We start from the raw sequence: 114472 nt of genomic DNA, 5'->3' as shown, positions 1-114472 counted from the left end.
CGTGCATGCGGTCACGACGCCGGACAAGCTCGAAGCGCTGGTGGCAGCGACAGGCGGCCTGCTGCGCGCCCAGGCGGCCGGCATCGACCCCGTGCATCTGGAACGGGCCAAGAACCAGCTGGCGGTCTCGCGGGTGCGTGCGGGCGAGCGGACCTACGCCACCATGGAGCGGGCTGTCGAGGACCTCTTTGCCCATGGCAGCGTGACGTCCGTGGCCGAAACGCTGGCGATGATCGATGGCATAGGTGCCGAGGAGGTGCGCAAGGTCTTCGAGCGCATGCTGGCCCACCCTCCGGCGGTGGCCATCACCGGCAAGGGCGCCAGTGCCCGGACCGTGCGGCAGCTGGCCGCAGGCCTGGCGGCCTGAGCCGGCAGCGCGCGGTCAGCGGCCAGCCGCCAGTCGCCAGTCGCCAGTCGCAACACATGGCGCTTTTCCCGTTGTCATGGAATTGGGGGAGCGGGCGGCGGCGCGTTCCATTGCCGCTTGAGGTAGTGCGACTTCGGGTGCTCCTGCAGGAACACGCAGCACTGCACCCACGCCGCTGACTCCGGGTGCGCACCGATCGCGCGCGAGAGATGCCCGAGCACGACCTCGGCCATGGCCGAGCACATCTGCGGGGGGCGCGGGTTGGTCAGCGTCAGGGTGGCGATGAGTTGCTGCGCGTGGGGGTCGTCGCCGCACAGTCCGACGGCGATGGGTGCCACGCGCGACTTCAGGTCCGCGAGCAGTGCCCATCCGCGCTCGGCCAGCGCAAGGTGCATGGCGTGCAGGACTGGCTCCCACTGGATCGACGGGAGCAAGGATGGCGATACCTCGATGGCGATGTGCGGCATGGGGCGGCGCCTTCAGTCGAGCTTGATGCCGACTTCGCGGATCAGCGTCTGCCAGCGTGCCCGCTCGCTGTCCAGCAGGCGTGCGAATGCCTGGGGCGAGGTGTCGACGGGCACCGAGCCGAGCTCGGCCAGCCTGTCCTGCGTGGCCTTGGCCGCCAGCGCCGCGCCCATGTGCTTGACCAGCCAGGCCTTGCGGTCGGCCGCAATTGCAGCGGGCGCGAGGAAGCCGTACCAGCCGCTGATCTCGGCGTCCACGCCCGATTCCTTGAGCGTGGGCACGCCGGGCAGCGCAGGAATGCGACTGGCGGACGTCACCGCCAGCGCCTTGAGGCGCCCGCTTTGCACATGCTGCAGGATGGCCGGTGTGGCTTCGAACACCATCTGCACCGTGCCGCCCAGCACGTCGTTGAGTGCGGGCGCGGAGCCCCGATAGGGAATGTGCAGGATCGAGGTGCCGGTCTGGCGCTTGACGAGTTCTCCCGCCAGGTGCTGCGGCGTGCCGTTGCCGGCGGATGCGTAGGAGAACTTGCCCGGGTTCTTGCGCAGCCATTCGAGCGCCTCCTTGGCCGTGGCCGCCGAGAAGGAGGGATGCACGGCCCAGATCAAGGGCACCGAGGCGGCCCATGCCAGCGGTGTGAAGTCCTTGGCCGGATCGAAGTTGAGCCTGGAGTACAGCGCCGGGTTCGCGGCCATGGGGCCGAGTGCGCCCAGCAGCAGCGTGTAGCCGTCGGCCTCTGCGCGTGCTGCCGCCTCCGTGCCGATGTTGCCGCCCGCACCGCTGCGGTTGTCGACGATCACCGTGCTGCCGCTGTCCGACTGCAAGGCATTCGCCATCAGGCGGGAGACGGCATCGGTGGTCGCACCTGCCGGATAGGGGCAGATGATGCGGATGGGCTTGGAAGGGAATGCCTGCGCGCGCGCCGAGGGGCTTGCGCCCAAGGCTGAAATGGCCGTCGCCGTGCTGGCGTACTGAAGGAAGTTGCGTCGTTTCATCGGTGCTCTCGTGACCAGAGTTGTCTCGTGGCCGTAGTGTCGGCAGGCCCTTGTTTCTTCGCAATTCGCATTTTCTGGCCGCGCCTATCGGATAATCCGATGGCCATGTCCGCACGCAGCCGCGACCCCCTCGATCTCGTCTCATTGCGCCAGTTGCGCTACTTCGTGTCGGCGATGCGGGCGCACAGCTTCAGTGCGGCATCGCGCGATGCCTCGATCTCGCAGGCGGCGCTGTCGGAGCAGATCGCCTTGCTGGAATCGACCCTGGACGTGCATCTGTTCGACCGTGCGAGCGGGCGCGCCGTTGCCACGGCCTCCGGACATGAGCTCGACCGCCGGGTCTCGGCCTGCCTCAGTGAGCTGCAGGCGGCGCTGCGCGACGTGCAGGCGCGTGCGAGCACCGTGGCGGGCCTGGTGCGCATCGGCCTGGTGCAGTCCTACGCGGGATGCTGGGTACTGCCCGTCGTGCGCAGGGCCCAGGCGCAGTGGCCGCAGCTGGCGATCGCACTGCGCAGGCGCACCGCACAGGCCTTGGTGGAGGGCGTGTTGCGCGGCGATTTCGATCTTGCCGTCAGCTTCGACCCGGAGCCGCATGCCGATCTGGAGATCCTGGCCTGTTTCGACGAGCCGGTGGTGGCCGTCGGATTGAAGCCCCGCCGGCGGCGACGCCTGCTGGAGCTCAGCGAGGTCGCGAACCACCCCCTGGCCTTGCTGCCAAGCGAATACGCAATGCGGCGCCAGCTCGACAACGCCTTTGCGGCGCAGGGGCTGAAGCCGGGCGTGCATCTGGAGTCCGATACGCTGGAGGACCTGGTGCATGCCGCCCGTGAAAACGGCATGGTCGCGCTGCTCAACGGTGCCGCGGCAATGAGCCTGGACGTGCAGGACGCAGTCCCGTTGGCCGAAAGAAATCTGGGCCGGCAAGCCTGCCTGGTGCGCTCACGCAGCCGTCACCACGGCTTTGCCGCCCAGTACGTATGGGACGAGCTGTCGGCGGCAACCCCCACGCTGCCGCCAGCGTGGGGGCGGCGCGTTGCAGCCGCGCGCTAGTCGTCGGCCGGGTCCGTACCGCCCGGATGTGTACCGCCCGGACCCGTACCGCGCGTCAGTGCACTTTCTTCAGGCCCACCAGTTGCAGTGGGCGTGCCAGCAGTTCGTCGAAGCGTTTCTCGAACGCCTTGAAGTACGGCATGCTGAAGTGCGCATCCAGCGCTGCCTGGTCCCTGAATGACTCCCGCATGTAGAAGGTGCCGGGTTTGTCCGCCAGCTCGAACAGCGTGTAGTCCAGGCATCCGGCCTCTTGCCGGGTGAATGGCACCAGCGCGCGCAGGGCGTCGCGCAGCTGGTCTTGCTGGCCGGCCTTCGCTTCAAGGATGGCCAGGTTGAAAATGGTCTCTGTCTTCATGGCTCAGCCCCAGTTCTCCAGCACCACCTTGCCGCGCGCCTTGCCCGACTCGATCAGGGCATGGGCGCGCTTGAGGTTGTCGGCATTGATGCTGCCGAAGCGCTCGGCCAGCGTGGTGCGGATCAGGCCGGCATCGACCAGTGCGGCAACCTCGTTGAGCAGGCGGTGCTGGCCGATCATGTCGTCGGTGCCGAACAGGGCGCGGGTGAACATCAATTCCCAGTGCACCGACACCGACTTGCGCTTGAGCTTGGTGATGTCCAGCGACGCGGGATCGTCGATCAGGCCGAATTTTCCCTGGGGCGCGATCGCCTCGACGATCTGTGCGAAGTGCAGGTCGGTCTGCGTGAGACTCACGATGAGGTCCACCGTGGGAAAGCCGATGCGCTTGAGTTCGTCGGCAATCGGCTGGCTGTGATCGATCACGTGGTGGGCGCCGAGCTCCTTGACCCAGGCCTGCGTCTCGGGCCGCGATGCGGTGCCGATGACGGTAAGGCTGGTCAGCCGCGTGGCCAGCTGCGTGAGGATGGAGCCCACGCCGCCGGAGGCGCCGATGATGAGCAGCGTCTTGTGGCTGGGGTGCTTGCCCGGTGCGATGCCCAGGCGGTCGAACAGCATCTCCCACGCGGTGATGGCGGTCAGGGGCAGGGCCGCCGCCTGTGCGAAGTCCAGCGACCTGGGCGCGTGGCCCACGATGCGCTCGTCCACCAGGTGCAGTTCGCTGTTCGTGCCAGGGCGCGCAATGGAGCCGGCGTACCAGACGCGGTCGCCCGGCTTGAACAGCGTGACTTCGGGGCCCACGGCCTTGACGATGCCGCTGGCATCCCAGCCCAGCACCTTGTGCGTTTGCCCCTCGGCGGGCGCGCCGCTGGCGCGCACCTTGGTGTCCACCGGATTGACAGACACGGCCCTGACTTCGACCAGCAGGTCGCGGCCGGTGGCCACGGGATCGGGCAGGGTGATGTCGATCAGCGATTCGGGTTGGCTGATGGCCTGGGGTTTCTGGTATCCAACGGCTTTCATGGTCGTGCTTTCAAAGGTTGAGGAAGAGGGGAGAGCAAGGAGGGAGAGCAGGGAGGGCGAGCAAGGAGGGTTTTAGGCAGTGGCGAGGGCTGCGTAGTCCGAGTAGCCGCGCGCGTCGCCGCCAAACAGGGCCTTCGGATCGAATGCGGCCAGCGGCGCCTGGGCGGCGTAGCGCGCCGGCAGGTCCGGGTTGGCAATGAAGGGGCGGCCGAAGGCGACGAGGTCTGCCAGGCCCTCGTGCAGGACGGCTTGGGCGCGCTCCGCGTCGTACTTGCCCGCAACGATCACCTTGCCCTGGTAGGCGCGGCGCAGCGCGTGGCGGAAGTCCTGCGGAATCTCGGGCGCATCGTCCCAATCGGCTTCGGACAGGTGGATGTAGGCCAGGCCGATCTCGTCGAGCTTGCTGGCCAGATGCAGGATGGTCTCGATGATCTGCGGGCAGTTCATGTTGCGCTGCGTGATGAAGGGCGCCAGGCGGATGCCGGTGCGCTCGGCCCCGACCTCGCCCGCCACGGCGGCCGCGACCTCTTCGGCGAAGCGCGTGCGCTGGGCGATGCCGCCGCCGTAGGCGTCAGTGCGGTGGTTGGAGGTGGTGCGCAGGAACTGATCGATCAGGTAGCCGTTGCCGCCGTGGATTTCCACGCCATCGAAACCGGCACGCATCGCATTGGCCGCGCCCCTGCGGAAGTCACCGATCACGTCCTGGATGTCCTGTGCGCTCAGCGCGCGCGGTACGGGGCAGTCGACCATGCGGCCGACACCGTCGTCGCCGACCACCCAGACCTGGGCTTGGGGCGACAGCGCCGAAGGCGCGACCGGCAGGCCATCGGCGTGAAAGCTGGCATGCGACATGCGCCCAACGTGCCACAGCTGCAGCACCATGCGCCCGCCGGCGGCGTGCACCGCGTCCGTGACGCGGCGCCAACCGTCCACCTGCGCCTCTGAATAGATGCCGGGGGTGAAGCTGTAGCCTTGGCCCTGGCGGGAGATCTGGGTGGCTTCCGAGACGATCAGGCCGGCGCTGGCGCGTTGTGCGTAGTAGGTGGCCATCAATGCATTGGGCACGTCGCCTGGCTGGCTGGTGCGGCTGCGCGTCATGGGGGCCATCACCATGCGGTTGGGCAGGCTGAGCGGGCCGAGCTGCAGGGAGCTAAACAGGGGCGTGGAGGCGGTGGTCATTCGGTTTCTTGGCGGAGCTGTAGAGGTGTTGGGGCGTTGGCGGAAATCCGGTTCGCAAGTCGTCTGGGCATGGAGCGATGTTGACCTGGGTGTTTCAATTGAAAAAGACCCGCAAGACTGAAGGCGGTTTCAAAAGAAATTTGACGATGACGTCCAGGCGCGGCCCGCACAACCCCCGGGCGGATGGCCGTGTCGCGCCTGCCTGGCTACCATCTCCCCCATGAAGACCCAATACTTCGCCGCCACCTCACTCGACGGATTCCTGGCCACCGAGGACGACTCCTTGGACTGGCTGTTCCCGCTGGGCGACATGCAGGCCACGGGCTACCCGGAGTTCATTGCCGGCGTGGACGCGCTGGCCATGGGGTCGGCCACCTACGAATGGATGCTGCGCCACGCGGAGACGGTGGCGCAGGAGACCGGGGCTGCGTGGCCCTATACGCAGCCAGCCTGGGTGTTTTCCAGCCGCACGCTGCCTGGTATCCCGGGTGCCGATATCCGGTTTGTCAGCGGTGATGTGCGTGCCGTGCATGCGCAGATGCAGGCGGCGGCCGACGGGCGCAATCTCTGGATCATGGGGGGCGGGGACTTGGCAGGCCAGTTTTATGACGCGGGCCTGCTGGACGAGATGATCCTGAGCGTGGGCTCGGCCACGCTGGGCCGGGGCAAGCCGCTATTCCCGCGCCGGGTGCTGCATCCGGTGTTGCGTTTGTTGTCCGTGCGGCAGATCGGCGAGGGCATGGCGGTGCTGCATTACGAGGTGCGCAAGAGCACGGCCTGACGGGCTCCCTGATTCGGTCTGCGCGCCGCTCAGTTCGCCTCCCCGCGCCCAGGCGCCGTCATCCCCGGAATGTATTCATTGGAGATGAAGCTGCGGCAGCGGTGCATGAAGGCTTCCACCACATGGCGGGGCTTTTGTTCGCGGGCCCAGGCCAGGCCCAGTTTCATGGGGCGGTGGTTGCCGTTCAGGTGCAGGTTGACGATCTTCTTGCCGTCCAGCGCGTGGGAGTTGCGCGGGCGCACGTTGACCAGGGAGTAGCCCACGTCGTTGGCGACCAGGGAGCGCACCACGTCGGGGCTGGCGCTGCGGGCCGCGATCAGGGGCGAGACGCCAGCTTCGCGGAACAGCGACATGAAGTATTCACGGCTCAGGGGCAGGTCCAGCAGGACCATGGGCAGCTGGGCCAGCGCCTCCAGCGTGGTGGAGCGGTGGTTGGCCAGAGGATTGAGTTCGCTGACGATGACCATGGGCGGCAGCTGGGCCAGCGGCTCGAAGCAGATGTCCGATTCGGCCACCAGCAGGTCGTAGGTGATGGCGACATCGATCTGCGCGGTGCGCAGCTTGTGGATCAGGCCTTCCTGGTGGTCCTCGATCTGGGTGACCGTGGCCTTGGGGTGGGCGCGCGCGAATCCCTGGCACAGCTCGGGGGCGACCATGGCCGCCAGCGTGGTGAAGCAGCCCACGCGCACGGGGCCGCGCACCTGGCTTTGCGCGCTGCTGGCCACGTCGTACAAGGCCATGGCCTGGTCGAGCAGGCCGCGGATTTCCCGCAGGACCTCGGCGCCTGCGGGCGTGACGGACAGGCCTTGCGCATGGTGGCGCACGAACAGCGGCACCTGCAGCTCGGCCTCCACCTGGGTGATGGCCGATGAGATGGACGAGGGTGAGACGTGGATGCGGTTGGCGGCCTCGGCAATGCTGCCGAACTCGCCCGCTGCCACGCAGTATTCCAATTGTCTGAAGGTCAGTCGTGTCAGCACGGTGTGCAAGAGGTGGAGAGAGGAGGGCGGCCAGGGTGACCTGCCGCGTAGTTGACCAAGCGGCGGACCGCGCTGCAAGAGGCCCTTCCCGCAAGGCGCCTGCATTGTGCGGCGGTCGGGCCCCGGCAGCCTTCAGTCGCTGGCGTTGTGATTGCGAAACCATTGCGCCACCGCACCGTCGCCCTGGGCCGGCGCCTGCGTGGCCTTCACGCGGTCCGTCAGGCCGGCGGACTTGCCCACGAAGTCCAGCGGCGCATCCCAGTTGAAGTGCCGGTACACGGCCGCCGTCTGGGCGTAGGGCGGGCATTGCGCAAACAGCTGGAAGCTGAGCCGGTGGCCGGCGTGGTCCGAGTCGAGCAGGTCGCGCGCATAGGCCAGCAGCCTGCGGCGGTCGTCGGCCTGCCATTGCGGGCCGAGGGTGTAGAACTTGCGCAGCCAGGGGCCGGTGTCCTCGTTCTCGAAGCTGGCGTGGTCCGGCGTCAGGCAGACCTGGCCGCCGCACAGTTCGCGCACGGTGTTCATCATGTGGTGCAACTGGCCGGTGGCCAGCGACCGTCCTGTGAACAGCAGGGACTGGTTGGGCATCATCAGCCCGGCCGGGCTGCGCTCGGCCAGCGCGATGGCGGCCGTGAGGTGGGCGTTGATGCCTTCGCGGTAGCAGGCCAGGCCGGCCAGCCTGTCCTGCACGGCCTGCAGCTTCTCCACGCCGGTCTGGCGCGCGTTGTGCAGGGCCGTGCCTATCAGCATGTCGGCCAGCTTGAGGCTGCGCTGCAGGAAGGTGAAGGCCGAGTAGCGGTGCAGCGTCTCGCGCAGGAAATGGGCGGCCCGGGTGTGACGGTAGAACAGCACGTTCTCCCAGGGAACCAGCACGTCGTCGAAGACCACGATGGCATCCACTTCGTCGAAGCGATGGCTCAACGGATGGTCCTGGGCCGATGCGCGGGCGGCCAGGCCCGGGCGGCATATGAAGCGCAGGCCGGGCGCGCCCAGGTCGCAGATGAAGCCTATGGCGTATTCGGACTGCGCCGCGTCGCCCCAGTGCGCCAGCCCCGGCTTGGTGAAGGCCTGGTTGGCATAGGCGGCAGCGGTCTCGTACTTGGCGCCGCGCACGATGACGCCTGCATCGGTCTCTTTCACCACATGCAGCAGCACGTCGGGGTCCTGGTCCTGCGGCAGGCGCGAGCGGTCGCCCTTGGGGTCGGTGTTGGCCGATACGTGGAACAGGTCGCCACGCACCACGCGGCGGATGTGGGTGCGGATGTTGGCGGAAAAGCGCGGGTCCAGCTCGTTGAGCACGTCCTGGCCATCGAACAGCGACCACATCTCGCCCACGCTCTCGTCGCCCACGCGCATGACCACGCCGCCCATGTCCTCCAGCAGCAGGTCGGTGGCGCGGCGCTTGTCCCACCAGTCCTGGCGCGTCAGCGGCAGCTTGTGGGCGATGGGGTGGCGCTCGCCGTCGCCTTCGTCGTAGGTGAGCGCGTCGCGCAGCGCGGCCTCGTGCTGCAGGTCGTACATGCGCGCGCGGATGTCCACCAGCGGCTTGAACATGGGGTGGGTGGTCACGTCCTTGACGCGCTCGCCGTTCATCCAGACCCGCCGGTCATCGCGGATGGAGTCGCGGTACTGGCTGCCTGTCCTGATCATCAGCGGCTGGCCCACTTGCCGTCTTTGACCTCGTGCAGCTGCAGCTCCACGGGCACCTGCGTCTGGCCGTTGGCGTCGAAGGTCACGGTACCGGTCACGCCGTCGTAGCGTATGGCGCGGATGGCCTTGGCCACGGCCTGCCGGTCCTTGGTGCCGGCCGTCTTGAGCGATTGCAAAAGGATGCCGGTGGCGTCGTAGGCGTACTTGGTGTACGGGCTCTCGGAGTCGGCATAGCCCTTGGCGGCATAGGCGCGGCTCATGGCGTCCAGCCGGGGGTTGGTCTGCGATTTGGGCGTGCCGACGATGGTGCCGTCCGCAGCCGGGCCGGCGATCTGGATGAGCTGCGGATCGAAGATGCCGCTGATGCCCAGCATGGGCTGCTTCATGCCCAGCTCGGCCATCTGCTTGCGCACGATGCCGGCCTCGGTGATCACGCCGCCGAAGTAGACCGCGTCGGGGTTCAGGCTCTTGATCTTGGTGAGGATGGAGCGGAAATCCGTGGTGCCCACGGGGTAGCTTTCCTCGGCCACCACGCTGCCTTTTTCTGCCTTGTAGAAGCTGCCGAACGAGGCCAGGTTGGCGCGGCCGTAGTCGCTGGTGTCGGCAATGATGGCGATCTTTCTTGCGCCCAGGCCCGTGGCGGCCCAGGTGGCCAGGGGCTTGTTCTCGTTGACCAGGGTGGGCGTCACGCGCGTGGTGTTGGCGAAGTTCTGGTCGGTGATCTTGGGGCCGATGGCGCCCCAGACGATGAAGGGCATCTGCACGCGGTTGAACACCGGCAGCGTGGCCAGGGCCACGGGGCTGTTCCAGTGGCCGATGGCGCCCACCACGTCGCGGTCGTTGACCAGCTTGAGCGCGGCGGACACGCCGGTCTGCGGGTCGGAGGCATCGTCCAGCACCACGCCCTCCACCTTGAACGGCACGCCGGCCGTGGCATTCCACTGGTCTATGGCCAGCAGGAAGCCGTTCTTCGCGCCCAGGCCCTGCTGTGCGTTGCCGCCGCTGACGGGGCCGATGAAGCCCAGCTTCACGGTGGACTGGGACCAGGCCGCGCCGCAGGCCAGCGTGGCGGCGGCCAGCGCCAGGGCGGATGCGGCAAGGCGCCGGCGCGATGGCAGGAGGGCGGTGGTTGTCGTGAAGGCTTGCATGGTCGGTCGGTCCTGTTCAGGTGAAGACGAAGGGCAGCCATGGCGGCCCGGGCCGGGGCGGCGGGGCGCCACGGTGCATGGCGGGCTGGCCGGCGCTGTCTGGCAACGCCGCCGGATCAATGTATCGCCGCACCTGCCCGGGACTGGATCGCGTTTTCCGAAGCAGCGCCTCGGCAAAAGCGACGCAGGTTTTGCGCGGTTTCTTGCTTCAATGGTTACGTGACATGGAGACAAGCGAAGCCCCGCCAACCCGGCCGAACCCGACACAAGAGGAACCCTATCGATGCATGACGCGCTGTTCCAGCAACTCATCAACTGGCTGACCCTGGGCTGCATCTACAGCCTGCTTGCCCTGGGTTTCAGCCTGTTGTTTGGCGTACTGCAGGTGATTCACTTTTCCCATGGCGACGTGGCCATGGTCGCCCCCTTCATCGCCCTGGCGGCCGTGCAGGCCCTGGCCGCCGCGCTGGGCGGCTCGGCCCCCTGGCTGGTGCTGGGCCTGGCCTGCCTGGTGGCCATTGCGGCGGTGGGAGGGCTGGGCGTCGCCCTGGACCGGCTGGTGATCAGCCGCTTTCGCAATGCGCCGGCCATGATGCCGCTGGTGGCCACGGTGGCTCTGGGCATCGTGATCCGCGAGCTGATCCGCCACCTGTACCCGCAGGGCAGCAATCCGCACGCGTTCCCGGCGATTGCGCAGGGGGCCGTTCCCACCCCGTTCGGGCCGCTGCCCCTGATCAGCGTGGTCTCGGTGCTGGTGGCCATGGCGCTGGTGGGCGTGCTGCTCTATGTGCTGCACCACACGCCCATGGGCATGCGCATACGCGCCGTGTCGCAGGACCGCGAAACCGCGCGGCTGTTCTCCATTGCGCCGGGGCCGGTGTTTCGCAACACCTTCTTCATTGCCTCGGCTACCGGCGCGGTGGGCGGCATCTTCCTGGCCAGCTATGCGGGCGTGGTGCGCTTTGACTTCGGCGTGCAGGCGGGGCTGATCGGCTTTTCCGCCGCGGTGGTCGGCGGCCTGGGGCGGCTGGGGGGCGCCATTGTCGGCAGCCTGCTGATTGCGGCCATCGAGACCATCGTGCAGGGCTATGTGCCCAATGGCACCTCGTACCGCCTGGTGTTCGTGTTCGCCCTGGTGATCCTGGTGCTGATCTTTCGCCCCGCCGGCCTGTTCGGCGTTCAGAAAATGGAGAAGGTGTGATGCAGACAACGACGATACAGGCGCCGCCGCAGGCGGCTCCACGGAGTGCGGGCTCGGCCGCCATCGTGCTGGGCGTGGCCCTGGCGGGCGCCGTGCTGCTGCGCCAGTTCCTGCTGGCCGAAAGCTGGATCACGGTGCTGGCGCTGCTGGCCTGCTTTGCCGTGGCCCTGGTCGCGGTGCAGAAACGCCCGCTGGTGGAGGACCGCATCGTGGCCGCCTTCGGCCAGTGCAGGCCGCTGGCCGTGGGCACGGGCGTGGTGCTGGCGCTGGTGTTTCCGTGGGTGCTGGGCGGTGACAGCTACGCCATGCACCTGATGATCATCGCCTGCCTGTACGCGGTGCTGGCGCTGGCGCTGAACTTCCAGCTGGGCAGCGCCAACATACCGAACTTCGCCACCGGCGCGTCCTACGGCATCGGCGCCTATGTGTCGGCCCTGCTGGCCATCCACTTCGGCGTGAGCTTCTGGATCTGCCTGCTGGTGGCCGCCGCCGTGGCCACGGTCTTCGGCTTTTTGCTGGGCCTGCCGTCCATGCGCACCCGCGACAGCTACCAGGCGCTGGTGACGATTGCCTTCGGCATCGTCGTGCACCAGCTGCTGATGAACCTGGAGTGGACGGGCGGCGCCAACGGCCTGGTGGGCATTCCTTCGCCGACATTGTTCGGCCATTCGTTCAACGACCCCATCACGCTGTGGGGCCACAGCCTGCCGGGCCAGGCCAACTTCTACTACGTGGCTGTCGCCCTGCTGGGGCTGGCCATCGTCTCGGCGCAGCGCCTGCACAGCTCTCGCGTGGGACTGGCCTGGAATGCCCTGCGCGACGACGAGATCGCCGCGCGCGCCTGCGGCATCAACGTCACCTGGTTCAAGGTCAAGGCCTTTGCGGTGGACGCCTTCCTGGCGGGCTTCGCGGGCACGGTGTATGCGTTCTATGTGAGCTTCATCTCGCCGGACAACTTCACCTTCCTGGTGTCCGTGACCATCATGACGCTGGTGATCGCAGGCGGCATGGACAACACGCTGGGCGTGATCGTCGGCGCCTTCCTGCTGACCATGCTGCCGGAGAAGCTGCGGGCGTTTTCCGACTACCGCATCCTGTTCTACGGCCTGGTGGTGATCGCCTTCCTCATCATCCGCCCGCGCGGCATCTTCCCCCAACGGGTGCGCAACCATGAGCATTGATTCCCATCCCACCCACCATGCCGCGCCCGCAGGCCCGCGGGTTTTGGAGGGGCGTGGCCTGACCATGCGCTTCGGCGGCCTGACGGCGGTGCAGGGCGTGGACATCCACCTGGCGGCGGGCGAGGTGCTGGGCATCATCGGGCCCAACGGCGCGGGCAAGTCCACCTTGCTGAACCTGCTGACCGGCATCTACCAGCCCACCGAGGGCGAGGTGCTGCTGCAAGGCCGCTCGCTCAAGGGCATGGCCGCGCACGACATCGCGGGCGCCGGCATTGCGCGCACCTTCCAGACCAGCCGGCTGTTCGGCTCGCTGAGCGTGCTGGACAACGTGATCATCGGCATGCACGCGCGCACCCGCTGCGGAGTGCTCACCGCGCTGCTGCGCCCGGCTGTCTCGCGCGCCGAGATGAAGCGCTGCGCCGAGCGCGCCTGCGCGCTGCTGCAAAGCGTGTCCAGCGACCTGCACCAGCGCCGCAACGTGCTGGCCAGCAGCCTGCCGCAGGCCGACCGCCGCCGCCTGGAGATTGCGCGCGCCCTGGCCGCCGAGCCCCGCATCGTGCTGCTGGACGAGCCCTCCAGCGGCATGGACGACCGCGACACCGATGCGCTGATCGCCGACATCCAGCGCCTGCGCGAAGGCAATCCGGCGCTGGGCTTCATCATCATCGAGCACGACATGCGGCTCATCGCCACCTTGCCGCACCGCGTGATGGTGCTGGACTACGGACGCAAGATCGGCGACGACAGCTTCGAGGCGGTGCGCCGGCTGCCGCGCGTGCAGGAAGCCTATCTGGGCAGAAAGGCCAGCCATGCTTGAACTGGACTCCATCAGCACACGCTATGGCGTGGTGAACATGCTCAACCAGGTCTCGCTGCAGGTGCCCGAGCACAGCATCGTCTGCCTGCTGGGCCCCAACGGCGCGGGCAAGACCACCACCTTCAAGGCGATTGCGGGCCTGCTGCCCGTGCACCACGGCGCCATCCGCGTCATGGGCCAGCCGCTGGCGCGCATGCGCACCGAGGACCTGGCCGGCCTGGGCGTGGGCTTCGTGCCCGAAGGCCGGCGCCTGTTTGCCGAGCTGACCGTGCAGGAGAACCTGAAGATCGGCCACGACGCGCTGCGCCCGCAGCAGGGCTTTGCCCAGGCGCTGGAGCGCGTGGTGGCCCTGTTCCCCCGGGTGGGCGAGCGCTTGACGCAGGCGGCCGGAACCCTGTCCGGCGGCGAGCAGGCCATGGTGGCGCTGGGCCGCGTGCTCATGGGCGAGCCGCGCCTGGTGGTGATGGACGAGCCCACGCTGGGGCTGTCGCCCAAGCTCATCGAGGAGTACTTCGAGACGGTGCAGCGCATCCACAGCCAAGGCATCACCGTGCTGCTCATCGAGCAGAACGCCGAGGCGGCGCTGTCCATCGCCCACACGGGCTATCTGCTGCTCAAGGGCCAGCTGGTGGCCTCGGGCACGGCCAGCGAGCTGCTGGCCAACGACGTGGTGAAGCACCTGTACCTGTAGCGCCGCACGGGCGGCCTTCACCTCCTTCCCTTTTTTGTTGCGGACCACACCGAGGCAGTCGGCACCGCGCCGATGCGGGACGGCCTGCGCCTTTTTTTCCTGAGAGACCCACACCATGACAGCTGAAATCCAAACCATCAACACGCTCGTGGTCGGCGCGGGGCAGGCCGGCATTGCGGCCAGCGAACACCTGAGCCAGCTTGGCGTAGAGCACCTGGTGCTGGAGCGCCAGCGCATCGCCCAGGCCTGGCGCACGGGGCGCTGGGACTCGCTGGTGGCCAACGGGCCGGCCTGGCATGACCGCTTTCCGGGCCTGGAGTTCAAGGGCGACCGCGACGGCTTTCCCGGCAAGGACGAGGTGGCCGACTACTTCGAGGACTATGTCCGCCAGATCAAGGCGCCCGTGCGCACCGGCGTGGAGGTCAGGCGGGTCACGCGCAACCAGGGCCGGCCGGGCTTCACGGTGGAAACGTCCGAGGGCGTGATCGAGGCCCGCAACGTGATCGCGGCCACGGGGCCGTTCCAGGTGCCGGTGATCCCGCCGATAGCGCCGGCTGCGCCCGCGACACCCGCCGATGGCAGCCTGCTGCAGATCCATTCCGCGCACTACCACCGCCCCGCGCAGCTGCCCGAAGGCGCCGTGCTGGTGGTGGGCGCAGGCTCCTCGGGCGTGCAGATCGCCGATGAACTGCAGCGCGCGGGCCGCAAGGTGTTCCTGTCGGTAGGCGCCCATGACCGGCCGCCGCGCGCCTATCGCGGCCGTGATTTCTGCTGGTGGCTGGGCGTGCTGGGCGAATGGGATGCGGCCATTGCCAAGCCCGGCCGCGAGCATGTGACCATTGCCGTCAGCGGCGCGCGCGGGGGCCACACCGTGGACTTTCGCGCGCTGGGACACCAGGGCATCACCCTGGTGGGGCTGACCGAGTCCTTCGCCGATGGCCGGGTGCGCTTCCGGGACGACCTGGCCGAGAACATCGCCAACGGCGACGCCAACTACCTGGCCATGCTGGATGCGGCCGACGACTACATCCGCCGCAACGGCCTGGACCTGCCCGAGGAGCCCGAGGCGCGCAGGCGCCTGCCCGATCCGGAGTGCATGACCCATCCGCTGCGCGAACTCGACCTGGCCGCCGCAGGCATCACCTCCATCATCTGGGCCACGGGCTACAGGGTGGACTTCAGCTGGCTGCAGGTGGACAGCTTCGAGCCCGGCGGCAAGCCGCGCCACCACCGCGGCGTGGGCCACGAGCCGGGCATCTACTTCCTGGGCCTGCCCTGGCTGTCGCGCCGTGGCTCGTCCTTCATCTGGGGCGTGTGGCATGACGCCAAGTTCGTGGCCGACCACATCGCCAAGCAGCGCCGCTACAGCGACTACGACGCCGCTGCCCGCTGCCCGCAGCCCGCAGCAGGTAGCAGGTAGCGCGCTCTGAGACACCTTCCCATCCACCCCCTGCAGGAGCCAGACCATGCCCACCCATACCCGCATCCGCATGTTCAACACCAAGGACACCTATCCCAACCAGTCGCTGGACAACGACCTGTGCCAGGCCGTGCGCGCCGGCAACACCGTCTATGTGCGCGGCCAGATCGGCACCGACTTCGAGGGCAATCTGGTCGGCCTGGGCGATCCGCAAAAGCAGGCCGAGCAGGCGATGAAGAACGTCAAGCAGCTGCTGGAGGAAGCGGGCAGCGACCTGTCGCACATCGTCAAGACCACCACCTACATCATCGACCCGCGCTACCGCGAGCCTGTCTACCGGGAAGTGGGCAAGTGGCTCAAGGGCGTGTTTCCCATCTCCACGGGGCTGTGCATCTCGGCCCTGGGGCAGCCGCAGTGGCTGATGGAGATCGACGTGATCGCGGTCATCCCCGATGACTGGCAGCCGCCGGCCAGCGCCTGAACGTCGACCACAGCAAGCACCTGGCACAGCCGAATAGGCAGGAGGCAGAAACCATGACTTTTTCGATTGTGGGGCGCTGCGAGCGCACCGGGCAGCTGGGCGTGGCCATCAGCTCGTCCAGCATTGCGGTGGGCGCGCGCTGCCCCTGGGTGCGCGCGGGCGTGGGCGTGGTGTCCACGCAGAACATCACGCTGCCCGCCCTGGGCCCGCGCGTGCTGGACCTGCTGGAGCAGGGCGCCGACCCCCAGGCCGCGCTGCGCCAGGCGCTGGACGACGGCAGCTGGCCCCAGTACCGCCAGGTCACCGTGGTGGACGCGCAGGGCCGCACCGGCGTCTTCAGCGGCAGCCAGGCCCTGGGCATCTTCACCAGCGCCGTGGGGCGGCAGTGCGTGGCGGCCGGCAACCTGCTGGCCAGCGAACGCACCATCGAGGCCATGGTGCCGGCCTTCGAGCGCAGCGCCGACCTGCCGCTGGCCGAGCGCCTGCTGGCCGCCATGCGGGCCGCCATGGACGCGGGCGGCGAGGCCGGGCCCGTGCATTCGGCCGCGCTCAAGGTGGCGGGCGAGCACAGCTGGCCCATGGCGGACCTGCGCGTGGACTGGTCCGAGCACGATCCCATCGGCGCGCTGCAAGGCCTCTGGGCCGCCTACGCGCCGCAGATGCAGGACTACCAGACGCGCGCCATCGATCCCACGGCCGCGCCCAGCTACGGAGTGCCGGGCGACGAGTGAGGCGGCCCGCCCATTCGGACGCCGCCGGGCACCTCATGCCTGCTGCGGAAACACCCGCGCGCACAGGAAGTCCACCAGCGCCCGCAGCTTGGGCGAAGGGTGCTTGCTGGCGGGCCACAGCACGTGGAAGACATTGGTGTGCTCCATGCAGTCCGCCAGCACGGGCTGCAGCCGGCCGTCGGCCAGCGGCTCGCGGATGGAGAACTCCGGCAGGTAGGCGATGCCCAGGCCCTGCAGCGCAAAGCACAGCCGGGTTTCGATGTTGTTGCAGATCATGGAGGTGGGCAGCTGCAGCTCGGGCGCGCCCGCTGCGCGCCGCAGCACCCAGGGCTCCAGCTTGCCGCTGTGGGGATAGCGGTAGTGCAGGCAGCTGTGCTGCAGCAGATCTTCGGGCACCCGGGGCGTGCCGCGCTGCGCCAGGTAGCCGGGCGAGGCCACCAGCAGGTAGCGGAAGTCGCCCAGCCGGCGAGCGGACAGGCGTGAGTCGGCGGGCGCGCCCGTGCGCACCACGGCATCGAAGCCTTCCTCGATCACATCGACCAGCTGGTCGGTGAAGTCCAGGTCCAGCTCGATCTCGGGATATGCCCGCATGAACTCGCCCAGCACCGGCAGCACCAGCGAACTGACCAGGGGCAGGCTGACCCGCAGCCGGCCGCGCGGCGCGGTGCTGGCCTGCGACAGTTCCAGCTGCGCGGCCTCGATCTCAGCCAGGATGCGGCGGCTGCGCTCCAGGAACAGCGCGCCCTCGGCCGTCAGCGTGATGCTGCGCGTGCTGCGGTGGAACAGGCGCACGCCCAGCCGGTCCTCCAGCCTTGCCACGCTCTTGCCTATGGCCGATGCCGAGACTCCCAGCAGCCGGCCGGCCGCCACGAAACTGCGGGTCTCGGCGACCTGCACGAACACCAGGAAACCGTTTAGGCTGTCCAAGGCCACTCCTTCATTGCGGACAGAAAGCTCCGCATAGCCCGGAAATCTACCCCACTTTTTCTTTAATCGCGGGCTTTCTATCGTCGGAACCCTGTTCATTTGATCCCGGGAATTCCCATGACGATTGCCCTTTCTGCAGCGCCTTCAGCACCTGCGGCGCCCACTGCGCTGCCTGCAGCCCCGTTGAACTCGCCCCTGTCCGACCGCGTCCAGGCCGTGGTCCGGCAGGCGCTTGAGGCGCAGCGCCTGGTCGGCGCCGTGGTGCTGGTGGCGCGTGGCGGCGCGCTGGTCCACCGCCAGGCCGCGGGCTGGGCCGACCGCGAGCGCGGGCTGCCCATGGCCGTGGATGCGGTGTTTCGCCTGGCCTCGGCCAGCAAGCCCATCGTCTCGGCTGCCGCGCTGGTGCTGGTGGCGCGGGGACTGCTGGCGCTGGACGAGGGGGTGGAGCGCTGGCTGCCCCGGTTCCGCCCCCGGCTGGCCGATGGCGGGCCCGCCCGCATCACCGTGCGGCAGCTTCTCAGCCACACGGCGGGGCTGGGCTACCGCTTCTTCGAGGCCGATGCACAGGGCCCTTATACGCTGGCCGGTGTATCGGACGGCATGGATGGCTCGGGCATCAGCCTGGCGGAGAACCTGCGCCGCATCGCCAGCGTGCCGCTGCTGTACGCGCCGGGCACGGCGTGGGGCTACTCGCTGGCCACCGATGTGCTGGGCGCCCTCATTGAACAGGTGCACGGCAGGCCGCTGGACCAGGCCGTGCGCGAGCTGGTGACCGGGCCGCTGGGCATGACCGATACCGGCTTTGCCGTCACCGATGCGCTGGCCGCACAGCGCGTGGCCACGGCCTATGTCAGCGATGTGCCGCAGCCCCATCCGCTGGCCGAGGGCGAGACCGTGTCGCCCTTCGAGGGGAGCATCGGCATTGCCTTCAGCCCTTCGCGCATCTTTGACGCCCAGGCCTTTGCCTCCGGGGGCGCCGGCATGGCCGGGACGGCAGGCGATTTCCTGCGGCTGCTGGAAGCCCTGCGCCAGGGCGGCAACACCCTGCTGCCCGACGCCCTGGTCGCCGAGATGGCGCGGGACCAGACCGGCGGGCTGGCCCTGCCCAATGCGCCGGGCTTCGGCTTTGGCCTGGGCTTTTCCGTGCTGCGCGATGCGGCGCAGGCGGCATCGCCGGAGTCGGTGGGCACCTGGCGCTGGGGCGGGGCCTACGGGCATTCCTGGTTCGTGGACCGGGCGCAGGAGCTCAGCGTCGTGGCCTTCACCAACACCTTGTACGAGGGCATGTCGGGGCGCTTCGTCAACGATTTGCGCGACGCGGTCTACGGGGTTTGTGAGGTCCACGGGGCTTCGGGAGAGCCGCAATGACCGGAACAAGCCAGGACCGCCTGCCCGTTGCCTCCCTGCTGGCACTGGCCATGGCGGCCTTCATCACCATATTGACCGAGGCGCTGCCGGCGGGCCTGCTGCCGCAGATGGCCCAGGGCCTGGCCGTGACCGAGGCCTGGGTGGGCCAGACCGTCACCCTCTACGCCATAGGCTCCCTGGTGGCCGCCATACCGCTGACGGCCGCCACGCAGGGCATGCGCCGCCGCCCCCTGCTGCTGGCGGCGATCGCGGGCTTTGTCGTCGCCAACACGGTCACGGCCTTGTCCACGCACTTTGCGCTGACCCTGGTGGCGCGCTTTCTGGCGGGGGTCTCGGCCGGGCTGCTTTGGGCGCTGCTGGCCGGCTACGCGGCACGCATGGTGCCCGGCCATCTCAAGGGCCGCGCCATCGCCATTGCCATGGTGGGCACGCCGCTGGCGCTGTCGCTGGGCGTGCCGGCCGGCACCGTGCTGGGCCAGTGGGTGGGCTGGCGGCTGTGCTTCGGCCTCATGAGCGTGCTGGCGCTGGCGCTCATGGTCTGGGTGCGCGCCCGCCTGCCCGACTTTGCGGGGCAAGCGGCAGGCAGCCACCTGCCGCTGCGGCGCGTGTTCACCCTGGCGGGCGTGCGCCCCGTGCTGTTCGTGGTGCTGGCCTTCGTGCTGGCGCACAACATTCTCTACACCTACATCGCGCCCTTCCTGGCGGTGGCGGGCATGGCCGCGCGCACGGACCTGGTGCTGCTGGTGTTCGGCGCCACCTCCGTGCTGGGCATCTGGATCACCGGCGTGCTGATCGACCGCCACCTGCGCGCGCTCACGCTGGCCAGCATTGCGCTGTTCGCTTTGTCCACGCTGATGCTGGGCGTGGCCGCAGATGCGCCGGCCCTGGTGTATGCGGCGGTGGCCGTCTGGGGCCTGGCCTTTGGCGGTGCCGCCACGCTGCTGCAGACCGCCATTGCCCACACGGCGGGCGAGGCCGCCGACGTGGCGCAGTCCATGCTGGTCACGGCCTGGAACATGGCGATTGCCGGCGGCGGCATCGTGGGCGGCCTGCTGCTGGCGCGCATGGGCGTGGGCGCCTTCACGCCCGTGCTGCTGGCGCTGCTGGGCGCATCGCTGGCCGTGGTGTGGGCGGCCAGGCGGCACGGGTTTCCTGCGGTGTGCAGGTAGGGCAGGGGCAGGGCGCGGCCTGGCCGCCTCAGGGGAGCTGAGAGGTGCCAGGCTGTCGCTGAGGCACTTCATTGCGCTGGCCCAGCCAGCCCAGCAACTGCGCCTTGTCCATGGGCCGGGCAATGTGATAGCCCTGTCCCTCCTGGCAGCCCATGGCGCGCAGGGCCTGCCAGGCGCTGGCGTCCTCTATGCCTTCGGCCAGGACCTGCAGGCCGAGCTTGCGGCCCAGTTGGGCGATCATTTCGGCGATGCGCGCCTCCTGTGATTCGCCAAGCTGGCGCACGAAGCTGCGGTCGATCTTGATGCGGTCCAGCGGCAGGCGCTCCAGGTAGCTCAGCGAGGAGTAGCCGGTGCCGAAGTCGTCGATGGCAATGGTCACGCCCAGCGTGCGCAGGGCGCTGAGCGTGGCCTGCAGCAGCTGGGTGGGCAGCACGGCCACCGACTCGGTGATCTCCAGCTCCAGTTGCGCGCCCTGCAGGCCGTGCTCTGCCAGGGCGTTGCTCACGGTCTGCAGAAAGCCCGGGTCCTGCAGCTGCACGGTGGAGACATTGACGGCCATGCGCCTGGGGGCGCGGCCGGCGTCCAGCAGTTCGCGCATGGTGCGGCAGGCCGTGGCCAGCACCCATTGGCCCAGCGGCACGATGAGGCCCGAATGCTCGGCCACCGGAATGAAGCGGTCGGGCGGCACGAAGCTGCCGTCCTGCCGGCGCCAGCGCAGCAGGGCCTCCAGGCCGACCAGGGCATGGGTTTCCAGGTCCACCTGGGGCTGGTAGACCAGGAAGAGCTGGGCGCCGTCGATGGCGGCGCGCAGGTCGGACAGCAGCAGGGCGCGGTCGCGCGCCTCCATGCCCATCTGCTCGGAGTACTCCAGCAGCTGGCCGCGGTGATCCCGCTTGGCGCGCTTGAGGGCGATGGTGGCGTCCTTGACCAGGTCGGTGCCGGCCTGGCGCTCATGGGGCAGGTACACGTAGCCGCAGGTCAGCGAGACCTTGTGCGGCACGCCGTCCACGGCCAGCGGCTGGCGGGCGCAGTCCAGCAACTGGGCCAGGGCCACCTCGTCGGTGGGGCCCAGGATGCCGAAGGTGTCCGATCCCACGCGCGCCAGCAGCACGCCTGCGGGCAGCGCGCTGGCCAGGCGGCGGGCCATGGCTTCGAGCAGGCGGTCGCCGAAGCGGTGGCCCATCACGTCGTTGGTGGCGCTGAAGTCGTCGATATCCACCAGGGCCAGCACATGGTCACGCGTGCCGCGCCACACGCATTCGTCCACTTTTTCCACGAAGTGGGCGCGGTTGGGCAGGCAGACCAGGGGGTCGAAGTAGGCGGACTGGTGCAGGCGCTCCAGCAGGCCGCGGTTGTGCAGCAGCGTGCGCAGGTTGGCGCAGAAGACTTCGAGCAGCTGGCGGTCCAGTGCGCTGTGCGAGGCTGGCGCGTCGATGAAGACGGCCATGTCCTGCTCGTCGCCCCGGCCTATGTACAGGGCCACGCCGCGCTGCACGCCGTAGATGTTGCGCCGCGCCTGCAGCGCCTGGCGCAGCAGGCGCAGCCCGCGCGAGGCCAGCACGGTGGCGATGGGCTGGTCGATGAGCCGGGCGAATGGCCCCGTGGCCGCGAGCACGCGGTAGGGCTCGGCCGGGTGCGTGCCCTCCGAGCAGACCAGGCCTTCGCTGGCCACGCCCAGCAAGGTGGCCAGCTGGGTGATCACGCCCCGCGCGAAGGCGTGCAGATTGGTTTCCTCCAGCAGCGAGGCGCTGGAGCGCACCATCAGCTCCAGGCTGCGGCGGTTGGCCTCGATGGCGCACAGCTGCTCGTAGGAGCGCACGGCGGTCACCACGATGGCCAGCAGCCGGTCGGGCGTGAGTTCGGTCTTGGTGCGGCAGTCGTTGATGTCGTAGCGCAGCAGGGTTTCAAGATCGGGCGCCTGGCCCGGGCGGCCGGTGCGCAGCACGATGCGGCTGTTGCGCAGGCCGGCCGTGTAGCGGATGAAGTCCACCAGGTCCAGCCCGGCGCCCGTGCCATCGGTCACGGCGTCGAGCACCACCACGGCCAGGTCCTGCTCGCTGCGCAGCAGGTTGCGCGCCTGCGTGCCGGAGCGGGCGTAGAGGAACACCAGCGGCCGGCCGAACAGGGTGTGGCCTTCCAGCGCCAGGCGGAAGGCGGCGTGTACGTCGGGGTCGCTGTCCACGATCAGCACCCGCCATTCAGGCCCGGGCACGGGCGATGGCGGGGGCGGCTGCAGAGCCGGCTGCAGGAGGGCGGAAGCAGGGGCGGGCGCCCTGGGCGCCCGTGCGCGCATCACGAAACTCATGCCTCAGCCCTGTCCGTGTCCGCGCCGCTCAGGCCGTGGCATGGTCTGCCGCGCGCACGACCTGGTTGCGCCCGCTGCGCTTGGCGGCGTACAGCGCCTCGTCGGCCAGGCTGTAGGCGTCGTCGAAGCGGCCGCCGCTCGGGCGCCAGCTCACGCCGAAGCTGGCCGTGATGCAGCTGGCGTCGGGCAGGCCGAAGGGATGGGCCTCGATGGCGGCCCGCACCTGCTCGGCCACGCACACGGCGCCGTCGCTGTCGTGCTGGGGCAGCAGCACGGTGAATTCCTCGCCGCCCACGCGGCCGATGTGGGCCGTGGCCGGCACGGCCGCCTTGAGGCAGCGCACCACGCCCAGGATCACGCTGTCGCCCACGGGGTGGCCGAAGCTGTCGTTCACGCGCTTGAAGTGGTCTATGTCCAGCACGATCAGGGCCAGCCCCTGCTGGGTGAAGTGGCGGTTCACGCGCTCGATGATGGCCGCGCGGTTGAGCACGCCGGTCAGCGGGTCGTGCGTGGCGCGGTATTCCAGCTCGCCGGCCAGCTCCTGCAGGCGCTGGTTGAGCTGGGTCATCTCCAGCTCGGCCCGGTCGCTGCGGCGCACCAGCCGGCGTGTTTCGCGCAGCAGGCGCTCATAGGCGGTCAGCAGCACGCCCAGGGCCTGGTGGCAGGCCTGGGCGCCGGCTTCTTCGCCCCGGTCGTGGGCGGCGCGGGCCGCCAAAAGGGCCTGGTGCTCGGCATCGAAGAGGTCCGCGGGAGCGGCCACGGTTTCCATCACGCCGCCTTCACGGGGTGGCCGGTGAAGGCGATGGCGGGAAAGTCGTCGCGCAGCTCCTCGCCAAACTCGCAGATGGTGTCGTCTTCCTCGTCGTGGTACCAGTGCAGGGTCACGGGGCGGCCGGCCTCGGCGGCGCCGCTCAGTGCCTCGATCAGGTTGAACAGCATCTTGGTGCTGGAGCTGTTGAAGTAGGCCAGCGCGATGTGCACCTCGATGCGCGCCTGCTGCTGCGCCGGCTGCGGCTGGGCCAGGTAGTCCTTGAGGCGGGCCAGGATGCCGCCGTAGAAGGCGGCGGCGTTCTCGGGATAGGACTCGCCACGCAGGTGCAGCGTGTGCGTGTCGAACTGGAAGTCCACTTCCGGGGAACTGGGAGTCGGTGCGATGTAGAGGTTGTCCATGCGTGATCTCGGTGCGTTGTCCGTGCCTGCGGGCCGGGCCTGTCCAGGCCTGGTGCCGGAGCGACGGCTCAGAGCGTGGCTTTCAGGTAGAAGACGGGCCGGCCGTCCACGGTCTGGGCGGGATCGAAGTCGAACTGCAGCGGCTCGCGCGCATCGCGGGCCAGGGTCAGGAAACCCATGCCCGCGCCCTTGCTGCCTTCGGGCGCGTCATCGCGCAGCGACTGGCGGCAGGCCTTCTTGATCTCGTCCAGCGTCATGCTGCGCAGGGCGTCGAGCTTGGCGCGCAGCGCCTCGCCCATGCCCGGCTCGATGGGGTTGGCGCACAGCAGCACGAAGCTGCCGTCGTCCTCGCGGCGGATGCAGACCGCGCCGTGGCGCAGCTCGCCATCGTCCTGGTGGGGCGGGGTCAGGGCATCGGCCGAGTAATGGATGATGTTCTGCGCCATCTCGACGAAGGACGAGAACAGCTTGCGCCGCGTGGGGCCCGGCACGCCGGCCACTTCCAGCTGCAGCCGCACGGCCTCGGCCATGGCCGCGACGATGTTCTGCGAGAAGTAGCCCACGTAGTAGAAGATCACCTGGTGCTGGCGCGCCAGGTGGAAGAAGCTGCCGTACTTGTCGGCGATCTGTGCGGAGGGCATGGGAGGCATTCAGGTTCTGAAGCAGAAAAAGGTCAGGTCGTCGCGGCGGTGGTGTTCGCCCTGCCAGGCCTGCAGGGCGGCCAGCAGGGCGCGGTTGATCTCGGCGGGCGTGCGGCCGGCCTGCTCCAGCAGCAGCTCGCGCACGCGCTTCTTGCCGAAGGTGATGCCGCGCGGGCCGCCGACCTGGTCGATCAGGCCGTCGGTGGTGATGAAGACCAGGGCGGCGGCGGGCAGCTCCAGGTCGATGTTGTTCCAGGCGAAGTCGAACTCGCTGTCCACATAGCCCACGCCCTTGCGCTGGCCATCGAGCACCTCCACCGCCTCGGCGCCGGGGCGCAGCACGAACAGCGCAAGGCGCGCGCCTGCAAAGCGCAGGCGCCGGCGCGCGGTCTCGAACCAGAAGCAGGCCGCGTCCAGCCCGTCGTCGGAGCCGGGCGTGCCATCCTTGCCATCGAGCTGGCCCAGCATCTGCTTGACGCTGCGGTTCACATGGCCCAGCAGCGCGGCCGGGTCGCGCGGGCCGTGCTCCTTGATGGCCTGGCTCAGGCTGCTGGTGGCGATCAGCGTCATGAAGGCGCCGGGCACGCCGTGGCCCGTGCAATCGGCCACGGTGGCAAACCAGCCATCGCCGTCCTGGCTGAACTGGTAGAAGTCGCCGCCGACCACATCGCGCGGCTCCCAGACCAGGTCGGCGCCGGGGCAGGCGCGTGCCAGGGCCTCGCGCGAGCTGCGCAGCAGCGACTGCTGGATCACGCTGGCGTACTCGATGCTGTGCATGATCTGGCGGTTGCGCGCCACCTGCATGTCCGCCACCGCGCGCATCAGCTGCAGACCGTTGCCCACGCCCGCGAACAGGCCGTCGCGCGTGATGATGAAGCCATCGGTCAGCGCCTTTTCGCCGTACTCCACGGTCTTCACGGTCAGGGTGTCTATGTCGGTGGAGGCATCGACCACCAGCGGCTCCTTGTCCATGAAGGCGATGCAGCTCTTCTTGCCGTACAGCTCCATGCGAAACGGCTTGCTGAACTGGGACAGGAAGATGCTGCGGTTGATCAGGCCGATGGGGCGGTTGCCCTCCACCACGGGCAGGCTGATCAGGTCCCGGTGGCGCGTGAAGACCTCGAGCACCTTCTCGTTGGTCTCGTCGGCGGTCATGCAGGGAACGGGGGTACACAGGTCCGCTGCGCTGGGTGGGCGGAAACGTGGCCTGGAATCGCTCAGGTAGGCGCGGGACTCATCCATGGAAGGCACATCGCAAAATTGTTAAGGAATGTTACGTTTTCCTTGTTGCAGTTTTGTGACGCGCACGGTCCTGGTTGGCATGCACTTCTCTTGCGCATAACCATGCGCCAAAAGCTTCGTTGTGGCGTGGCACGGCGGTTCCTAGCATGAGGGCTTCCCACCCATGCAAGCACTGAGGAGAGACGCCGTGAACGCTGTCACCGAAGCCAGCCACCTGAGCACCGTGGCCCAAGACCTGGAGCAGGACCCGCAACAGCCGCTGCAGATCCAGCCCCTGTCCGGCCGCATAGGCGCCGTGGTCCACGGCGCCAGGCTGTCGGGCGAGCTGGCGGCCGAACAGTTCACGCAGATCCATGCGGCCCTGCTGCGCCACCGCGTGCTGTTCTTCCGGGGCCAGCACCATCTGACGGATGCATCGCACCAGGCCTTTGGGCGGCTGTTCGGCGAGATCGAATCGCACCCCACCGTGCCTGCCCCGGACGGCACGGCCTTTCTGGAGCTCAATTCCCAGCATGGCGGCCGCGCCGATTCCTGGCATACCGACGTCACCTTCAAGGCGGCCTTTCCCAAGGTCTGCGTGCTGCGCGCCGTCACGCTGCCCGGCCATGGCGGCGACACCGTCTGGGCCAATACCGTGGCCGCCTATGAGGGCCTGCCCGAGCCGCTCAGGCAACTGGCCGAGCAGCTGTGGGCCGTGCATGGCAACGACTACGACTACGCCGAGAACTTCCGCCAGAACGCGGCCAGCCAGACCGAGACCGCAGGCCGCGCCAGCTACCGCAAGGTGTTCACGCGCAAGACCATCGAGTCGGAGCAGCCGCTGGTGCATGTGCACCCCGAGACCGGAGAGAAGGCGCTGCTGCTGGGCCACTTCGCCAAGCGCATCAAGGGCCTGCGCGCCAATGAATCGACGGCGCTGCTGCAGCTGTTCAACGAACGCATCATCCGGCTGGAGAACACCGTGCGCTGGCAGTGGGCGCAGGGCGCGTGGCCATCTGGGACAACCGCGCCACGCAGCACTACGCCATCAACGACTACGGAGATGCCCACCGCGTGGTGCGCCGCGTCACCGTGACCGGCACCGTGGCCACCAGCGTGGACGGCCGCCACAGCGTGGACATCACGGTGCCCGAGCCGCTGGCGGCCTGACTGCCCGTGCTATCGGGCAGCGCGCTGCCTGACCGCGTCTTCGTGCAGCGACTCGCTGAGCTGGTCCACGACGATGGACCACGACGCATCGGCCTTGAGCTGCTCGGCCAGGAACTGGCGCTGCGCATCGCTCCAGTAGGGCGCATCCACCACATCCACATCGGCGGCCAGCTGGTGCGCGCGGATGAAATCGGCAATGGCCTGGTCACTGGCATCCAGGCCCAGCTGCAGGAAGAGATTGGACATGCGTACGACGGAGTTGTTCATGAAGGCGTGTGGATGTGTGTGGGATGAGAGGGCGCTATCTTCCCCGATTTGACCGGCCCTGCGGCCCGGTTGCGGTCATTCGTTGAGCGGGTAGGTGCAGGCTGACAGCCTGCCGCGCTCCGGGCCAGCGTGCGCGCGGCGACCGCCCCACTAGCATGGGGACATGATCACTGCTTTCCCCGTTTCCGCATGGCCGCCGACCTGATCGTGGCCCGCCCCGAAGGCCTGTACTGCGCGGCCGGCGACTTCTACATCGACCCCTGGCGGCCCGTGGACCGGGCCGTGATCACGCATGGCCACTCCGACCACGCGCGCGCCGGCCACGCCCATTACCTGGCCCATGAAGACAGCGCCGGCGTGCTGCGCGCACGGCTGGGCGCGGACATCACGCTGCAGACCCTGCCGTATGGCGAAGCCATCGATCACCACGGCGTGCGCATCTCCCTGCACCCGGCCGGCCATGTGCTGGGATCGGCCCAGGTGCGGCTGGAGCATGGCGGCCAGGTCTGGGTGGCCTCGGGCGACTACAAGACGGAGGCCGACGGCACCTGCACCCCCTTCGAGCCCGTGCGCTGCGACACCTTCATCACCGAATCCACCTTCGGCCTGCCCATCTACCGCTGGCCCCGCCAGCCCGAGCTCATGGCCGACATCAACGCCTGGTGGCAAGCCAATGCGGCCCAGGGCCGGCCCTCGGTGCTGCTGTGCTATGCCTTCGGCAAGGCCCAGCGCATCCTGCACGGGGTGGACCGCCGCATCGGCCCCATCGTCGTGCATGGCGCGGTGGAGCCGCTCAATGCCGTGTACCGCGCAGCGGGCGTGGACCTGCCGCCCACGCTGCGCGTGACCGACCCCGGCGTGGATGCACAACTGCTCAAGACCGCCCTGGTGCTGGCGCCGCCTTCGGCGCAGGGCACGCCGTGGATGCGCCGGTTTCCCGGCCATGCTGACGCCTTTGCCAGCGGCTGGATGCAGCTGCGCGGCACGCGCCGGCGCCGTGGCGTGGACCGGGGCTTTGTCATGTCCGACCATGCCGACTGGCCCGGCCTGCAGTACGCCATAGGCGCCACGGGTGCCGAGCGTGTCTTCGTCACGCACGGCAGCGTGGCGGTGCTGGTGCGCTGGCTGCGCGAGCAGGGCCTGGATGCGCAAGCCTTCCAGACCGAATACGGCGATGAGGACGAGGCTGCCGCCGCCCAGGCTGCACCGGATGAGGCGCCCGCCCCATGAAGGATTTCGCCGCCCTCTACCGCGCGCTGGACGCCAGCACCGCCAGCCGCGACAAGCAGGCCGCGCTGCAGGCCTATCTGCGCGCCGCCGCGCCTGCCGATGCGGCCTGGGCCGTCTACTTCCTGGCCGGCGGCAAGCCGCGCCAGCTGGTGCCCACCAAGGTCTTGAAGGAGCTGGCGCGCGAGGCTGCCGGCCTGCCCGAATGGCTGTTCGACGAAAGCTACGAGGCCGTGGGCGACCTGGCCGAAACCATTGCGCTGCTGCTGCCGCCACCCGGTGACGCGCACGACCTGGGCCTGGCCGCCTGGGTCACGGACCACCTGCTGCCGCTGCGCGGCATGGCGCCCGAGGCGCTGGCGGACACGCTGCGCATGCAATGGGCGCGGCTGGCGGCCGATGAGCGGCTGGTCTACTTCAAGCTGATCACCGGCGCCTTCCGGGTCGGCGTGTCGCGGCTGCAGGTCACGCAGGCGCTGGCGGCCGTCAGCGGGGTGGATGCCAAGCGCATCGCCCAGCGGCTCATGGGCTACACCCACATCGGCGCGCGGCCCGGGGCGGCCGACTACCTGCGGCTGGTGGCAGGCGAGGAGGAAGGCGATGACGCGCATGCGGGCGAAGCCCGGGGCCACCCCTATCCCTTCTTCCTGGCCCATCCGCTGCAGTTGCCGCTGGAGCAGTTCGACGCCGTGCTCGGCCCGCCGTCCCAATGGGTGGTGGAGTGGAAATGGGACGGCATACGCGCCCAGATCGTGCGGCGCGGCAGCGGTGACGCGCTGGGCACCTGGATCTGGTCGCGCGGCGAGGAACTGGTGAGCGAGCGCTTCCCCGAGCTGCAGGCCATGGGCGATGCCTTGCCTGCGGGCACCGTGATCGACGGCGAGATCGTCGTCTGGGCCGCGCAGCAGGGCGAGGCGCCCGCCCATGTGCGCCCCTTTGCCGACCTGCAAAAGCGCATAGGCCGCAAGACCCTGGGCCCCAAGCTGCTGCGCGAGCTGCCCGTGGTGCTGCTGGCCTATGACCTGCTGGAGGAGGGCGGTCAGGACCTGCGCGCGTTGCCCCAGCATGAACGGCGCGCAAGGCTGGAGCAGCTGGTGGCCGCCGTGGCGCATCCGGCACTGCTGGCCAGCCCCGTGCTGCAAGGCGACAGCTGGGCCGCCCTGGCCGAACTGCGCGAGCAGGCCCGTTCCCTGGGCGTGGAGGGCATGATGCTCAAGGCCCGCGATGCCGCCTACGGCGTGGGCCGCACCAAGGACAGCGGCGTGTGGTGGAAGTGGAAGATCGATCCGCTGAGCGTGGACGCCGTACTCATCTACGCACAGCGCGGCCACGGCCGTCGCGCCAGCCTCTACAGCGACTACACCTTTGCCGTCTGGAACGCGCCGCCCGGCACCGAGGGCCGCGCCCTCGTGCCCTTCGCCAAGGCCTATTCGGGCCTGACCGATGCAGAAATGGCGCGCGTGGACGCCGTCATCCGCAAGACCACGGTGGAGAGCTTCGGCCCCGTGCGCAGCGTGCGGCCCACCCTGGTGTTCGAGCTGGGCTTCGAGGGCATTGCGCGCAGCGCACGCCACAAGAGCGGTATTGCCGTGCGCTTTCCGCGCATGCTGCGCTGGCGCGAGGACAAGCCTGTGCAGGAGGCCGACTCCATCGACACGCTGGCCGCCCTGCTGCCGCACTCCGACCCGTGACCGATGAATGACCGACCCGTGACCCACCCTTGACGCACCGCGCCATGGCCACCCGTTCCCCCCACCCCCTCGCCACCGCCTGGCTTGCCGCACGGGGCTGGAAGCCCTTTGCCTTCCAGCGCGCCGTGTGGAAGGCGCTGGCCCAGGGCCACAGCGGCCTGCTGCATGCCACCACGGGCGCAGGCAAGACCTATGCGGTCTGGCTGGGCGCGCTGCAGGCCTTTGCGCAGGCCTCCAACGCGCCTGCACAGGCCCCTCTCCAGGCCCCTGCCCAGGCCCCACCCAGCAGGAGAAAACCCGCCGCCGCACCCCTGACCGTGCTGTGGATCACGCCCATGCGCGCCCTGGCGGCCGACACGCTCAAGGCGCTGCAGACGCCCTTGCAGGCGCTGGCCCAGGACCATCCCGCGCTGGCGCGCTGGACCGTGGGCGCACGCACGGGCGATACGGGAAGCGCCGAGCGCAGCGCGCAGTCGCGCCAGCTGCCCACCGTGCTGGTCACCACGCCCGAGAGCCTGTCCCTGCTGCTGGCGCGGGCCGATGCGCGCGAGCTGCTGGGCTCCGTGCGCCTGGTGGTGGCCGATGAATGGCACGAGCTGCTGGGCAACAAGCGCGGCGTGCAACTGCAGCTGGCCCTGGCACGGCTGCGCGGCTGGAGACCGCAACTGAGCGTCTGGGGCATGTCGGCCACGCTGGGCAATCTGGACGAAGCCATGCAGACCCTGCTGGGCCTGGACGACCATGGCCAGCCGCGGCCCGGCGTACTGGTCCAGGGCCAGGTGGACAAGCGCCTGGTGGTGGACACCTTGCTGCCCGATCGGCCCGAGCGCTTTTCCTGGGCCGGCCACCTGGGCCTGGCCATGCTGCCGGCCGTGGTGCGCGAGCTCGAAGCCACGGCGGGCTCCACCCTGGTCTTTGTGAACGTGCGCTCGCAGGCGGAGCTCTGGTACAAGGCGCTGCTGGAGGCCCGGCCCGACTGGGCCGGCCTGCTGGCCATACACCATGGCTCTCTGGACCGGGGTGTGCGCGAATGGGTGGAGGCCGGGCTCAAGGCCGGCACGCTCAAGGCCGTGGTCTGCACCAGCAGCCTGGACCTGGGCGTGGACTTCCTGCCCGTGGAGCGCGTGCTGCAGATCGGCTCGGCCAAGGGCATTGCACGGCTGCTGCAGCGCGCGGGCCGCTCGGGCCATGCGCCGGGCCGGCCCTCGCGCATCACCCTGGTGCCCACGCACAGCCTGGAGCTGGTGGAGGCCGCCGCCGCCCGCGCCGCCGTGCGCGCGCAGCAGGTGGAAATGCGTGCCAGCCCCCGCCAGCCCGTGGACGTGCTGGTGCAGCACCTGGCCACCGTGGCCCTGGGCGGCGGCTTCGTGCCCGATGAGCTGTATGCCGAAGTGCGCCGCACCGTCGCCTACGCCGGGCTGGCGCCTGCGGTCTGGCAGTGGTGCCTGGACTTCGTGCACCGCGGCGGCCCCTCGCTGGCCGCCTATCCCGACTACCAGCGCGTGCGGCCCGACGCGGAGGGCATCTGGCGCATGCCTGATGCGCGGCTGGCGCGCAGGCACCGCGCCAACATCGGCACCATCGTCAGCGACGCCAGCATGAGCGTGCAGATCCTGCATGGCGCGCGGCTGGGCAGCATGGAAGAGAGCTTTCTGTCGCGCCTGTCGCCCGGCGATGCCTTTGTCTTCGCGGGCCAGGTGCTGGAGCTGGTGCGCATCGAGGACATGACCGCCTACGTGCGCCGCGCCGCCAGAACACGGCCCACCGTGCCGCGCTGGGCGGGCGCGCGCATGCCGCTGTCCACCGTGCTGGCCGACTTCGTGGTGCAGCAATTGGCGCTGGCGGCAGCGGGCGACTACCACTCGCCCGAGCTGCGCTGCGTGCGCCCCCTGCTGGAGGTGCAGCAGCGCTGGTCGGCCCTGCCCACGCCCGGCACGCTGCTGGCCGAAACCCTGCGCACGCGCGAAGGCTGGCATCTGTTCCTCTACCCCTTTGCGGGCCGCCATGCCCATACGGGGCTGGCCAGCCTGCTGGCCTGGCGTGCCGCGCAGGGCGAGACGGGCACCTTCTCCATCGCCGTCAACGACTACGGGCTGGAGCTGCTGAGCGCCACCGAGCGTGACTGGGCCGCCATGCTGCCCGAACTGCTGCGCGCCGAGCCGGTGCAGGCCGTGGCGGCGCCCGGACGTGTCTCTGCCACGGAGGCGGGCGCCATGCGCAATACCGCCAATGCCGACCGCCACTGGGACCAGGCCGCCGAGGATGTCCACCTGGCGGGCGATGACGCCCGCCACGCCCTGCTGCACGAAGTGCTGGCCAGCCTCAACGCCACCGAGATGGCAAGGCGGCGCTTCCGCGAGATAGCGCGGGTGTCCGGCCTGATCTTCCAGAGCCACCCGGGCGAGCGCCGCAGCGCGCGCCAGCTGCAGGCCTCGGCCCAGCTGTTCTTCGAGGTCTTTCGCAAGTACGACGACATGAACCTGCTGCTGCGCCAGGCCGATGAGGAAGTCCTGAGCCAGGAACTCGATGTCGCCCAGCTGCTGGCCGCGCTGCGCCGCATGCAGGCGCAGACGCTGGTGGTGAGCGCGCTGCGCCGTCCCAGCCCGTTTGCCTTTCCGCTGATGGTGGAGCGCTTTCGCGAAAAGCTCACCAACGAGCACCTGGCCGACCGCATCGCGCGCATGCTGGCCCAGCTGCACGAGGCGGCAGACACTGCGGGCGCGGTCAGCGAGCCGCGCGTGCAGGATGTCGTGCCGCCCGATCCGCCGCTGCGCCCGCGCAAGAAGGCCAGTGCAGGCCATGCCGCAAAGACCGCCAGGCCGGCCCAGGCTGCGGCCGAGGAACAGGCCACGGCCGCCGTGCGCCGCACGCTGGACTTTTCGCTGTCCGCGCCGGACGGCCCAGAGGCCGATGCGGCCAGCCGCCAGCGCAGCCAGCGCCGTGTACGCAAACCCTCGCGGCCCTTGCCGCTGCTGTGAAACCATGCCCCTCCTGAAAGGCCACGCACTGTTGCCAAGTCCTGTTCTCTCCGACGCCCTGGCCGGCAGCCTGGGCATCCTCCTGGCGGGCGAGCCCGTCCACCTGCTGGCCCAGCACGCCCTGTGGTGGCCCGCCCAGGGCACGCTGTTCATTGCCGACCTGCACCTGGGCAAGGCCGCCACCTTCCGCGCGCGCGGCATTCCCGTGCCGGCCGGCACCACCCAGGGCAACCTGGAACGGCTGTCAGCGCTGCTGCAGGGCCTGCCGGTGCGCCGGCTGGTCGTTCTGGGCGACTTCCTGCATGCCGCGCAGGCCCGCACGCCGTCCGTGCTGGCCGCCCTGGCCGACTGGCGACTCCGCCACGCGGCGCTGGAGGTGGTGCTGGTGCGTGGCAACCACGACAGCCATGCGGGCGACCCGCCGTCCGCGCTGGGCATCGGCGTGGTGGACGAACCCTGGCGCCTGGGGCCATTCGCGGGCTGCCATTACCCGCAGGAGGCTCCTGCCTGCCATGTGCTGGCCGGCCATGTCCACCCCGCTGTCGTGCTGCGCGGCCCGGGGCGAGATGCGCTGCGCCTGCCGTGCTTTGCCGTCCATGCCGGCTTCACCCTGCTGCCGGCCTTCGGCCTTTTCACCGGCATGGCCAGCCTGCCGCCCGGTCCTGGCCACCAGCGCTTTGCCGTAGGCGGCGGGCGGGTCTGGGCCGTTCCCGGTGGAGGGGGCGGGATGTAATCAGGCGTAATTTTCTGAAGGATCGTTGTTCCCTACAGTGCGCTTGCGCCCGCACGGCGGGGCAGCAGAAAGCGCCGCAGCGCTTTTTTGATCCATCAGGAGAGATGCATGGGCGTTCAACTCAACTTCGTCAATCAATCGAACGACGCAAACAACTCGCAGATCGTCATCTTCCAGAAAAACGTGGCCAGCGATTTCGAGGAACTGGCCGTGGCCTGGCGGGTCATCAAGTACTGCGGCCAAGGCGACAACCACCCATTCACCTTCCCGCTGGGCCTGCAGGTCGGTGCCAGCGACAGCTATGGCAACCACACGCCCCAGCTGGAGGCGCAGTTCGGCCAGCAGTTCCAGCTGTCCCTGAGCAGCAGCGGCGATCGCCTGGCGCCCGCAGGCTATGGCGCAAGCTCCAACGAAGTGCAGGTGCTCAACTCGCTGCCCCGGGGCGCCATCAATGCCAGTTGCTACAAGGACGGCCGGCTGCTGGCCGTCAAGACCGCGATTGCCCCCCAGCAAAAGGCCGTGTTCGAATTCAAGCCCACCATCTGGATCGGGGTGGTCTCGCAGATCGAACAGGGCCAGGTCATGAACTCGGCCATCCTGGGCGACATCAACACCGAGATCTCCCTGCTGGGCATCTCGCGCGCCGACATCGTGATGCGAGGCGGCGGTGCGGGCGCCGGGTCCACGCCGTTCTCGTTCACGCTGGAGAACGTCGTGATGTGCTGAGGCCTGCCCCGCACCCCCGACTGGGGGGGGCAGGCACATCGGATGACGACTCCGTGACAGTTGTCACACCTCTGTCATGGAGGCGGCCAAGAATCCCGCACTTGTCCGGCCCGCGCAGGCCACTCCCCGCAGGTGCCCCACCCATCCATGACTGACGCAGCCTCCCCCCTGGCCCAGGCCAATGAAGACGCAGGCCTGATCTGCGGCTGGCGGTTTTTCTGCGACACGCAGCGGCGTGTGGAGGCCATGACGGCGCAGTCGGCCGCGCAGTGGCTGGGCGCAGAGCGTCCGCTCACCGAGCCGGGCCGGCGCGACTTCCTGTGGCTGCACTTCAACCTGGCCAATACCCAGTCCCTGCGCTGGCTGCAGCGCCACGCCGCGCTGCCCGAAGTCTTCTACACCACGCTGCGCGAGGGCCTGGCCTCCACGCGCATCGAGCGCTCCGATGACTCCCTGGTCGCCGTGCTCAACGATGTGAATTTCGAGTTCAACTTCGAGTCGGCCGACATCGCCACGCTGTGGATCTGCCTGGACGAGCGCCTGGTCGTCACCGCGCGCACCCAGCCCCTGCGCTCGGTCGATGCGCTGCGTGCCGGCGTGCGCCAGGGCGACAGCCCCGCCAGCACGGCCGAGCTGCTGGAACACCTGATGCGCACCCAGGCCGACGTGCTGGTCAAGGTGGTGCGCGAGACCACGGCGCGCGTGGACGACATAGAAGACGCCATCATCGCGCAGCGCTACCACCATCCGCGCGCCCACCTGGGCCGGCTGCGCCGGCTGCTGGTGCGCCTGCAGCGCCTGCTGGCGCCCGAGCCGGCCGCGCTGTTTCGCCTGCTGCAGCAGCCCCCCGCCTGGATGGGCGAGGACGATCGCCGCGGCCTGGCCGCCGCCAGCGAGGAGTTCTCGCTCATGCTGCGCGACATGCAGACCCTGCAGGACCGCATCAAGCTGCTGCAGGAAGAAGTGGCCGCCGCCGTGAATGAGGACAACAGCAACAGCCTCTTCGTGCTGACCGTGGTCACCGTGCTGGCCCTGCCCATCAACATCCTGGCCGGCCTGTTCGGCATGAACGTGGGCGGCATACCCCTGGCAGAGCACGAGCACGGCTTCTGGATCGTGGTGTCCATCGTGATCGCCTTCACCGTCATTGCCGCCTGGCTGGCGTTTCGCAAGAAGCGGTACAGGGATTAGCGTCTCAAGCCGCCACAACCCTCGCCCCGAACGCCACCGCCCGCAACTTGCCCAGCAGCGGCCACACCAGCATCAGCAGGGCCAGCGTGGTGATGGTGCCCGACAGGCCGTTGTGCCAGAAGATGCCCAGCTCGCCCTGGCTGGAGAGCATGCTCTGGCGGAAGGCGTCTTCCATGCGGTCGCCCAGCACGATGGCCAGGACCATGGGCGCCAGCGGATAGTCCAGCTTCTTGAACACGTAGCCAACCACGCCGAAGACCAGCATGAGCCAGATGTCGGTGGCGTTGCCGTGCACGGTGAAGGCGCCGATGGCGCAGACCATGAGGATCATGGGCGCGACGATGGAAAACGGCACGCGCAGGATGGCGGCGAACAGCGGCACGGTGGCCATGACGATGACCAGCCCGGCGATGTTGCCCAGGTACATGCTGGCGATCAGTCCCCAGACGAAGTCCTTTTGCTCGGTGAACAGCAGCGGGCCGGGCTGCAGCCCCCAGATCATCAGCCCGCCCAGCAGCACGGCCGCCGTGGCCGAGCCCGGAATGCCCAGGGCCAGCATGGGCAGCAGGGCCGAGGTGCCGGCCGCGTGGGCGGCGGTCTCGGGGGCGAGCACGCCTTCGGGGTTGCCCTTGCCGAAGCTGTCGGGGTCGCGCGAGAACTTCTTGGCCAGCCCGTAGCCCATGAAGCTGGCCGCCACGGCGCCGCCGGGCGTCACGCCCATCCAGCAGCCCACCAGTGCCGAGCGCAGCATGGTCAGCCAGTAGCGCGGCAGCCGGGCCCAGGTCCTGAACACCACCTTGAGGTCGATGGAGGCCTTCTTGCCCTTGAAGGCCAGGCCTTCCTCGATGGTCATCAGGATCTCGCTGATGCCGAACAGGCCGATCACCACCACCAGGAAATCAAAGCCGCGCAGCAGCTCCGTGGAGCCGAAGGTCATGCGCAGGTCGCCCGAGATGGTGTCCATGCCCACGGCCGCCAGCAGCAGGCCCACGGCCATGGCGGCCACGATCTTGGCCTTGGGCTCCTTGCCCATGCCGATGAAGGAGCAGAACGTCAGGAAGAAGACCGCAAAGAACTCCGGCGGCCCGAACTGCAGCGCGAACGAGGCCACGACCGGCGCCAGGAAGGTGATCAGCATCACGCCCGAGATGGCGCCGATGAACGAGCCCGTGAAGGCCGTGGTCAGCGCGGCCCCCGCGTGGCCCTGCTGGGCCATGGGATAGCCGTCGAAGGTGGTGGCCACCGACCAGGCCTCGCCCGGGATGTTGAACAGCACCGAGGTGATGGCGCCGCCGAACAGCGCCCCCCAGTAGATGCACGACAGCAGGATGATGGCCGAGGTGGGCGACATGCCGAAGGTCAGCGGCAGCAGGATGGCCACGCCGTTGGGGCCGCCCAGGCCCGGCAGCACGCCGACCACGATGCCCAGCAGGATGCCCGTGAGCATCAGCCCCGTGTTCTGCCAGGTGGTGACGGCCGCGAAGCCGTGCGCGAGGTATTGGAGTTCGTCCATGGTGTTGCTCCGTGGCGGCGACAGGGGTCAATAGCCGAGCCAGGCTTCAAGCGGACCCTTGGGCAGGGGCACCTTGAACTGGATCTCGAAGACGTAGAACAGCAGCACGCTGGTGAAGCCCGACAGCGCCACGGCCTTCCACCAGGGATAACGACCCGCAAACACCATGAAGCCCGTGATGAACAGCACCGAGGCCGCGTAGATGCCCAGCGGCGCGATCACGGCGATGTAGGCCGTCAGCGGCAACAGCACCTGGGCCACGCGCTTGAGCTGCAGCCAGCTGGCGAACTGCTCCTGGCTGCGGCTGCGCAGCGCCTGCACGAAGACGGCGATGGCGCAGATGCCCAGCACGGCGCCCACGCGCAGCGGGAAGTAGCCGGCCTGCGGGCCGGTGTCGCTCCAGCCCGCGCCAATGCGCTGGTTGTCCCAGACCACGAGCACGGCCAGCGCCAGCAGCACGGCGGCCACGCCGTACTCCACATGGCGGCGGGACAGGCCGGGGGCCTGGGCTTCGGTGGCCACGCTGGAGGGCTGGGCCGGGGCTGCTGCTGCCGCTGCCGCTGAATTGGAGGAGGGCGGGGCAAGGTGGATGGCGTTGTCCATGGCGCGGCTCCTCACTTGGCGGCGGCGGCCACGCTGGCCGACAGGAAGCCGGCCTTCTTCATGATGTCGAGGTGGCGCGTCTCGTCCTTGGCCAGGAAGTCCACGAAGGCCTGCCCCGTCATGTACTCGGGCTTGAGCGCGTTTTTCTCCAGGTACTCCTTCCATTCGGGCGTGGCCACCACCTTGTGCATCACGCCTGCATAGAACTGCGCCTGCTCGGGCGTGGTGCCGGGCGGCAGGAAGAAGCCGCGCAGCATGGTGTATTGCACATCCAGGCCCTGCTCCCTGCAGGTGGGGATGTCCGACAGCGCCTGGCTGCCCGTGACCTTGGCCGTGTACTCGATGCGCTGCGTGTCGAACACGCACAGCGCCCGCACCTGGCCCGCGCGCCACTGCGCCATGGACTCGCTGGGGTTGTTGACGTTGGAGTCGATGTGCTTGCCCACCAGCTGCGTGCTGGCCTCGCCGCCGCCCTTGTAGGGGATGTAGGTGAACTTCACGCCGGCGGCCTGTTCCATGTTGGCGGTGATGATCTGGTCCTCGCGCTTGGAACTGGTGCCGCCCATCTTGAACTTGCCGCCGGCCTGCCGCGCGGCGGCCAGGTAGTCGGCAGGCGTCTGGTAGCCGGTCTCGGCATTGACCCAGAGCACGAACTGGTCCTGCGCGATCATGGCCACGGGATTCAGGTCGCGCCACTGGAAGGGCAGGGCCGTGGCCATGGGCAGGGTGAAGATGGCCGTGGAGGCCACCAGCAGCTTGTGCGGGTCGCGCGCCGAGGCCTTGACATCCAGAATGCCCTCGGCGCCGGAGGCGCCGGCCTTGTTGAGGATGACCACGGGCTGCTCGATCAGCTTGTGTTTGGTGACGATGGCCTGGATCACGCGTGCCATCTGGTCGGACGCGCCACCGGCCGAGAACGGCACGACGAGTTCGACGGACTTGGCGGGCTTCCACTGCGCCCAGGCTGCAGGGGCGAGGGTGATGGCGGCGGTGGCAGCGAGGGTGGCGACGGCAGCTGCCGCCAGGCGGTTGCGGGGCGATGTCATGTCTCTTGTCTCCTGTTATTTCCTGGTATTGGTGCAATCCACGATCAAGGGGGCGAGCCATGTGCTCCGGCTCTGCCAAGGGTTTTTGGCGCGGGGCCGATGGGTTCAGGCGGCCTTGCGCAGCGCACCGGCTGCGGCGTGGGCAGCGAAGTAGTCCATGGACGCCTGCACGCCGCTGCCGGCCAGACGGATGCCGGACAGCTTCAGGCCCATCTCCACGCCCGCCACCATGGCCAGCAGCGTGAGGTCGTTGCTGTCGCCCAGGTGGCCCATGCGGAACATGCGGCCCTTGAGCTTGCCCAGGCCCGCGCCCAGCGACAGGTCGAAGCGCGTGTGGATCAGGCGGCGCAGGGCGTCGGCATCCACGCCTTCGGGCGTGATCACGCCGGTGAGCACGGGCGAGTAGACCTGCGGATCGGCGCACTGGATGGGCAGGCCCCAGGCCTGGACGGCGGCGCGCACGCCGGCCGCCCAGCGCTGGTGGCGCGCAAACACCGTATCCAGCCCTTCGGCCAGCAGCATGTCCAGCGATTCGGACAGGGCGTACAGCAGGTTGGTGTTGGGCGTGTAGGGCCAGTAGCCGGTCTGGTTCATCTCCACGATCTCGTCCCAGGCCCAGAACGACTTGGGCAGCTTGGCGCTTTTGGCGGCCTCCAGCGCGCGTGGCGACAGCGCGTTGAAGCTGATGCCGGGCGGCAGCATCAGGCCCTTTTGCGAGCCGCTGATGGTCACGTCCACGCCCCATTCATCGTGGCGGTAGTCGGCACTGGCCAGGCCCGAGATGGTGTCCACCAGCAGCAGGGCCGGGTGGCCCGCCGCGTCGATGGCGCGGCGCACGGCGGCGATGTCCGAGGTCACCCCCGTGGAGGTCTCGTTGTGCACCACGCACACGGCGCGGATCCGGCGCTCCGTGTCCTTGCGCAGCCGCGCCTCGATCAGGCCGGCCTGCACGCCATGGCGCCAGCCCGGCGCCTGGGGCAGGTGCTCATCGGAGCCGCCATAGGACAGGAACTCGGTGGACAGGCCCAGGCGCGTGGCCATCTTCTGCCACAGCGAGGCGAAGTGGCCGGTCTCGAACATCAGCACATGATCGCCAGGGCTGAGCGTGTTGATCAGGGCCGCCTCCCAGGCGCCCGTGCCGGAGGCCGGGTAGATCACCACCGGATGCCGGGTCTTGAAGACCTGCTGGATGCCGGCCAGCACCTTGAGGCCGAGCTGGCCGAACTCCGGCCCCCGGTGGTCGATGGTGGGCAGGCTCATGGCCCGCAGGATGCGGTCGGGAACCGGGCTGGGGCCGGGGATCTGGAGGAAGTGGCGGCCCGTGGGATGGTTGTCGAGCGTGAGCATGGTGCGTCCTTTTCAAGGAAATGCCAGGTCGGTCTGCGGGGGAGGGTGTTTGCGAATTTTTGCATTCAAAATTCATAAATGCCTTGGTGATAACCATGAATACCTTGAGAAATGCTTGCGTAAAAATGAATGCAAAATTCATTCGACCAGGAGAATCCATGGCGGAGATCATCGAGATTTCGCGGCTTGCCCTGCATGACCAGGTGGCGGCACGGCTGCGCACCTGGCTGGTGGAGGGGCGCATACCGCCCGGTGCCAAGCTCAACGAGCGCGCGCTGTGCGAGCAGCTGCGCGTTTCGCGCACGCCGCTGCGCGAGGCCATCAAGCTGCTGGCCTCCGAAGGGCTGGTGGACCTGGTGCCCAACCGCGGCGCCGTGGCCGTGCGGCTGGGCGAGGCCGATGTGCTGCAGACCTTCGAGGTGCTGGCGGGGCTGGAGGGCATGTCGGGCGAGCTGGCCGCGCAGCGCATCAGCGAGCAGCAGCTGGCCGAGGTGCGGGCCCTGCACTTCGAGATGCTGGCCAGCCATGCGCGCCAGGACCTGTCCGGCTACTACCGGCTCAATGCGCTGATCCACTCGGCCATCAACCGCGCCGCCGCCAACCCCGTGCTGGCCGAGACCTATGGCCGCATCAACGCCCGCGTGCAGTCGCTGCGCTTTCGCACCAACCAGGACGCGGCCAAGTGGAAGCGTGCCGTCCAGGAGCACGAACGCATGCTGGAGGCGCTGCAGGCGCGCGACGCCGCCGCGCTGCGCCAGGTGCTGGTGGCCCACCTGGAGCACAAGCGCGACACCGTCATCGCCCTGCTCAAGGCAGGCCAGATCTACCCACGAACCATGAACGAATGAGAGCCGCCATGCTGATGGAATCCACGCACCGCCTTGCCGCTTCCCCCGACGACACCGTGCCCGCTCCCGGCACGGTGCAGCCGCCCAACGAGGTCAGCCAGATGCTGGCGCGCCGCCTGCGCTCGGACACGCGCGGCCAGGTCCTGTTCGACGCCGCCTCGCGCGGGCGCTATGCCACCGACGCCTCCATCTACCAGATCATGCCGGTGGGCGTCTTCGTGCCCACCTGCGAGCAGGACATTGCCACGGCCCTGCAGATCGCCCGCGAGCTGAAGGTGCCCGTGCTGCCGCGCGGCGGCGGCACCAGCCAGTGCGGGCAGACCACGGGCGCGGCCCTGGTGATCGACAACAGCAAGCATTTGCGCAACATCCTCTCGGTGGACCCTGATGCAGGCACGGCCGAGGTCGAGCCCGGCCTGGTGCTGGACCACCTCAACGCCCGGCTCAAGAAGCTCGGCCTGTGGTATCCGGTGGACGTATCGACCAGCGCCCAGGCCACGCTGGGCGGCATGGCGGGCAACAACTCCTGCGGCTCACGCTCCATTGCCTACGGCAACATGGTCCACAACGTGCGCGGCGCCCGCGCCTGGATGGCCGATGGCGAGCTGCTGGACTTCGGCCCCGTCGCCCAGGCCACGGGCCGCGCGGCGCGCATTGCGCAATTCGTGCACGGGCTGGCGCAACAGCACCGGGCGGAAATCCACGCGCACTGGCCCAAGGTCATGCGCCGCGTGGCGGGCTACAACCTCGACATCTTCGACAACCAGAGCGAGCGGCCCTACACGGCCGACGGCAGCGTCAACCTGGCCCATCTGCTGATAGGCGCCGAGGGCACGCTGGCCTACACGCGCTCGCTCACCCTGCAGCTCAGCGCGCTGCCGCGCGCCAAGGTGCTGGGCGTGGTGAACTTTCCCACCTTCCACGCTGCCATGGACTCGGCCCAGCACATCGTGAAGCTGGGCCCCACGGCCGTGGAGCTGGTGGACCGCACCATGATCGAGCTGGGCCTGGCCAACCCGGCCTTCAAGCCCACCATAGAGACCGCGCTCATCGGCCGCCCGGCTGCCATCTTGCTGGTGGAATTCGCCGGCGACGACCGCGCCGCGCTGCTGGCGCGACTGCGCCAACTGGTGGAACTCATGGGCGAGCTGGGCCTGCCCGGCAGCGTGGTGGAAATGCCCGAGGAAGCGGCCCAGAAAAACCTCTGGGAAGTGCGCAAGGCGGGGCTGAACATCATGATGAGCCTCAAGGGCGACGGCAAGCCCGTGAGCTTCATCGAGGACTGCGCCGTGCCGCTGCAGCACCTGGCCGAGTACACCGATGCGCTCACCGAAGTGTTCGCGCGCCACGGCAGCCGGGGCACCTGGTACGCCCATGCCTCCGTAGGCACGCTGCATGTGCGGCCCATCCTGGACATGCGCACCGACGGCGCGGCGCGCATGCGCGCCATTGCCGAGGAAGCGGCCGAACTGGTGCGCAAATACAAGGGCGCCTTCAGCGGCGAGCACGGCGACGGGCTGTGCCGCGGCGAGTGGATTGCCTGGCAGTTCGGGCCCGCCATCACCGAGGCCCTGCGCGCCATCAAGCAGGAGTTCGATCCCCAGTGCCTGTTCAACCCCGGCAAGATCATCGATACGCCCAGGATGGACGATGGCCGGCTGTTCCGCTTCGCGCCCGCCGATACGCCCCGGCCCTACCGGCGCATTCCCATCACGCCCGTGCTCGACTGGTCGGCCTGGAACGTGCAGGCCGACCCGGTCACCGAAGTCACCACGGCGCCCGGCACGGGCGGCGACGTCACCGGCGGCTTTGCCAAGGCCGTGGAGATGTGCAACAACAACGGCCACTGCCGCAAGTTCGACGCCGGCACCATGTGCCCCAGCTACCGCGTCACGCGCGACGAGCAGCACCTGACGCGCGGCCGCGCCAACACCCTGCGCCTGGCCATCTCGGGCCAGCTGGGTCCGGACGCCTTCACCAGCGAGGCCATGCACGACACCATGGACCTGTGCGTGGGCTGCAAGGGCTGCAGGCGCGACTGCCCCACGGGCGTGGACATGGCCCGCATGAAGGTGGAATTCCTGGCCCACTACAAGGCCCGCCATGGCCACACGCTCAAGGACCGGCTGGTCGCCCATCTGCCGCGCTACGCGGCCACGGCCAGCCGCATGCCCTGGCTGCTGAACCTGCGCAACCGCCTGCCCGTGCTGCGCCAACTGGGCGAAAAACTGCTGGGCCTGTCCGCCAGGCGCTCGCTGCCGGCTTGGCGCAGCGACACCTTCTGGCGCGCGCCCGAAGCACATACCTTTCTTGACCGCGACCAGGCCCTGGCCCGCGCGGCGGCCGGCGAGCGCGTGGCCGTGCTCTTCGTGGACACCTTCAACGGCACCTTCGAGAGCGAAAACGCCCTGGCCGCCGCGCGCGTGCTGCAGGCGGCCGGATATGCGCTGCACACCGCCAGCAAGTCCGCCAAAGAGGGGGGCGGCCACCACTGCTGCGGCCGCACCTACCTGGCCACCGGCATGGTCGAGCAGGCCAAGGCCAGCGCCGGTGCGCTGATCAACGCCCTGGCGCCCTTGGCCCGGGCCGGCATCCCCATCGTCGGCCTGGAGCCCTCCTGCCTGCTGACCCTGCGCGACGAAGCCCTGGTCATGGGCCTGGGCGAGCCTGCGCAGGCCGTTGCCGCCCAGGCCCTGCTGTTTGAGGAATTCATTGCCCGTGAAGTGAAGGCCGGCCGCTTTGCGCTGCCGCTGCGCGCCGCCGGGGCGCCCATCCTCGTGCACGGCCATTGCCACCAGAAGGCCTTTGGCGCGGTCAGCCCCATCCTGGACGTGCTGCGGCTGATTCCCGGCGCCCAGCCCGAGCTCATCGAAAGCTCCTGCTGCGGCATGGCCGGCAGCTTCGGCTACGAGGCCAGCCACCACCAGGTCTCCATGGACATGGCCGAGGCGGCCCTGCTGCCGGCCATACGCCAGCGCCCCGAGGCCATCGTCGTGGCCGACGGCACCAGCTGCCGCCACCAGATCGCCGACGGCGGGGCGCGCGAAGCCGTGCATGTGGCGCGGCTGCTGGAAAGCCTGCTGGACGCCCGCTGACCGCCATCCTCCCTCCTGCGCAAGACAAGGCACTCCCATGAAGCACAAGCCCTGCCTGGACCTCCAGGACATCAAGACCATCGCCCAGGCCGCCGAGGCGCATGCCACGGCGCGCGGCTGGGCCGTCAGCATCGCCATCGCCGATGACGGCGGCCACCTGCTGTGGCTGCAGCGCCTGGACGGCGCGGCGCCGGCCTCGGCCCACATCGCGCCGGCCAAGGCCCACGCCGCAGCACTGGGCCGCAAGGAAAGCCGGCTCTATGAGGAAATGATCAATGGCGGCCGTACCGCCTACCTGAGCGTGCCCGCGCTGCAGGGCCTGCTGGAAGGCGGCGTGCCCATCACCAGTGAGGGCCACTGCCTGGGCGCCGTGGGAGTCAGCGGGGTGAAGCCGGCAGAGGATGCGGAGGTGGCGCGGGCGGGGATTGCGGCGCTGGGGGCCGCGCCGCAGCGGTAGCGGCCCTGGGCTTCAGCGCGACTTGCGCGGCTGCAGGGCCTCGGCGCGCAGCATGGCCAGCACGGCATCGCGCTTGTGGTGCAGGTGGGTGACCAGCAGCTCGCGCAGGGCCGTGGCGTCGCGTGCGCCCAGGGCCTCGATCATGGCCTCGTGCTCCTTGACGGCCTGCTTCCACTTGGCCGTGTCCAGGTTGGTGCGAAAGCGCAGCGACTGCACGCGGTTGTTGATGCGCTGGAAGGTCTCCGTCAGCACGGGGTTCTTGGCGGCGCTGTTCAGCGCCGCGTGGATGGCGGCGTTGAGCCGGTAGTAGGCGGACACGTCGGCGCGCGCCACGCTGGCCATCATCTCGTAGTGCAGGGCGCGGATCTCGGCGAATTCCTGGTCGGTGATGCGCTGTGCGGCCAGTTCGCCCGACAGGCCCTCGATGCCGGCCAGCACCTCGAAGGCGTGCATGACATCGGCCTCGCTCAGCTTGACGGCGATGGCGCCGCGGTTGGGCAGCAGGTCGGCCAGGCCTTCGGCGGCCAGCAGCTTGATGGCCTCGCGCAGCGGCGTGCGCGAGACGCCCAGCTGCTCGCACAGCTCGCGCTCGTTGAGCTTGGCTCCCGGGGCGATGCGCCCCTCGATGAGCATGGACCGCAAACGGTCCGCCACCTGCTCGTGCAGCGCCGCCCGCGATATCTCGATGATCTCCGCCATCTAGCGGTCTCCTTGGCTGTTCCTGGCTGGTGGATGCCCCCGCCACAGGCATTGCGCCATGCGGGGCGGCGCCGATGTTAGCCGAGTTTGCACCCCAGGCGGGCCTCCTGCCCGGCGCACGCGCTGTCCCTGCCAAGCACTACAGGCTTTTCAGCAGGGGCCTACGGCCTGCGGGCGTGGCTGCCCGCACCATGGTGGCGATCAGACACACCAACCAGGGACAAACAATGGCCAACGCAGCGATCCGGCTGCAGATCCAGGTGGATCTTGCTTATGACATCCGCGATCCGGCCGGGGCCGATTTCGTGTTCAACATCCATGCGGCCCACACCTCGCACCAGACGGTGGAGAACGAGCGTCTGGTGCTCAGCCAGCCCGTGGAGCCCGACATTGCCACCGAGCCCGCCACCTCCACCCGCTTCATGCGCCTGCATGCCAACCCAGGCCCCCTGCACCTGACCTACACGGCCACCGTCTGCATCGCGCACCACCGCGAGGATCCGGCGGCGCTGGGCGAGGTTCCGGTGCGCTGCATCCCGCTGGAGGTCCTGCCGTACATCTACCCCAGCCGCTACTGCCAGTCCGACCGGCTGATGCAGCTGGCCTTCCGCAATTTCGGCCAACTGGCGCCCGGCTATTCGCGCGTGCTGGCCATACAGCAGTGGGTGCAGGAGCTGGTGACCTTCGCTTCGGCCACCAGCAACTCGTCCACCTCGGCCGTCGATACCCTGGTGGAGCAGGTGGGCGTGTGCCGCGATTTCACGCACCTGATGATCGCCCTGTGCCGTGCGCTGAACATTCCTGCCCGTATCGCCACCGGCACGGACTACGGTGCCGACCCTGCGCTGGGCCCGCCCGATTTCCATGCCTACGTGGAAGCCTACCTGGGCGACAGGTGGTATCTGTTCGATGCATCGGGCACGGCCATTCCCATGGGCTTCATGCGCTTTGGCACGGGCCGTGACGCGGCGGACGTGGCCTTTGCCACCATCTTCGGCAACGTGGTGGCCATGGCCCCCATGATCCAGACACAGGCCCTGGAAGACGAGCACAGCCAGCTTCCCCGGCTGTGCAGCGAGGCGCTGTCGACCACCGCACCTTCGCCCGCCGTGCTGTCGGGCTGCGCATCGTTTGGCAGCACGGCGGACCGAAGGAGCTTCAGGCAGCTGCCTGCCTGAGCTGCCTGCGCTGTGAAAGGCGCACGGCGGCGGTCCTCAGAAGCGGTGCGTTCCCGTCACCGCAAAGGTGCGCCGCTGGCCGTAGAAGCAGTCGCCGCGTGCCAGGCACTGCGTGATCTGCACCTTGTCGGTCAGGTTGACCACGTTGAAGGCCAGGCGCCAGGGGCCTGCGTCATAGGACACCATGGCATCCAGCAGGGTGGCCGAAGGCGTGTCCACCAGGCTGGTGCCTGTCCACTGCGAACCCGTGTAGCGCACGCCGGCGCCCAGGCTCCAGCCGCCGCGCCCTTCGCTGGCAAAGCGGTGCGTCAGCCAGGCCGATGCCGTGTGGCGCGGCACGCTGGTCACGCGCTGGCCCTGGTCGCCGCCATTGCTGCGCGAAATGACGGCGTCGGTGTACGCATAGGCGAGCGTGGCGTCCCAGTGGCGCGCCAGGCTGGCGGTGAGCTCGGCCTCGAAGCCGTTGACCTTGACCTCGCCGATCTGCAGGCTGTTGAGCGGGTTGGCCGGGTCGGTGGTCTTGCGGTTCTTCTCGCGCAGCGTGTAGACGGCGGCGAAGGCGGAGAGGCCCTGGCCCGGCGGCTGCCATTTCACGCCAGCTTCCCATTGCTCGCCGCGCTGCGCCTTGTAGGGCGTGCCGTAGACATCCACGCCGCCCAGCGGCTGGAAGGATTCGGAGTAGCCCAGGTAGGGCGCCCAGCCACCATCCATCTGGTAGGTGGCGCCTGCGCGCTTGGTCCAGGCCTTCTCGTCCACGGCGGAGGCGGGCCGGCCTTCGGTGTCCGTCTGCGCGCTGTCGTGGCGCAGGCCGAGGGTGGCGGTCCAGCGGCCCCACTTGATCTGGTCCTGGGCGTAGAAGCCCAATTGCTTTTGCGACACGCCCGGCTGGCGCACCAGTTGCGAGGCCGTGGGCGGCGTGAAATTGCCGTAGACGGGGTTGTAGACGTCAAACGGCGCGGTCAGGCCGCGCCAGGTGGACTGGCTGGTGCTGTTGCGCTGCGCATCCATGCCGGCCAGCACGGTGTGCTCGGCCGTGCCCCAGCGCAGCTTGCCTTCGAGCTGCGTGTCGATCACCAGCATGCGCCCGCCGTTGACCTGCCAGGAGGCATCGCGGTAGACGCTGCGGTTGTCGGGGTTGAAGACCGGGCGCGCAGGGCGGCCCTGGCCGGGGATGGCGGTGAAGCTGGTGTAGATGGAGCGGTAGTCCACGTCGCTGATGGTGCGCCGCAGGTTCTGGCGCACGGTCCAGTCCGCGTTCAGGCGGTGGCTGAACAGGTAGCCCCAGGACTTGTTCTCTGTGTCGAACGAGTCCCAGCCGGGCTCACCGATGAAGGTGCTGGTGGGAATCTGGCCGTAGGGGCTGGGCAGGCGCGTGCCCTGCCAGGGGAAGAAGCCGATCAGCGAGCCGCTCTTGTCCTTCTGGTAGAGCGCCTGCAGCGTCAGCGAGGTATCGGCGCTGGGCCTCCACGTCAGGCTGGGCGCGATCACCAGGCGGTCGTCGTTCACATGGTCCACCTGGGTGCCGCTTTCCCGGCCCACGGCCACCAGGCGGTACAGCCACTGGCCGTCTTCGGTGACGGCGCCGGTCAGGTCGGTGGCGATCTGCTTGCGCCCGTAGCTGCCCACCTGCACCTGCACCTCGCGCAGCGCCTCGGCCTGCGGGCGCTTGCTGGTGAGGTTGAGCACGCCGCCCACGCTGCCCTGGCCGTAGAGCACGGAAGAGGGTCCGCGCAGGAATTCCACGCGCTCCAGCGTGTAGGGATCGGGGCGGCTGGTGTTGTAGGTGCCGTAGGTGCGCAGCAGACCGTCCTGGTACTGGCTCACGCTGCCGCCGCGTGCCGAGAAGCTGTCCACCCGGCTGTCAAAGTAGTTGGACACCACGCCCGCGCTGTAGGCGGTGGTCTGGCGCAGCGTCTGCACGCCCTGCGCCTCGAACTGGTCGCGCGTGACCACGCTGATGGCCTGGGGCGTCTCGATCAGCGGCGTGTCGGTCTTGGTGGCCGAGATGGCGCGCTTTGCGGTGAAGCCCACCACGGGGCCGGTGGGATTTTCCTTCTCGGTGCCTGCATTCACGGTGACCGGGGCGAGCGTGGCCTCGGGAACATTTTCAGGCTGGGCCTGGGCGTGGGCTGCGCCGCACAGGGCAAGCAGGGCGGCATGCGCAACTGCCGTGCGCGAGAGTCTTTGGATAAGCATGGTCAATGGTCGAGAGCTGGGAAACCTGTGCCGTGGGGCGTGCTCTGGGTGCGTCGGCGCTGCTGCCGGCCTGGGTCCAGCGGCGCAGCCTGTCGTGGCGGGTGCGGATTCTAGAATGACAATGAGAATGATTTCTTTTTCTTTTCATTTGTATGTAGCATGCAACGCATTGGTATCATTTTGATAGCAACAAAGCATGTCTTGAAGAGATCTGCGAGTCGATGTGCAGGGCGGTGCGATACGCGTGCGGTCTTGCTTGCGGGAAGTCCGCGCAGCGTGTTAGCCCCTTTCACGCCGGGGCGCCAACGGCCCCGGTCGCCTCAGGCCAGGGCGGCCTGCGAGGGGTTGCTTCGGTGTGAAACGGCCTCGGGCCACAGCCGCCCGGCCGCCGACTGCAATGCTTCCACCAGCTGCCGCGTATCCGCCTTGCCCGTGGCGTGCAGCGCTTCGGTCACGATCAGCGCGTTGACTGTGGATTCGCGCACAGCCGAGTGGCCGCTTTGGCGGTTGCACCAGCGCCGGGCGTGGGCGCGGCCAGCGGTGTCGGCGAAGATGATTTCGCCGGGCTCGGGATATTCGATCTCGCCCGAGAAGGTCTCGTAGACCTCGCTGCCGGTTGCGGGGCGCACCTGCAGGCAGCCGCTGATGCGGTCCAGGTCGAAGACGGCCACGGGAATGGCAAAGGCCACCGAGGCCGCATTGCACAGGTCCACCAGCGGATGCAGGCCCGGCAGATCTCCTTCCTTGCGCAAGCGGCGCAGCAGGGCCTCGGCGGCGCAGCGGTATTGCGTGGGCTTGAGGCCCATCCTGGCAAAGCCGCGCCGCCAGGCCTGAATGGATGGCATCTCGCTTTCCGGGGTGCAGGCCAGGTTCTGCCTGGCCTGTGCCATGAAGGGGGCGATCACGGCGTGTGCGGGCACGTCGGGTGACAGGCCGCGCAGCAGCAAGGTCTGCGAGGCCAGTTCAGGAAAGTCGCGGGGGATGGAGGGTGAGTAGGAGAACTGCAAGATCAGGCCTTGTGAGTGGAGAGGGGATGTGATCTCCATCCTCGCCAGGCCGGTTTGCGTGGTCTTGAAGGAAATTGCAGCGCGTCACGCAGCGCAGGCCTTGGCTGCCTTGGCGTAGAAGCCGGGCGCCATGCCGAAGCTGCGCACGAACAGGCGCGTCATATGGCTCTGGTCGGCAAAGCCGCTGTGCACGGCGGCCTCGGCCAGCGGCATGCCGCCGGCGATGAGCCTGCGCGCCTGGTGCAGGCGCCGCTGCAGCAGATAGGCATGGGGCGTCATTCCCGTGGCGCGCGCAAAGGCACGCAGGAACTGGTAGCGGCTCAGGCCCGCCTCGTGGGCCAGGGCGCCCAGGGTCAGCGGCGCACCGGGATCGTCGTCCATCCGGGTGCGGGCCAGTGTGATGGGGGCCGGTGCGCGGGGCGCCGGGGCAGGGCGCTGCAGCATGCCGCCCAGCAGTTGCAGCAGGGCTTCGTCCAGGTCCAGGGCGCCCGTTGCCTCGCCGCTGCCGGTCATCCTGCGGTACAGAGCCTGAAAACACGCGGCCAGGCGCGGGTCGCGCACGGCGGGCTGGCGGAACTCGAAGCCGGTCGCCGGCCCTGCGCCATCCATGTCCGCCATGAGCCCGGCCACGACCGAGGGTTCCAGGTAAAGCATGCGCCAGGCGCGACCGCCATCGCCCAGGGGCATGCCGTCATGCAACTCGCCGGGGTTGACCATGATGAGGTCGCCGGCCCCGGCCTCGTACAGACCTCGCCCGCTGGCGGATTTCTGCGCGCCACGCTCGATCAGGCCGATCCCGTACTGCTCGTGGGCGTGCCGCCCAAAGCGCCTCGCCGTGTCTGCGGCCACGGCCTCCACGCCTGCGGTGCGGCAGCGCAGCCAGCTGAAATGCCCATCCGTGGTCGATACCATGCCGCAGCCTTTCCTATCCAACCTGGCGCGCCAGCGTGATCGCCAGGCCGGCCAGCCCCGCGCCGACCACCACGGGGATCACGCCCACCTTCCAGCGCAGCAGCGCGGCTGCGGCGACCAGGCCCAGCAGTGCGGACGGCCAGTCGAAGGGACCCGCCCAGCCCTGGGGCCACAGCACATGCCAGGCAAAGAACACGGCCAGGTTGGCGATGACGCCCACCACGGCGGCCGTGATGCCCGTCAGCGGCGCGGTGAAGCCCAGCCTGCCATGGGTGGACTCGATGAAGGGGCCGCCCAGCAGGATGAAGGCGAAGGACGGCAAAAAGGTGAAGAAGGTCACGACCAGGGCGGCGGCGGCGCCGGCCGGCAGCAGCGCATCGGGGCCGAACACCTGCGTGCTCCAGCCGCCCAGGAAGCCCACGAAGGACACCACCATGATCAGCGGCCCCGGCGTGGTCTCGCCCAGGGCCAGCCCGTCCATCATCTGCGTGGCCGTGAGCCAGTGGTAGTGGTCCACGGCGCCCTGGTAGAGGTAGGGCAGCACGGCGTAGGCGCCGCCAAAGGTCAGCAGCGCCGCCTTGGTGAAGAACCAGCCCATCTGGGTGAGCGCGCCCTGCCAGCCAAAGGCGGCGGCCAGCAGGCCCAGCGACAGCGCCCACAGCCCCAGGCTGGCCGCCAGCACCTGGCTGAAAAAGCGCCAGCTGAACCGTGCATGGGCCGGTGTGGGCGTGTCATCGTCGATGACGGCCGGGCCGTGGCTGCCCCCGCGCGGGCCGTGCCCGCCCGCAGGGGAGAAGTGGCGCGGCGCCAGCCTGCCCCCCAGGTAGCCCAGTGCGCCGGCCGCCAGCACGATCAGCGGAAACGGCAGCTTCAACGCGAAGATGGCCACGAAGGCCGCCGCGGCAATGCCCCACAGCCAGCCGTTGCGCAGGGTGCGCGAGCCCACGCGCCAGGCCGCCTGCACCACCAGTGCCGTCACGGCCGGTTTGATGCCATAGAAGATGCCGGCAACGGCCGGCACATGGCCGAAGGCCACATAGATCCAGGACAGGGCGATGAGCAGCAGCAGCGAAGGCAGCACGAACAGGCCGCCGGCCACGATGCCGCCCCAGGTGCGGTGCAGCAGCCAGCCGATGTAGGTGGCCAGCTGCTGCGCCTCGGGGCCGGGCAGCAGCATGCAGTAGTTGAGCGCATGCAGGAAGCGCCCCTCCGAGATCCAGCGCCGCCGCTCCACCAGGTCCTCATGCATGATGGCGATCTGCCCGGCCGGCCCGCCAAAGCTGATGCAGCCCAGCTTCAGCCAGTAGCGCAGGGCTTCGGCGCGGGTGGGCGGGAGGGGTGCAGCGGGTGCATCAAGCGAACTGGGAGGCATGCCGCAAATGTCTCATACGGCAGCCGCTGCCGACGCCTGCCGGCACCCACTCCGCACCTGTGCTGCGCAGACGCTACATCTGCCGGGCGGCCTGCTTGACCAGCACCGGCTCGGCGCGGTAGCTGCCCGGGAACAGCTGCTTGAGCTGCTCCACCTTGGGCAGGTCGTTGATGACGATGTAGGGATGGCGCGGGTTCTCGGTCATGAAGTCCTGGTGGTAGTTCTCGGCCGGGAAGAAGCTGGGCTTGTCCTCCAGCCGGGTCACGATGGGCTTGCCGAAGACCTTGGCCGCGTCCAGCTGGGCCACATAGGCCTGGGCGGTCTTGAGCTGCGCGGCGTCTGTGGCGAAGATGGCCGAGCGGTACTGCGTGCCCGTGTCCGGCCCCTGGCGGTTGAGCTGGGTCGGGTCATGGGCCACGGAAAAGTAGATCTGCAGCAGCTGCCCGTAGCTGACCTGGGCCGGGTCATAGGTGACCTCGACCGACTCCGCATGCCCGGTGCGTCCGCTGCTCACCGCCGAATACGATGCCTGGGCCGCCGTGCCGCCGCTGTAGCCCGAGACGGCGCGCTGCACGCCCTTGACGTGCTGGAACACGCCTTGCACGCCCCAGAAGCAGCCGCCCGCAAAGATGGCTTTCTGCGGCCCCTGGCCCGTGGCGGGCGCATCCTGCGCGGGTGGCGGAATGCGCACGGCCTGCTCGGCCGCCTGCAGGTTGCTGCCCTGCCACAGCAGGGCGCCGCCCAGCAGCACGGCGCTGCCGGTCAGCAGTTGGAGAAGGCCGCGGCGGCGGGGTGCGGCGGCGAGGGTGGAATCGTTGGTCATGGTGTCTCTCCGGTGAAAGTGAAGTGGCCAGGGATCAGCCAAAGGTGAAGGCATAGGCGGAGATGCCGGGGTCCAGGAATTCGATGCTGAAGGTGCGCTCGGCTGCGCCGCCGTCCTGGCGCACCAGCTGGTACAGGCGCTGCTCGGTCACGCTGCCGCTGCCGTCGGCGGCCACGTCCATGCCGCGCGAGGCGCCGGGCGCCTTGCCGTCGATCAGCACCTTGAAGCGCACGGGCTTGCCATCGCTGCCCGGGCCCAGCACCAGGTGCAGGTCACGTGCCTGGAAGCGGTAGGTGATGCGGCCGGTGGCGCCGTCCAGCGTGGCGCTTTCCGGGCCCACCGTCCATTGGCCGCTCAGGCCCCAGGCGTTCAGCGGCAGGCGCTCGGGCGTGGCATAGGCGGTGGCCTGGTTGTGCACGGCGGCAGGCGTGGCGGCAAATTGCTCGGCGCGCTCATAGCCCAGGTAGGTTTCGTGCGAGCGCACGGCTGCCATGTCGGCTGCCTGCTGCACGCCCTTGGCCTGCACGTCGATCAGGCCCTGGTCCACCTGCTTCGATCCGGCTTCATGCAGCAGTTGCTGGATCACGCGCTCGGACTCGGCATAGCCGCCCTCGCCAAAGTGGTGGTGCCGGATGCGGCCCTGGGCGTCGATGAAGTAGTGCGCCGGCCAGTACTGGTTGTTGAAGGCGCGCCAGATCTTGTAGCCGTTGTCCACGGCCACGGGGTAGCTGATGCCCAGGTCCTTGATGGCCTTTTCCACGTTGGACAGCTTGCGTTCGAAGGCGAACTCCGGCGCATGCACGCCCACCACCACCAGGCCCTGGTCGCGGTATTTCTCGGCCCAGGCCTTCACATAGGGCAGGGTGCGCAGGCAGTTGATGCAGGAATAGGTCCAGAAATCCACCAGCACCACCTTGCCGCGCAGTTGTTCGGCCGTCAGCGGGGTGGAGTTGAGCCAGTCGGTGGCGCCGTCCAGCGCAGGGGTCAGCCCTTCGTCGGGCAGGGTGGAGCGGGACGGGCCGCCGGCCATGCGCATGGCGCCGCCTGCGGCCATCATGGCCGGGCCCGAGCCCTCACCCCTGTCCACGGCGGCCATCATTGCGGGACCGGCCTGCATGGCCATGGCGCCACCCTCGGGCCTGCCGCTCAGGCGGTCCACCAGCCTTTGCTCCAGGCCGCCGGTGGAGGCCGTGGACACTTGCGCCAGCACGCCCGTGTCCAGCCCCAGCGCAATCGCACCCACGCCGGCCAGCATGGCTGCGCCCAGCCCGCGCCGCACCCATTCGCCCGCGCCCAGCATGCGCTTGAGCGCCGCAAACACCTTGCCGCCCAGCAGCAGGGCCGCCGCCATGGAGCTGGCCGCACCGGCCGCATAGGCCAGCAGCAGCAGGCTGGAGGTGGTGTTGGCGCCCTGCAGTGCGGCGCCCGTGAGGATCAGGCCCAGGATGGGGCCGGCGCAGGGCGCCCACAGCAGGCCCGTGGCCACGCCCAGCAGCAGCGAGGCGCCGGGGCGGGCGCCGCCGTCCGTGCCCTGGGCACGCTCGGAAAGGCGCGAGCCCGCCGCCACCAGCGGCCGCGTCAGCCGCTCGGACAGGCCGGGCCACAGCAGGGTCAGCGCAAACACGGCGACCAGGCCCAGGGCCAGCCAGCGGCCGTATTCATTGGCGGCCACCACCCAGCCGCCGCCCACGGCTGCCAGCGAGGCCACCAGGGCGAAGGTCAGCGCCATGCCCGCCAGCAGCGGCAGGCCGCTTTTGGCGAAGGGCTGGTCGGCGCGTGCAAAGACGAAGGGCAGCACCGGCAGGATGCAGGGGCTGACGATGGTCAGCACCCCACCCAGATAGGCCAGGACGATCAGCAGCATGGCGTGGCTCCCGGGGTCAGGCTGGCTGGGGCGTGAACGTCAGCGACAGGCCGTTCATGCAGTAGCGCAGGCCCGTGGGCTTGGGGCCGTCGTCGAAGACATGGCCCAGGTGGCCGCCGCAGCGGCGGCAATGCACCTCGGTGCGCAGCATGCCGTAGGTGCGGTCCTGGCGCGTGGCCACGGCCTTGTCCAGCGGCTGCCAGAAGCTGGGCCAGCCCGTGCCGCTGTCGAACTTGGTCTTGGACGAGAACAGCGGCAGGGCGCAGCCCGCGCAGGCAAAGGTGCCGGCGCGGTGCTCCTTGTTCAGGGGGCTGGTGCCGGCGCGCTCCGTGCCTTCCTTGCGCAGGATCTGGTACTGCTCGGGCGTGAGCCGGGCGCGCCACTCGGCGTCGCTGTAGCTCACCTCGAAGATTTCGCTGGAGGCGGCGGCCGGTGCGCGGCGCGGGAACAGGCTGGCCGCCAGCACGGCGGTGGTGCCGGCGCCTGCAGTCCACAGAAGATGGCGTCTGGTGGTCATGGTGTGCTCCTGAAGGTTGCGTGCGTCTGAAAACGATGCGATGCCAGTCAGGTTAGGGCGGCGGCCTCCCGAAGTCTTCACGCAGAGTTCAAAGATTCGTGATAACTCCCGGCCCCGGTATTGCGCACAATGGCAGCCACTCCCGCCACTTCCAGGAAACCGCATCCGATGACCGCCACGCGCCGCGTACTTCTCGTCGAGGACGACGCCCATATCGCCGACCTGCTCACGCTGCACCTGCGCGACGAAGGCCTGGAAGTCATGCACTGCGCGCGTGGCGACGACGGCCTGCGCCAACTGGAGCGCGGCGGCTGGGACGCGCTGGTGCTGGACATCATGCTGCCCGGCGTGGACGGCCTGGAGATCTGCCGCCGCGCCCGCGCCATGGCTCGCTACACGCCCATCATCATCATCAGCGCGCGCTCCAGCGAGGTGCAGCGCATCCTGGGCCTGGAGATCGGCGCCGACGACTACCTGGCCAAGCCGTTTTCCGTGCTGGAGCTGGTGGCGCGCGTCAAGGCGCTGCTGCGCCGCGTGGAGGCGCTGGCCCAGAATGCCCGGCTGGAGTCCGGCAGCCTGACCATCGCCGGCCTGGCCATGGACCCCGTGGCGCGCGATGCCCGGCTGCATGGTGCCCGGCTGGACCTGACCCCGCGCGAGTTCGATCTGCTGTATTTTTTTGCGCGCCAGCCCGGCAAGGTGTTCTCGCGCATGGACCTGCTCAATGCCGTCTGGGGCTACCAGCACGAAGGCTACGAGCACACCGTCAACACCCACATCAACCGCCTGCGCGCCAAGATCGAGGCCGACCCGGCCCAGCCCGCGCGCATCCTTACCGTCTGGGGGCGCGGCTACAAGTTCGCCGAGGCGGGGGAGGGCGCCTGACATGAAGCTGCGCCTGACACTGACCCAGCGCCTGTCCCTGGTCTTTGCCGTGCTGCTGCTGGTGTGCAGCGGCACCTCGGCCTGGATGCAGCTGCGCGCCAGCCGCATGCATGAGCTGGAAGTGGTGCAGGGCCTGTCCCGCGACGTGGCCGAAAGCATTGCGCGCGACGCCCAGCTGACCGACGCCAACGGCCTCATGCCCGGCGCCGTGCGCAGCTTCTTCAACCAGCTCATGCTGGTCAACCCCAGCGTGGAGGTCTACCTGCTGGACGCCGACGGCCGCATTGCCGGCCATGCCGCCCCCGAAGGCCGCGTGCGCCGCGAGCGCGTGGACCTGGCGCCCGTGCACCGGCTGCTGGAAGGCGGCACGCTGCCCATCCTGGGCGACGACCCGCGCAGCGTCGAAGGCCGCAAGGTCTTCAGCGCGGCGCCGCTGCGCGTCAACGGCAAGGACGTGGGCTTCATCTACGTGGTGCTGCAGGGCGAGGCGCATGACCAGCTGGTGGCGCAGGGCTCGGCCAACTCGGTGCTCAGCACGGCGCTGTGGTCCATCGGCATGGTGGCGCTGCTGTGCCTGGTGGCGGGCCTGGTGGCCTTTGCGCTGATCACGCGGCCGCTGCGCCGGCTCACCGAAGAAGTGGCCGGCTTCGACATCCATGGCGCGCCCCCGGACCTGCCGGCCCCCCAGCCCGGCGCTGCACAGGACAGCCGTGACGAGATCGCCGTGCTGGACTCGGCCTACCGCCGCATGGTGGCGCGCATCGGCGAGCAGTGGCGGGCGCTCACGCGCCAGGACCAGGAGCGGCGCGAACTCATCGCCAACGTCTCGCACGACCTGCGCACGCCGCTGTCGTCCCTGCACGGCTACCTGGAAACGCTGCTGCTCAAGGACGCCGTGCTCGACGCCACCGAGCGCCGCCGCTACCTGGGCATTGCCCTGGCCCAGAGCCAGAAGGTGGGCGAGCTGGCGCAAAGCCTGTTCGAGCTGGCACGCCTGGAGTACGGCTTTGTCCAGCCCGAGCCGGAGCCGTTTTCCATGCCCGACCTGGTGCAGGACGTGTTCCAGAAATTCGAGCTGCGTGCCGAGGCGCGCCAGGTGGCGCTGCGGGCCGACTTCCCGCCCCGGCTGCCCGTCGTCCAGGCCGACCTGGGCATGATCGAGCGCGTGCTGGGCAACCTGCTGGACAACGCGCTGCGCCACACGCCCGGCGGCGGCAGCATCCAGGTGGCGCTGGCGGCAGCGGGCAACGCGGTCGAAGTCACCGTGGCCGACACCGGCCCCGGCATCTCGGCCGATCTGCGCGAAGGCCTGTTCGAGCGCCCCTTCACCGTGGGCGGCGCCCGCCGCGGCGGCGGCCTGGGCCTGCGCATCGTCCACCGCATGCTGGAGCTGCACGGCTGCCGCATCGAACTGGTGGACCAGCCGGGGCAGGGGGCGAGCTTCCGGTTCGTGCTGCCTGCGGCCGCGCAGGCAACGGGCGCCGGCGCCCGGCCGCGCCAGGGCTGACGCGGATCGTGGGTTACCCTTGTGCACAGCGCGCCCTCGACGGCGCGGCATGCACAAGATCGTCAACACGCCCCCAAGGACCCATGCCATGTCAACGTCTGCCTCCCCGGTTCATCGCCTGCCCGCATGGGTGCCGCTGCGCTACACCACGTTCTGCCTGAGCCTGGTCGGCAGCGCGGGGCTGCTGGTGGCGGCGCTGGTGTGGGGAGGGCTGTGGTGGTGGCTGGGCTTTGGCGTGTGCGCCGCGCTGGCGCTGCTGGGCGTGCGCGACATGACCCAGGTGCGCCATTCGGTGCTGCGCAACTACCCCATCATCGGCCACCTGCGGTTCCTGCTGGAGTTCATCCGGCCCGAGATGCGCCAGTACTTCATCGAGTCCGACCATGAGGCGCTGCCGTTCTCGCGCGCCCAGCGCTCCCTGGTCTACCAGCGCGCCAAGGGCGACCCGGACAGCCGCCCGCTGGGCACGCAGCTCAATGTCACGGCCCAGGGCTATGAATGGGTGAACCATTCCATGCAGCCCACCAAGCTGGCCTCGCATGACTTCCGCATCACCATCGGCTGCGCCGATGAAGGCACCTCGCCCTGCACCCAGCCCTACAGCGCCAGCATCTTCAACATCTCGGCCATGAGCTTTGGCGCGCTGTCGGCCAATGCCATCCTGGCGCTGAACAAGGGCGCGAAGATGGGCGGCTTTGCACACGACACGGGCGAGGGCTCCATCAGCCAGCACCACCGCGTGCACGGCGGCGACCTGATCTGGGAGGTGGCCTCGGGCTACTTCGGCTGCCGCAACGACGATGGCAGCTTCAACGAAGAAAAATTCATCGCCAACGCCACCGACCCGCAGGTCAAACTCATCGAGATCAAGCTCAGCCAGGGCGCCAAGCCCGGCCACGGCGGCATGCTGCTGGGCGCCAAGGTCACCCCTGAGATCGCCGCCGCGCGCGGCGTGCCCGTGGGCGTGGACTGCATCAGCCCGTCCAGCCACAGCGCCTTCAGGACACCGGTGGAGATGATGCATTTCATCGCCCGGCTGCGCGAGAAGTCGGGCGGCAAGCCCACGGGCTTCAAGTTCTGCGTGGGCCATCCCTGGGAGTGGTTCGCCATCGTCAAGGCCATGCAGGAGACGGACATCACGCCGGACTTCATCGTGGTCGATGGGGCCGAGGGCGGCACGGGCGCGGCGCCGGTGGAGTTCACCGACCACGTGGGCGTGCCGCTGCAGGAAGGGCTGCTGCTGGTGCACAACACGCTGATCGGCGTGGGCCTGCGCCACCGCATCAAGATCGGCGCGGCCGGCAAGGTGATCACGGCCTTCGACATCGCGCGCATGATGGCGCTGGGCGCCGACTGGTGCAATGCCGGGCGCGGCTTCATGATGGCCCTGGGCTGCATCCAGGCGCAGAACTGCCACACCGGCCACTGCCCCACGGGCGTGGCCACGCAGGACGCGGTGCGCCAGAAGGCCCTGGTCGTGCCCGACAAGGCCACGCGCGTGGCCAACTTCCACGACAAGACCCTGCATGCGCTGCAGGAGCTGGTGCAGGCTGCGGGCCTGGAGCACCCTTGCGACATCACGGCCCACCACATCGTGCGGCGCATCTCCGACACCGAGGTGCGGCAGCTGGCCAACCTGGTCCTGCGCGTGGAGCCCGGAGCGCTGCTGGGGCCGCTGGACAAGCAGCACAGCGTGTTCAAGCTCTACTGGCCGGGCGCCAGCGCCCACACCTTCCAGTTCGCGCCGCCCACGCTCAAGCCTTCGGCGCCGCAGGCCAAGGCGCAGGCGGCAGGCCAGGCTGCATAGAGACGCCACGCACAGAAGACAGGCGCCACAGACCACAGCCGATTACAGGTTTTAACAACCCTCGGGGATAATGCGCCCCGAGAACTTGGTGCACAACTGTATTTTTCTGTGTAAATGAAAACTATTTTGGTTCGCATTGCAGCTGCCATCTTCGGCGGCTATGCCTTCACCTGGGGCTTCATCGCCCTGGGCGTCGTGCTGATGTTTGCCGCCGGAATGGAGTTCCACGATGCCGAGCATCTGGGCTACATCCTTGGCTTGCTGGTGTTTCTGACGGTGTTCCTCTGGGCCTTTGCCGCCCAGAGCCTCCCGCGCGTCTGGGCCGTGCTGGCCGGTGGCGGCATTGTCATGACCGGCTGCGCATCACTGCTCCAGCAGATGCTGCTGCCCTGATCCGGAGATCGCTTCCCATGTTCCAGAATTTCCGCCTTTCCATGGCCTGGCTGCACACCTGGTTCGGGCTGGTGCTCGGCTTCGTGCTCATGGCCGCCTTCTTCTTTGGCGCGCTGTCGGTGTTCGACCGCGAGATCGACCGCTGGGCCATTCCGGCCTCGCGCTTCGAGCCCACGCCCATGCCCTCGTACGACCAGATCCTCAAGCCGGTCTTCGAGTCCATGCAGCCCAATGCCCAGGCGCGCGAGGCCATGCGCGGCGAGGTCAACGGCCCGCTGCCCGAGCGCTTCGACACGCCCCAGCGCTGGGGCGCCTACACCACGCACCGCGACCCGGTGCTGGGCCTGTTCGCCGGCTACGAGGTGGCCAACGCCAAGAAGCCCGAGACCCTGATCTGGGCCATGCGCACCATCGACCCGCGCAATGGCGAGTCCCTGCCGGATGACCACCTCAAGATCGGCAGCCAGTTCTTCTACCCGCTGCACTACAGCCTGACGCTCAACTGGATGGGCCTTGGCTACTGGATCGTGGGCTTTGCCGCGCTCATCATGCTGGTGGCCCTGGTCAGCGGCGTGGTCATGCACCGCAAGATCTTCCGCGAGCTGTTCACCTTCCGTCCGAAGAAGGCCACCCAGCGCAGCGTGCTGGACCTGCACAACATGACGGGCGTGGTGGCGCTGCCCTTCCACTTCTTCTTCGCCTTCACGGGGCTGGTGATCTTTGCGGGCATCTACTTCCCCATCACCCATACCCAGCTGGAGCCCCTGCACGAGCTGCACGAAAAAATGGAGGCCGAGGAAACCGGCCTGCCGCACGACCGCGCCGGAGTGGCCGCGCCCGTGGCCTCGGTGGACGCCATGGTGGCCGAGGCGCAGCGCCGCTGGGCCGCCAAGGGCATGGCCGGCGACGTGGGCTTCCTGTCCGTCACCCATGTGGGCGATGCCAACGGCTACGTCAGCGTCTACCGCGCCGGCACCGACCGCATCGCGCTCACGGGCGAGGGCATCCACTTCAAGGCCAGCACGGGCGCGCTGCTGCGCGAAGATCCGCCGCGCACTGCCGTGGACAGCCTCAACACCTTCCTCACCGGCCTGCACCTGCAGCACTTCCGCCACTGGCTGCTGCGCTGGCTGTACGTGCTGGGCGGCCTGGCCGGCTGCGCCTGCATTGCCACCGGCTTTGTCTTCTTCGTGGAAAAGCGCAAGAAGCAGCACGCCAAACAGGGCGTGCAGGGTGCGCGCGTGGTCGATGCCCTGGCCGTCACCACCGTCACCGGCATGCTGGTGGCCGCCCTGGGCATGCTGATTTCCAACCGCCTGCTGCCCGAGGCCATGCCCCAGGGCTGGCCGGGCCGGGGCGACATGGAGCGCTATTTCTTCTGGGCCGCCTGGCTGCTGGCCATGCTCCACGCCTTTGTGCGCAGCGCCCCCGTGGCCCAAGGCCTGCCCAATCCCGCCTGGCGCGAGCAGTGCTGGGCCGTGGCCGCCATGGCCGTCACGGCCGTGCTGCTGAACTGGCTGACCACGGGCGACCATCTGTTCAAGACCCTGGGCGCGGGCTATTGGCCGGTGGCCGGCGTGGACCTGTTCATGCTTGCCAGCGCCGTGCTGGCCGTGGTGGTGGCGCGCAAGCTCAAGACGCGCGCCGTGCCCGCCATGCCCTCGCGCGCCGCGGAGGTGGCCCATGTCTGAGGGACTGATGGACGCACTGCTGCTGGCCGCCGCCTTTGCCGCCTCGCTGGCCGGCATGGGCTGGTTTGCGCTGGCCAAGGACGTGCACTGGGAGCAGGTGCACGGCGACACGCCCCAGCCCGATGGCAAGGTCAGGCTGCTGCGCTGGCTTGGCGTCTCAGGCCTGGCCGCCTCGCTGGGCCTGTGCCTGGCGGTGGACCATGCCTCCATGGCCTCCCTGGTCTGGATCATGACGCTGGCCGCTGCCGCCCTGGCCATTGCCTTCACCCTGACCTGGCGGCCGAGCTGGCTGCGCTGGCTGCCGGCCTGACGATTTCGAGGGGACCTCTGCGCCCGCTGCAGGCTCAGGCCTGCCTTTTCCTCATCCTGCGGCTGGCCAGATAGGCCATGCCGCACAGCAGCGCCAGCATGCCGCCCTTGCCCAGGCCGGGAACGGCCTGGACATTTCCGGGGCCGGCACCGGGCCCTGGGTCCGTGCCCGGACCGGGGTCGGGATCGGTGCCCGGGCCCGGGTCGGGAGGATCGGCAGCGATCACCTCGATGGACACGGCTGCCGGTGCGGCAGCGCTCTGGTGCCCGTCGGATACCGTGAAGGCGAAGGTATCGGGCCCGGAGTAGCCGGCCGCTGGCGTGTAGACCAGCGTGCCCGTCTGGGGATCGAAGCCGCTGATGCCGCCATGGGCGGGGCCCGTGGTGATCTCGAAGCGCAGCGGGTCCGACTCGAAGTCCGTGCCAGCGAGGGTGATGGACAGCGCCGTATCCTGCGGCGTCGTGACGGCTTGCGGCAGCGCCACGGGGGCGGCGTTGGCCGCCATCGCGTTGGAAAAGCGCGAGGTGTCACCGGTGGAAATCCGGGTGGCGGTCGCCGTGACAGCGGCCTGGTCGCCCGGGGGCATGGCGCCCTTGAACGCCAAGGGCGCATGGCCGGAGGCATCGGTGGTCACGGTCTGCGAGCCCAGCAGAACCTTGCCGGCGGCGCGCTCCACCAGCCCGTCGGGCAGCCTGGGCGTCGAGAAATACTCGATGCGCATGCTCTCGTTGGCGACGCTGTCCAGCGTGCCGGACAGGCCGTCGGGCGTCACCGTGAGCAGCACCGGATCGGCAGGATCTCCGTTGGCCAGGCTGGTTCGTGCGATGCCTCCCTCGGTATTGCCGTAGATGGCATTGCCGAGCATGGAGACGCCCTTGACTTCGTCCCCCCGCAGTCCCACGCCGAACAGCCTGTTGTGCGCAATCACGTTGGCATGTGCCGCGTCGTCACCGCCGACCAGGGTGTCATGGGCCTTCTGGAAAAAGGAAACGCCCTCACCGTTGGGCAGGGCGGTTCCCTGGGGACTGACGCCCACGTAGTTGCCCTGCACGAGGTTGTTCTTGCCGGCGCCCTGGAACTGTATGCCGGACGCCTTGCTGCCACCGACGATGTTTCCGCGCACGGTCACCTCGTCCGAATCCTTGATGACGATGCCCCATTGATTGGGCAGCATGGTGCTGGCATCCAGGCTGGTTCCCACGATATTCCCGGCAATCAGGGTATTCGAGTTGCGTGCGGCGTAGTTTCCATTCAATTCAATGGCCGTTTCCTTGTTTCCGGCAACCAGGTTGCCGTCTTCAGGGCCTGTGCCAATGCGATGTCCGCCTTCCGGCGAAAAGAATACGGCAATGCCTGGCCCATTGTTGGCAATCATGGCCGTGCCGGCTGCATTGGTCCCGACACGGTTGCGGGTCACCAGCGTGTGCGAGCCGGAAATGGAAATCCCGGATGAACCACCGGTTTCCCTGACATTGCCGGAGACGAGGTTGCTGTCGATCAGCGTGCCGGTAAATCCGGATGCCACGCTGATGCCGTTTCCCTGGTTTCCCAGCGCCACATTGCCGGTGATATCGGTGCCTATGTAATTTCCCTGAATGATGTTTTCTGTGCCGACGCCCGGCCAGGAAAGCCATACTCCGGAATTTTCCGCCGCGGAAATGACATTTCGTCCGCCAATATCCAGATTGCCGATGCGGTTGCGGTTGCCGGAGTTGACAATAATGTTGCTGCGATTGCCCATGGCGACCGTTCCCGATGCGTCAACGCCTATATGACAGCCCAGCACGGTGTTGCCGTCGCCTGTCACCGTCAGGGCCGTGCTGAAGCCGCCTATCGCCAGACCGCGCACCGTGATGGCGCCTGCCAGCTCGAGCCCTGTACCGAACTCGGAGCTGCCTGCCTGCAGCGTGATCAGGGGGCGGCGTGGCAAGTGGTCCTCATAGCCGGGTTGCGTGCTGGCGTCCACCGTCAGCGATGTGGCCGGTGCAATGGGCTGCATGAGGCTGCCATTCCAGTTGCTTTGGGTGACGATGGTCTGCTCTCCCCCCGCACCGATGCTGAACTCGATGCGGTTGTCGCCCCCTTTGTTGCGGTTGGCGTTGGCGTAGGTGATGGCGTCGCGCAGGGAGCAGGGTCCCAGGCCGGTGCTGGCGCACGGGCCGCTTGCGTCGGCGGCGCTGTCCACCACGACGGTCCATGCATGGGCCGTGGCGACACAGCCTTGCAAGAGCAACGCCAGGGCGAGCAGGCGCAGCGGCCTGCTTGCCGGCCTGGTAGTGAATCGTTGCCTGTATATCCTCATTGCCATTTTTACTTTCCCTGAAATGGGCTGCCGAAACGCATTCTGGATATTGCGCAATACAGGACGTGAAATAGCGCTGGCATTCTGCATGCGCGACGTCTGTGTTCAATATCACAGGGGTGGTCAGAAACGGAGCAGCCTTTGTCGATGAATCAATCCGGCAATGATCTCCAAGGCATAGGGATATTGGTTTAAGAATTTTCTTAAAGTGACAGGAATAATGGCATTTCCAAAGATATTTGACGATTTTCCGATGGAGGATCGATGCTTGAAATCGCTCTTTGGAGAGGCGGCGTGCAAGAGGTTTCAGCATTAAGAAAATTCTTAGTCCAAATTCGCCTTTTGATTCCTAAGATTCGGCAATGCGCCAGTTTCAAGCTCTCTTGTTTTCTTCCAGATCGACACATCACAGGCTGTGCCTGTCCCTGGCACGGCGTGACTTGATGGCATTTGCACTGGCGATCATGGCCATGCTGGCCTGTGCCGGTCACGGCGGCAGGGACGGCGCCGCCCCGGCGACGCCGTCGCGCAGCCTCGGCCATGTGCCCGTGCGAGACATTCAGTTGTTTTTCATGGACCGATGTTTCCTGCTGCTGGACGCTGCGGTGGAGGCCACGCACGCAGCCATCCACACGCAAGCCGGTTATGCCTGGCCGTGGCGCGCCAGCGCACCGCAGGGCCAGCCCGGGCCGCTCCATTCACTGAGGCAGGCAGGCCGGGCGCTTCCCGAATCCCTGTTGCTGAGCAAATCCGCGAACAACGCCGGATGGCTTGCAGGCCGCTGGGAGCCCGCGCGGCAGCTGGTCAGGGCCCATGTCTGGCTGCTGCTGGGGTCCGTGTCGCTGGGGCTTGCCTTCATGGCTGTTCTTGCATGGTGCGTGCGCCGGCTGCGCCGCGGCGTGCCGGCTTCGGCCTGGAGCCGGGCAGGCGCCTGCGCCGCCGGTGATGCGCTCTGCCGAAAGCTGCTGGACACGGCCCCTGTGGGCCTGGCGCTGGTGCGGTGCAGCGATCGCAGCCTGCTGCTGTCCAACGGACTGGCGCGGCAGTGGGTGTGCAGTGATTCTTCGTGGTTCGAGCATGCCGTTGCCGCGGGCGCGCAGCAGGGCCGGCGCGAGCTGGTGCTGGGAGACGGTCGGCTGGTGGAGGTCCGCACCACGCACACCAGCCACGCAGGCGAGCCGGTGGTTTTTTGCCTGGTCAGCGATGTGACGGCGCTCAGGCAGGCGCAGGCAGCGCTTGTCGATGCCAAGCTGCGCGCCGAATCGGCAAGCCAGGCCAAGACGCAGTTTCTGGCCACCATGAGCCATGAAATACGGACGCCGCTCTTTGGTATCCTGGGAACGCTGGAGCTGCTGGCGCTGTCCAGAGCTCCTTCCGAACAGACCCGCTACCTGGGGGCCATGCAGCAGGCGTCGGCCTCCTTGCTGCGCATCGTCAACGACAGCCTGGACCTGTCGGCCATCGAGGCGGGCCGGCTGCAACTGGAGGCCCATGCGTTCTCGGCCACCGAACTGCTCGACAGCGTGGCCGCGGGCCTGCTGTCGCGTGCCGAGCAAAAGGGGCTGCAGCTGTATGCCGTCTCCGATGTGAAAACGCCGCCCCTGCTGGTGGGCGATGCCTTGCGGCTGCGGCAGATCCTGGACAACCTGGTGGGCAATGCCATCAAGTTCACGTTCTCCGGCCATGTGGCCATCCGCCTGCAGGTCATGGGAGAGAGCGAGGAAGGCACCGACCTGCGGTTCCAGGTTCAGGACACGGGCATCGGCATCGAGCCGGAGCAGCAGCCCTTCCTGTTCGACCCGTACTTCCGTGCCCATGCGGCCACGCAGCAGCAGGTCCAGGGCGCGGGCCTGGGTCTGTCCATCTGCCTGCGCCTCAGCCAGGAGATGGGCGGGCGGCTGACGGCCGCCAGCCAGCCGGGACTGGGGACCTGCGTGTCATTCGAGCTGCGCCTGCCGCGCGAGAGCGCGGCAGGCTATGAGGCGGTGCCCAGCCTGTTGCCGCACACCGTCTACGTGGATGGCGCCATTCCGGAAGTCGTGCACAACCTGTGCGCCTGGCTGCGGCATTGGGGCGCCATGGCCCAGCCGTACCGGGAGCAGGTGCAGGGCCCCAATGAACAGGCGGTGCTGGTGCAAGCCTGGCCACGGTCGGTGCGCCGTCCGCAATGGACGGGCAAATGCGTTCTGGCGCTGGCGCCGGGCGAGGTCCCCCGCGAAACCCTGCAGGCCCGTGTGTGGGAAACCAGCATGCCTGGCGTGCTGGCCGTGGGCCAGGCGCTGGGCATGGCCCAGCAGGGCATTGCGCCGGGCGCGCGCCCTGACCTGTACGCCGCCGTTCCCCAGGTCCACGAGCCGATGGGGCTGAGTGTGCTCATCGTCGAGGACAACCCCATCAACAGAATCATCCTGCGAGAGCAACTGCAGGTGCTGGGCTGCGAGGTCCAGCAGGCCAGCAATGGACAGGACGCGCTGTCCATGCCCGGCCTTCTCGAATTCGACGCCGTTCTCACCGACCTGCACATGCCGCTGCTGGACGGCCTGGCCCTGGCGCGTGCGCTGAGAAAGCGTGGCTACGGCCGCCCGATCGTCGGGCTGACGGCCAATGCCCAGCCGCAGACGCAGACGCAGGCGCAGGCGCAAGGGCAGGCGCAAGGGCAGGGCGACGGACTGCCGGCCGGCTTCGACAGCCTGCTGTGCAAGCCATTCACGTTGGCGGTGCTGCGCACCACCCTGAACCACATCAAGCAATGCAGGACCTGATCCCATGCTGTCGACATTCAAAGTACTCATTCTTGACGACCACGCCCTGTGCTGCGAGCACACGCGCAGCCTGCTCATGGAGGCGGGAATCGTGGACACGCACATTGCCTGCAACGCACGCGATGCCCTGCAAATGCTGCGCGATGGCGGATTCCACCTCGTCATCACCGACCTGAAAATGCCCGACATGGACGGCCTGCAGTTCATCAATGAACTGAGCCAGCGCGGCCTGCATCCCATGCTCGTCATATCCAGCTCCTGCTCGCGCCGGTTGATGAACAGTGTCAGTCTCATGGCCAAGGAGTCCGGCTTTTCCGTCATCGGGATGTTTCAAAAGCCGTTCGGTGCGGACCATGTCCAGGTCCTGGCCAGCCAACTCAGGTCCTTGCGTGCCTACGAGAGGAAAAGCGCTCCAGGCATCAAGGAACGGCCGATTTTCGCCAAGGCACACCTGATCCAGGCGCTGGAGGAGAAAACCATACAGGCCTGGTTCCAGCCCAAGAAATCCCTGCTCACGGGCCACACCGTCGGTGTGGAAGCGCTGGCACGCTGGAACGATCGGCAGTTCGGCTTCATGATGCCGGGCTCGTTCATGTCAGCCATACGGTTCCATGGCCTGGACCATGCCTTGCTGGTGCGGATGATGGAAGACGCCATGGCAGCGCACCTGGCCTGGCGCAGTGCCGGACATGTCGTGCCTGTGTCCGTCAACCTGCCGATACCGCTGCTGGACGATATTGGCCTGCCGGATGAATTGCACGGCATGGCGGCCCGGTGCGGCATCGCTGCGGAGAACATCACGTTCGAGCTGCTGGAGGACCAGGCCGTCGGCATACCCGCCAACTACTACATGTGCGCGAGCCGCCTGCGGCTCAAAGGCTTTGGCCTGGCCCAGGATGACTACGGGCGGGGTTACAGCTCGATGTACAGCCTCATCTCCACGCCCTTCACCGAATTGAAGATCGACCGGGCCTTCGTGGCCGGCGCCTCGGGTGACGAGGTGCGCACAGCCGCCTTGACATCGTCGGTGCAGCTGGGGCGGCAACTGGGCCTGACGGTGACGGCGGAAGGGGTGGAGACCACCCAGGACCTGGAGTTGCTGCGCAGCATCGGCTGCGATTGCGTGCAGGGATATCTGCTGTCCGCCGCGGTGCCCGCCAGCGAATTTGCCCTTATGCTGGCATCCGAACCCCGACACCAAGGCAACCCCACCTGACCCAAGCACGCAAGGCGTCCATGCCCGACTCCCCGTTCAGCAAGATCACACGCACCACACGCTGGCAGAACCGGGTACTGTTTGGAGTGCTTCCCCTTGCGATCTTCCTCATCGCCGTGCTGCTGTGGGGCTCTGAGAGGATCTTCGAGCAGGAGCAGGGCCGCCTGGCCTTGAACTTCTCCGCCATCGTCGGCTCGCTGCAGGAGCAGGAAATCTTCCTTCGGCGGCTCAAGGGCCGCAACGAGTCCTGGAAAGCGCTGCCGGACCAGAGGATAGCCACCATCGTCGACGTGCCCGCACCTGCGCAGGCGGACTACCGCATGTTCCGTGGCCGCGAGGCCATCGGCGGCATTCCCTTTTCATTGCAATGCTCTGCGCGCGTGGCCTGCGACACGCTCCCGGACCGGCTTTTCTCGCTGGGCAGCTCCCTGGCCGCAGGCTATTCCTCCTTCTGGGCAGGCTCCTACTTCCCTGCAGCCGCTGCCTTCTTCACCAAGGAGGACGGGGCGATCAGCATCGGCGTGCCGGCCATCGACGTGCCCATCGGCAACGAGAGCGTCACGCAGGAAATGTTCGACAGCACGATTGCCGCCGTCAAGGCGCATCTGCGGGCCAGGGCCGCCGATGCCCGGCCGGGCGCCGGCTCCACGGCGCCGGCGCAGGAGATCGTCTGGTTCCGGTCGCCCCAGTTCCCGGAAAAGATGATCGGCATGGTCGCAGCCGGCTTTTCAAGCCATATCGATGCCGGCGACGAAGCCGCCACAAGCCCGATCTACGCTGCCATCCTTTTCAGCCGCCAGCGCATCAGCGCCATAGAAAGATCCATCCATACGCTGCCCAGGCATCTTTTCTGGCTGGAGCACCGGGATTTCGGCGTGCTCATGGGCACCGGCCCGGTGCCGCAGGTGGACGAGGCGGGGATGCGGTACACGCGCAATGGCCTGGTCCTCAAGACCGAGGATGCCTCCGGCCGGTGGACCGGCTACTACCAGGTGGACTACGCCACCTTTTTCCAGGGCAGGCTGTTCGCCCCTTCTGCCGGCCTGGTGCTGGCCCTGCTGCTGAGCCTGCTGGCCGGTATTGCCTATACCCGCTGGTTCAACCGCAAGGTGATTGCGCCCGCGCAGGAGGCGCAGCGGGTCATCGTCGAGAGCAATGAATTCAACAGGACGCTGATCGAAACCGCTCCCGTGGCCATCTGTCTTGTGGCCTACGGCAGCGGGAAAATCATCTTCAGCAACTCGTTGGTGCAGGAGTGGCTGCACTCGGCCGATGGCTACCTGCGCCCCGGCTCGCCGGAGAACAAGGCGGCACTGGACGAGATTGTCCAGGCCCGGGCCGCAGGCACCATGGAGCGCCTGGTCACCGCGCAGGGCCGAACGCTTTACGTGGCCTACGCGCCCACCCGCTACCTGGGCCAGGATGTGACGCTGTGCGTGTTTGCCGACGTCAGTGCGCGCGCAGAAATCGAGAGCAATCTGGAGCGGGCAAGAATCGCGGCGGACGAGGCCAACGAGGCAAAGTCCACCTTTCTGGCGACCATGAGCCACGAGATCCGCACGCCGCTGTATGGCGCGCTGGGCACGCTGGAGCTGCTGGGCCTGACCGATCTCACGCAGCTGCAGCGCAAGTATGTGGACCGTATCGAAGCCTCTTCGTCCATCTTGCTGCAGATCATCAGCGACATCCTGGACACCAGCAAGATCGAGGCGGGCCAGTTGCAACTGGAAAAGGCCCCGTTCAATCCCCGGGAGCTGGTGCAAAACTGCACCAGCTCCTATGCCGCCATGGCGCAGCAAAACGGCCTGCTGCTGTTTTCCTGCGTGGACGCGCATGTGCCCGAGTCGGTGCTGGGCGATGCGGTGCGCATCCGCCAGATCCTGGGCAATCTCATCAGCAATGCCGTCAAGTTCACGGAGGCCGGCCATGTGATCGTCCGCCTGCGCAGCGTGCCGGGCACGGCCTCCCAGGTCCGGCTGGTGTTCGAGGTCTGCGACACGGGCGTGGGCATAGAAAAATCCCTGCATGGCGAGCTCTTCACACCCTTTTATCTGGTCAAGAACAGCAGCCGCACCGCCCGTGGAGCGGGCCTGGGCCTGTCCATCTGCTGGAGCCTGGCCCGGATGATGTCCAGCTCCATCGAGGTCTGGAGCGAGCCCGGCCTGGGCAGCCGGTTCTGGTTCGAGCTGGGGCTGGAGACCGTCGCGCAGGAGGAGGAGGAGGCGCCCGAGCTCAAGGGTGCCCGCATCGCGGTGCGCACTCCCCACCCCGAGCTGACGGACAACATCTGTGCCTGGCTGCAGCGCTGGGGCGGCCAGGCCCGCGCAGTGGGCGCCGCCCCGGTGGCCGCAGACAAGGATGAACTGCTGCTGGATGTCCTGTTGCCGGCGGACAGCCCCGCGCCCGGATGGATGGGGCCGCACCTGAACCTTTCCTCGCCGGACAACCGGGGCATTGATGGGCACAACGTTATGAGCATCGGTTTGGGCATTGCGCAAGTGCTCGGCGGCGCACAGCGCTCGGCCGGCTCCGGCTCCGGTTCCGATCTGCCCCTGTTCGACCTGCGCGTGCTGGTCGCCGAGGACAATCCAGTCAACCAGGTGACGCTGCGCGGCCAGCTCGAGAGCCTGGGCTGCGAAGTCACGGTCGCCGACGACGGGGAGGAGGCGCTGGCGCTGTGGGACATCAGCCCGCACGATCTGGTGCTGACGGACGTGAACATGCCCTACCTCAACGGCTACGAACTGGCGGAGCGGCTGCGTGCGGAGGGCGTTGCCTGCCCCATCGTCGGCGTGACCGCCAATGCCATGCTGGACGAGGAAAACCGCTGCCTGAATGCCGGCATGAATGCCTGGCTGGTCAAGCCCATCCAGTTGCGCACGCTGGTCCGCACCCTGGAGAAGTTCGCGCCGAAAAAGCGGCTCCGTCCGGCGCCTGCCCAGGCCGATACCCCGGTGGGGGACACCCCGCAGCCTGCGGCCCTGTCGGAGCCCAACGTGCTGCAGACGCACAGGCAGGTCTTCGTGCAGTGCATGAACGACGACATCGCAATGCTGGCCCGCGGCCTGGAGGAGCGCCGGCCCGACCTGGCCGTGCAGGCGCTGCATCGCATGCGCGGCGCCTTGTTGCTGGCCAGGATGCAGGAGCTTGCCGCGCGCACCCAGTCGCTGGAGGACCAGCTCCCGAACGGCACCCGGGAGCCCGGCCTGCAGGCCGCGCTGTCAGTCCTGCTGGACGACCTCTTGGCCGACCTTCGCGCGATGATGGCGCAATTGCCCCAGCCCTAACCCTTTGCTTGCGATCCCATGAAACTGAAACTGCGCATTGCTGTCGTGGACGACCACGCCGTGGTCCTGCTTGGCGTCAAGGACTTCCTGGAGCAGGACCCCAATCTCCAGGTCGTGGCCACGTTCAGCACGCCATCGTCCTTGATGCAATACGCCAGATCGAACCCCCTGGACGTGGTTCTGACCGACTACTCCATGCCGGGCGACGATGTCTATGGCGATGGCCTGCGCTACGTGGACTATCTGATACGCCACTTCCCGGACATCAAGGTGCTGGTGCTGACGACCGTCTCCAATCCCATGATCATCTCGGCCCTGTATGACGCCGGCGTCGCCGGTGTGCTGCTCAAGGAAGAGCCGCTCACCCAGATCATGGCGGCGCTGCAGTGTGTCCGCCTCAATGCCCGCTACTATTCGCCCTCATTCCAGGCCGACACGCCCAGGCAGGAGCGGTCCGTTTTCCTGGCCGAGCGCGCCAACAGCCTCTCGCCGCGCGAGTTCGAAGTCCTCAGGCATTTCGCCAATGGTGAGTCCATCACCGAAATCGCCGCACGGCTGCGGCGCAGCGTCAAGACCGTCAGCCTCCAGAAGAACTCCGCCATGCGCAAGCTGAACGTGGACAGCAACCAGGACCTGGCGGCCTTCTGCGCCGAGCACCATCTCTTCGACTGACCGGCCTGCGGGCTGCACAAGCCGGTCACCCTTTTAGCCCCTGGCCTTGCGCCTGGCTGCCGTCCTCGGCGTCCCCCTCACCCAGGGGATAGTACGGTTCGGACGACATCAGGCGAAACCCCAGAAGTGCCCCGCGCCGGCTTGTCTTCATCGCCAGGGGCGCCTGGCAATGCACGCAGTCATAGTTCACGAAATTGGCGTCCTGCTCCAGTGAATAAAAGCGGAACCTCAGTCCGGAGTGGGGCGTTGACAGGCTTGTATTGCTCAGCAATTCGTAGCATGGGTCGCACAGTTTCTGCGAGATTCTCTTTGGCTGCATGTCTGGAAAAAACGGATCGATATACCGCTCTCCAGTCTTGCCCGGCCTTGCGCAGCCCAGGTTAAGACGATTCTTATTGCCGCCCGGCGCGCATCAAAGCGGCTGCTGCTGCGTCGTGCAGTGGATGCCGCCACCCCCGGCGGCAATCGCGTCGATGTCCAGCTGCACCACCTCGCGGCGGGGAAACAGCTCGCGCAGCAGGGAGCGGGCGTTGGCGTCCGCGCGGGCATCGCCAAACTGCGGGGCGATCACGGCGCCGTTGCACACATAGAAGTTGATGTAGCCGGCCGCGAACTCCCTGGACTCCAGCTTGCTGCGCACCGACGAGGGGCCCTTGAGCACCTGCACGCTGAGCTTTTGCCCGCGCGCATCGGTGGCCTGGCGCAGTATGTCCAGGTGGCGCCGCGTGACGGCGTAGTCGTAGGAGTCCGGGTCGTCGTCCAGGCCTGCCACCACCACGCCGGGCGAGGCAAAGCGCGCATAGAAGTCGGTGTGCCCGTCCGTGATGTCGCGGCCCGCAATGCCGGGCAGCCAGATGATCTTGCGCAGGCCCAGCAGGCGCTTGAGTTCGGCCTCGCAGGCGCTTTTCGACAGGCCCGGATTGCGGTTGGGGTTGAGCACGCAGCTTTCGGTGATGAGGGCCGTGCCCTGGCCGTCCACCTCGATGCCGCCGCCCTCCAGCACCAGCGCGGTCTCCAGGTAGCGCACGTTGGCGGCTTCGGTGACAAAGCCTGCCACCTCGGCATCGTTGTCATGCGCCTGCTTGTCGCCCCAGCCGTTGAAGTTGAAATCCACGCCCGCCAGTTCGCCCTTGCTGCTGCCAGTGCCGCTGCCCAGCTTGCGCACGAAGACCGGCCCGGTGTCGCGCATCCAGAGGTCATCCACGGGCTGCACATGCAGCTTGACGCGGTTGCCGCACAGGCGCGCTGCCAGGTCGTAGTCGCGCTCGCGCACCAGCATGTTCACGGGCTCGAAGGCGGCAATGGCGCGCGCAATGCCGGCCAGGTGCTCGCGCGCGGGCTCCAGCAGGCGGCGGCCCCAGACCCTCTCGCTGGGGCCGAAGGACATCCAGGTGGACTGGTGCGGCTCGCCCTCGTCGGGCATGTGCCAGGTCTCCAGGCTGTCCGGGTCTTGGCGGCTGCCTTCGGCACGGGCTGCCGTGGAGCGGGCGGCGGCGGTGCCGGCCAGGGCCGCCATGGGCGACAGGCCCAGGCAGTTCAGCAGGCAGCGGCGGGAAAGGGCGTAAGGCATGGTGTCTTCAGCAGGTGCTTGGGGGAATGCCGCGATTGTCCGAGCCCGTATTCATTCTGAAAATTGATATCTTTTGCTGTAATCAATCAACCCAGCTCATGCTTTGGCAAGCGGCACTGCCTGCTCCACAAGGTAGTCAAACACCTCGCGCACCAGCGCCATGCGAGGCTCCCCCTCGATGCGCGACATCCACAGGCGGCCCAGCGCAAAGGGTGGAATGCCTTCCAGCAACTGCAACCGGCCCGTGCCCAGTGCCTCGTCCGCCAGCAGGCGCGACACCACGGCGCAGCCGCGCCCGCGCAGCGCCGCGTCCAGCAGCAGGCGTGCGTCGTCGTAGATGGCGGTCTTGCGCAGCCGGCCCAGGTGCTGGCGGATGAAGGGGCCGGTGCGGTCGCTGGTCAGGTCTTCCTCTAGGCACAGCAGGCCGTCGCCTGTGTGCGGCCCGGGTGCGCGCACGGCCACCAGCTCGTCGGCCAGCAGCGGCACCTGCAGCACATCGGTCTGCCGCAGCGGCTCGCGGGTAATGGCGATGTCCACATCCAGCTCGTCGATGTAGCGCGCCGTCTCGTCGGTGGAGACGATGGGGCACAGCTGGGGGTGGCGCTGCAGCAGGCCGTCCAGGCGCGGCTGCAGCCAGCCGCTGGCCACGGGGGCGGGGCAGACGATGGTGACCAGGCTGTCGTCCATGTAGGTCTCGATGCGGCTGAGCCCGTGGCGTATCTGGTCCAGCGACTTGCCCACGCTGTCCAGCAGCAGCCGGCCCGCCACCGTCAGTTCCACGCCGCGCCCCTTGCGGCGGAACAGCGGCTGGCCCAACTGCTGCTCCAGCTGCGCAATCTGGTGGCTCACGGCGGATTGGGAAATGCACAGCTCCTCTGCCGCGCGCGAGTAATTGCCCAGGCGGGCTGCGGTCTCGAAGCCGATCAGGAACCGGAAGGAGGGGAGGCGGGCATTGGACATGGGGCACGGCAGACAAAGCGGTGGAACCGGAATTGTCGACGCACCCAGCCGAAGCCGGGCGCGATGGCCGGACGCTGCCGTTGCAACACTTGGTTACTTCCTTGACCCATCTCAAATCCCGCATGCGGCAGCGTCGATACGCTTCGGCCCATGAATCACCAGGGCTTGACTTTGGTCAGCATGGCTTGGCACGCAGGCATTCCCCGCCTGTGCGCGCACAACAGCGGCGCACAACGCCGCACAGGAGATGCATCAATGCACATCGGTCAACGTTTCTGGCGCCGCCAAGGATTGGGCGCAAAGCTGTCACTCACCAATTTTGTCTGGGTCGCCGCCATCCTGGCGCTGCTGGTGCTGGGCATTGCCTGGGATGTGAGCAAGTCCCTGCAGAAAAAAATGCACAACGAGATGCAGCAGGGCGTCCAGATGCTGCACAACTTCGTCGAGTCCACCGACAAGGAGCTGCGCCAGCGCACCCAGTTCCTGGCCGACAGCCTGGCGCGCAGCCTGCAGGGAACGCTCAGCCTGGACACCAGCGGCGGCGAACCCGTGCTGAGCCTGGACGGCCAGCCGCTCAACGGCAACGATGCACACCTGCAGGCCTTCACGCGCAGCACCGGCGCCGTGGCCACCGTGTTTGCGGCCCAGGGGCAGGGCGACTTCGTGCGCATTGTCACCACGCTCAAAAACGAGAAAGGCGACCAGAGCGCGGCCGTGCTGGGCAGCCGGCTGGACCGCGCCCATCCCGCCTACGCCGCCATCCAGGCCGGCCAAAGCTACATGGGCCTGGCCCACCTGTTCGGCCGCCAGTACATGACGCAATACCGCCCGCTCAAGGACGCCTCCGGCGCCACCGTGGGCATCGCCTTCGTGGGCCAGGACTTCTCGCAACTGCTGGAGCACTTCAAGGATTCCATCCGCGCGCTCAAGGTGGGCCAGACCGGCTACTACTACGTGCTCAATGCCGAAGACGGCCCCCAGCGCGGCCAACTGGTCGTGCATCCCGCCCTGGAAGGCCAGAACATGAGCGATTCCAAGGACGGCGATGGCCGCTTCTTCATCCGCGACATGCTGGACCGCAAGCAGGGCAGCATGGCCTATCCCTGGACCAATCCGGGCGAAACCCAGGCCCGCGACAAGCTGGTCGTCTTCAGCCAATACGCACCCTGGAACTGGGTCATTGCCACCAGCGCCTACGTGGACGAAGCCGTATCCGAGACCCGCAGCCTGATCCTGCAGTTCGCCCTCATGGGCCTGGGCGCCGTGCTGCTGCTGTCGGCGGCATGGTTCTGGCTCATCCGCCGCATGATCGTGCGCCCCTTGAAGCAGGCCAGCCACATGGCCTACGCCATTGCCGATGGCGACCTGACCGTGCGCATCGCCAGCGACCGCCAGGATGAAATCGGCCACTTGCTGGAAGCCATGAACACCACCAGCACGGGCCTGACGCGCGTGGTCGGCAGCGTGAACGAACAGGCCCACAGCGTGGCCCTGGCCAGCGCGGAAATCGCCCAGGGCAACCAGGACCTGGCCGCCCGCACCGAAAGCGAAGCCAGCGCGCTGGAGCAGACCGCCGCCGCCATGGAGGAACTGGGCTCCACCGTGGCCCACAACGCAGACCACGCGCAATCGGCCGACCGCATCACGCGCGAGGCCCAGCGCGTCGTCACCGAAGGCGGGCAGGCCGTGCGCAAGGTCGTGCAGACCATGCAGGGCATAGACGCCAGCAGCAAGAAGATTGCCGACATCATCGGCGTCATTGACGGCATTGCCTTCCAGACCAATATCCTCGCCCTCAACGCCGCCGTGGAAGCGGCCCGGGCCGGCGAGCATGGCCGCGGCTTTGCCGTGGTGGCCGAGGAAGTGCGCGCCCTGGCAGGCCGCAGCGCCGAGGCCGCCAAGGAAATCAAGCAGCTCATCAGCCACAGCGTGGCCGAAATCCACACCGGCAACCAGGAGGCCGCGTTTGCCGGGGAAACCATGGAGCAGGCCATGGAGGAAATCCGCAAGGTCACCCAGCTCATCTCGGACATCAGCCACGCCAGCGCCGAGCAGAACAGCGGCGTCGCCCAGGTGGCCGAGGCCATCACCCACATCGACCAGACCACGCAGAAGAACGCGGCCCTGGTCGAGGAAATGGCAGGCGCCGCCGCCGGCCTGCGCCACCAGTCCGATCAGTTGGTGCGCGTGGTCTCGGTCTTCAGGCTGCCGGGCGGCAGCGGTGCGCCGCTGCAGACTGCGGCCCGCGCAGCGAGCGCCACGCCAACCACCAGCGCCGCAATCCACCGTGCCCCGGCCCTGGCGCCCAGCGCTGCCGCAGCCAAGCCCGCAGCCCCGGCGGCCCCGGCAAAAACGGCCGCCGCCAAGCCCGTCGCCATGGCCTCCACGGCCGATGACGACTGGGACAGTTTCTGAGAGCCACCGGGTGAGGCCAGGGGAGCCTGGAGCCCCTGGTGCCCTGGTTCCAGCGGCCCGCCCTCTCAGGCCCGCGGCGCTCTGGCATGCTCTGCAGCCACTCCATGAACCGGTTGAATCCCATTGACGCCCCTTGAATACATCGATCGCGCCCTGGCGCTGGTGGCCCAACGTGCCCTGGCCCTGCCAGGGCACGATGTCTTCCAACACCTGGCGCAACAGCTGCAATACGTGCGTGCGGTGCTGCTGGACCGGGGCCTGGATCGCTCCAGGCTGCACCAGATCACCATCGGCAGCATGGCGGTCAAGGAGTTCGACGAGACCGATCCAGAGCTGGCCCGTGCCCTGAAGGATGCGCACCACGTGGCCGTGCAGACCGGGCGCGGGCTGAAGATCGATTTGCCCTGAGCGCGCTCCAGCAAAGGAAATGGCGGGGGCAGTTTGGCGCTACGCCAGCGGAGTCTCGAAGACCACCCGGCCCAGGCGACTCTTGACGATGTAGCTGTTGCCGCTGATCTCGGCGGTCTTGAAATAGTCGCGCCGGTCAATGAAGCCGGGCACATCGCTCATCCACAGTTTTTGCGGGGTGCTCTGGCCTGCCCTGGTCACTTCGCAATACCAGGCTTCACCCACTTCGGAATCAAGGCGCCGGAACACTTCCCGGTCAGCCGCTGGCCACTCCTGGGGTAAAGGAGTGGCATTTGACGCCCGCCTCAGTCGTGCCGCGCCATCAGGTCACGGCGGCGGCGCTCGTAGTAATGCCGCTGGCACTCGGCCGCTTCCTGCCAGGCCTGCCTGTCGATGGCCTCCTGCACATGGTCCGGCAGCGGCCGGGGCGCAGCCGCAGTCGCCAGCATGGCCTCCATGCCCTCCAGCGGCGCAAAGCCCAGGCAGGGCAGCTCGAACGGCAGCATGGGCTCCTGCGCATTGGCAAGAATGGCCCCCAGCGCCCAACGCGCCATGCGGTCGAAGAAGCCGTCAGGGTGCCCATGGTTCCAGTACCGCGCCATCTCCGGCCCCGCAAACCGCATGGCGTCATAGGCATGCCTGGGGTTATGGCGGGCCAGCTCCACCACCTCGCTGAACCAGATCTCTCCAATCCCATAGTGCTCATGCCCGCTGTTCGCGCGCGGCGGCACAAACCACTGAATGCGCTCCCCCTTCGCATTGCGCCGTGTGAAAGACAGGTCATCGCAGGTGCGGATGCGGCGCAAGACCTTGGGCGCAGGCCCCGGGATCAGGCTCTGGGGCGGATGCTTGGTCTTGTACTTGGGTTTGCGGTCTTTGGCCGATGCATCCATGCTGGCCAGGACCTTGTGCTTCACCCAGCGCCTGAAGCGCTTGGCCTCAGGTGAGGGGCTGGCCTGGATCAGCGCATGCAAGCCGTCCGCGTTGACGGCAGCCACGGCTTCGCGCCTGGGCTTGCGGCCGGGCTCGCTGGCAAGGCGCACGGTGCAGCGCTGGTCCTCAGCGAGCTTGCCGGTGGCCAGCTTGTGGCGGGAGATTCCCAGGGCGGTGCACACATCCTTGGCAAGAAGCCAAGTCACGCCATTCCCGGGGAATGTGCGGATCGGGATGTCGCCGAAGTGGAAGGTTTGGGGGGTGATGTCGTCTGCAGGGATTCCACGGACGGACGGGGTCTGCGTAGCCATGACTGGCCTCCTATGATTCGTTGGACTACCAACTTCGCCTCCTGTTGAGAGAGGCGGCCGGGTGCTTCAACACGGTCATAGGGCCGCCCGCAGATTTCCCCCGAAGGGTCTTGTATAGCTGCGCGCCACCCGGCCATAAGCAAGCCTTGCCCCGGAGCTCGGGGCAAGACGAAACGTATGGACGAAAAAAAGCCACTGGACTTACGGGAGTGACTTCCGCCTATGAGGTGTGTTGAGCACCGGGGGGGATCGTAGCAGGTGTGGGGGTGCGGGAGCTGTCCAACTCGTCTACGCAGGTGTAGCGGATGGATGATGCAGGGGCGTGTTGATTGGAGGGCTCTGCAGTGATTTGCGAGAGCTACATCAGGTGGTTTGGTTGCTTTGCAGATCAGTTGCTCAGGACCTGTGGGTCAGCAGACGGCCAGGAGCAGACACATGCTGAAATATCTTGCTGAATTAGAGTTGAGCATCGAAGGTCGTGCCCAAATGCCTTTGGTTTAAAATCCAACGCCTGTAACCACAAAACCTGCTGTCTATTTTTTCCACCATTGCTTGCATGGGGGCATGGTTTTCCGCAGTGATCAAAATTCCTATCGAGAGCCACTCATGAAAAAATTGCGAATCATTGCATTTTTCGTTATTACAACCATTACAGGCAGCTTAAGCGCAGCGGACAATGAGCAACAGCAACCTTGGGCGCAGATGCTTGAAGTTATGGGATATGCGGAAATCGCGAAAGCGAGTCTAGCTAGAGGGTGTCTTCCTGATAATAATTTATCTAGGACAGCAGCCTACATTGCCCTCTGCCCCAAGTTGTCATTTATCTCGAACAAATTAATTAATGATGCTGCTCTGCCATTCGCGCGAAGGTATGTGTCTGGCTCCGAGGCACGGGACGTCATCGCTTACTATGCATCCCCTAGAACTCAACGCCTGAGAGATAAGATGAACCGTGAAATTCGAACAGGGAGAAATGACCAACTTTCACCAGCGGAATTGCAAGAAATAAAGAGGGTTGATAACGCCCCGTTTGCGCGTGCGCTCAGTGAATTTGCTGGAGACCCAGAATGTAACAGAGCGGTTGCCCGTGCAATACTGAGTTATGAACCATAATGTGCGGTTTCTCAAAACCATTTGAAGCGAACTTCCGCTTTGGGTCGAGAGCCGTCGTCTGGTTGTCTCGGCTGAACGTCGGCAACCAGCCTGAAGCCGTCATCTACCGAGATGTCTGTGAGGACCGCTCCTGGCCGAGACCGACATTTCACATGCACGGAAATCAGCCGACGTCGAAAATTCCCGCGTTGCCGGTGTGGAGCGCCGGCAACGCGGCGACTTCGGTCCGTTGAGAAGTGCATCCTGTAGTGTTCTTTACTCGATGGGAGACCATCATGGGAACCACAGGCAACTTCATTCATCGCGAGCCATGGAACAAAGGCAAGCTCGTCGGCCAAAAGGTACCCTTCAAACTTAAGGACATTTGGGCGCTACGCGTTCGGCTCCAAATGGACGGCAGGGTTCGTGAACTCGCCTTGTTCAACCTCGGCATTGACAGCACAGCTGCGCGGCTGTGACCTCGTCGCTCTCAAGGTTCGGGACGTGTGCCATGGCGATCAGGTGGCGACGCGCGCCATCATCATGCAGCAGAAGACACGGCGACCGGTCCAGTTCGAAATCACTCAAGCGACGCGGGACGTATTGCAGGTTTGGATCAAGCAGGCGCGCCTGAAGTCCGAGGACTTCCTGTCCCCCAGCCGACTGCACGAGTCGCCTCATTTGGGCACCCGACAGTACGCTCGGATCCTAGGACATTGGGTCGAGGAGCTCGGCCTGGACCGTGCGGAGTACGGCACGCACTCTGTACGCAGAACAAAGGCAACGCTGATTTACCGGCGCACCAAAAATCTCAGGGCGGTTCAACTACTTCTAGGACACTCCAAGCTCGAGTCGACAGTGAGATACCTGGGCATCGAGGTTGATGACGCCCTAGAAATTTCAGAGCAGACAGAAATCTGAGGTGCTCAGTGATGGCCGCACGGGCGCAAGCTTGGTTCGGCCGCTTTGAACGGCGGCTAGCTGGCACCGGGCGACCTGGAGATCGCGACCAGGAGTAGTCGGCCGCTGCAGACTTGTTGATCGAGTGGATGGCCACAATTAGGGGGCTCTCAAAACAGCGGCGGGCGAGCCGCTTCATTGGACTGATAACGTTGGCGTACCGCGCGATGCGAAGTGCATCTCGATCACTATGTTACAGTTTGACGCAGTAGCCGGATAGGCGCCCTTCATGCCCCAAGCTGAGGAGTAGTCGTGACACGTCCTCTTCGTAAACGCAAGCTCGACGGTACGCCTTACTTCAGGCGAGAAAAGGTCGAGAGCGAGATTCAAGCTCTCGCTGGGATCAGCGCCGCAGAACTGGAGCGTCGTGCTGACATATGGCAGGTCAGTGATCCCGAATACGTTTCCGCTGAAGCGTTGCTATATTTTGTGCGCAATGCGGCTTCCGGCGCTCATCGCGAGAAATTGACCGAGAAACTTCTTCTCCGCGTGGCTCGCCGAGTTCCCTCAGCAGCCAACGCCGACGGCAAAACGGTCTCGATGACCAAGATGAACATCCGCGAGGCCGTACGCGATCACTTCATTGACCTGCTACTCAGCGACCGGAACCAGTACGACGATCGCCTCGACTACTACGAGGTCAACTTCAACAGCGCGGTCGCGGCGGATCGTCGGGACGCGAACGATCGCCACTGGAAGCACGAGAACCGGACTACTGAAATTGAGACAGAGGATGGCGAGGTCTCCGTCCAGGTCGAGTCAGCCGTCGGAGACTACGACCCGTTCGACGCCAACGAACTCGACAAAAAAGATTACCGGCTCCTCCTTGATGAGGCGATTGACAGCCTACCTGAGTTCCAAAGGAGGATCGTCGTGATGTGGCGGCAAGACATTCCCATTGAGTCCAACGACCCCTCGGTCGAGTCCATCAGCAAAGTCCTGGGAAGATCGGAGAAGACCGTCCGCACGCATCGTGACAAGGCCTTTGTGTCTCTGAAGCTGCGCCTTGAGCGCAAGGGGAGGAAGTGATGGCTAATCGGCCACAAATCACCGCAGACGATGTCCTGAGGGCGTTCGCCATGGAATTTGAGTCAGGAGACGACGGAGTTCTGCAGCGATACCTCGCCCAGTACCCCGAGTATTCCTCGGCCTTGATAGACCTCTCCATGGAGATGACTCGCGAGTTTGACGACGACGTTCCCCCTGGTGCTGCCGAATTCGACCTCGTCGCGGCAGGCATGGAGCGTCTTCGAGAGACCCTGGCAACGCTTCAGACTCTGCAGGTTGCCCCAGCAAAGACGTTTGCCGACGCCATCAAAGTACTGTCCTTACCTGTGCAGGTTGGCCTTGCGTTCCGAGAGCGCCGGATAGAGGTCGCCACTTTGCCCCGCCGCGTTCTGGCGAAAATGGCTGAGGCGCTGCAGACATCAACCGAGACACTGCTCTCATACCTCGCTCTTCCTCCTGAGGCTCCGCTGGCTCGTGCTAGGAAGTCGGCCGTAAAACCTGTCGCCCCTGAGAAAGTGTCGTTCGAGAGAGTCTTGCAAGACGCAGGCGTCGACGAACAGAGCATTTCGAACCTATTTCGCGAGGAGTAGTCATGGACCCGATAGAGCTGGCTCGGCAGCACGCTCGGCGACTACATGATGAGGCCCTCCAGCGCGGGGGCAACCCCTGGTCTCCGTACGAATTCGCTGTTGGCATCGCGAACGACCTCGGCATAACCGTCGAGACCTGCGCTCCCGGCGCCGCGATGCTCGATGGCGGCCGAGCCTCCTTTGATCCTGAACTTCCCCTCATCCTCCATGAGCGCGAAGGCTCACCTTTCGATCAAGCCTTCCTGGTTGCGCACGAAATCGGGCACGCCGTACTGGGCGATGGAGAAAAGGCGCACGAGACAGCTGCGCAGATTGACCCAGCCCGCACCTCGGAAGCTGCTCCTATCGGGATGGATCGGGTCATCGACTATAGCCGCCGACAACGTCGAGAAGTCCAAATGGACCTCTTCGCCAGGGAACTTCTGCTACCGAGGTCCCGGATCGTTGACCTGCATGTTGTTCAGGGCCAAACCTGTTCTGACATTGCAGGACGTCTAGGTGCTCCATTCGAAGTCGTCGCTCAGCAGATGCTCGATGCGCTGCTCCTGCCAACCGTTCCGGTCGCCGCTGAAGCCGACCCCGTTGAAATTCCTCTCAACGACAAACAGCGTGATGCGGCTCGGCATCGGGGCGCGGCATTCCTACTACAGGCTGGGCCGGGAACGGGGAAGACCCGCACACTCGTTGCACGTGTTGAAAGCTTGCTGGACGAAGGCGTGGACCCACGACGCATCCTTCTCCTTACCTTCTCGAATAAGGCCGCTGGAGAGATGATCGAGCGGATCGCGTTGAAGCGGCCGAAGGACGCGGCAGCACTCTGCATCGGTACCTTCCACAGCTTCGGCCTGGACATCCTACGGCGATTCAATGACCGGTGCGGCCTACCGGCCGATCCCCGCCTGTTGGATCGAGCCGAGGCCGTGGAGCTTCTTGAGAACGAGTTTCCACGACTCGGCCTGACCCATTACCGCAACCTCTACGATCCATCGCAGACAGCGGCTGAAATCTTGACTGCGGTGTCACGCGCAAAGGATGAGGTTGTTGATGCCGCTGGGTATCAGGTGTTGGCCGCAGCTATGCATGCGGCGGCAACCGACCCGGGCGCGGTGGAAGCTGCAGAGAAGGCAGCAGAGGTCGCCAAGGTCTATGCGCGCTACGAGGAACTGAAAGCCGTTTCTCAGTGCCTGGACTTCGGTGACCTGGTCATGCGCCCGGTGCTGCTGCTGGAGAGCGATGATGCAGTTCGAGCTCAGCTTCAGAGCGACTACGACCACATCCTGGTTGACGAGTACCAGGATGTGAACCGCAGCAGCGTACGGCTTCTGGCGGCGCTGAAGCCAACGGGCCTCAACCTGTGGGTGGTAGGAGATGCCAAGCAATCGATCTACCGGTTCCGCGGTGCCTCGTCGTTCAACATGTCCCGCTTCGGACGAGAAGATTTCCCTGGCGCTGTGCGCGACAGCCTGAAGCTCAACTACCGCTCCACCTCGGAAGTGGTCCATGCCTTTTCGACGTTCGCGACGGGCATGTCTGTCGCCGGCAGCGAGAAGGCGCTCGAAGCGGATCGAGGCCCTGGTGGAAAGCTGCCCGAGGTCATCACGGTGGGCACCACGCCCTTGCTTACATCGGCCATCGCTGATGGCATTGAAGAGCTCCGCGCAGAGGGATACCAGTATCGCGACCAAGCCGTCCTGTGTCGCGGGAATGACCGACTGTCTGATATCGGACAGGAACTCGAGCGCGCAGGCATTCCGGTGCTTTTCCTGGGGAGCCTTTTCGAGCGGCCGGAAGTGAAGGACCTTGTCGCCATGCTGACGCTCCTTGTCGACCGCCGCGCGATGGGGCTGATCCGGACCGCTTGCTGGCCGGAGTTCACGATGGGCTTGGAAGACGCAGTCCGGGTCTTTGAGCATCTTCGGGGAACCAACGCGGAGCTAGGCGCATGGAGGCTTGATGCCCCGATCGAGGTAACGCCAGCGGGGCAAGCGGCACTGGCTGCGCTCCATGCGGCCCTTGCTGGCTTCGACGCAACATCGCAGCCTTGGACCGTTCTAGCGACGCTGCTGTTGGACCGAACCAGGCAAGCAGCACGCATCGCAGCGTCGACCAGCGTACCGGAGCAGGCCCAAGGCATCGCAATATGGCAGTTCATGAACTTCGTTCGAGTGCAACCTAACGCTCAAGGACTCCCGATCCAGCGACTGTCTGACCGCATAAGGCGGCTGCTGCGTCTGAGGGATGACAGAGACCTGAGGCAGCTACCTGCGGCTGCCCAGGGGGTCGACGCAGTCCGCCTGATGACTATCCACGGTTCGAAGGGGCTTGAGTTCCCGGTTGTCCACATCGCCGGCGTCAATAAGGACTCGATTCCTGGCTCTCTGCGGACCTCAAGGTGCCCGCCACCAGCGGGCATGGTCATCGGCGGAAAAGGGAACGCTGACGAGGTGGCACGGGCAGCCCATAACGAAGAGCAGGAATGTCTGTTTTTCGTCGCCATGTCCCGTGCAAAGAATCGCCTGGCGTTCTACGGTGCTACCGCGACCGCGACCGGGCGCGCCAGAGCGCTATCGCCGTTCCTGGAGCGGATCGGGCCAGTCGATTCGTGCCCGGTGACGCCGTCGACCGTCATGCCTCCTGCTCCGGACGAGGCGATCATTCCTGTCGTCTTCTCCGGTACGCCGCGCTTCAGTTCCGACGCAGTCGGACTCTACGAGTCTTGCGCCCGACGGTTTCTGTACACGCACCTGCTGCAGGTGGGCGGTCGTCGTCGGACGAACTCGTTCATGCAGATGCACGAGGCGGTGCGCGAGGTCTACCGCGCCCTCGCGGCGCAAGGGGGGGCACCGACAGGAAAGCTCGATGAGCTGCTCTCGATGGCATTTGTCACCCACGGTCTGCATGAACACGGCTACGTCGACGACTTCCGGGCGATGGCAACGACGATGCTTCAATATTTCCTGGATTCCAGAGCGGGCGCAGTTATAGAGGCACCGACAGCGCTCCCCGTCTCGTTTGGCGACTACGAGGTAGAAGTCACCCCAGACGAAGTCTTGGTGCGAAATGGCGTCAGAACCTTGCGCAGGGTGAAGACGGGTCACGCGTCCAGTGGTGACGGGAAGGACGTTGGAGCCGCAGCCTTCGTGCTGGCCTCCAGGGCGGCATTCCCCGATGCCAGTGTCGAGCTCATCTACTTGGCAGACGCTGAATCCAAGCCGTTGACTCTCACCCCCAGGGAAATGAGTAACCGCCAGGACAAGCTGGCGGACATCTTCCGTGGCATCCGAGCCGGCCAGTTCAAGACCGAGCCATCGGACGCTATCTGTCCTAACTGCCCAGCTTTCTTCGTGTGCGGCGCCGTGCCACCAGGCACGCTCTCGAAAAATTTCTGAAAAAAGTTGACCGGCGATGTCCGGTAGGTCCGATTCGAGGGTTGTAGGCGAGAAAAACCTCGCTACAGCAACCGCAAGGACCTTATGAAACATCCTGATTTTGACGACGTTGGCGACGCGATCCGTGAGGACCGTCCTCTGCGGGAGGCTGCCGCCTACCGTATCCGCTTTGGCTTGGAAGGCCTGACCTTCCGCCACATCGACGTGCCGGACCCGGTTCCCACAGGCCGGCAAATCCTGGCCAGCGCAGGCCTGGACCACCGCAACGACTACATCCTGTTCGCCTACCTGGACACGGGTGAATTCGAGGACGTCCGCCTCGACGAGACTTTCGATCTGCGCGGCAAGGGCGCTGAGCGCTTCATCGCGTTCAAGTCCGACCGCGACTTCAAGTTCACGCTGAACGACCGCCAGTTGGCCTGGGGTCGCGCCGACATGCTGGGTAGCGTCCTGTACGACCTCGCGGACACGTCGCCGGATGAGGCCGTGTTCGTGGAGGTTCGTGGCGGTGAAGACCGCATGATCGACCCGGACGACCGCATCAACCTCGACGCACCGGGCATCGAGCGCTTCATCACCGCACCTAAGCCGGACACGGGCTACGTCATCTTGGTCAATTCTGAAGAGAAGACTGTGCCGGACAAGCACGTCACCTTCGAGCAAGTAGTCAAGCTGTACTACCCGAACGCGGCCGGCGAGACCAATGTGAAGTTCTCGATGACCTACCGCAATGCGGCCTCGCTCCCCCACGCCGGCGAGCTCGGCGAGGGCGGCTCGGTCGAAGTCAAGAGGAAAGGAACCATCTTCAATGTCACGCGCACTGTTCAGTCTTAATCCCGACCTGGCGCGCCTTCGTTCGGAGGGTTACTTCATGCGCATCCAGGGGAGCCTCCTGGTGATGCGGGAGGTGCCCTACGTCGATGCCCAGCGCCAGGTTCGCCTCGGCACGCTGTCGTCGGCCCTTGACTTGGCTGGCGACCGCACCCGCAAGCCCGAAACGCACGTCATGAACTGGGATGGCGACTTCCCATGCAATGCCGACGGGACGCGCTTGCAGGGCATCTCGCATGCCGAGCCGAACACCGACCTTGGCCACGGGCTCAAGGCACGGTTCACCTTCTCCAGCAAGCCGAGCGATCAGGGCTACCCGGACTACTACGCCAAGATGTCGACCTATGCGACCATCGTGTCCGGGCCGGCTGCGGTGCTACAGCCGGGCCTTAGCCCGCGCGTTTTCCGCGGAGGCGACGAGGAAGACGAGGCTAGCGTTTTCAACTACCTCGACACGGCTTCCAGCCGCGTTGGGATTGGCGCGCTGGTCGCCAAGCTGGGACAGGAGGTCGTGGCCATCATCGGCCTAGGCGGCACCGGTGGCTACATCCTCGACTTTGTGGCAAAGACTCCCGTCAAGCAAATTCGCCTGTTCGACCCCGATGTCTTCCTGTCGCACAACGCCTTCCGTGCACCTGGCGCACCGACCCTGGAGGAGCTGCGGGATGCTCCGATGAAGGTGCACTACCTGAAGAGCATCTACGGGCGCATGCACCGCTTCATCGAGGCACACCCTGTGAAGATGAAGACGGAGACGCTCGGTCTGCTAGACGGCATCACCTTTGCGTTCCTCAGCATGGATGCCGGCGAGGAGAAGCGCGCCGTCGTGACCAAGCTTGAGGCGCTGGGCGTTCCCTTCATCGACGTCGGTATGGGCCTGGAACTTACGAGCGGCAGCCTCGGGGGCATCCTGCGCGTCACCACGAGCACGCCTGAGAAGCGCGAACACGTCCACCAGGGTCGCGTCTCCTTCGCTGGTGGTGGTGGCCAGGACCTGTATGCGTCCAACATCCAGGTGGCCGACCTTAATGCGCTGAACGCGTGCTTGGCCGTGATGAAGTGGAAGAAGCTGCGCGGCTTCTACCGAGACCTGGAGCAGGAGCACCACTGCACTTACACCACGGACGGCGGCATGCTGCTGAACGGAGACCAATCGTGATGCGGCACCAAGCCCTGGAGCACCGATTCGTTCGGAACGTGCCACGTGAGCTGGAGCCAGGAGTGCTCTACGTCTCGATGGAGTACGCAACAGCCGTGCACTCGTGCTGCTGCGGCTGCGGCGACCGCGTGGTGACGCCGTTCACACCGACCGACTGGCGCATGACCTTCGACGGCGAATCCATTTCGCTTTTCCCCTCCGTGGGCAACTGGAACCAGAAGTGCCGGTCGCACTATGTGATCCAGCGCAATCGCGTGCTGGAGGCCGGCCCCTGGTCAGACGCGCAGGTTGAAGCGGAGCGACGTCGTGACAAGAAGGCCAAAGCATCACACTACGGTGGCAGCGGCGAGATGCGCTCGGCGATTCGACAGTTGACCGTACTAACACCAGAGCCCAAAGTAGCCTATCAAGAATGGGAGCCACGCCCCCAAAGTTTTTGGTCTCGGTTCAAGACTTGGCTTGGCCATTGACTTCAATGCACTCCTCAACGCTCGCAACATCGCCGGAATACGCGGCGGTCAGCGACGGCTTCCTGGCATGCGCGTGAACATGTCTGGAAATGATCACTGACTGCAATCGCTGCGGAGCAGTTGACAGCTGCAGACTTCCGAACGATGGTCTCAGGCTGCAAGCAGCCAAACGGTTGAGCAACCGCACCTGACGGCTATTGGCAGAGGAGTCGCTCGTTGGAATCGCTCCAATCTGACCTTCGCAAGAAGCAACCGTCAGTACGCCTGGCTTGTTGGCCGGACTAGGATTTCGTTGCTGCCCACATTCCCCGGTTGGCTCATCGCGAAGGTGAAGGCAAAAGTTACGCAGGCTGAAACTGAACCGCACTCGACGCGACCCAGCCGCCAGTTCAATGGAGGAGCTTGCTATTCGCCAAGCTGGAGTACGCCTCGCTCAAGGGCGCTGATCTTCGGAGCTTCCAACTCGGCCAGGTGACTGAGGCCGATTTTCAGCAGCACTTCAAGGCCAGCACGATCTCGTAAGTGCTGGCCGCGGCAGTCGTTGCCGGGCTCGGACTCAAGCTCACCTGAGCGCAAGAGACGGCTAAACAGGCTAGCGCTTTAGCGATGTTTCAAAACGTTAAACTGGTCGTGAACAACGTGTTAAGTTTCCGCTGCGGGAGAGCTCCTGCAAGGCATAACGATCGGGGAGAGGCGACTTGATCTCAATTTTGCATACGGCCGACTGGCAGATAGGCAGGGTGTTCTCGCAGTTCGAGTCCGACGATGCGGCTGCGCTGTTTGAAGCCCGCTTTGCGGTGGTGGAGCGATTGGCCGGTTTGGCGACCGATCGGGGTGTCGATGCCATCTTGGTCGCGGGCGACGTGTTTGACGCCCAGACGGTGGCCGACAAGACCATCCGGCGGCTCTTCAACGCGATGCAAGGCTTCACCGGGACCTGGGTCCTCATGCCGGGCAACCACGATGCCGCGCTGGCGGAGTCGGTGTGGAGCCGGGCACAGCGTCTGGGGGCGATCCCCGGTAACGTCATCGTGTGCTTGGAGCCCAAGCCCGTTGTCGTGGCCGGCAAGTTCACCTTGCTGCCAGCGCCTTTGACCCAGCGCCACACCTACGTCGACCTCACCGAGTGGTTCGCGGCGCACGTTTCAACTGATGATTTGCCGCGAATCGGTCTGGCTCACGGTAGCGTGCAGGGGATCCTTCCCGAAGACGTGGACTCGGCAAATCCGATCGCTGCGGGCCGGGCACAAGTCGCGGGACTGACTTACTTGGCGCTGGGGGACTGGCATGGCACCAAGCGGGTTGATAGCAGGACCTGGTACGCCGGCACGCCAGAGTCGGACCGGTTTAAGGCCAATGATTCGGGCCAGGTGCTGCTTATCTCCATCGAGGCGACGGCGCTTGAGCCTGATGTCACTACGGTCCCCACGGGCAAGTTCGGCTGGCGTCAGATCGAGAAGCGGATGGCTGTCGATTCGGACGTCGACGAGGTTGTGCGGACTCTCGATGCGGTGGGCGGCAGTGATGTCATTCACGTACGCTTATCCGGAACCTGCAACTTGGCGGGACACCGCAAGCTGTCGACCTCGCTCGGGGCTGCACGCGCCAAAGCACGGGCGGATGCAGCGGCATTGAGGCTCGAGCCCACTGAGGAGGACATTCAGGCGTTGCATGCCGACGGCTTCGTGGGCGAGGCGCTGCAGGAGCTGCGCGAGCAGCAAGCCGGTACCGAGCCTGGACTGGCGCGGGACGCGATCCTGGCGCTGGCCCGGATTCTGAACGACCAATTTCCTGGTCGGGGAGCTGGCGCATGAAACTCAAGCGGTTGAGAATCGAGAACTTCAAACGCTTCCGGTTGCCCTTGGAACTGCGCGACTTCACCGACGGACTGAACCTGTTCGTTGCGCCGAACGAGGCGGGCAAGTCCACCGTGGCCGAAGCCATTCGAGCAGCCTTCTTCGAGCGGTACAAGTCCAGCTCAGTCAGTAGCTTGCGTCCGTGGAACGACAGCTCCGCGACGCCCTCGGTCGAGGTTGAGTTCGAGCTCGGTGGCAAGCCCGCGCGGCTCAGCAAGGCCTTCCTGGGCAAGAAGCGATGCCAGCTGAGCATCGATGGCAGGGACCTGGACGGGACTGAAGCCGAAGATCACCTGGGACAGCTGCTGGGGTTCAGTTTTGCCGGTAGGGGCGGCAGCTCGCCTGAGCACATGGGAATTCCTGGTCTGCTCTGGATCAAACAGGGGACCTCGCACGAGCTCGCCAAGGCCGTCGGCTTTGCCAGCGATCACCTGCGCAACGCACTGGGGGATTCTCTGGACGAGTTGGCGGCTACCAATGGCGACGATGTCATCAAGGCCGTGGAAACCGAGCGCAATCAGCTACTGACGCCGTCTACCGAGGCACCTCGCGGCGCGTACGCGGAGGCGCTCAGGCGCCGTTCGGAGCTGCAGGAGGAGCTCGAAGTCCTGCGCGCGGAGATCGATGCGTACCGGACCGCCGTAGACCGCTTGGCGACCTTGCGCCGCGATCATGGGCGAGACGGCGAAGCGCGGCCTTGGCTGGCCCTGCGTGAGCAGCACGCGCAGGCTCAGGCCAAGCTAGACGACGCTACGGGGCTGGCCGACAGACTGGCTGCGCATGAGTTGCTGCTCAAACAGGCAACCACGCAGGTCGTCGCCGTGCGCCAGCAGCTTCAGCTCATGGAGCGCGACGAGGAAGCCTTGACCTTGCGCGAAGCGAACCTGGAGGAGGCTCAGGGCAAGCTGTTCAAGGCACAGGGACTGCTTCAGGCCTGGGAGCCCCGCCACACGGAGGCCACGCTCGCGAGCACGAAGGCGCGCGAACGACTGGTGGCAGCACGCCAAGTGGCCGCGTGGCAGGCCCAGGAGAAGTCCGTCGCTGACCTCACGACACAGGTGCAGGCTCTGCAGCGGAGCCATAGCCAAGCTCAGCTCAAGCAGGAAGAGCTGACGCAGTTGCAAGCCGAGGCGCTGTCGCTCGCATTACCCAGCATCGAGCTTAAGCGGCTGCGCGAGGGCACCGACCGCCTGCGCACCGCGCAGGCGAAGCTGGACGCGGTGTCCACCGCGCTGGAGTTCGAGCTCGAGTCTGGCGCGAAGGTGCGCGTGGCGGGTGCCGAGGTGAAGGGCGCCGAACGCCTGACCGTAGTGGCGCGAACGGGGATCGACATCGAGGGGGTGGGGCGCATCACGGTACTACCGGGCGGCGAAGATCTGCAGAGCCTGATCGGTGATCGCGATCGTCAGCGTGATGAGCTAGCCGTGCTGCTGCAGAGCCTGGGCGTTGCGAATCTGGCTGCCGCAGAAGCGCGTGAGCGGCTGCATGCTCAACGTGTGGCCGAGACCAAGGCGGCCACATCCGTGCTCGCCGCGCATGCCCCGAAGGGGCTGGCCGCATTGGATGCGGACGTGGCTGCGCTATCGACCAAGCTGACCGAGGCCCGGCAGACGCTGGAGGCCTTGGCGCTGGCAGTCGGGGCTGAGACTGCCAGCGTACCCGTGTCGCAAGCGGAATCGGACGAATCTTTGGCTAGGACGACCCTTGACGACGCGTCGGCCCAGTTGAACGAAGCCAAGCTCGCCGTCAGCGAAGCGAAGGCACTGGTCAGTGCCGCGCAAGATGAGCTGGCTGCGGCCAGGGCCACGCTCAGCGACCCACTGCGTGCAGACAAGAAGGCGACCGCCAGCCACGCGCTGACCGATGCGCTCGCGCACGAGACCACGGCCCGAGCCGATGTGGACGCGCTCGCTGAGCAGTTGCGCACGCTCAACGTCTCGGTCCTGCAGCAGGATGTCGAGCGGTTCGAGCGAAGCGCCAAGCAGTTGGAGGCCGCGCACGGCCAGCGCGCAGGCGAGATCATCCGGCTCGAGGCCGAGCTCGAGGCCAAAGGTGCTTTGGGGCTGGAAGAGGTAGCAGCCGACAAGCAGCGCGAACTGGACCAGGTGGGGCGGCGTTGCACCGAGCTGGAGCGCCGGGCCAAGGCGCTGAGCCACCTATTGAAGCTGCTCACCGAGAAGCGCTCCGCGTTGGCGAGGCGCCTGCGTGCGCCGCTCCAACGGCATCTGAACCACTACCTGCAGATCCTGTTTCCGGGCTCGAGCATTGAGGTGAGCGAGGACCTATCGCCTGGGCGCATCACCCGGGTAGGCACCAACGGCGCCGAGACTGGCGAGTTCGAGGAACTCAGCGTCGGGGCTCGCGAGCAGATGGGCGTAGTTGCACGGCTTGCGTACGCGGATCTACTGCGGGAGGCGGGAAAGCCCACCTTGCTTATCCTGGACGATGCGCTAGTCCACACCGACAAGGAGCGCCTGGATCAGATGAAGCGAGTGCTCTACGACGCCGCCAGCAGGCACCAGATCCTCGTCTTCAGCTGCCATCCGCGGGCGTGGCAGGACCTGGGAGTTGCTGCGCGCGAGCTGTCGCAAGGGGCCAACCCAGGCGCTGGCTCCGTTGGCGGAGCCGCCTCTCAGTAACAGCCAACTGCCGCTTAGACGCATCCGAGGGCCGGCCGTGACCAACCGCAGTGCAACCGCGACGATCAAAGGCTACTTCTACCAGTTCGACCAGACGATCGTGCGCTTGCTCCAGGTGACCAAGCACGCGAGCTTCACGGTCGAGGGGGTGGAAGACATCGATCTGGACGATGGGGGGCGAGCGCCTTCGTGCAGTGCAAGTACTACGAAGGTACGGAGTACAACCACTCGGTGATTAAGGAGACAGTCGTCCACATGTTGCGGCATTTCCATGCCGCGGGCTGCTCCAGCGACCAGTTGTTCCGGTATTGGCGTAAGCCTTAGTTTGATGGTGTGGTGGTCATCATAGAGAGGCTCGCTTGATATTCCACTCAAGCCAGCTTGGAACGGCCGCTGTGTGGCTGTCAGCGTCAGTTGATCTCGCAGCAACGTCGGACAGCAGTCGCTGCAAAGCCGACACCTGACGGCTAAGGTCCAACGCCTGCAGCGGGTAGTGAATTCACCCGGCCAACCCAGCACATTCGTCAAACCTCACCCAGCTTGAGTCGCTTCACAGCGCCCGCACCGGAATGCAGATGTCGCAGCAGAACTCGCCTGTCTCGGCATCCATGGCGGTGCCCACAGAAAACATCTCAAAGCAAGGCCGGTCGTCACATTGCATGCCGCTGGACGGCATCCATTCGCGCGTCAGCCACATCCAGGCATTGGCCAAGCCCTCGGGTTTTCCCTTGAACCTTGCCACGGCGTAACGGCCGCCCGGCAGGGCTTGTGTGTCCACCTGGCCGCTGGCGACGAAATGCGCGGAGACTTCCACGCAGGCGTCATAGCGGCATTTGTTGGCGGGCGTGAGAGAGGGGTCGTCATAGCCTATGCCGTAGCACGTTTGATCGCTGAGGCCATTGGAATGCATCCACGGCGCAATGGTGCCTCGCCAGAATTGGCCTATGGCTGGCCCATAGGGGCCGATCAAGCGTTGATAGGCGACATGTGCTTTGGGTAGATTAATGATGCGTACGTCCATGGCGATTTCTTCCTTCAGGTGACAAGAGCCCTGAGGTTCGCCTAACGCGCGCGGGTCTTCCTGATGGAGATTGCCGAAGACCTGATCAGGATTGCTCTCCTGGCTGCGTTGCGGCTGCCCGATGGCGGCCGCCTGGGTCTTCAGCCGCTCAAGCGTGGTGGAGCGCCAGGCCGATGGCGTGCAGCCAAACTTGAGTTTGAAGGCGCGCGCAAATGCTTCGCCCGATTGGAAGCCGGTGGCCAAGGCGGTTTCAAGCACGGTTTCCTTGCTGCCGCAGGACAGCCGGAACGCCGCCTTCTCGAGCCGTCGGCGCTGCGCATAGCTGCCCAGCGTTTCACCCATCCATGCGGCAAAAATTCGGTGAAAGTGGAAGCGCGAGAAATTGGCGATGTCGGCCAGATGCGCACCATCCAGAGGCTGATCCAGGTGGGCATCGATGTAGTTGAGTACGCGATTGATCCGTCGCGCGTACTCGGCGCGGGATGCCTGCTCGGAAGGCTTGTTCGTCATGGTCGTTGTTCTGGAAATCACCGTGCATGCGGCGATGGGGCCTGCCTGTCAGCAGGGGGGCGGATGGAGACAGCCAGCCGGCGCAGCTCTCGTCAGGCCGGCGCCTTCCCCTTCACCCACAACCCAAACTCCTTCATCACCCCCACCACCGGCTTGAGCCGCTCCCCATCCGGGGTCAATTCGTACTCCACCTTGATCGGTGCAGTGGGGTAGACCGTGCGCTTGACCAGGCCCGCTTCCTCCAGCGCGCGAAGGTCCAGGGTGAGGGAGCGTTGGGAGATGCCGGGCATGTCGCGGCGCAGGTCGTTGAAGCGGCGGGGGCCGTCGATGAGGTAGGAGGCGATGAGCAGCCTCCAGCGGCCGCCCAGCAGGCGCATGGCTTCTTCCACGGAGCAGCCGGAGATGTTGGATTTCATAGCACATTCATCATAGGCAGGCGGCAGGTATATTTTTTTAACCTATGGGCAGTTTTATTGCCTTCTTCCAGATTTATCCCTGGTGCATGACATTGGCCAGGGGCTGTGCCTGAACGCGCAGGCCCCTTGTTCCATCATCAGAGAAATTCCATGAAGCTGTATTACCTGCCGGGCGCCTGTTCGCTGGCGCCGCACATTGTCCTGAACGAACTGTGGCTTGATTTCCAACTGGTCCGGGTGGACCACAAGACCCACCAGACGGAAGACGGCAGGGACTTCCGTGCGCTCAGCCCGTTTGGCTATGTCCCCCTGCTGGAATTGGACGACGGCAGCCTGCTGCGGGAAGGGCCCGCCGCTCTGCAGTACCTGGCGGACCTGCGGCCTGCATCGCTTCTGGTGCCAGTCCAGGGCAGCCGTGAGCGCTATCGGCTGCTGGAGTGGCTGGCCTTTCTGAATTCGGAAATCCACAAGGGCTTCATCCCGCTGCTGTATGCAGTGGCGGCGGGAAAGTACGGCGTGGAGACGGCCAAGCCCAAGCTGGAGCAGCGGTATGCCTGGGTGAACGCGCAACTGGCCGGCAAGCGCTACCTGATGGGCGATGGCTTCACCGTGGCCGATGCCTATCTGTACGCGCTCACGCAGTGGGGGCAGGCGCCGTGGCTGGAGTCGGTCTACAAGACGAGCATTCGCTTTGATGGCCTGGAGCATCTTGCAGCCTGGTACGGGCGGATGCGGGAGCGGCCTGCCGTGCGCCAGTCACTGCAGGCGGAAGGTCTGCGATAGGGTGGGGCAGGGGCATGGCGGTGCCCTGGACTGGCTTGGCCGTATCCGCCGCACCGTTGCCCGCCGGTCCATGCCTGCCACCGCGCCCGTTGTGGGCACGCCGCAGACTGATACGCATGCGTTCTGTCTGGATAGAATGCGTTTCATTCTCAATTCCGCCGCTGCAGCTGCCGCCTTGCCCCGGGCGCAGCGCAGAAGAAACCGTGTCTTCCACCGAATCCGCGCTGCAGCAACGCATGGCTGCCCTTTATGCCGACCACCATGGCTGGTTGCGCGGCTGGCTGCGGCGCAGGGTGGGCAATGCGTTTGATGCGGCCGATGTGGCGCATGACACGTTTGTGCGCATCCTGGCCTCGCGCGATGCGTTGCTGGGCATGGCGGAACCGCGCGCCTACCTGACGACCACGGCGCGGCGGCTGCTGGTGGACCGGGCGCGGCGCCAGGCCATGGCGCAGGCCTATCTGGATGAGCTGGCGCTGGTGGCGCAAAGCCTGCCCGGCTATCCGGCGCCCGAAGAAATCCTGATGGCGGTGCAGGCGCTGGAGCAGATTGGCGCTGCGCTGGAGGGGCTGGCCGAGCGCCCGCGCGAGGCGTTTCTGCGCCACTACCTGGACGAGCAGCCGCAGGCCGAGATTGCACAGGGCCTGGGTGTTTCCACGCGCATGGTGCAGAAGTACCTGGTGCAGGCGCTGCTGCACTGCCGCGCCCATTGCCCTGCCGTGGCCGAGCATGTCCGTTAGAGCGGAGCGCATGCCCGGCACAGGGCCGGATGACGATGCCCTTGCCGAGCAGGCGGCGCAGTGGCTTGTGGCGCTGACGGGCGATGACGAGGCCGAATGCGCCACGGCCCGCGCGGGCTTTGAAGCATGGAAGCGTGCCGACCCGCGCCATGCGGCCGCCGCCCTGGACATGGAGCAGTTTCTGGACCGCCTGCAGGCTGCGCGCAGCGGCCCGGCCGGCAGCCGGCCAGCCCGTGCGGCGCTGGATGCGTCGGGCAGTGCTGGAAGAAAGCAGGATGGGCAGACACGCCGGGCTCGGCGCACTCGGCGTGCCGGTGCGGCCCTGATGCTGGCTGCCGTGCTGGCCTTGCCGGCCTGGGTGGCATTGCAGGCCTGGCCACCGGGCTATCTGATGGCGGACCTGCGCACGGCCACAGGCCAGTGGCAGACCCGGGCGCTGGCGGATGGCACGCGAATCACCCTGGCCAGTGGCAGCGCGGTGAACCTGCGTTATGACGAGCGGCGCCGCACGGTGGAGCTGGTGCAGGGCGAGATTCTGGTCGATGTGGCCCGTGATGCATCGCGCCCCTTTGTGGTGGAGACGGCGCAGGGCAGCCTGCGTGCGCTGGGCACGCGCTTTGTGGTGGACCGGCAGGCCGATGCCACGGTGTTGAGCGTGCTGGAGTCGCGCGTGGCGGCGCAGGCCGCTGCGGGCGGGCAGGAATTTGCCACGGTGGATGCCGGCCAGCGCGTGCGCATCACGAACCACGGCCTGGGGCACGTGCAGGCCATGGACGCCCGGGGCCTGGCGGATGCCTGGCGCAACCACCAGCTGGTGGTGAGCGACCAGCCCCTGGCCGAGGTGCTGGATGCGCTGGCCCGCCACCGGCCCGGCCATATCCGCTACGACAGCGCGCAGATCCGCCACCTGCGCGTGAGCGCCGTGCTGCCGCTGGACGATACGGACCGCGCGCTGCAGCTGCTGATGAGCAGCTTTCCCGAGCTGCGCATTCGCAAGCTCACGCCGTGGCTGGTACTGGTGGATGCGCCCGGGCCCTGAGGGGACGATTTCAAAATTTTTTTGCCGATCCGGTTCGCCTTTCCGCAGTTCGTGCGTCAAGCCCTGGAAGACACCAACGAACCAAGGAAGGAATCCTCTGCCATGCCATTGCCGACCAACGCAGGCCGCAGCCGCCCCCCGTCGCTGCCCGGGCGGTTCGCCAGGATCGCCATCGCCGCTGCGGTGGCGGCGCTGGCTGCCACGGGAACGGGGGCCGCGGTCGCGCAGGCCCCCGCGCAGCCCATTGCCTATGACGTGCCTGCCGGCCCGCTGGCCGATGCGCTCAACCGCTTTGCGCTGCAGGCGGGCGTGGCCATTGCCATCGATGCCAATCAGTTGCGCGGCCTGCGCTCCCCCGGGCTGCAGGGCCGCCATGGCGTGGAAGAAGGCTTTGGCGTACTGCTGCGCGGCAGCGGCTATGTGCTGGCGAGGACGCCCGGCGGCTATGTGCTGCGGGCCGCACCGCAGCCCGCGCCTGAGGCAGTGTCTCCGGCAGCCAGGGAGATTCCGCGCCTGCCCACGGTGACCGTGAGCGGGGCGGTGGATGCCGAGACGGCCACGGGGCCGGTGCCCGGCTATGTGGCCCGGCGCAGCGCCACGGCCACCAAGACCGACACGCCGCTGGAGGAGACGCCGCAGTCGATCTCGGTGGTGACTTCGGATTTCATCAACGCCAGCGGGGCGCTGCGGCTCAAGGATGCGCTGGCCTATACGCCGGGCATCAATGTGTCACCCTGGGGTGCGGATTCGCGCTTCGACTGGACCATCATCCGCGGCTTTGATGCGCAGACGCCCGGCTACTACCTGGAGGGCCTGCCGCTGCGCAACAACAACGGCTGGGCCGTGTGGCAGACGGAGAACTACGGCACGGAGCGCATCGAGGTGCTGCGCGGCCCATCCTCGGTGCTGTATGGGCAGACGGGGCCGGGCGGCATGGTCAACGTGGTCAGCAAGCGGCCCACGGGCGAGCCGCTGCGTGAGCTGCAGGTGCAGGTGGGTAACCATGGGCGGCGCCAGGTGGGCGGGGATTTTGCGGGGGCGCTGGATGCGCAGGGCACGCTGCAGTACCGCGTGACCGGCATGGTGCGCGATGCCGAGCTGCAGGCCAGCGGCCTGCCCAATGACCGGGTGTACCTGGCGCCTTCGCTGACGTGGAAGCCCTCCACCGATACCTCGCTGACCGTGCTGGCGCACTATCTGCGCATACGCGATGGCAGCTCCTACGGCAGCTTTCCCGAGGTGGGCACGCTGCTGCCCAATCCCAACGGCAAGTTCTCGCCGGGCACCTATGTGGGCGAGCCGGGATTCGACCATTTCAATCAGGACCAGTGGATGCTGGGCTATCTGTTCGAGCACCGCCTGAACGACACCTGGACGCTGCGCCAGAACGCGCGCTACGGCGCCATCAAGGTGGACTACCAGCAGGTCTACAACCAGAGCGATTTCGCCATCGTCAACCCTGCCGATCCGCTGGACCCGGCCAATTTCCGGCGGCTCAACCGCTTTCCGTTCGGCAGCAAGGAGCGGGCGCGGCTGCTGACCATAGACAACCAGGCCCAGGCCAAGCTGCGGCTGGGCGATTGGCAGCACACGTTTCTGGCGGGGCTGGACTACCAGGGCTCGCGCAATGACCAGCGCACCTACAACGCGGGCACGGTGTCGGGCATCGACGGCTATGCGCCGGTGTATACGAACGATGTGGTGCCCGGTGATCCCTGGTTCGACGCCCGCACGCGGCTGACACAGACGGGCATCTACCTGCAGGACCAGATCAAGTGGAGCGACTGGGTGGCCACGGTGGGCGGCCGGTATGACAGCGCCTCGGCCACGGTGAGCAGCCATATCGACGGCAGCCGCACGCGCATCAACGACCACAAGTTCACCAGCCGCGCGGGACTGGTCTATCTGCACCCCAGCGGCTGGGCGCCCTATGTGAGCTATTCCGAGTCGTTCTCGCCCACGGTGACCATGGACCCGGAGACCAATACGCCGCTCAAGCCCGAAACCGGGCGCCAGTACGAGGCCGGCGTGCGCTATGTGCCGACAGATGGAAAAGGCCGCTACAGCGCCGCCATCTTCGATCTGCGCCGCAGGAACTACATCACCTACACGCCGGAGTTCCTGCCCCGGCAGACCGGCGAGATTGCGGTGCGCGGGCTGGAGCTGGAGGCCGCGTTCCAACCGCTGAAGAACCTGAACGTGATCGCGGCCTATACCTATACGCCCAAGGCCATCGTCACGGCCAGCAGCACGCCTTCGGAGGTTGGCAAGCAGATGCAGGCGGTGTCGCGCAACCAGCTGTCGGTATGGGCCGACTACCGCTTTGCAACCGGCCTGCGGGTGGGGATTGGAGCGCGCTACATGGGCGCCAACCGCGGCTACCAGGAGTCGGCAGCGGCCCCGCTGCCTTCGTACACGGTGGTGGATGCCCTGGTCGCCTACGACCTGCAGCGCTGGAGCCTGGCGCTGAACCTGCGCAACCTGGGCAACAAGGCCTATCTGAGCAACTGCAGCGCAGGCAGCTGCCGCTACGGCGAGCTGCGGCAGGCAGTGGCCACGGCCACCTACCGCTGGTAGGCGGGGGCTGGGGTGACGGTGGACGTGACGGTGGATATGGCGGTGGACGTGACGAATCACGCCAAGGTTTCAAGGCTCACGGCCACGATGACGGGGGCCGGGTCCGTGTTCACGAGGCGCAAGGCCTGGTTTGGCTGCCCGTCTCCGCTTGCTCGCTGAACCGTCACACCCATGGCCTGCACGGTGTCAGCTTCATCCAGCGTCTGGCGCAGCGAGGCGGGGATCGGCGCTGCGGCAGTGAAGTCGAAGCGGGGTTTCAACGCGACGTAGAAAGTTGACACACGGCACGCCATCAGGCCGCCAGGCCCGAAGAATACGCCTGCATCCGGCACCAGGCCGCGACCCAGCGCCACCATCGAGGCGTCGTACCAGCTGCCGGGATAGATCGGCACTTGGTCCCAGCATTCAGAGGTGATCGTGACCGTCTCCAGCGAAGCTGCGGGTAGCGCAAGGACGCGGCCGGAAGCGTCCAGGGCCTGCAAAGACGCCGGAGCCTGCGGCCCTGCGCCGGATGTGTCGTTGAGATTCAAGCGCAAGGTGCCGGGGTTTGCGATCGTGCCGACAGCCACTGCTGCGCTCCACTCCGACGAACTCTTGGGCAGTGTCCAGATCGGTTTCCACTGGAGGTAGCCGGTCTCGTACACCTTGGTCCATCCCACCGGAGTGGGCGAGTATGCAGGTTCGCCCGCAGGCGTTGCCATCTTCTGCATGGCGCCTGCAAGCATCGACTGATAGGGAAATTTGCAGGCTTCGAGTACCTGCAGAAAGGTCTTGTATCCCTGCGAAAAGCTGCGCCCCGACGCTTGGTACAGCGCGCCATTGGCAGCGGACTGGGGCACCGTATCTGCAAAGAGAAACTGCGCGTCGGCCATGGTGCCAGTCACTGGATCCGGCCAGTTCCACGCGGTCACCGGCATCAGCATCTGCCCCCGCACCAGCGGCGCCGAAATGGATGCCGAGCGCTTGAACACCATGCCGGTTTTCGGCCCGCTCGGTACGCTTGGGGCCCTTGGGGGCGGAGGCACCAGATCAGCCAGGCCGCCGAGGAACTGATGGATCACGTTCATGAACGCTGTCTCCGGTTGACGGGGGGGGGCGGGGTGAGCGGGATCCGCCAGTCCCGCCCACCCGCTGGTCTTCAGGTCAGTGGATGCCCGGGAAGTCGACGATCACGCCGATGATTTGCGGGTTCACCGAGGTGCTGCTTCCCTTGAAGGTATTGGCCTGTGCGGTGCTCTTGGTGTACTCGGACTGGTGACCGCCCGTGCCACCGAAGGTGAAGGGTCCGATGCGCACACCCGCGCTGGCCTCGAAGGCCTGCTTGTTCTGCTGGTAGGTGTTGGCGCTCATCGTGATCTCGAACGAAGGCTTGTAGACGACCAGCAGCTCGGACACCCGTGCCGCGACGATGCCGTTCGGGCCGAACAGGGAGCTCGACCCCGGGCCACCGTTTGCCACCCACGGGGCGACGATGGTGTAGCCCTGGCCATTCGGCCCCTGCTGTGCCTTGGCCAGTTCGCTCATGAAGCCGCCCGGGTACCAGTCGCCCGGATTCACCTTCACGCGGGTGGAGGACTCGCAGCTGATCTTCACTGCCGAGCTCGAGTCCTGGTTGAACAGGTCGGACTTGCTCCAGCCGCCCGATGCGTTGACGCTCCAGAAGAAGTTGCCAGCGCTGGTCGAGCCCTTGGCAAACGAGGACTTGAAGTCGCTGCTCGATTGCGAAGATTTCATCGCGATCGAGAACGCGCCTGCGCTGCCGTTGCTGAGCGATGCGCGCCAGTCGGCGCCGTTCGTGTCGATGTGGAAGTCCGGCTGCCAGCGCAGGATGCCCGCGCCATCCGGCACCTTGGTCCAGCCTGCCGGTGCGTTGTTCGTGGCGGGGTCGCCCGACGGCGTCTGCATCATGTCGATGGCGCGCTGCAGATCGCTGGGCATGCTGGCCCGCTCCAGCTCCATCTTCATCTTGACCGCCTGGTTGTAGGCGTTGGTGGCCGCCTGGATGGCGGCAACGTAGGCAGTAGCCTCTGGCGCGTTGCTGATCCACGCGTTGATGTCAGGGTAGCGGGCTGCGAATATCAAGCCGCCGTTCTGCTTTGAACTCAGGTAGACCTGGTTCATGTCGCTGTTGGCCTTGACGATCGCATTGCTTTTCTGGACGCACAGGTTGGCCAGCGCTGTCTGATCGGCCTGCTGCTCGGGGCTGACCTTGAATGTCACGTGACCGAAGATCTGGCGAACGGCGTCGAAGAGCGTTGCATCGAGGCTGCCGTACTGACCGATCGCGGACCACTGCGGCATGCCGCTGACGACCTGATAGGCCGCCGCGTCCCATTGCCCGGTCGGAGCCGTGCCCCAGCTGAAGTCCTTGGGGGTGCCAAGCAACTGGAAATTCGGGGTGCCGAGATTATCGACAAGGGCGTTGTACAACTGGCTGAACATGGCTTGATCTGACATGGCGTGCAATTCCTGAAATTGAATGAATAGGGAGCGACATGAGGTTTGAAGTCATGAACGCTTTTCTTTGCCAATGAGAATGATTGCCCGGTATTGGGCCTAAGGCATGGGGTGCTTGGGAGAAATCGCAGGGGGTGACCGCGAAGAGTGGTTCATGGCGGGATACTCCTTTGAGTTGCGTGCAGGAATCCGACACGTGGGCGCCGGGAAGATGCCTCGACGGACGCTGACCGTAGAGGCGAAGAGGTGAAGGGATATGAGCCTTTGCAGCCTTTCAAGGCTCGCGCGGATATTCCATATCAACCGCGCAAACCTGGAATGCACTGGCGCCTGCTGAAGCCGTCATAAGTATTCGTTGGACTCATCATGCCCAATTGCATCAGGGGGATGGAATACTTCCAATGTCGTATTCGGTGAGCACGGACAGGCGATGCACGCTGGCCTGGATATCAGATGCTGCCGCCATTGCGAGTTGCCGTTGGCGCAAATGTCTGCAACTGGGCGGTGCTTGTCAGGCCCAGTTTGCGCAGAATGTTTTCGCGATGCTTGCGCACGGTCAAGTCGCTGAGGTAAAGCGAACGTGCGATCTCCTTGCTGGTCTGGCCCGCCAGCACGTGCACCATCACTTCCTGCTCGCGGGGAGACAGAGGGAGCGGTGAGCGGGCAGCGCTCAACCAGCCGTGCCGCCTGGCGTGCGTGACGAGTTCTACGGCATTGCGCAGGCCCAGCCGCGTACACATATTGCTGCGGTGCTTGCGTACCGTGTGTTCGCTGATGCCCAGCGTGTGCGCAATGTCCTTGCAGCCGAGGCCTTTGGCCATCGCTTCGAGTACATCGATTTCGCGCGCGGTGAGCGCAGACGCGATGACTTCATCTGCTATTGGATGCGCAGCATCGAGATGGCATTCGCTATTTGCTAAAACTATTTCCGATCTGTCCATGGTATGTCTCCCATTTTTTATGTGCCGATGCCATAGGGCCATTCCACGCCGAAGCCTCGGCGAGACTGCTTTGCACAGTGCCGTTTGAAAGATTGAATAACTCGCTAAACCGCCTGTTTACCGCCTGAGTAAACTGACGTCATGCCATTCGTGTGAAAATTGTGCGGTAAAGGATCAGCCGAAAAAGCCCGAACATTGGACGATTGAAAATCGCGCGCATTCAGCCTATGGCAGCCTTTTGTATCCAAGGCGGGAGATTAGTAAACCATTATCAGGATGGTGTGGTGCGTTGAGGGAGTATCAAAGTCGTTTGAGAATCTGTTATCGCCATTTCACCGTTGGAATGGACATCTTAGTGGAAATCTTTGATGAAATCATTACATCTGGCTACAAAAATTCGACACCAAGGTTTTTGCAGCAGATTGTGGGAAAGCCCATGGTCTTCTGTGGATCGCGCTTGCGTGATCAGGATTTTCTGGCATTGCCCAGCCGAGTCCAGGATGCGGGCTGTTGCGCAGCTCTTGAGACATGTGGGTAAGCAATTCCTGCCATGGCGTATCGAGAAGCGGCTGGGTGCCTGCGATGTGCTTCAAGGGAAGCACCTCTTTTGCCAAAAGCGTTCCCTTGTCATGACGAAGGGCGTGAGCACCACGACCGTCGCCAGTTCCAACGACCTGGATATACGCCAGTTCAGGGGGCAGGGCGGGTGCCCTCGTCAGGCCCGCCCTCCAGCACGCGCAGCAGCTGGGACAGCCGCTGGTCCAGCGCGGCCAGTTCGGCAACGGGCATGGGCGCCAGCATGGCGCGCTCGTTGTCCAGGTGCGCTTCCACGGCGCGGTCTATCAGCTCCAGCCCCTGGTCGGTGAGCTGCACCAGCATGCTGCGCGCGTCCTGCGGGTTGGGCAGGCGCTGCACCAGGCCGCGCGTCTCCAGGCTTTTCATGCGATGGGTCATGGTGCCCGAGGTGACCATGAGCGTGGAAAACAGGGCCGTGGGCGTGAGGCAGAAGGGCGCGCCCGAGCGGCGCAGCGTGGCCAGCACGTCGAATTCCCACATGGTCATGCCGAAGCGCGCAAAGCACTCTTCCAGCCGCTGCTCCAGCAGGGCGGCGCAGCGCTTGATGCGGCCTATGGGGCCCATGGGGCTGGCGTCCAGGTCGGGGCGTTCGCGCGCCCATTGTTCGAGGATGGTGTCTACCCGGTCGGGCAGGCGGGGGAGGGTGGGTTTCGGCATTTGTCTTGATTTTAAGATAAGTCGTGCATAATGAATTTGTCTTGAATTGAAGATAAATGCCATGTCCTCCTCACCATCCTCTTCTTCCGCACCCTCGGCCAGCCCCTCCCTGTCCTGGCGCGACATCCTGCTGACCGCGCTGGCGCCCGCCATCTGGGGCTCCACCTACATCGTCACTTCCGAACTGCTGCCGCCAGACCGTCCGTTCACGGCTGCGCTGATCCGCGTGCTGCCGGCCGGGTTGCTGCTGGTGCTGTTCACGCGGCGGCTGCCCGTGGGCTCGGGCTGGTGGCGGCTGCTGGTGCTGGGCGCACTGAACATCGGCGTGTTCCAGGCGCTGTTGTTCGTGGCGGCCTACCGGCTGCCGGGCGGGCTGGCGGCCGTGCTGGGGGCCGTGCAGCCGCTGCTGGTGATGGCGCTGGCATGGGGCGTGGACGGGCGGGTCCCCGCGCGGCTGACGCTGTGGGCCGCCGTGGCGGGCATTGCGGGCATGGCAGTGCTGCTGCTGTCGCCGCAGACGGTGTTCGAGCCCGTGGGCATGGCGGCGGCATTGGCGGGTGCGGTGTGCATGGCGGCCGGCACCTGGCTCACGCGGCGCTGGCGCGTGGACTTGCCGGTGCTGGCGCTGACGGGTTGGCAACTGCTGTTTGGCGGGCTGATGCTGCTGCCGCTGGCCTGGTGGGTGGATGCGCCGCTGCCCGCGCTGTCGCCCACCCAGCTGGGCGCCTATGCCTACCTGTGTCTTGCCGGCGCGCTGCTGGCCTATGTGCTGTGGTTTCGCGGCATCGGGCGCCTGCCTTCGGTGGCCGTGTCTTCGCTGGGCCTGCTGAGCCCGCTCACCGCCGTGGTCCTGGGCTGGGCGCTGCTGTCGCAGTCCATGACGGGCATGTCCTTCCTGGGCCTGCTGGTGGTGCTGGCCAGCGTGCTGGCGGTGCAGTGGTCTGCTTCGCGCGGCGCCTGAGCGTGGGAACGGTTGGCAAGGGGCTGCGGATTATTTATCATACGGTGTATGTTTAATTGGATGGAGAGATCGCCATGGCACCCGCAAAAGCCCTCAGCAATGCGTTCGGCAAGGTCTTCATCGCCACTTCGGTCGATGGTTTCATTGCCCGGCCCGATGGTTCGCTGGACTGGCTGCCGGCCGGGGGCGATGGCGGCGAGGATTACGGCTATGCGGCCTTCATGAAGACGGTGGACGGCATCGTCATGGGCCGCTCCACCTATGAAAGCGTGCTCGGCTTCGAGTCCTGGCCGTTCGACAAGCCCGTGGTGGTGATGAGCCGCACGCTGGGCGCGGGCGATGTGCCTGCCCACCTGCGCGGCAAGTTGCGCATCACGTCCGCCCAGCCTGCCCAACTGGTGGCCGAGCTGCGGGCCGAGGGCTGGAGCAGCGCCTATATCGACGGCGGCGCCGTGATCCGCGCCTTCCTGGCGGCGGGTGAGGTGGGCGAGATGACCATCACCCGCGTGCCCGTGCTGATCGGCGCGGGGCGGCCGCTGTTTGGCGATATCGGCTGCGATCTGCGCCTGGCCTGCCTGGCCTCCCAGGCCTATCCCAGCGGCATGGTGAGCACGCGCTACCGCGTGGAGGCGGGCGGCCGGGTCATGGTGCGCAACGGTGGCGGCGATGAGTGAGCCGGCTGTACCGGATGTACGGGCTGTACCGACTGCACAGGCTGCACGGCGCGGGCGCCCCTCGGCCGGGCGCTCGCTCAGCCGTGATCAGGTACTGGATGCCGGGCTGGCCTTGCTGGAGGCCGTGGGCGCGCAGGGCTTTGGCCTGCGGCCGCTGGCGCGGCAGCTGGGCATTACGCCCATGTCGGTGATCCACCATGTGGGTGACCAGCAGGAATTGATGCGCAGCCTGGTGGAGCGCGTGCATGGCCAGCCGCTGGCCGAACCTTCGCCCGGGCTTGCACCCGTGCAGCGTGTGCAGGCGCTGCTGGTGGGCTACATGGAGCGCGTGCGCCGCCATCCGGCGCTGACGGTGTGCATTCTGGGCGACCCGGCCCTGTTCACCGAGTCGCTGGCCGCCTTCACGCAGCGGCTGCGCGGCGAGGTGCAGCAGTGCGAGCCCGGCGAAAACGAGGGCGATGCCGCCGTGCTGCTGGACCTGCTTATCGACTACACGCATGGCCATGCGCTGGCGCTGGCCCTGTCGGGCGAGGGCGCGCAGGCCTTGCATGGCCGGTTCGAGCAGGGGCTGGCGCGGCTGCTGCGCTAGGCGCCGGCCTCCACGCGCAGTCCAGCCTGCTGCCAGCCAGTGAAGCCTGCCTCGAAGCGCCGCGCCTCCCGGCCGCTGGCGCGCAGCGCCGTGACGGCATTGGCCGAGAGCACGCAGTACTGGCCCCCGCAATAGGCCACGATGTCCTTGTCGGGCGGCAGCGCGCCCAGCTCGCCTTCCAGCGCTTCCAGGGGAATGTTGACGGCCCCGGGCAGGTGGCCCTGGGCGAATTCCGCTGGCGGACGCACGTCCAGCACGATGGTGTCGTCCATCTGCATGCGCTGCAGCAGCTCGTCCAGCGCAACGGCTTGCAGGCGGTCACGCTGGCGCAGGCTGTCGGAGACCACGGCGCGGATCTCGGCGTGGCGGAATTGCAGATAGTCGTGCAGCGCATCGACGATGCCGGTGATGGGTCCGTCACCCAGCCGGTACAGCACATGCTTGCCCTCGCGCCGTGTGAGCACCATGCCCGCGCGCTTGAGGTGCTGCAGGTGCTGGGAGGTGTTGGCCACGGACAGCCCGCACAGCTCGGCCAGGCGCTCCACGGGCTGCTCGCCTTCGGCCGCATGGCTCAGCAAGGCGAGGCGGTGGGCATGGCCCAGGGTGCGCGCCAGGTCGGCCAGGTCGGGGAAGGCCTCGATCGGTACAGGGCTGCTTGACGGATTCATGGGGGATAGCCTAGCATCGCGCAAACATTCAATCAATTAATTGAATGTATTGTTCATTGTGCATGCGGTGGCATCCAAGGAGGCCGCTGCAAACCTGCAAGAGAGTGAAGAGACATGCTGGATGTGCCGGAATTCCTGCTGCGCGCCGTGCTGACGGGCGCAGGCGCGACCTTGGTGATGGATGTGTGGGCGCTGCTGCTGCAGCGTCTGTGGGGCGTGCCTTCGCTGGACTACGCCATGGTGGGCCGCTGGCTGGGCCATCTGCCGCGCGGCCGGCTGGTGCATGCCGGCATCGGCCGGTCCGCGCCGGTGGCGGGTGAGAAGGCCCTGGGGTGGGTGGCGCACTATGCGATCGGCATCGCCTTTGCGGCGGCCCTGCTGGCCCTGGCGGGTGAGGGCTGGGCCCGGGCGCCCACGCTGTGGCCGGCCCTGGCCTGGGGCGTGTTCACCGTGGCCGCACCCTTCCTGGCGCTGCAGCCGTGCATGGGGACAGGGCTGTTTGCCCGCAAGACACCCAAGCCCGCCGTGGCGCGGCTGCGCAGCCTGATGGCGCACACGGTGTTCGGCCTGGGCCTGTTCATCGCGGCCTGGGCCGTCTCGCAACTGCGGGGCTGAGCGGATGCGCTGACCCGGTTCAGGCAAACAGCCTGTGCGCCATGAATTCGAGAAAGGCCCTGACCTTGGGCGAGAGGTCGCGGCCCGGGGGCCAGACCATCCAGACCGTGCCCTGGGCGTTGGCGGTGAACGGGTCGAGCACGGTCTGCAGCAGGCCCTGCTCCAGCTGGCGGGCCACGGTGAAGTCCGGCAGGCAGGCAATGCCCTGGCCGCGCAGCGCCAGGAAGATGCGCATCTCCACGCTGTTGCAGACCACGCTGGAGGGCAGCGCGGGCGGGGCGGTGTCGTCGTCGTTTCCCAAGGGCCAGCGCTCCAGCCGGCCGGTGGCCGGATAGCGGTAGTGCAGGCATTGGTGGCGGACCAGGTCGGCAGGTTGCACCGGCCTGCCATGGCGCTGGAAATAGGCGGGCGAGCCCACCAGCACGCGCCGGAAGCCGCCCAGCCGCCGGTGCTTGAGGCCCGAGTCCTGCAGCGGCGCGGCGCGTATGGCCACGTCAAAGCCGTCGCCGATCACATCGACCAGATGGTCCGAGAAATTCAGGTCCAGTTCGACTTCGGGGTATTCCAGCAGGAAGTCCGAGAGCGCCTGCTCGAACAAACCGCAGTGGCGTGGCAGGCTGACCTTGAGCCGGCCCTGGGGCCGCTCGCCCGCATGGCGCAGTTCCTGCTGGGCGGCCTCGACCTCGCAGAGGATGCGCCGGCACCGCTCCAGAAAGCGTTCGCCCTCGGCCGTGAGTGCCAGCGTGCGCGTGCTGCGGTTGAACAGGCGCACGCCCAGGCGCTCCTCCAGCCGCGCCACGGCCTTGCCCACGGCCGAGGGCGATAGCCCCAGTTCGCGCGCCACGGCAGAGAAGCCCAGCCGCTCGGCCACGCGCACAAAGAGGCCGATGCTGCCCAGGCTGTCTATTTCCATGTGCTGTGTGAAGAGGTGTGTGAAGAAGATGATTTGAGACTCGGGTATCTCAAGTGTTCGGAAATGAAGATGAATTGTCTCAGATGAAGACGGGCCTACGCTGGCGGTCGTTTCATGAAATGGCGCACAAACCATGTCTTCCCTCTCTCGCGGCAGCTCCCTCAAATGGCTGCAACTGCTGGCCGTCTGCCTGACGGGGCTGCTGATTCCCCTGAGCTTCACGGGCCCGGCCGTGGCCCTGCCTTCCATCCATGCCGAGCTGGGCGGCACGCCCTCCCAGCTGGGCTGGATCATGAATGCCTACATCCTGAGCTACGGCAGCGCCATGATGGTGGCCGGCAGCCTGACCGACATCCATGGCCGGCGCCGCCTGTGGCTGCTGGGGCTGGCCTGGTTCGGCCTGCTGAGCTTTGGCGTGGGCCTGGCAACCGATCTGCGCTGGGCCGATGGGCTGCGCCTGCTGCAGGGGCTGGGCGGGGCGGTGGCCTTTGCGGCGGCCATGTCCTCGCTGGCGCCGCTGTTCGAGGGCGCGGCGCGCATGCGGGCCTTCAGCCTGCTGGGCACGACCTTTGGCCTGGGCCTGGCCTTCGGCCCCTGGGTGTCGGGCCTGATGGTGGACAGCCTGGGCTGGCGCTGGGTGTTCCATGGGACGGGGCTGGTGGCGCTGCTGGGCCTGCCCATGGTGATGGCCAGCGCGCGGCGCGATGAAGCCGCGTCTGCCGACCGGCCCGACTGGCTGGGCGCAGCCCTGTTCACCCTGGCCCTGGGCGGCTTCACCTACGGCGTGCTGATGGTGCCCGAGCGCGGCTGGCTCCATGCCGAGGTGCTGGGGCCGCTGGCGCTGTCCGCCGTGCTGCTCGTGGTCTTTGTGGCGGTGCAGCGGCGCGTGGCCCGTCCGTTGCTGGATCTGTCGCTGTTCTCGCAGCCACGCTTTCTGGGCGTGCAGCTGCTGGCGGCGTCACCGGCGTTTCTGTTCATCTCTCTGGTGGTCATGCTGCCCGGGCGCTTCATTGGCGTGGAGGGCCTCAGCCCGCTGGCGGCGGGCCGCATGATGGGCTGGCTGGCGGCACCCTTGCTGGTGGTGCCGCTGCTGGCGGCCCTGCTGGTGGGCCTGCTGTCGCGCTGGATCAGCCCGGGCCGGCTGTCGGCGGCCGGTCTGCTGCTGGCTGCGGCGGGCCTGTGGTGGCTGGCGGCTGCTTTCGGGCAAGGCGCCGGTCCGGCGTTGGCGCTGCCCTTGCTGCTGATAGGCACCGGCATTGGCCTGCCCTGGGGCCTGATGGACGGGCTGGCCGTGAGCACCGTGGCGCCAGACCGCGTGGGCATGGCCACGGGCATCTTCAACACCGTGCGCATCTCGGCGGACGGCGTGGCCCTGGCCGTGGCGGGCGCCGTGCTGTCGGTGCTGGTGGAGGGGCGGCTTGGCGGGCTGTCGCCCGATGCGGGCCTGCGGCGCGAGATGGCCGGGCAGCTTGCCCAGGCCGATCTGGCGCGTGCCGCCCAGGCGCTGCCGGGGCAGGACGGATTGCTGGCGCAGGTGTACGGCGCGGCCTTCCACGATCTGTTGCTGCTGCTGGCTGGGCTGGCGGTGGTCACGTCGCTGGCCGTGCTCTGGCTGCTGGAGCGCAAGGGCCGGGCCGTGTCTTCCCCGGAGCAACTGGCCCCGCAGGCCGGGCGCAGGCTCAGCTAGCAGGCTGCAACTGCACGCCCAGGCGCGAGAACAGGATCTGCCGGCCATCGCCCTGCAGGCGCTGTATCACCATGCCGCCATCGCGGTGCAGGTAGATGCGCAGGGCGCTGCCGTTGCCGGGATCGTGGTCCAGGTAGCAGGGGTCCTTGTCCAGATCCTTCCAGCCGTGGAGTTCGACCAGCCTGCGTCCGGCGAGGCGGCGCAGCTCGGTCTCGGGCGCCGCGAAATAGCTGTGGGTCTGAAGCCACAGCGTGCGCAGCTGCTCGAAGGACTGTTCGCGCGAGGAACAGGCGGGCGCAGCCTCCAGCAGGGACAGCAGCATGTCCAGAAGCTGATCGAATGAATACTGCATGCCGCGCCCCTTTCAGCGATCGACGGTGCGCACTGCGCAACCTCGATCAGGGTAACCGGATATTGCGCGAATGTGAACAAAGCATGACCGTGGTGGTTTGTCGCTATTGCCAGCCTGCGCCGACAGTGATTGGCGCGGGTGTTGCATGCAGGGCACCGGCCTGGATGGCCGGACAATGGCCGGGCACATCCTGCGTGATGCCGACCTTTTTTGTTCCCGCCACCTGTTTCCCCACTTCTGCTGCCCATGGAACGCTTCACCATCTCCATCGACGACGACCTGGCCCGTGATTTCGACGCATGGATCGCCGCGCGCGGCTACGACAACCGCTCCGAGGCCATCCGCGACGTGCTGCGCGCCCACCTGGCCCAGGTGCGCGAGCGCGAGGACGCCGACGGCCTGTGCGTGGCCAACCTGTCCTATGTCTACAACCACCACGAGCGCGATCTGTCCGAGCGCCTGGCCAGCCTGCAGCACGACCACCATGAGCTGCACATGGCCACCACCCATGTGCACCTGGACCACGAGCAATGCATTGAAACCGTCATGCTGCGCGGCCCGGCCAGCGCCGTGCGGCGCTTTGCCGACACCATCACGGCCGAGCGCGGCGTGCACCACGGCCAGCTCAACGTGGTGATGGTGCGCAGGGCAGAGCCTGGCGGGCACGATCACGCGCACCACCATCCGCATTCGCACGACGATTGAGGCAGTCCGGGGCCGGGCGCGCAGCCCCTGTCATGCAGGTCGGTATGAAGTTTGCTTTTTTCTTCATACAACTCCTGGAAACGCATGACACATTCCCTGAATTCCCTTTCCCGGCGCCTTGCCGTGCACCAGATTGCAGCAGCTGGCCTGCTGGGCCTGGGTTGCATTCCCCATGTCGGTGCGCAGCAGGCGGGCGACGCCACGGCCAGCCTGCAGCCTGTCGAGGTCAAGGGCCAGACCGCGCGCGGCGCCTCGGCCGCCTACACCACCACGGTGATCGAGGCCGGGGACATCGCCAACGCCCATGTCAGCCATCCGCAGGAGCTGCTGCGCCAGGTGCCGGGCATGAATGTGCAGAACTACCAGCTGTCCGGCGTGGGTGACGCCATCGTCATGCGCGGCTTCGGCGGTGGCGGCCATGGCGGCGACGTGGGCGTGGTGCTGGACGGCATTCCCCTGAATGAGGCCATGTCGCATGCTGACGGCTATGTGGACCTGGGCGTGATCGTGCCGCTGGAGATGGAGCGCATCAGCATCTACAAGGGTCCCGTGTCCGCGCTGTACGGCAACTTCAACCGTGCAGGGCTGATGGCGATAGAGACGCGCAAGCAGGGCGACTACACCCCCTACCGCGAGGCTGATGTCAGCCTGTCCTCCCACGGCACGCTGGACGCGCAGGGCGCCCTGGGGCTGAAGCCGGGGGAGGGCGAGTTCCTGAACCTGGCGGCCCAGCACTACCGCACGGACGGTTTCCGCGCGCAGTCGCAAATGCAGCGCAGCACGGCATCCCTGCGCTGGAGCAAGCGGCTCACGCCGCAGCTGGAGGTGGCGCTGTCGGCGCGGCTGCACCATGGTGAGGGCGATTCGCCTTCGTACCTGACGGCGGGGCAGTTCGCGCGCGATCCGCAAGGCATGGACCCGCGCGCCATGAACGATGGCACGCGCAAGAACTTCGCCACGCTGCGGGCCGATGTGCAGTACGCGCTTTCGCCCCGGCTGATCTGGCTGGGCCATGCCTACACCACGCAGCAGAGCTTCACGCGCTGGTTCAGCCGGCCCATCGACGCACTGCAGTGGCGCCAGCGCGAGGAAAGCTATGACCGCGCCGTCTACGGCGCCGGCACCAGCCTCAATGGCCGCCATGTCACGGCGCTGACCCCGCTCAACTGGGTGGCCGGGCTGGAGGCCGTGCGCGAGTCCACCGACTACCAGTTCTACGACGGCCTGCAATGGCGCGAGCGCACGGGCGCAGCCATTGACGACCGCAATTCCAGGCTCAACACCCTCTCGGCCTTTGCCGAGGTGGATGCGCCCGTGCACCGCCTGCTGCAGCTGTCCGCCGGCCTGCGCTGGGACCGCTTCACCGGCGGCTGCCGTCCCAATGGCCCCGAGACGGGCAGCGACCCCTGCGGCCCGCTGGCGCGCACGGCGCATGCCAGCCCCAAGCTGGGCCTGCGCTCGCAGGTGGCGCCGGGCGTGCTGCTGCGCGCCAGCTGGTCCGAAGGATTTGCGCTGGCCAGCGATTTCGCCAAGTACGCGCTGGGCGCCGCGCGGCTGGACCCCAATATCTTTCGGCAGACCGAAGTGGGCGCGCAGATCAAGCCCATGCCGGGCCTGGCGCTGGATGTGGCCGCCTATCGCCTGCAGTCCTCGGGCGAGATCCGCAACGTGGCGCCCGGCGTGTACGAGAACTTCGGCGCCACGCGCCGCACGGGCGTGGAGGCCAGCGCGCTGTGGGCCGTGCGCAGGAACCTGGACTTGCAACTGGCCTGGGGCAGCGCCCATTCGCGCGTGACCGAAAACGGCAACCCGGCCCTGGTCGGCAACCAGGTGGCCGGCGTGCCCCGGCAGACCGCCACCGTGGGCCTGGCCTGGCGCCCGCTGGCGCAGTGGGAGGGCTCGCTCACCTGGCGCCGCGTGGGCCGCTATGCCGTCACGGCCGACAACAGCGTGTTCTACGGCGGCTACGCCACCTGGGACCTGGGCCTGAGCTGGCGCCTGCCTTCGGCGCGCAGCCGCATCTACGCTGTGGTCTCCAACCTGGGGGACAAGGCCTATGCCACGTCGGCCTCGGTCATCCGCGGCGTGCCGCTGTTCGCGCCCGGCGCGCCACGCACGCTCAAGGTCGGCGTGCAGACACAGTTTTGAGGAGGAAAAAATGAAATCCAACCCCTGTTTCGCATCCGTTGCAACCGCCGCATTCGTGGTCCTGCTGGCCTGCGCGCCGCTGGCCCAGGCCCACAACGTCTGGCTGGAGCCCGATGCCGACGGCGCCTACACCGTGCAGTTCGGCGGCCATGAGGGCCAGCTGGAGAACTTTGCGGCCGGCAAGCTCAAGAGCGTTGAGGCCTATGACGCGCGCGGCCGCCGCATCGACGTGGCCGTGCAGCCCGTGCCCGGCGGCGCCCGCGCCACGCCGGCCCGCAAGGCCGCGCTGCTGGCCGCGCATTTCGACAACGGATTTTTCAGCCGCGTGGGCGAGGGGCCGATGGTTGAAAAGCCCATGACCGAGAACCCCGGCGCCACCAGCGGCGTGCATGCGCTCAAGTTCCACAAGACCATCCTCGAATGGGGCCCGGTCACCCGCGAGAGGCTGGGCCAGACCCTGGAGATCATCGCCAGGACCCGCCGCTCGCCCCACGCGGGCGAGCCCCAGCAATTCCAGGTGCTGCTGAACGGCCAGCCCCGGGCCGGCGTGCGCGTGTCGCTGGGAGAAAGCGGTCCGCCACTGGCAACCGATGCCGACGGCCTGGTGACCGTCACACCGCGTGCCGGCATGAACCAGTTGCTGGCCATCGTGCGCCTGCCCGTGGCAGGCGACGCGCGCACCACCAGCCTCAGCTACGAGTACCTGCTGGGGTTTTCGGCGCATTGAAAGGGGCTGGCGGCCCGGCCCGGCCAGGCCCGGCCAGGCCCGGCCTGGCCTGGCCCGGCGCTGTGGGGTCAGTCCAGCGCCAGGCGCCGGTCTGCAGCCAGCTTCTTCCACTTGGCGTTGTCCTGGGACATGAAGCGCTGGATCTCGGGCAGGGACATGGGCGTGGCCACGGCCCCGGCGGCCTGCAGCGTGGGGCGCAGCTCGGGCGACTGTATGGCCTGGTTGATCCACTGATTGAGCTGGGCCAGCCGCTCGGGGGGCGTGCCGGAGGGCACGGCCACGGCATACCACTGGGTGGCCTCGTAGCCGGGCACGCCGGCCTCGCGCATGGTCGGTACATCAGGCAGGCTGTCTATGCGCGTGGCGCTGGTCACGGCATAGGCCTTCAGCCGGCCCGACTGGATGTGCGGCAGCACGGGCGTCACGCCCAGCATGGCCAGGGGGATCTGCCCGCCCACCACATCGGTCACGGCCTGGCCGCCGCCCTTGTACGGCACATGCACCATGCTGGTGGCCGCCA

At 67.1% G+C, this 114472-nt stretch carries 98 protein-coding genes and 2 pseudogenes (1 of these 100 cut by a window edge); 57 read left to right on the top strand and 43 right to left on the bottom strand.

Annotated features, from left to right (window positions below):
- Positions 1-367, top strand: partial view of a pitrilysin family protein gene (locus INR38_RS19745; RefSeq protein WP_071957101.1) — the final stretch only. It extends 920 nt beyond the left edge of the window; the window shows 367 of its 1287 coding nt (coding positions 921-1287); its start codon lies beyond the left edge, outside the window; the stop codon is at positions 365-367.
- Positions 368-441: 74 nt separating this feature from the next.
- Here INR38_RS19745 and INR38_RS19740 read toward each other — a convergent pair whose 3' ends face one another.
- A complete protein-coding gene (locus INR38_RS19740) occupies positions 442-834 on the bottom strand; it encodes a hypothetical protein (protein ID WP_207443754.1) in 393 nt (130 codons plus the stop codon).
- A 12-nt stretch (positions 835-846) separates the two neighbouring features.
- Positions 847-1827, bottom strand: a complete 981-nt coding sequence (locus tag INR38_RS19735; RefSeq protein WP_207443753.1) for a tripartite tricarboxylate transporter substrate binding protein — start codon at positions 1825-1827, stop codon at positions 847-849.
- A gap of 105 nt (positions 1828-1932) precedes the next feature.
- Between INR38_RS19735 and INR38_RS19730 the strand changes: the two genes are divergently transcribed.
- Positions 1933-2877 carry a LysR family transcriptional regulator gene (locus INR38_RS19730; RefSeq protein WP_232245135.1) on the top strand — a complete coding sequence of 315 codons (945 nt, stop codon included), beginning with the start codon at positions 1933-1935 and terminating at the stop codon, positions 2875-2877.
- 55 nt (positions 2878-2932) lie between these two features.
- On the opposite strand, the gene INR38_RS19725 is transcribed toward INR38_RS19730, so the two are convergent.
- From INR38_RS19725 to INR38_RS19715, 3 genes are all read right to left on the bottom strand, one after another.
- A complete protein-coding gene (locus INR38_RS19725) occupies positions 2933-3232 on the bottom strand; it encodes a putative quinol monooxygenase (protein ID WP_207443752.1) in 300 nt (99 codons plus the stop codon).
- Between the two features lie 3 nt (positions 3233-3235).
- Positions 3236-4255, bottom strand: coding sequence for a zinc-binding alcohol dehydrogenase family protein (locus tag INR38_RS19720; protein WP_016448208.1), 1020 nt, complete (start codon positions 4253-4255; stop codon positions 3236-3238).
- A gap of 72 nt (positions 4256-4327) precedes the next feature.
- Positions 4328-5434 carry an alkene reductase gene (locus tag INR38_RS19715; protein ID WP_207475988.1) on the bottom strand — a complete coding sequence of 369 codons (1107 nt, stop codon included), beginning with the start codon at positions 5432-5434 and terminating at the stop codon, positions 4328-4330.
- Between the two features lie 220 nt (positions 5435-5654).
- Between INR38_RS19715 and INR38_RS19710 the strand changes: the two genes are divergently transcribed.
- A complete protein-coding gene (locus INR38_RS19710; RefSeq protein WP_207443750.1) occupies positions 5655-6215 on the top strand; it encodes a dihydrofolate reductase family protein in 561 nt (186 codons plus the stop codon).
- A 29-nt stretch (positions 6216-6244) separates the two neighbouring features.
- On the opposite strand, the gene INR38_RS19705 is transcribed toward INR38_RS19710, so the two are convergent.
- From INR38_RS19705 to INR38_RS19695, 3 genes are all read right to left on the bottom strand, one after another.
- On the bottom strand, positions 6245-7195 hold the full coding sequence (locus INR38_RS19705; protein ID WP_034398359.1) for a LysR family transcriptional regulator: 951 nt from the start codon (positions 7193-7195) through the stop codon (positions 6245-6247).
- 132 nt (positions 7196-7327) lie between these two features.
- Entirely contained in the window at positions 7328-8842 is a 1515-nt protein-coding gene (locus INR38_RS19700; RefSeq protein ID WP_207443749.1) for a 4-hydroxyphenylacetate 3-hydroxylase family protein, read from the bottom strand.
- Positions 8842-9990 (bottom strand): branched-chain amino acid ABC transporter substrate-binding protein, encoded by a 1149-nt coding sequence (locus INR38_RS19695; protein ID WP_012204869.1) that lies wholly within the window; start codon positions 9988-9990, stop codon positions 8842-8844. The genes INR38_RS19700 and INR38_RS19695 overlap by 1 nt, the downstream gene beginning before the upstream one ends.
- A gap of 283 nt (positions 9991-10273) precedes the next feature.
- Between INR38_RS19695 and INR38_RS19690 the strand changes: the two genes are divergently transcribed.
- From INR38_RS19690 to INR38_RS19660, 7 genes are all read left to right on the top strand, one after another.
- A complete protein-coding gene (locus INR38_RS19690) occupies positions 10274-11191 on the top strand; it encodes a branched-chain amino acid ABC transporter permease (RefSeq protein WP_047327224.1) in 918 nt (305 codons plus the stop codon).
- Positions 11191-12372 (top strand): branched-chain amino acid ABC transporter permease, encoded by a 1182-nt coding sequence (locus tag INR38_RS19685; RefSeq protein ID WP_207443748.1) that lies wholly within the window; start codon positions 11191-11193, stop codon positions 12370-12372. The genes INR38_RS19690 and INR38_RS19685 overlap by 1 nt, the downstream gene beginning before the upstream one ends.
- Positions 12362-13189, top strand: a complete 828-nt coding sequence (locus INR38_RS19680) for an ABC transporter ATP-binding protein (RefSeq protein WP_088165169.1) — start codon at positions 12362-12364, stop codon at positions 13187-13189. Before INR38_RS19685 ends, INR38_RS19680 begins: the two co-directional genes overlap by 11 nt.
- Positions 13182-13880: an ABC transporter ATP-binding protein gene (locus INR38_RS19675; protein ID WP_013802990.1), complete on the top strand. Its 699-nt coding sequence runs from the start codon at positions 13182-13184 to the stop codon at positions 13878-13880. Before INR38_RS19680 ends, INR38_RS19675 begins: the two co-directional genes overlap by 8 nt.
- A 115-nt stretch (positions 13881-13995) precedes the next feature.
- Entirely contained in the window at positions 13996-15300 is a 1305-nt protein-coding gene (locus INR38_RS19670) for an NAD(P)/FAD-dependent oxidoreductase (protein ID WP_207443747.1), read from the top strand.
- A gap of 46 nt (positions 15301-15346) precedes the next feature.
- A complete protein-coding gene (locus tag INR38_RS19665; protein ID WP_012204875.1) occupies positions 15347-15781 on the top strand; it encodes a RidA family protein in 435 nt (144 codons plus the stop codon).
- Positions 15782-15834: 53 nt separating this feature from the next.
- Positions 15835-16512 carry a DUF1028 domain-containing protein gene (locus INR38_RS19660; RefSeq protein ID WP_207443746.1) on the top strand — a complete coding sequence of 226 codons (678 nt, stop codon included), beginning with the start codon at positions 15835-15837 and terminating at the stop codon, positions 16510-16512.
- Between the two features lie 33 nt (positions 16513-16545).
- Here INR38_RS19660 and INR38_RS19655 read toward each other — a convergent pair whose 3' ends face one another.
- Positions 16546-17439 carry a LysR family transcriptional regulator gene (locus INR38_RS19655; protein ID WP_207443745.1) on the bottom strand — a complete coding sequence of 298 codons (894 nt, stop codon included), beginning with the start codon at positions 17437-17439 and terminating at the stop codon, positions 16546-16548.
- A 117-nt stretch (positions 17440-17556) separates the two neighbouring features.
- On the opposite strand from INR38_RS19655, the gene INR38_RS19650 reads away from it, so the two are divergent.
- On the top strand, positions 17557-18807 hold the full coding sequence (locus INR38_RS19650; RefSeq protein ID WP_207443744.1) for a serine hydrolase domain-containing protein: 1251 nt from the start codon (positions 17557-17559) through the stop codon (positions 18805-18807).
- Complete coding sequence (locus tag INR38_RS19645; protein WP_207443743.1) at positions 18804-19976, top strand: MFS transporter; 1173 nt, start codon at positions 18804-18806, stop codon at positions 19974-19976. Before INR38_RS19650 ends, INR38_RS19645 begins: the two co-directional genes overlap by 4 nt.
- A 28-nt stretch (positions 19977-20004) precedes the next feature.
- On the opposite strand, the gene INR38_RS19640 is transcribed toward INR38_RS19645, so the two are convergent.
- From INR38_RS19640 to INR38_RS19620, 5 genes are all read right to left on the bottom strand, one after another.
- Entirely contained in the window at positions 20005-22281 is a 2277-nt protein-coding gene (locus INR38_RS19640; RefSeq protein ID WP_207443742.1) for an EAL domain-containing protein, read from the bottom strand.
- Positions 22282-22309: 28 nt separating this feature from the next.
- Positions 22310-23050 carry a GGDEF domain-containing protein gene (locus INR38_RS19635; protein ID WP_207443741.1) on the bottom strand — a complete coding sequence of 247 codons (741 nt, stop codon included), beginning with the start codon at positions 23048-23050 and terminating at the stop codon, positions 22310-22312.
- Positions 23050-23451, bottom strand: a complete 402-nt coding sequence (locus tag INR38_RS19630) for a DUF1987 domain-containing protein (protein ID WP_207443740.1) — start codon at positions 23449-23451, stop codon at positions 23050-23052. The genes INR38_RS19635 and INR38_RS19630 overlap by 1 nt, the downstream gene beginning before the upstream one ends.
- A gap of 68 nt (positions 23452-23519) precedes the next feature.
- Complete coding sequence (locus INR38_RS19625) at positions 23520-24092, bottom strand: SiaB family protein kinase (protein ID WP_013802972.1); 573 nt, start codon at positions 24090-24092, stop codon at positions 23520-23522.
- Between the two features lie 9 nt (positions 24093-24101).
- Positions 24102-25334: a SpoIIE family protein phosphatase gene (locus INR38_RS19620; RefSeq protein ID WP_207443739.1), complete on the bottom strand. Its 1233-nt coding sequence runs from the start codon at positions 25332-25334 to the stop codon at positions 24102-24104.
- Between the two features lie 187 nt (positions 25335-25521).
- On the opposite strand from INR38_RS19620, the pseudogene INR38_RS19615 reads away from it, so the two are divergent.
- Positions 25522-26483 (top strand): annotated as a pseudogene (locus tag INR38_RS19615) (TauD/TfdA family dioxygenase).
- Between the two features lie 9 nt (positions 26484-26492).
- On the opposite strand, the gene INR38_RS19610 reads toward INR38_RS19615, so the two are convergent.
- A complete protein-coding gene (locus INR38_RS19610; protein WP_012204886.1) occupies positions 26493-26750 on the bottom strand; it encodes a DUF2789 domain-containing protein in 258 nt (85 codons plus the stop codon).
- Positions 26751-26939: 189 nt separating this feature from the next.
- On the opposite strand from INR38_RS19610, the gene INR38_RS19605 reads away from it, so the two are divergent.
- From INR38_RS19605 to INR38_RS19580, 6 genes are all read left to right on the top strand, one after another.
- Positions 26940-27980 (top strand): ligase-associated DNA damage response exonuclease, encoded by a 1041-nt coding sequence (locus INR38_RS19605; protein ID WP_063326490.1) that lies wholly within the window; start codon positions 26940-26942, stop codon positions 27978-27980.
- On the top strand, positions 27977-29668 hold the full coding sequence (locus tag INR38_RS19600; RefSeq protein WP_207443738.1) for an ATP-dependent DNA ligase: 1692 nt from the start codon (positions 27977-27979) through the stop codon (positions 29666-29668). The genes INR38_RS19605 and INR38_RS19600 overlap by 4 nt, the downstream gene beginning before the upstream one ends.
- 44 nt (positions 29669-29712) lie before the next feature.
- The gene (locus INR38_RS19595) at positions 29713-32646 is read left to right on the top strand and encodes a ligase-associated DNA damage response DEXH box helicase (RefSeq protein ID WP_207443737.1); all 2934 of its coding nucleotides are present in this window, start codon (positions 29713-29715) and stop codon (positions 32644-32646) included.
- A 4-nt stretch (positions 32647-32650) separates the two neighbouring features.
- The gene (pdeM, locus tag INR38_RS19590) at positions 32651-33379 is read left to right on the top strand and encodes a ligase-associated DNA damage response endonuclease PdeM (protein WP_242699133.1); all 729 of its coding nucleotides are present in this window, start codon (positions 32651-32653) and stop codon (positions 33377-33379) included.
- 108 nt (positions 33380-33487) lie between these two features.
- Entirely contained in the window at positions 33488-34105 is a 618-nt protein-coding gene (locus tag INR38_RS19585; protein ID WP_013802965.1) for a hypothetical protein, read from the top strand.
- 147 nt (positions 34106-34252) lie between these two features.
- A complete protein-coding gene (locus INR38_RS19580; protein WP_012204892.1) occupies positions 34253-35296 on the top strand; it encodes a transporter in 1044 nt (347 codons plus the stop codon).
- Between the two features lie 4 nt (positions 35297-35300).
- Here the strand turns inward: INR38_RS19580 and INR38_RS19575 are convergent, their stop codons facing one another.
- The 4 genes from INR38_RS19575 to INR38_RS19560 all read right to left on the bottom strand — a co-directional run bounded on the left by INR38_RS19575 (position 35301) and on the right by INR38_RS19560 (position 39805).
- Complete coding sequence (locus INR38_RS19575) at positions 35301-36809, bottom strand: tripartite tricarboxylate transporter permease (RefSeq protein ID WP_207443736.1); 1509 nt, start codon at positions 36807-36809, stop codon at positions 35301-35303.
- Positions 36810-36836: 27 nt separating this feature from the next.
- Positions 36837-37412, bottom strand: coding sequence for a tripartite tricarboxylate transporter TctB family protein (locus tag INR38_RS19570; protein WP_207443735.1), 576 nt, complete (start codon positions 37410-37412; stop codon positions 36837-36839).
- A gap of 11 nt (positions 37413-37423) precedes the next feature.
- Complete coding sequence (locus INR38_RS19565; RefSeq protein WP_199960923.1) at positions 37424-38458, bottom strand: tripartite tricarboxylate transporter substrate binding protein; 1035 nt, start codon at positions 38456-38458, stop codon at positions 37424-37426.
- Between the two features lie 105 nt (positions 38459-38563).
- Entirely contained in the window at positions 38564-39805 is a 1242-nt protein-coding gene (locus INR38_RS19560) for an aminotransferase class V-fold PLP-dependent enzyme (RefSeq protein WP_012204896.1), read from the bottom strand.
- Positions 39806-39963: 158 nt separating this feature from the next.
- Between INR38_RS19560 and INR38_RS19555 the strand changes: the two genes are divergently transcribed.
- From INR38_RS19555 to INR38_RS19545, 3 genes are read left to right on the top strand one after another with little or no spacing between them, the layout of a single operon-like run.
- On the top strand, positions 39964-40653 hold the full coding sequence (locus INR38_RS19555; RefSeq protein WP_012204897.1) for a GntR family transcriptional regulator: 690 nt from the start codon (positions 39964-39966) through the stop codon (positions 40651-40653).
- An 8-nt stretch (positions 40654-40661) separates the two neighbouring features.
- Positions 40662-43748, top strand: a complete 3087-nt coding sequence (locus INR38_RS19550; protein ID WP_207443734.1) for an FAD-binding and (Fe-S)-binding domain-containing protein — start codon at positions 40662-40664, stop codon at positions 43746-43748.
- 37 nt (positions 43749-43785) lie between these two features.
- Positions 43786-44205, top strand: coding sequence for a heme-binding protein (locus INR38_RS19545; protein ID WP_013802959.1), 420 nt, complete (start codon positions 43786-43788; stop codon positions 44203-44205).
- Positions 44206-44217: 12 nt separating this feature from the next.
- Here the strand turns inward: INR38_RS19545 and INR38_RS19540 are convergent, their stop codons facing one another.
- Positions 44218-44904: a GntR family transcriptional regulator gene (locus tag INR38_RS19540; RefSeq protein ID WP_013802958.1), complete on the bottom strand. Its 687-nt coding sequence runs from the start codon at positions 44902-44904 to the stop codon at positions 44218-44220.
- A gap of 227 nt (positions 44905-45131) precedes the next feature.
- Between INR38_RS19540 and INR38_RS19535 the strand changes: the two genes are divergently transcribed.
- Positions 45132-46082 carry a transglutaminase family protein gene (locus tag INR38_RS19535; protein WP_013802957.1) on the top strand — a complete coding sequence of 317 codons (951 nt, stop codon included), beginning with the start codon at positions 45132-45134 and terminating at the stop codon, positions 46080-46082.
- A 36-nt stretch (positions 46083-46118) separates the two neighbouring features.
- Here the strand turns inward: INR38_RS19535 and INR38_RS19530 are convergent, their stop codons facing one another.
- From INR38_RS19530 to msrB, 7 genes are all read right to left on the bottom strand, one after another.
- Positions 46119-48278 carry a TonB-dependent siderophore receptor gene (locus INR38_RS19530; RefSeq protein ID WP_043820810.1) on the bottom strand — a complete coding sequence of 720 codons (2160 nt, stop codon included), beginning with the start codon at positions 48276-48278 and terminating at the stop codon, positions 46119-46121.
- A gap of 320 nt (positions 48279-48598) precedes the next feature.
- The gene (locus INR38_RS19525) at positions 48599-49285 is read right to left on the bottom strand and encodes a phenylalanine--tRNA ligase beta subunit-related protein (RefSeq protein WP_126311940.1); all 687 of its coding nucleotides are present in this window, start codon (positions 49283-49285) and stop codon (positions 48599-48601) included.
- 84 nt (positions 49286-49369) lie between these two features.
- Complete coding sequence (locus tag INR38_RS19520; protein WP_207443733.1) at positions 49370-50197, bottom strand: AraC family transcriptional regulator; 828 nt, start codon at positions 50195-50197, stop codon at positions 49370-49372.
- 13 nt (positions 50198-50210) lie between these two features.
- Positions 50211-51569 (bottom strand): chromate efflux transporter, encoded by a 1359-nt coding sequence (gene chrA, locus INR38_RS19515; protein WP_197943096.1) that lies wholly within the window; start codon positions 51567-51569, stop codon positions 50211-50213.
- Between the two features lie 73 nt (positions 51570-51642).
- A complete protein-coding gene (msrA, locus tag INR38_RS19510) occupies positions 51643-52392 on the bottom strand; it encodes a peptide-methionine (S)-S-oxide reductase MsrA (RefSeq protein WP_197943097.1) in 750 nt (249 codons plus the stop codon).
- Between the two features lie 34 nt (positions 52393-52426).
- The gene (locus INR38_RS19505) at positions 52427-54256 is read right to left on the bottom strand and encodes a cytochrome c biogenesis protein DipZ (RefSeq protein WP_207443814.1); all 1830 of its coding nucleotides are present in this window, start codon (positions 54254-54256) and stop codon (positions 52427-52429) included.
- A gap of 16 nt (positions 54257-54272) precedes the next feature.
- Entirely contained in the window at positions 54273-54773 is a 501-nt protein-coding gene (gene msrB, locus INR38_RS19500) for a peptide-methionine (R)-S-oxide reductase MsrB (protein WP_013802950.1), read from the bottom strand.
- Positions 54774-54941: 168 nt separating this feature from the next.
- Between msrB and INR38_RS19495 the strand changes: the two genes are divergently transcribed.
- The 6 genes from INR38_RS19495 to INR38_RS19470 all read left to right on the top strand — a co-directional run bounded on the left by INR38_RS19495 (position 54942) and on the right by INR38_RS19470 (position 61366).
- Entirely contained in the window at positions 54942-55658 is a 717-nt protein-coding gene (locus INR38_RS19495) for a response regulator transcription factor (protein WP_012204915.1), read from the top strand.
- A 1-nt stretch (position 55659) separates the two neighbouring features.
- On the top strand, positions 55660-57165 hold the full coding sequence (locus tag INR38_RS19490; protein WP_207443812.1) for a HAMP domain-containing sensor histidine kinase: 1506 nt from the start codon (positions 55660-55662) through the stop codon (positions 57163-57165).
- An 88-nt stretch (positions 57166-57253) separates the two neighbouring features.
- The gene (locus INR38_RS19485; protein ID WP_207443810.1) at positions 57254-58972 is read left to right on the top strand and encodes an FMN-binding glutamate synthase family protein; all 1719 of its coding nucleotides are present in this window, start codon (positions 57254-57256) and stop codon (positions 58970-58972) included.
- A 114-nt stretch (positions 58973-59086) separates the two neighbouring features.
- The gene (locus INR38_RS19480) at positions 59087-59365 is read left to right on the top strand and encodes a hypothetical protein (protein WP_012204918.1); all 279 of its coding nucleotides are present in this window, start codon (positions 59087-59089) and stop codon (positions 59363-59365) included.
- 17 nt (positions 59366-59382) lie between these two features.
- Positions 59383-61056: a PepSY-associated TM helix domain-containing protein gene (locus INR38_RS19475; RefSeq protein WP_207443808.1), complete on the top strand. Its 1674-nt coding sequence runs from the start codon at positions 59383-59385 to the stop codon at positions 61054-61056.
- A complete protein-coding gene (locus INR38_RS19470; RefSeq protein WP_207443806.1) occupies positions 61049-61366 on the top strand; it encodes a DUF3325 domain-containing protein in 318 nt (105 codons plus the stop codon). The genes INR38_RS19475 and INR38_RS19470 overlap by 8 nt, the downstream gene beginning before the upstream one ends.
- Positions 61367-61400: 34 nt before the next feature.
- Here INR38_RS19470 and INR38_RS19465 read toward each other — a convergent pair whose 3' ends face one another.
- Complete coding sequence (locus INR38_RS19465) at positions 61401-63758, bottom strand: Ig-like domain-containing protein (protein WP_242699132.1); 2358 nt, start codon at positions 63756-63758, stop codon at positions 61401-61403.
- A 482-nt stretch (positions 63759-64240) separates the two neighbouring features.
- On the opposite strand from INR38_RS19465, the gene INR38_RS19460 reads away from it, so the two are divergent.
- Genes INR38_RS19460 through INR38_RS19445 form a run of 4 tightly spaced genes read left to right on the top strand, consistent with a single transcriptional unit; the run spans position 64241 to position 71605 of the window.
- Positions 64241-66430, top strand: coding sequence for an ATP-binding protein (locus INR38_RS19460; protein ID WP_242699131.1), 2190 nt, complete (start codon positions 64241-64243; stop codon positions 66428-66430).
- 4 nt (positions 66431-66434) lie between these two features.
- On the top strand, positions 66435-67646 hold the full coding sequence (locus INR38_RS19455; RefSeq protein ID WP_207443802.1) for an EAL domain-containing protein: 1212 nt from the start codon (positions 66435-66437) through the stop codon (positions 67644-67646).
- A 20-nt stretch (positions 67647-67666) separates the two neighbouring features.
- A complete protein-coding gene (locus INR38_RS19450) occupies positions 67667-70933 on the top strand; it encodes a hybrid sensor histidine kinase/response regulator (protein WP_207443801.1) in 3267 nt (1088 codons plus the stop codon).
- Positions 70934-70951: 18 nt separating this feature from the next.
- On the top strand, positions 70952-71605 hold the full coding sequence (locus INR38_RS19445) for a response regulator transcription factor (RefSeq protein WP_034392317.1): 654 nt from the start codon (positions 70952-70954) through the stop codon (positions 71603-71605).
- Positions 71606-72017: 412 nt separating this feature from the next.
- Here INR38_RS19445 and INR38_RS19440 read toward each other — a convergent pair whose 3' ends face one another.
- Complete coding sequence (locus INR38_RS19440; RefSeq protein ID WP_207443799.1) at positions 72018-73175, bottom strand: agmatine deiminase family protein; 1158 nt, start codon at positions 73173-73175, stop codon at positions 72018-72020.
- 96 nt (positions 73176-73271) lie between these two features.
- Positions 73272-74135, bottom strand: a complete 864-nt coding sequence (locus INR38_RS19435; protein ID WP_207443797.1) for a LysR family transcriptional regulator — start codon at positions 74133-74135, stop codon at positions 73272-73274.
- Positions 74136-74390: 255 nt separating this feature from the next.
- Between INR38_RS19435 and INR38_RS19430 the strand changes: the two genes are divergently transcribed.
- Positions 74391-76550, top strand: a complete 2160-nt coding sequence (locus tag INR38_RS19430) for a methyl-accepting chemotaxis protein (protein WP_207443795.1) — start codon at positions 74391-74393, stop codon at positions 76548-76550.
- A 123-nt stretch (positions 76551-76673) separates the two neighbouring features.
- Positions 76674-76958 carry an immunity protein Tsi6 family protein gene (locus INR38_RS19425; RefSeq protein WP_207443793.1) on the top strand — a complete coding sequence of 95 codons (285 nt, stop codon included), beginning with the start codon at positions 76674-76676 and terminating at the stop codon, positions 76956-76958.
- Positions 76959-76997: 39 nt separating this feature from the next.
- Here INR38_RS19425 and INR38_RS28905 read toward each other — a convergent pair whose 3' ends face one another.
- Positions 76998-77120, bottom strand: coding sequence for a hypothetical protein (locus INR38_RS28905; RefSeq protein WP_257759936.1), 123 nt, complete (start codon positions 77118-77120; stop codon positions 76998-77000).
- 143 nt (positions 77121-77263) lie between these two features.
- Entirely contained in the window at positions 77264-78202 is a 939-nt protein-coding gene (locus tag INR38_RS19420; protein WP_207443791.1) for a Bro-N domain-containing protein, read from the bottom strand.
- Between the two features lie 606 nt (positions 78203-78808).
- Here INR38_RS19420 and INR38_RS19415 point away from each other — a divergent pair.
- From INR38_RS19415 to INR38_RS19370, 10 genes and pseudogenes are all read left to right on the top strand, one after another.
- The gene (locus INR38_RS19415) at positions 78809-79315 is read left to right on the top strand and encodes a hypothetical protein (protein WP_141441648.1); all 507 of its coding nucleotides are present in this window, start codon (positions 78809-78811) and stop codon (positions 79313-79315) included.
- Between the two features lie 275 nt (positions 79316-79590).
- Positions 79591-80215: pseudogene (locus INR38_RS19410) on the top strand (tyrosine-type recombinase/integrase).
- Positions 80216-80506: 291 nt separating this feature from the next.
- Positions 80507-81283 carry a sigma-70 family RNA polymerase sigma factor gene (locus tag INR38_RS19405; RefSeq protein WP_207443789.1) on the top strand — a complete coding sequence of 259 codons (777 nt, stop codon included), beginning with the start codon at positions 80507-80509 and terminating at the stop codon, positions 81281-81283.
- The gene (locus INR38_RS19400) at positions 81283-81852 is read left to right on the top strand and encodes a hypothetical protein (RefSeq protein WP_207443786.1); all 570 of its coding nucleotides are present in this window, start codon (positions 81283-81285) and stop codon (positions 81850-81852) included. Before INR38_RS19405 ends, INR38_RS19400 begins: the two co-directional genes overlap by 1 nt.
- A 2-nt stretch (positions 81853-81854) precedes the next feature.
- Positions 81855-85241: a UvrD-helicase domain-containing protein gene (locus INR38_RS19395; protein ID WP_207443784.1), complete on the top strand. Its 3387-nt coding sequence runs from the start codon at positions 81855-81857 to the stop codon at positions 85239-85241.
- An 84-nt stretch (positions 85242-85325) separates the two neighbouring features.
- Positions 85326-86075 carry a multiubiquitin domain-containing protein gene (locus INR38_RS19390; protein ID WP_160852997.1) on the top strand — a complete coding sequence of 250 codons (750 nt, stop codon included), beginning with the start codon at positions 85326-85328 and terminating at the stop codon, positions 86073-86075.
- Positions 86050-87231 (top strand): ThiF family adenylyltransferase, encoded by a 1182-nt coding sequence (locus tag INR38_RS19385; RefSeq protein WP_207443782.1) that lies wholly within the window; start codon positions 86050-86052, stop codon positions 87229-87231. The genes INR38_RS19390 and INR38_RS19385 overlap by 26 nt, the downstream gene beginning before the upstream one ends.
- 62 nt (positions 87232-87293) lie before the next feature.
- The gene (locus INR38_RS19380; RefSeq protein WP_207443780.1) at positions 87294-87701 is read left to right on the top strand and encodes a DUF6527 family protein; all 408 of its coding nucleotides are present in this window, start codon (positions 87294-87296) and stop codon (positions 87699-87701) included.
- A gap of 698 nt (positions 87702-88399) precedes the next feature.
- Positions 88400-89515, top strand: coding sequence for a DNA repair exonuclease (locus INR38_RS19375; RefSeq protein WP_207443779.1), 1116 nt, complete (start codon positions 88400-88402; stop codon positions 89513-89515).
- Complete coding sequence (locus INR38_RS19370; protein ID WP_207443778.1) at positions 89512-92196, top strand: AAA family ATPase; 2685 nt, start codon at positions 89512-89514, stop codon at positions 92194-92196. The genes INR38_RS19375 and INR38_RS19370 overlap by 4 nt, the downstream gene beginning before the upstream one ends.
- A 550-nt stretch (positions 92197-92746) precedes the next feature.
- Here INR38_RS19370 and INR38_RS19365 read toward each other — a convergent pair.
- Positions 92747-93727, bottom strand: coding sequence for a GyrI-like domain-containing protein (locus tag INR38_RS19365; RefSeq protein ID WP_207443777.1), 981 nt, complete (start codon positions 93725-93727; stop codon positions 92747-92749).
- Positions 93728-93819: 92 nt separating this feature from the next.
- Positions 93820-94143, bottom strand: coding sequence for a helix-turn-helix domain-containing protein (locus INR38_RS19360; RefSeq protein WP_065345876.1), 324 nt, complete (start codon positions 94141-94143; stop codon positions 93820-93822).
- Between the two features lie 150 nt (positions 94144-94293).
- Between INR38_RS19360 and gstA the strand changes: the two genes are divergently transcribed.
- The 4 genes from gstA to INR38_RS19340 all read left to right on the top strand — a co-directional run bounded on the left by gstA (position 94294) and on the right by INR38_RS19340 (position 99282).
- Complete coding sequence (gene gstA, locus INR38_RS19355) at positions 94294-94926, top strand: glutathione transferase GstA (RefSeq protein ID WP_207443776.1); 633 nt, start codon at positions 94294-94296, stop codon at positions 94924-94926.
- A gap of 203 nt (positions 94927-95129) precedes the next feature.
- Positions 95130-95666, top strand: a complete 537-nt coding sequence (locus INR38_RS19350) for a sigma-70 family RNA polymerase sigma factor (protein ID WP_043824270.1) — start codon at positions 95130-95132, stop codon at positions 95664-95666.
- Positions 95656-96705: a FecR domain-containing protein gene (locus INR38_RS19345; protein WP_242699130.1), complete on the top strand. Its 1050-nt coding sequence runs from the start codon at positions 95656-95658 to the stop codon at positions 96703-96705. Before INR38_RS19350 ends, INR38_RS19345 begins: the two co-directional genes overlap by 11 nt.
- Positions 96706-96807: 102 nt before the next feature.
- A complete protein-coding gene (locus INR38_RS19340; protein ID WP_207443775.1) occupies positions 96808-99282 on the top strand; it encodes a TonB-dependent siderophore receptor in 2475 nt (824 codons plus the stop codon).
- A 56-nt stretch (positions 99283-99338) separates the two neighbouring features.
- Here INR38_RS19340 and INR38_RS19335 read toward each other — a convergent pair whose 3' ends face one another.
- The 5 genes from INR38_RS19335 to INR38_RS19315 form a co-directional block, all read right to left on the bottom strand.
- The gene (locus tag INR38_RS19335; RefSeq protein WP_207443774.1) at positions 99339-100349 is read right to left on the bottom strand and encodes a hypothetical protein; all 1011 of its coding nucleotides are present in this window, start codon (positions 100347-100349) and stop codon (positions 99339-99341) included.
- A 76-nt stretch (positions 100350-100425) separates the two neighbouring features.
- Positions 100426-101739 (bottom strand): hypothetical protein, encoded by a 1314-nt coding sequence (locus INR38_RS19330; RefSeq protein ID WP_207443773.1) that lies wholly within the window; start codon positions 101737-101739, stop codon positions 100426-100428.
- Positions 101740-102188: 449 nt separating this feature from the next.
- The gene (locus tag INR38_RS19325) at positions 102189-102680 is read right to left on the bottom strand and encodes a LuxR C-terminal-related transcriptional regulator (protein WP_097202665.1); all 492 of its coding nucleotides are present in this window, start codon (positions 102678-102680) and stop codon (positions 102189-102191) included.
- Between the two features lie 377 nt (positions 102681-103057).
- On the bottom strand, positions 103058-103273 hold the full coding sequence (locus tag INR38_RS19320; protein WP_207443772.1) for a hypothetical protein: 216 nt from the start codon (positions 103271-103273) through the stop codon (positions 103058-103060).
- Positions 103274-103370: 97 nt separating this feature from the next.
- Positions 103371-103913 carry a MarR family transcriptional regulator gene (locus INR38_RS19315; protein ID WP_012204944.1) on the bottom strand — a complete coding sequence of 181 codons (543 nt, stop codon included), beginning with the start codon at positions 103911-103913 and terminating at the stop codon, positions 103371-103373.
- A gap of 61 nt (positions 103914-103974) precedes the next feature.
- On the opposite strand from INR38_RS19315, the gene INR38_RS19310 reads away from it, so the two are divergent.
- The 3 genes from INR38_RS19310 to INR38_RS19300 all read left to right on the top strand — a co-directional run bounded on the left by INR38_RS19310 (position 103975) and on the right by INR38_RS19300 (position 106137).
- Complete coding sequence (locus INR38_RS19310; RefSeq protein WP_207443771.1) at positions 103975-104874, top strand: EamA family transporter; 900 nt, start codon at positions 103975-103977, stop codon at positions 104872-104874.
- Between the two features lie 74 nt (positions 104875-104948).
- On the top strand, positions 104949-105548 hold the full coding sequence (locus tag INR38_RS19305) for a dihydrofolate reductase family protein (RefSeq protein ID WP_207443770.1): 600 nt from the start codon (positions 104949-104951) through the stop codon (positions 105546-105548).
- Positions 105541-106137: a TetR/AcrR family transcriptional regulator gene (locus INR38_RS19300; RefSeq protein ID WP_207443769.1), complete on the top strand. Its 597-nt coding sequence runs from the start codon at positions 105541-105543 to the stop codon at positions 106135-106137. Before INR38_RS19305 ends, INR38_RS19300 begins: the two co-directional genes overlap by 8 nt.
- Here the strand turns inward: INR38_RS19300 and INR38_RS19295 are convergent.
- On the bottom strand, positions 106134-106805 hold the full coding sequence (locus tag INR38_RS19295) for a metalloregulator ArsR/SmtB family transcription factor (protein ID WP_043825583.1): 672 nt from the start codon (positions 106803-106805) through the stop codon (positions 106134-106136). The two genes, INR38_RS19300 and INR38_RS19295, sit on opposite strands and share 4 nt — an antisense overlap.
- Positions 106806-106919: 114 nt before the next feature.
- Here INR38_RS19295 and INR38_RS19290 point away from each other — a divergent pair, with 114 nt between their 5' ends.
- The gene (locus INR38_RS19290; RefSeq protein WP_207443768.1) at positions 106920-107420 is read left to right on the top strand and encodes a DUF2938 domain-containing protein; all 501 of its coding nucleotides are present in this window, start codon (positions 106920-106922) and stop codon (positions 107418-107420) included.
- Between the two features lie 19 nt (positions 107421-107439).
- Here INR38_RS19290 and INR38_RS19285 read toward each other — a convergent pair whose 3' ends face one another.
- Positions 107440-108327 carry a LysR family transcriptional regulator gene (locus INR38_RS19285; protein WP_063327939.1) on the bottom strand — a complete coding sequence of 296 codons (888 nt, stop codon included), beginning with the start codon at positions 108325-108327 and terminating at the stop codon, positions 107440-107442.
- 139 nt (positions 108328-108466) lie between these two features.
- Here INR38_RS19285 and INR38_RS19280 point away from each other — a divergent pair, with 139 nt between their 5' ends.
- On the top strand, positions 108467-110020 hold the full coding sequence (locus INR38_RS19280; protein ID WP_207443767.1) for an MFS transporter: 1554 nt from the start codon (positions 108467-108469) through the stop codon (positions 110018-110020).
- On the opposite strand, the gene INR38_RS19275 is transcribed toward INR38_RS19280, so the two are convergent.
- Positions 110013-110372, bottom strand: coding sequence for a hypothetical protein (locus INR38_RS19275; protein WP_088165118.1), 360 nt, complete (start codon positions 110370-110372; stop codon positions 110013-110015). The two genes, INR38_RS19280 and INR38_RS19275, sit on opposite strands and share 8 nt — an antisense overlap.
- A gap of 246 nt (positions 110373-110618) precedes the next feature.
- On the opposite strand from INR38_RS19275, the gene nikR reads away from it, so the two are divergent.
- From nikR to INR38_RS19260, 3 genes are all read left to right on the top strand, one after another.
- Entirely contained in the window at positions 110619-111077 is a 459-nt protein-coding gene (gene nikR, locus INR38_RS19270) for a nickel-responsive transcriptional regulator NikR (RefSeq protein ID WP_034392370.1), read from the top strand.
- Between the two features lie 84 nt (positions 111078-111161).
- Entirely contained in the window at positions 111162-113225 is a 2064-nt protein-coding gene (locus INR38_RS19265) for a TonB-dependent receptor (RefSeq protein ID WP_207443766.1), read from the top strand.
- Between the two features lie 10 nt (positions 113226-113235).
- Complete coding sequence (locus tag INR38_RS19260; RefSeq protein ID WP_207443765.1) at positions 113236-113952, top strand: DUF4198 domain-containing protein; 717 nt, start codon at positions 113236-113238, stop codon at positions 113950-113952.
- 68 nt (positions 113953-114020) lie between these two features.
- Here INR38_RS19260 and INR38_RS19255 read toward each other — a convergent pair.
- Positions 114021-114472, bottom strand: a 452-nt coding sequence (locus INR38_RS19255; RefSeq protein WP_207475987.1) for a tripartite tricarboxylate transporter substrate binding protein, incomplete at its 5' end; no start/stop codon positions are given.

It is taken from the genome of Delftia sp. SD018, assembly GCF_017355445.1.
In the GTDB taxonomy this organism is placed as follows: Bacteria; Pseudomonadota; Gammaproteobacteria; order Burkholderiales; family Burkholderiaceae_C; genus Comamonas; species Comamonas acidovorans.
Note: the sequence above shows the minus strand (reverse complement) of the source record. Positions and strands in the feature narration are given on the sequence as shown.

Coding starts and splice junctions, on each gene's coding strand:
- INR38_RS19740 (WP_207443754.1), bottom strand. CDS start 834: ATGCCGCACATCGCCATCGAGGTATCGCCATCCTTGCTCCCGTCGATC.
- INR38_RS19735 (WP_207443753.1), bottom strand. CDS start 1,827: ATGAAACGACGCAACTTCCTTCAGTACGCCAGCACGGCGACGGCCATT.
- INR38_RS19730 (WP_232245135.1), top strand. CDS start 1,933: ATGTCCGCACGCAGCCGCGACCCCCTCGATCTCGTCTCATTGCGCCAG.
- INR38_RS19725 (WP_207443752.1), bottom strand. CDS start 3,232: ATGAAGACAGAGACCATTTTCAACCTGGCCATCCTTGAAGCGAAGGCC.
- INR38_RS19720 (WP_016448208.1), bottom strand. CDS start 4,255: ATGAAAGCCGTTGGATACCAGAAACCCCAGGCCATCAGCCAACCCGAA.
- INR38_RS19715 (WP_207475988.1), bottom strand. CDS start 5,434: ATGACCACCGCCTCCACGCCCCTGTTTAGCTCCCTGCAGCTCGGCCCG.
- INR38_RS19710 (WP_207443750.1), top strand. CDS start 5,655: ATGAAGACCCAATACTTCGCCGCCACCTCACTCGACGGATTCCTGGCC.
- INR38_RS19700 (WP_207443749.1), bottom strand. CDS start 8,842: ATGATCAGGACAGGCAGCCAGTACCGCGACTCCATCCGCGATGACCGG.
- INR38_RS19695 (WP_012204869.1), bottom strand. CDS start 9,990: ATGCAAGCCTTCACGACAACCACCGCCCTCCTGCCATCGCGCCGGCGC.
- INR38_RS19690 (WP_047327224.1), top strand. CDS start 10,274: ATGCATGACGCGCTGTTCCAGCAACTCATCAACTGGCTGACCCTGGGC.
- INR38_RS19685 (WP_207443748.1), top strand. CDS start 11,191: ATGCAGACAACGACGATACAGGCGCCGCCGCAGGCGGCTCCACGGAGT.
- INR38_RS19680 (WP_088165169.1), top strand. CDS start 12,362: ATGAGCATTGATTCCCATCCCACCCACCATGCCGCGCCCGCAGGCCCG.
- INR38_RS19675 (WP_013802990.1), top strand. CDS start 13,182: ATGCTTGAACTGGACTCCATCAGCACACGCTATGGCGTGGTGAACATG.
- INR38_RS19670 (WP_207443747.1), top strand. CDS start 13,996: ATGACAGCTGAAATCCAAACCATCAACACGCTCGTGGTCGGCGCGGGG.
- INR38_RS19665 (WP_012204875.1), top strand. CDS start 15,347: ATGCCCACCCATACCCGCATCCGCATGTTCAACACCAAGGACACCTAT.
- INR38_RS19660 (WP_207443746.1), top strand. CDS start 15,835: ATGACTTTTTCGATTGTGGGGCGCTGCGAGCGCACCGGGCAGCTGGGC.
- INR38_RS19650 (WP_207443744.1), top strand. CDS start 17,557: ATGACGATTGCCCTTTCTGCAGCGCCTTCAGCACCTGCGGCGCCCACT.
- INR38_RS19645 (WP_207443743.1), top strand. CDS start 18,804: ATGACCGGAACAAGCCAGGACCGCCTGCCCGTTGCCTCCCTGCTGGCA.
- INR38_RS19640 (WP_207443742.1), bottom strand. CDS start 22,281: ATGAGTTTCGTGATGCGCGCACGGGCGCCCAGGGCGCCCGCCCCTGCT.
- INR38_RS19635 (WP_207443741.1), bottom strand. CDS start 23,050: ATGGAAACCGTGGCCGCTCCCGCGGACCTCTTCGATGCCGAGCACCAG.
- INR38_RS19630 (WP_207443740.1), bottom strand. CDS start 23,451: ATGGACAACCTCTACATCGCACCGACTCCCAGTTCCCCGGAAGTGGAC.
- INR38_RS19625 (WP_013802972.1), bottom strand. CDS start 24,092: ATGCCCTCCGCACAGATCGCCGACAAGTACGGCAGCTTCTTCCACCTG.
- INR38_RS19620 (WP_207443739.1), bottom strand. CDS start 25,334: ATGGATGAGTCCCGCGCCTACCTGAGCGATTCCAGGCCACGTTTCCGC.
- INR38_RS19610 (WP_012204886.1), bottom strand. CDS start 26,750: ATGAACAACTCCGTCGTACGCATGTCCAATCTCTTCCTGCAGCTGGGC.
- INR38_RS19605 (WP_063326490.1), top strand. CDS start 26,940: ATGGCCGCCGACCTGATCGTGGCCCGCCCCGAAGGCCTGTACTGCGCG.
- INR38_RS19600 (WP_207443738.1), top strand. CDS start 27,977: ATGAAGGATTTCGCCGCCCTCTACCGCGCGCTGGACGCCAGCACCGCC.
- INR38_RS19595 (WP_207443737.1), top strand. CDS start 29,713: ATGGCCACCCGTTCCCCCCACCCCCTCGCCACCGCCTGGCTTGCCGCA.
- pdeM (WP_242699133.1), top strand. CDS start 32,651: ATGCCCCTCCTGAAAGGCCACGCACTGTTGCCAAGTCCTGTTCTCTCC.
- INR38_RS19585 (WP_013802965.1), top strand. CDS start 33,488: ATGGGCGTTCAACTCAACTTCGTCAATCAATCGAACGACGCAAACAAC.
- INR38_RS19580 (WP_012204892.1), top strand. CDS start 34,253: ATGACTGACGCAGCCTCCCCCCTGGCCCAGGCCAATGAAGACGCAGGC.
- INR38_RS19575 (WP_207443736.1), bottom strand. CDS start 36,809: ATGGACGAACTCCAATACCTCGCGCACGGCTTCGCGGCCGTCACCACC.
- INR38_RS19570 (WP_207443735.1), bottom strand. CDS start 37,412: ATGGACAACGCCATCCACCTTGCCCCGCCCTCCTCCAATTCAGCGGCA.
- INR38_RS19565 (WP_199960923.1), bottom strand. CDS start 38,458: ATGACATCGCCCCGCAACCGCCTGGCGGCAGCTGCCGTCGCCACCCTC.
- INR38_RS19560 (WP_012204896.1), bottom strand. CDS start 39,805: ATGCTCACGCTCGACAACCATCCCACGGGCCGCCACTTCCTCCAGATC.
- INR38_RS19555 (WP_012204897.1), top strand. CDS start 39,964: ATGGCGGAGATCATCGAGATTTCGCGGCTTGCCCTGCATGACCAGGTG.
- INR38_RS19550 (WP_207443734.1), top strand. CDS start 40,662: ATGCTGATGGAATCCACGCACCGCCTTGCCGCTTCCCCCGACGACACC.
- INR38_RS19545 (WP_013802959.1), top strand. CDS start 43,786: ATGAAGCACAAGCCCTGCCTGGACCTCCAGGACATCAAGACCATCGCC.
- INR38_RS19540 (WP_013802958.1), bottom strand. CDS start 44,904: ATGGCGGAGATCATCGAGATATCGCGGGCGGCGCTGCACGAGCAGGTG.
- INR38_RS19535 (WP_013802957.1), top strand. CDS start 45,132: ATGGCCAACGCAGCGATCCGGCTGCAGATCCAGGTGGATCTTGCTTAT.
- INR38_RS19530 (WP_043820810.1), bottom strand. CDS start 48,278: ATGCTTATCCAAAGACTCTCGCGCACGGCAGTTGCGCATGCCGCCCTG.
- INR38_RS19520 (WP_207443733.1), bottom strand. CDS start 50,197: ATGGTATCGACCACGGATGGGCATTTCAGCTGGCTGCGCTGCCGCACC.
- chrA (WP_197943096.1), bottom strand. CDS start 51,569: ATGCCTCCCAGTTCGCTTGATGCACCCGCTGCACCCCTCCCGCCCACC.
- msrA (WP_197943097.1), bottom strand. CDS start 52,392: ATGACCAACGATTCCACCCTCGCCGCCGCACCCCGCCGCCGCGGCCTT.
- INR38_RS19505 (WP_207443814.1), bottom strand. CDS start 54,256: ATGCTGCTGATCGTCCTGGCCTATCTGGGTGGGGTGCTGACCATCGTC.
- msrB (WP_013802950.1), bottom strand. CDS start 54,773: ATGACCACCAGACGCCATCTTCTGTGGACTGCAGGCGCCGGCACCACC.
- INR38_RS19495 (WP_012204915.1), top strand. CDS start 54,942: ATGACCGCCACGCGCCGCGTACTTCTCGTCGAGGACGACGCCCATATC.
- INR38_RS19490 (WP_207443812.1), top strand. CDS start 55,660: ATGAAGCTGCGCCTGACACTGACCCAGCGCCTGTCCCTGGTCTTTGCC.
- INR38_RS19485 (WP_207443810.1), top strand. CDS start 57,254: ATGTCAACGTCTGCCTCCCCGGTTCATCGCCTGCCCGCATGGGTGCCG.
- INR38_RS19480 (WP_012204918.1), top strand. CDS start 59,087: ATGAAAACTATTTTGGTTCGCATTGCAGCTGCCATCTTCGGCGGCTAT.
- INR38_RS19475 (WP_207443808.1), top strand. CDS start 59,383: ATGTTCCAGAATTTCCGCCTTTCCATGGCCTGGCTGCACACCTGGTTC.
- INR38_RS19470 (WP_207443806.1), top strand. CDS start 61,049: ATGTCTGAGGGACTGATGGACGCACTGCTGCTGGCCGCCGCCTTTGCC.
- INR38_RS19465 (WP_242699132.1), bottom strand. CDS start 63,758: ATGCAGAATGCCAGCGCTATTTCACGTCCTGTATTGCGCAATATCCAG.
- INR38_RS19460 (WP_242699131.1), top strand. CDS start 64,241: ATGGACCGATGTTTCCTGCTGCTGGACGCTGCGGTGGAGGCCACGCAC.
- INR38_RS19455 (WP_207443802.1), top strand. CDS start 66,435: ATGCTGTCGACATTCAAAGTACTCATTCTTGACGACCACGCCCTGTGC.
- INR38_RS19450 (WP_207443801.1), top strand. CDS start 67,667: ATGCCCGACTCCCCGTTCAGCAAGATCACACGCACCACACGCTGGCAG.
- INR38_RS19445 (WP_034392317.1), top strand. CDS start 70,952: ATGAAACTGAAACTGCGCATTGCTGTCGTGGACGACCACGCCGTGGTC.
- INR38_RS19440 (WP_207443799.1), bottom strand. CDS start 73,175: ATGCCTTACGCCCTTTCCCGCCGCTGCCTGCTGAACTGCCTGGGCCTG.
- INR38_RS19435 (WP_207443797.1), bottom strand. CDS start 74,135: ATGTCCAATGCCCGCCTCCCCTCCTTCCGGTTCCTGATCGGCTTCGAG.
- INR38_RS19430 (WP_207443795.1), top strand. CDS start 74,391: ATGCACATCGGTCAACGTTTCTGGCGCCGCCAAGGATTGGGCGCAAAG.
- INR38_RS28905 (WP_257759936.1), bottom strand. CDS start 77,120: ATGAGCGATGTGCCCGGCTTCATTGACCGGCGCGACTATTTCAAGACC.
- INR38_RS19420 (WP_207443791.1), bottom strand. CDS start 78,202: ATGGCTACGCAGACCCCGTCCGTCCGTGGAATCCCTGCAGACGACATC.
- INR38_RS19415 (WP_141441648.1), top strand. CDS start 78,809: ATGAAAAAATTGCGAATCATTGCATTTTTCGTTATTACAACCATTACA.
- INR38_RS19400 (WP_207443786.1), top strand. CDS start 81,283: ATGGCTAATCGGCCACAAATCACCGCAGACGATGTCCTGAGGGCGTTC.
- INR38_RS19395 (WP_207443784.1), top strand. CDS start 81,855: ATGGACCCGATAGAGCTGGCTCGGCAGCACGCTCGGCGACTACATGAT.
- INR38_RS19390 (WP_160852997.1), top strand. CDS start 85,326: ATGAAACATCCTGATTTTGACGACGTTGGCGACGCGATCCGTGAGGAC.
- INR38_RS19385 (WP_207443782.1), top strand. CDS start 86,050: ATGTCACGCGCACTGTTCAGTCTTAATCCCGACCTGGCGCGCCTTCGT.
- INR38_RS19370 (WP_207443778.1), top strand. CDS start 89,512: ATGAAACTCAAGCGGTTGAGAATCGAGAACTTCAAACGCTTCCGGTTG.
- INR38_RS19365 (WP_207443777.1), bottom strand. CDS start 93,727: ATGACGAACAAGCCTTCCGAGCAGGCATCCCGCGCCGAGTACGCGCGA.
- INR38_RS19360 (WP_065345876.1), bottom strand. CDS start 94,143: ATGAAATCCAACATCTCCGGCTGCTCCGTGGAAGAAGCCATGCGCCTG.
- gstA (WP_207443776.1), top strand. CDS start 94,294: ATGAAGCTGTATTACCTGCCGGGCGCCTGTTCGCTGGCGCCGCACATT.
- INR38_RS19345 (WP_242699130.1), top strand. CDS start 95,656: ATGTCCGTTAGAGCGGAGCGCATGCCCGGCACAGGGCCGGATGACGAT.
- INR38_RS19340 (WP_207443775.1), top strand. CDS start 96,808: ATGCCATTGCCGACCAACGCAGGCCGCAGCCGCCCCCCGTCGCTGCCC.
- INR38_RS19335 (WP_207443774.1), bottom strand. CDS start 100,349: ATGAACGTGATCCATCAGTTCCTCGGCGGCCTGGCTGATCTGGTGCCT.
- INR38_RS19330 (WP_207443773.1), bottom strand. CDS start 101,739: ATGTCAGATCAAGCCATGTTCAGCCAGTTGTACAACGCCCTTGTCGAT.
- INR38_RS19325 (WP_097202665.1), bottom strand. CDS start 102,680: ATGGACAGATCGGAAATAGTTTTAGCAAATAGCGAATGCCATCTCGAT.
- INR38_RS19315 (WP_012204944.1), bottom strand. CDS start 103,913: ATGCCGAAACCCACCCTCCCCCGCCTGCCCGACCGGGTAGACACCATC.
- INR38_RS19310 (WP_207443771.1), top strand. CDS start 103,975: ATGTCCTCCTCACCATCCTCTTCTTCCGCACCCTCGGCCAGCCCCTCC.
- INR38_RS19305 (WP_207443770.1), top strand. CDS start 104,949: ATGGCACCCGCAAAAGCCCTCAGCAATGCGTTCGGCAAGGTCTTCATC.
- INR38_RS19300 (WP_207443769.1), top strand. CDS start 105,541: ATGAGTGAGCCGGCTGTACCGGATGTACGGGCTGTACCGACTGCACAG.
- INR38_RS19295 (WP_043825583.1), bottom strand. CDS start 106,805: ATGAATCCGTCAAGCAGCCCTGTACCGATCGAGGCCTTCCCCGACCTG.
- INR38_RS19290 (WP_207443768.1), top strand. CDS start 106,920: ATGCTGGATGTGCCGGAATTCCTGCTGCGCGCCGTGCTGACGGGCGCA.
- INR38_RS19280 (WP_207443767.1), top strand. CDS start 108,467: ATGTCTTCCCTCTCTCGCGGCAGCTCCCTCAAATGGCTGCAACTGCTG.
- INR38_RS19275 (WP_088165118.1), bottom strand. CDS start 110,372: ATGCAGTATTCATTCGATCAGCTTCTGGACATGCTGCTGTCCCTGCTG.
- nikR (WP_034392370.1), top strand. CDS start 110,619: ATGGAACGCTTCACCATCTCCATCGACGACGACCTGGCCCGTGATTTC.
- INR38_RS19265 (WP_207443766.1), top strand. CDS start 111,162: ATGACACATTCCCTGAATTCCCTTTCCCGGCGCCTTGCCGTGCACCAG.
- INR38_RS19260 (WP_207443765.1), top strand. CDS start 113,236: ATGAAATCCAACCCCTGTTTCGCATCCGTTGCAACCGCCGCATTCGTG.